At 64.9% G+C, this 114,938-nt stretch carries 98 protein-coding genes, 2 other RNA genes and 3 pseudogenes (1 of these 103 running past the window's edge); 43 read left to right on the forward strand and 60 right to left on the reverse strand.

Annotated features, from left to right (window positions below):
• From IVA96_RS26860 to IVA96_RS26880, 5 genes are all read right to left on the reverse strand, one after another.
• Positions 1-82 carry the 5' end (the start) of a GNAT family N-acetyltransferase gene (locus tag IVA96_RS26860; protein ID WP_247278530.1) on the reverse strand. The gene continues 404 nt to the left of window position 1, outside the view, so only the first 82 of its 486 coding nucleotides appear in the window; its start codon is at positions 80-82; the stop codon falls past the left edge of the window.
• Between the two features lie 5 nt (positions 83-87).
• Entirely contained in the window at positions 88-882 is a 795-nt protein-coding gene (locus IVA96_RS26865; protein ID WP_247278529.1) for a thymidylate synthase, read from the reverse strand.
• A 170-nt stretch (positions 883-1,052) separates the two neighbouring features.
• A complete protein-coding gene (locus IVA96_RS26870) occupies positions 1,053-2,033 on the reverse strand; it encodes a tripartite tricarboxylate transporter substrate binding protein BugD (RefSeq protein WP_247278528.1) in 981 nt (326 codons plus the stop codon).
• 122 nt (positions 2,034-2,155) lie between these two features.
• Positions 2,156-3,673 (reverse strand): tripartite tricarboxylate transporter permease, encoded by a 1,518-nt coding sequence (locus tag IVA96_RS26875; RefSeq protein ID WP_247278527.1) that lies wholly within the window; start codon positions 3,671-3,673, stop codon positions 2,156-2,158.
• Between the two features lie 4 nt (positions 3,674-3,677).
• Positions 3,678-4,439: a tripartite tricarboxylate transporter TctB family protein gene (locus tag IVA96_RS26880; RefSeq protein WP_247278526.1), complete on the reverse strand. Its 762-nt coding sequence runs from the start codon at positions 4,437-4,439 to the stop codon at positions 3,678-3,680.
• Positions 4,440-4,727: 288 nt separating this feature from the next.
• Between IVA96_RS26880 and ssrA the strand changes: the two genes are divergently transcribed.
• The 12 genes from ssrA (at position 4,728) to IVA96_RS26940 (ending at position 14,755) form a co-directional block, all read left to right on the forward strand.
• Positions 4,728-5,095: a transfer-messenger RNA gene (gene ssrA / locus IVA96_RS26885) on the forward strand.
• 116 nt (positions 5,096-5,211) lie between these two features.
• Positions 5,212-5,730, forward strand: coding sequence for a ClpXP protease specificity-enhancing factor SspB (locus IVA96_RS26890; RefSeq protein WP_247278525.1), 519 nt, complete (start codon positions 5,212-5,214; stop codon positions 5,728-5,730).
• A 103-nt stretch (positions 5,731-5,833) separates the two neighbouring features.
• A complete protein-coding gene (gene fumC / locus IVA96_RS26895; protein ID WP_247278524.1) occupies positions 5,834-7,297 on the forward strand; it encodes a class II fumarate hydratase in 1,464 nt (487 codons plus the stop codon).
• 88 nt (positions 7,298-7,385) lie between these two features.
• Positions 7,386-7,562 carry a hypothetical protein gene (locus IVA96_RS26900; RefSeq protein WP_247278523.1) on the forward strand — a complete coding sequence of 59 codons (177 nt, stop codon included), beginning with the start codon at positions 7,386-7,388 and terminating at the stop codon, positions 7,560-7,562.
• A gap of 12 nt (positions 7,563-7,574) precedes the next feature.
• The gene (locus tag IVA96_RS26905; RefSeq protein ID WP_247278522.1) at positions 7,575-7,763 is read left to right on the forward strand and encodes a DUF4169 family protein; all 189 of its coding nucleotides are present in this window, start codon (positions 7,575-7,577) and stop codon (positions 7,761-7,763) included.
• Positions 7,760-8,011: a ribbon-helix-helix domain-containing protein gene (locus IVA96_RS26910; RefSeq protein WP_247278521.1), complete on the forward strand. Its 252-nt coding sequence runs from the start codon at positions 7,760-7,762 to the stop codon at positions 8,009-8,011. Before IVA96_RS26905 ends, IVA96_RS26910 begins: the two co-directional genes overlap by 4 nt.
• Positions 8,012-8,121: 110 nt before the next feature.
• Positions 8,122-8,397, forward strand: a complete 276-nt coding sequence (locus IVA96_RS26915; RefSeq protein WP_247278520.1) for a FeoA family protein — start codon at positions 8,122-8,124, stop codon at positions 8,395-8,397.
• Between the two features lie 23 nt (positions 8,398-8,420).
• A complete protein-coding gene (locus IVA96_RS26920; RefSeq protein ID WP_247278519.1) occupies positions 8,421-10,292 on the forward strand; it encodes a ferrous iron transporter B in 1,872 nt (623 codons plus the stop codon).
• A gap of 222 nt (positions 10,293-10,514) precedes the next feature.
• Complete coding sequence (locus tag IVA96_RS26925; protein ID WP_247278518.1) at positions 10,515-11,012, forward strand: GNAT family N-acetyltransferase; 498 nt, start codon at positions 10,515-10,517, stop codon at positions 11,010-11,012.
• Positions 11,013-11,104: 92 nt separating this feature from the next.
• Positions 11,105-11,341 (forward strand): hypothetical protein, encoded by a 237-nt coding sequence (locus IVA96_RS26930; protein WP_247278517.1) that lies wholly within the window; start codon positions 11,105-11,107, stop codon positions 11,339-11,341.
• 196 nt (positions 11,342-11,537) lie between these two features.
• Positions 11,538-13,052: an ATPase domain-containing protein gene (locus IVA96_RS26935; protein ID WP_247278516.1), complete on the forward strand. Its 1,515-nt coding sequence runs from the start codon at positions 11,538-11,540 to the stop codon at positions 13,050-13,052.
• Positions 13,049-14,755 carry a response regulator gene (locus tag IVA96_RS26940; RefSeq protein WP_247278515.1) on the forward strand — a complete coding sequence of 569 codons (1,707 nt, stop codon included), beginning with the start codon at positions 13,049-13,051 and terminating at the stop codon, positions 14,753-14,755. The genes IVA96_RS26935 and IVA96_RS26940 overlap by 4 nt, the downstream gene beginning before the upstream one ends.
• A 27-nt stretch (positions 14,756-14,782) precedes the next feature.
• On the opposite strand, the gene IVA96_RS26945 is transcribed toward IVA96_RS26940, so the two are convergent.
• The 6 genes from IVA96_RS26945 to IVA96_RS26970 all read right to left on the reverse strand — a co-directional run bounded on the left by IVA96_RS26945 (position 14,783) and on the right by IVA96_RS26970 (position 22,757).
• Positions 14,783-15,511, reverse strand: a complete 729-nt coding sequence (locus IVA96_RS26945; RefSeq protein WP_247278514.1) for a Crp/Fnr family transcriptional regulator — start codon at positions 15,509-15,511, stop codon at positions 14,783-14,785.
• A 158-nt stretch (positions 15,512-15,669) separates the two neighbouring features.
• Positions 15,670-15,918: a hypothetical protein gene (locus IVA96_RS26950; RefSeq protein WP_247278513.1), complete on the reverse strand. Its 249-nt coding sequence runs from the start codon at positions 15,916-15,918 to the stop codon at positions 15,670-15,672.
• Between the two features lie 54 nt (positions 15,919-15,972).
• Positions 15,973-16,209 (reverse strand): hypothetical protein, encoded by a 237-nt coding sequence (locus tag IVA96_RS26955; RefSeq protein ID WP_247278512.1) that lies wholly within the window; start codon positions 16,207-16,209, stop codon positions 15,973-15,975.
• Positions 16,210-16,221: 12 nt separating this feature from the next.
• Positions 16,222-17,340 (reverse strand): DUF2336 domain-containing protein, encoded by a 1,119-nt coding sequence (locus tag IVA96_RS26960; protein ID WP_247420273.1) that lies wholly within the window; start codon positions 17,338-17,340, stop codon positions 16,222-16,224.
• Between the two features lie 268 nt (positions 17,341-17,608).
• On the reverse strand, positions 17,609-21,232 hold the full coding sequence (locus IVA96_RS26965; RefSeq protein ID WP_247278510.1) for an AsmA-like C-terminal region-containing protein: 3,624 nt from the start codon (positions 21,230-21,232) through the stop codon (positions 17,609-17,611).
• Between the two features lie 280 nt (positions 21,233-21,512).
• Positions 21,513-22,757 (reverse strand): cytochrome P450, encoded by a 1,245-nt coding sequence (locus IVA96_RS26970; protein WP_247420276.1) that lies wholly within the window; start codon positions 22,755-22,757, stop codon positions 21,513-21,515.
• A gap of 131 nt (positions 22,758-22,888) precedes the next feature.
• Between IVA96_RS26970 and IVA96_RS26975 the strand changes: the two genes are divergently transcribed.
• Positions 22,889-23,500, forward strand: a complete 612-nt coding sequence (locus tag IVA96_RS26975; protein ID WP_247420279.1) for a TetR/AcrR family transcriptional regulator — start codon at positions 22,889-22,891, stop codon at positions 23,498-23,500.
• A 100-nt stretch (positions 23,501-23,600) separates the two neighbouring features.
• On the opposite strand, the gene IVA96_RS26980 is transcribed toward IVA96_RS26975, so the two are convergent.
• From IVA96_RS26980 to IVA96_RS26995, 4 genes are all read right to left on the reverse strand, one after another.
• Entirely contained in the window at positions 23,601-24,899 is a 1,299-nt protein-coding gene (locus IVA96_RS26980) for an MFS transporter (RefSeq protein WP_247278507.1), read from the reverse strand.
• 224 nt (positions 24,900-25,123) lie between these two features.
• A complete protein-coding gene (locus IVA96_RS26985; protein ID WP_247278506.1) occupies positions 25,124-26,101 on the reverse strand; it encodes an NAD(P)-dependent oxidoreductase in 978 nt (325 codons plus the stop codon).
• Positions 26,102-26,113: 12 nt separating this feature from the next.
• On the reverse strand, positions 26,114-27,967 hold the full coding sequence (locus IVA96_RS26990) for a TRAP transporter large permease subunit (RefSeq protein WP_247278505.1): 1,854 nt from the start codon (positions 27,965-27,967) through the stop codon (positions 26,114-26,116).
• 22 nt (positions 27,968-27,989) lie between these two features.
• The gene (locus IVA96_RS26995; protein ID WP_247278504.1) at positions 27,990-29,021 is read right to left on the reverse strand and encodes a TRAP transporter substrate-binding protein; all 1,032 of its coding nucleotides are present in this window, start codon (positions 29,019-29,021) and stop codon (positions 27,990-27,992) included.
• 418 nt (positions 29,022-29,439) lie between these two features.
• Between IVA96_RS26995 and IVA96_RS27000 the strand changes: the two genes are divergently transcribed.
• A complete protein-coding gene (locus tag IVA96_RS27000) occupies positions 29,440-30,918 on the forward strand; it encodes a caspase family protein (protein ID WP_247278503.1) in 1,479 nt (492 codons plus the stop codon).
• Positions 30,919-31,015: 97 nt separating this feature from the next.
• Here the strand turns inward: IVA96_RS27000 and IVA96_RS27005 are convergent, their stop codons facing one another.
• Both IVA96_RS27005 and IVA96_RS27010 read right to left on the reverse strand, forming a co-directional pair.
• Positions 31,016-32,314 carry a Spy/CpxP family protein refolding chaperone gene (locus IVA96_RS27005; protein WP_247278502.1) on the reverse strand — a complete coding sequence of 433 codons (1,299 nt, stop codon included), beginning with the start codon at positions 32,312-32,314 and terminating at the stop codon, positions 31,016-31,018.
• A 102-nt stretch (positions 32,315-32,416) separates the two neighbouring features.
• Positions 32,417-33,841, reverse strand: coding sequence for an FAD-linked oxidase C-terminal domain-containing protein (locus IVA96_RS27010; protein WP_247278501.1), 1,425 nt, complete (start codon positions 33,839-33,841; stop codon positions 32,417-32,419).
• An 85-nt stretch (positions 33,842-33,926) separates the two neighbouring features.
• Between IVA96_RS27010 and IVA96_RS27015 the strand changes: the two genes are divergently transcribed.
• Positions 33,927-34,433, forward strand: a complete 507-nt coding sequence (locus IVA96_RS27015; protein WP_247278500.1) for a thioesterase family protein — start codon at positions 33,927-33,929, stop codon at positions 34,431-34,433.
• Positions 34,434-34,436: 3 nt separating this feature from the next.
• On the opposite strand, the gene IVA96_RS27020 is transcribed toward IVA96_RS27015, so the two are convergent.
• Positions 34,437-34,610 (reverse strand): DUF1328 domain-containing protein, encoded by a 174-nt coding sequence (locus IVA96_RS27020; RefSeq protein ID WP_008556598.1) that lies wholly within the window; start codon positions 34,608-34,610, stop codon positions 34,437-34,439.
• Between the two features lie 235 nt (positions 34,611-34,845).
• Here IVA96_RS27020 and IVA96_RS27025 point away from each other — a divergent pair, with 235 nt between their 5' ends.
• The 8 genes and pseudogenes from IVA96_RS27025 to IVA96_RS27060 all read left to right on the forward strand — a co-directional run bounded on the left by IVA96_RS27025 (position 34,846) and on the right by IVA96_RS27060 (position 42,825).
• On the forward strand, positions 34,846-37,416 hold the full coding sequence (locus tag IVA96_RS27025) for a UvrD-helicase domain-containing protein (protein WP_247278499.1): 2,571 nt from the start codon (positions 34,846-34,848) through the stop codon (positions 37,414-37,416).
• A 91-nt stretch (positions 37,417-37,507) separates the two neighbouring features.
• Complete coding sequence (locus IVA96_RS27030; protein ID WP_247278498.1) at positions 37,508-37,924, forward strand: hypothetical protein; 417 nt, start codon at positions 37,508-37,510, stop codon at positions 37,922-37,924.
• Positions 37,924-38,592, forward strand: coding sequence for an OmpA family protein (locus IVA96_RS27035; RefSeq protein WP_247278497.1), 669 nt, complete (start codon positions 37,924-37,926; stop codon positions 38,590-38,592). Before IVA96_RS27030 ends, IVA96_RS27035 begins: the two co-directional genes overlap by 1 nt.
• A gap of 173 nt (positions 38,593-38,765) precedes the next feature.
• Complete coding sequence (locus IVA96_RS27040) at positions 38,766-39,284, forward strand: Mpo1-like protein (protein ID WP_247278496.1); 519 nt, start codon at positions 38,766-38,768, stop codon at positions 39,282-39,284.
• A gap of 30 nt (positions 39,285-39,314) precedes the next feature.
• Positions 39,315-40,346 (forward strand): NAD-dependent epimerase/dehydratase family protein, encoded by a 1,032-nt coding sequence (locus tag IVA96_RS27045; protein WP_247278495.1) that lies wholly within the window; start codon positions 39,315-39,317, stop codon positions 40,344-40,346.
• Between the two features lie 27 nt (positions 40,347-40,373).
• Positions 40,374-41,000, forward strand: coding sequence for an isoprenylcysteine carboxylmethyltransferase family protein (locus IVA96_RS27050; RefSeq protein WP_247278494.1), 627 nt, complete (start codon positions 40,374-40,376; stop codon positions 40,998-41,000).
• Between the two features lie 170 nt (positions 41,001-41,170).
• A complete protein-coding gene (locus IVA96_RS27055; protein WP_247278493.1) occupies positions 41,171-41,380 on the forward strand; it encodes a hypothetical protein in 210 nt (69 codons plus the stop codon).
• 142 nt (positions 41,381-41,522) lie between these two features.
• A pseudogene (locus IVA96_RS27060) lies at positions 41,523-42,825 on the forward strand (sorbosone dehydrogenase family protein).
• Between the two features lie 4 nt (positions 42,826-42,829).
• On the opposite strand, the gene IVA96_RS27065 reads toward IVA96_RS27060, so the two are convergent.
• A complete protein-coding gene (locus tag IVA96_RS27065) occupies positions 42,830-43,654 on the reverse strand; it encodes an aspartate dehydrogenase (protein WP_247420289.1) in 825 nt (274 codons plus the stop codon).
• A 142-nt stretch (positions 43,655-43,796) separates the two neighbouring features.
• Here IVA96_RS27065 and IVA96_RS27070 point away from each other — a divergent pair, with 142 nt between their 5' ends.
• Positions 43,797-44,870, forward strand: a complete 1,074-nt coding sequence (locus tag IVA96_RS27070; protein WP_247420292.1) for a tartrate dehydrogenase — start codon at positions 43,797-43,799, stop codon at positions 44,868-44,870.
• A 155-nt stretch (positions 44,871-45,025) separates the two neighbouring features.
• Here the strand turns inward: IVA96_RS27070 and IVA96_RS27075 are convergent, their stop codons facing one another.
• Entirely contained in the window at positions 45,026-45,967 is a 942-nt protein-coding gene (locus IVA96_RS27075) for a LysM peptidoglycan-binding domain-containing protein (protein ID WP_247278490.1), read from the reverse strand.
• A 180-nt stretch (positions 45,968-46,147) separates the two neighbouring features.
• On the reverse strand, positions 46,148-46,582 hold the full coding sequence (locus IVA96_RS27080; protein ID WP_247420293.1) for a MarR family transcriptional regulator: 435 nt from the start codon (positions 46,580-46,582) through the stop codon (positions 46,148-46,150).
• A gap of 118 nt (positions 46,583-46,700) precedes the next feature.
• Between IVA96_RS27080 and IVA96_RS27085 the strand changes: the two genes are divergently transcribed.
• Positions 46,701-47,879, forward strand: coding sequence for a cytochrome P450 (locus IVA96_RS27085; RefSeq protein WP_247420294.1), 1,179 nt, complete (start codon positions 46,701-46,703; stop codon positions 47,877-47,879).
• On the opposite strand, the gene IVA96_RS27090 is transcribed toward IVA96_RS27085, so the two are convergent.
• Positions 47,876-48,595, reverse strand: coding sequence for a hypothetical protein (locus IVA96_RS27090; RefSeq protein WP_247278488.1), 720 nt, complete (start codon positions 48,593-48,595; stop codon positions 47,876-47,878). The two genes, IVA96_RS27085 and IVA96_RS27090, sit on opposite strands and share 4 nt — an antisense overlap.
• 289 nt (positions 48,596-48,884) lie before the next feature.
• On the opposite strand from IVA96_RS27090, the gene IVA96_RS27095 reads away from it, so the two are divergent.
• The 4 genes from IVA96_RS27095 to IVA96_RS27110 all read left to right on the forward strand — a co-directional run bounded on the left by IVA96_RS27095 (position 48,885) and on the right by IVA96_RS27110 (position 52,744).
• Positions 48,885-49,808: an ABC transporter ATP-binding protein gene (locus IVA96_RS27095; RefSeq protein ID WP_247420295.1), complete on the forward strand. Its 924-nt coding sequence runs from the start codon at positions 48,885-48,887 to the stop codon at positions 49,806-49,808.
• Positions 49,805-50,566, forward strand: a complete 762-nt coding sequence (locus IVA96_RS27100) for an ABC transporter permease (protein ID WP_247278486.1) — start codon at positions 49,805-49,807, stop codon at positions 50,564-50,566. The genes IVA96_RS27095 and IVA96_RS27100 overlap by 4 nt, the downstream gene beginning before the upstream one ends.
• A gap of 339 nt (positions 50,567-50,905) precedes the next feature.
• Positions 50,906-51,691 carry a L,D-transpeptidase gene (locus IVA96_RS27105; RefSeq protein WP_247278485.1) on the forward strand — a complete coding sequence of 262 codons (786 nt, stop codon included), beginning with the start codon at positions 50,906-50,908 and terminating at the stop codon, positions 51,689-51,691.
• A 69-nt stretch (positions 51,692-51,760) separates the two neighbouring features.
• Positions 51,761-52,744: a glycerophosphodiester phosphodiesterase gene (locus IVA96_RS27110; RefSeq protein ID WP_247278484.1), complete on the forward strand. Its 984-nt coding sequence runs from the start codon at positions 51,761-51,763 to the stop codon at positions 52,742-52,744.
• A 134-nt stretch (positions 52,745-52,878) separates the two neighbouring features.
• Here the strand turns inward: IVA96_RS27110 and IVA96_RS27115 are convergent, their stop codons facing one another.
• Positions 52,879-55,158, reverse strand: a complete 2,280-nt coding sequence (locus IVA96_RS27115) for a fused MFS/spermidine synthase (RefSeq protein ID WP_247278483.1) — start codon at positions 55,156-55,158, stop codon at positions 52,879-52,881.
• Between the two features lie 268 nt (positions 55,159-55,426).
• On the opposite strand from IVA96_RS27115, the gene IVA96_RS27120 reads away from it, so the two are divergent.
• Positions 55,427-57,037 carry an NAD(P)/FAD-dependent oxidoreductase gene (locus tag IVA96_RS27120; RefSeq protein WP_247278482.1) on the forward strand — a complete coding sequence of 537 codons (1,611 nt, stop codon included), beginning with the start codon at positions 55,427-55,429 and terminating at the stop codon, positions 57,035-57,037.
• Between the two features lie 271 nt (positions 57,038-57,308).
• Here IVA96_RS27120 and IVA96_RS27125 read toward each other — a convergent pair whose 3' ends face one another.
• On the reverse strand, positions 57,309-57,473 hold the full coding sequence (locus tag IVA96_RS27125; protein ID WP_247278481.1) for a Flp family type IVb pilin: 165 nt from the start codon (positions 57,471-57,473) through the stop codon (positions 57,309-57,311).
• Between the two features lie 154 nt (positions 57,474-57,627).
• Between IVA96_RS27125 and IVA96_RS27130 the strand changes: the two genes are divergently transcribed.
• Positions 57,628-58,515, forward strand: coding sequence for a 50S ribosomal protein L11 methyltransferase (locus tag IVA96_RS27130; protein WP_247278480.1), 888 nt, complete (start codon positions 57,628-57,630; stop codon positions 58,513-58,515).
• A 66-nt stretch (positions 58,516-58,581) separates the two neighbouring features.
• On the opposite strand, the gene IVA96_RS27135 is transcribed toward IVA96_RS27130, so the two are convergent.
• Entirely contained in the window at positions 58,582-58,761 is a 180-nt protein-coding gene (locus tag IVA96_RS27135; RefSeq protein WP_247278479.1) for a hypothetical protein, read from the reverse strand.
• A 187-nt stretch (positions 58,762-58,948) separates the two neighbouring features.
• Here IVA96_RS27135 and IVA96_RS27140 point away from each other — a divergent pair, with 187 nt between their 5' ends.
• Together IVA96_RS27140 and IVA96_RS27145 are read left to right on the forward strand one after the other, a co-directional pair.
• The gene (locus IVA96_RS27140) at positions 58,949-60,778 is read left to right on the forward strand and encodes an aminopeptidase P family protein (RefSeq protein ID WP_247278478.1); all 1,830 of its coding nucleotides are present in this window, start codon (positions 58,949-58,951) and stop codon (positions 60,776-60,778) included.
• Positions 60,779-61,080: 302 nt separating this feature from the next.
• On the forward strand, positions 61,081-62,352 hold the full coding sequence (locus tag IVA96_RS27145) for a multidrug effflux MFS transporter (RefSeq protein WP_247278477.1): 1,272 nt from the start codon (positions 61,081-61,083) through the stop codon (positions 62,350-62,352).
• Positions 62,353-62,497: 145 nt separating this feature from the next.
• Here the strand turns inward: IVA96_RS27145 and ligA are convergent, their stop codons facing one another.
• Positions 62,498-64,648, reverse strand: a complete 2,151-nt coding sequence (gene ligA / locus IVA96_RS27150) for an NAD-dependent DNA ligase LigA (RefSeq protein WP_247278476.1) — start codon at positions 64,646-64,648, stop codon at positions 62,498-62,500.
• A gap of 112 nt (positions 64,649-64,760) precedes the next feature.
• Here ligA and IVA96_RS27155 point away from each other — a divergent pair, with 112 nt between their 5' ends.
• On the forward strand, positions 64,761-65,048 hold the full coding sequence (locus IVA96_RS27155; protein WP_247420296.1) for a GIY-YIG nuclease family protein: 288 nt from the start codon (positions 64,761-64,763) through the stop codon (positions 65,046-65,048).
• Between the two features lie 89 nt (positions 65,049-65,137).
• Here the strand turns inward: IVA96_RS27155 and recN are convergent, their stop codons facing one another.
• The 18 genes from recN to rsmH all read right to left on the reverse strand — a co-directional run bounded on the left by recN (position 65,138) and on the right by rsmH (position 89,177).
• Complete coding sequence (gene recN / locus IVA96_RS27160; RefSeq protein ID WP_247278475.1) at positions 65,138-66,811, reverse strand: DNA repair protein RecN; 1,674 nt, start codon at positions 66,809-66,811, stop codon at positions 65,138-65,140.
• Between the two features lie 13 nt (positions 66,812-66,824).
• On the reverse strand, positions 66,825-67,715 hold the full coding sequence (locus IVA96_RS27165; RefSeq protein WP_247278474.1) for an outer membrane protein assembly factor BamD: 891 nt from the start codon (positions 67,713-67,715) through the stop codon (positions 66,825-66,827).
• 242 nt (positions 67,716-67,957) lie between these two features.
• Positions 67,958-68,920, reverse strand: coding sequence for a UDP-3-O-acyl-N-acetylglucosamine deacetylase (lpxC, locus tag IVA96_RS27170; protein WP_247420297.1), 963 nt, complete (start codon positions 68,918-68,920; stop codon positions 67,958-67,960).
• Positions 68,921-69,284: 364 nt separating this feature from the next.
• Positions 69,285-71,081, reverse strand: a complete 1,797-nt coding sequence (ftsZ, locus tag IVA96_RS27175) for a cell division protein FtsZ (RefSeq protein WP_247278472.1) — start codon at positions 71,079-71,081, stop codon at positions 69,285-69,287.
• 90 nt (positions 71,082-71,171) lie between these two features.
• On the reverse strand, positions 71,172-72,494 hold the full coding sequence (ftsA, locus tag IVA96_RS27180) for a cell division protein FtsA (RefSeq protein ID WP_247420300.1): 1,323 nt from the start codon (positions 72,492-72,494) through the stop codon (positions 71,172-71,174).
• Positions 72,491-73,519 (reverse strand): cell division protein FtsQ/DivIB, encoded by a 1,029-nt coding sequence (locus IVA96_RS27185; RefSeq protein WP_247420303.1) that lies wholly within the window; start codon positions 73,517-73,519, stop codon positions 72,491-72,493. Before IVA96_RS27185 ends, ftsA begins: the two co-directional genes overlap by 4 nt.
• 345 nt (positions 73,520-73,864) lie before the next feature.
• The gene (locus tag IVA96_RS27190; RefSeq protein ID WP_247420305.1) at positions 73,865-74,851 is read right to left on the reverse strand and encodes a D-alanine--D-alanine ligase; all 987 of its coding nucleotides are present in this window, start codon (positions 74,849-74,851) and stop codon (positions 73,865-73,867) included.
• A gap of 105 nt (positions 74,852-74,956) precedes the next feature.
• Entirely contained in the window at positions 74,957-75,877 is a 921-nt protein-coding gene (murB, locus tag IVA96_RS27195) for a UDP-N-acetylmuramate dehydrogenase (protein ID WP_247420306.1), read from the reverse strand.
• Between the two features lie 4 nt (positions 75,878-75,881).
• Positions 75,882-77,285, reverse strand: a complete 1,404-nt coding sequence (gene murC / locus IVA96_RS27200) for a UDP-N-acetylmuramate--L-alanine ligase (RefSeq protein WP_247420309.1) — start codon at positions 77,283-77,285, stop codon at positions 75,882-75,884.
• A gap of 123 nt (positions 77,286-77,408) precedes the next feature.
• A complete protein-coding gene (murG, locus tag IVA96_RS27205) occupies positions 77,409-78,509 on the reverse strand; it encodes an undecaprenyldiphospho-muramoylpentapeptide beta-N-acetylglucosaminyltransferase (RefSeq protein WP_247278466.1) in 1,101 nt (366 codons plus the stop codon).
• A 164-nt stretch (positions 78,510-78,673) separates the two neighbouring features.
• Entirely contained in the window at positions 78,674-79,825 is a 1,152-nt protein-coding gene (gene ftsW / locus IVA96_RS27210; RefSeq protein ID WP_247420312.1) for a putative lipid II flippase FtsW, read from the reverse strand.
• A gap of 616 nt (positions 79,826-80,441) precedes the next feature.
• On the reverse strand, positions 80,442-81,842 hold the full coding sequence (murD, locus tag IVA96_RS27215; RefSeq protein ID WP_247420316.1) for a UDP-N-acetylmuramoyl-L-alanine--D-glutamate ligase: 1,401 nt from the start codon (positions 81,840-81,842) through the stop codon (positions 80,442-80,444).
• Positions 81,843-81,849: 7 nt separating this feature from the next.
• Positions 81,850-82,953, reverse strand: coding sequence for a phospho-N-acetylmuramoyl-pentapeptide-transferase (gene mraY / locus IVA96_RS27220; protein ID WP_247278463.1), 1,104 nt, complete (start codon positions 82,951-82,953; stop codon positions 81,850-81,852).
• Between the two features lie 170 nt (positions 82,954-83,123).
• On the reverse strand, positions 83,124-84,503 hold the full coding sequence (gene murF / locus IVA96_RS27225; RefSeq protein WP_247420321.1) for a UDP-N-acetylmuramoyl-tripeptide--D-alanyl-D-alanine ligase: 1,380 nt from the start codon (positions 84,501-84,503) through the stop codon (positions 83,124-83,126).
• Positions 84,500-85,957: a UDP-N-acetylmuramoyl-L-alanyl-D-glutamate--2,6-diaminopimelate ligase gene (locus IVA96_RS27230; RefSeq protein ID WP_247420324.1), complete on the reverse strand. Its 1,458-nt coding sequence runs from the start codon at positions 85,955-85,957 to the stop codon at positions 84,500-84,502. Before IVA96_RS27230 ends, murF begins: the two co-directional genes overlap by 4 nt.
• A gap of 83 nt (positions 85,958-86,040) precedes the next feature.
• Positions 86,041-87,795, reverse strand: a complete 1,755-nt coding sequence (locus tag IVA96_RS27235; RefSeq protein WP_247420326.1) for a penicillin-binding protein 2 — start codon at positions 87,793-87,795, stop codon at positions 86,041-86,043.
• Complete coding sequence (locus IVA96_RS27240) at positions 87,792-88,184, reverse strand: hypothetical protein (RefSeq protein ID WP_247420329.1); 393 nt, start codon at positions 88,182-88,184, stop codon at positions 87,792-87,794. Before IVA96_RS27240 ends, IVA96_RS27235 begins: the two co-directional genes overlap by 4 nt.
• Positions 88,185-88,187: 3 nt before the next feature.
• Positions 88,188-89,177: a 16S rRNA (cytosine(1402)-N(4))-methyltransferase RsmH gene (gene rsmH, locus IVA96_RS27245; RefSeq protein ID WP_247278458.1), complete on the reverse strand. Its 990-nt coding sequence runs from the start codon at positions 89,175-89,177 to the stop codon at positions 88,188-88,190.
• Between the two features lie 441 nt (positions 89,178-89,618).
• Between rsmH and IVA96_RS27250 the strand changes: the two genes are divergently transcribed.
• Positions 89,619-90,482 carry an N-acetylmuramoyl-L-alanine amidase gene (locus IVA96_RS27250; RefSeq protein ID WP_247420493.1) on the forward strand — a complete coding sequence of 288 codons (864 nt, stop codon included), beginning with the start codon at positions 89,619-89,621 and terminating at the stop codon, positions 90,480-90,482.
• Positions 90,483-90,574: 92 nt separating this feature from the next.
• Here IVA96_RS27250 and IVA96_RS27255 read toward each other — a convergent pair whose 3' ends face one another.
• Together IVA96_RS27255 and IVA96_RS27260 are read right to left on the reverse strand one after the other, a co-directional pair.
• Positions 90,575-91,810: an RNA polymerase sigma factor gene (locus IVA96_RS27255; protein ID WP_247420496.1), complete on the reverse strand. Its 1,236-nt coding sequence runs from the start codon at positions 91,808-91,810 to the stop codon at positions 90,575-90,577.
• 132 nt (positions 91,811-91,942) lie between these two features.
• Positions 91,943-92,296 carry a YciI family protein gene (locus IVA96_RS27260; protein ID WP_247420332.1) on the reverse strand — a complete coding sequence of 118 codons (354 nt, stop codon included), beginning with the start codon at positions 92,294-92,296 and terminating at the stop codon, positions 91,943-91,945.
• 149 nt (positions 92,297-92,445) lie between these two features.
• On the opposite strand from IVA96_RS27260, the gene rnpB reads away from it, so the two are divergent.
• An RNA gene (rnpB, locus tag IVA96_RS27265) (RNase P RNA component class A) lies at positions 92,446-92,876 on the forward strand.
• Between the two features lie 163 nt (positions 92,877-93,039).
• Here rnpB and IVA96_RS27270 read toward each other — a convergent pair.
• Positions 93,040-93,752: pseudogene (locus IVA96_RS27270) on the reverse strand (alpha/beta hydrolase).
• Between the two features lie 74 nt (positions 93,753-93,826).
• Positions 93,827-94,255 (reverse strand): annotated as a pseudogene (locus tag IVA96_RS27275) (DUF983 domain-containing protein).
• A gap of 79 nt (positions 94,256-94,334) precedes the next feature.
• Here IVA96_RS27275 and IVA96_RS27280 point away from each other — a divergent pair.
• Positions 94,335-95,705, forward strand: coding sequence for a PLP-dependent aminotransferase family protein (locus tag IVA96_RS27280; RefSeq protein WP_247420335.1), 1,371 nt, complete (start codon positions 94,335-94,337; stop codon positions 95,703-95,705).
• Between the two features lie 7 nt (positions 95,706-95,712).
• Here the strand turns inward: IVA96_RS27280 and IVA96_RS27285 are convergent, their stop codons facing one another.
• Positions 95,713-95,979, reverse strand: coding sequence for a hypothetical protein (locus IVA96_RS27285; protein ID WP_247420337.1), 267 nt, complete (start codon positions 95,977-95,979; stop codon positions 95,713-95,715).
• A 237-nt stretch (positions 95,980-96,216) separates the two neighbouring features.
• On the opposite strand from IVA96_RS27285, the gene IVA96_RS27290 reads away from it, so the two are divergent.
• A complete protein-coding gene (locus IVA96_RS27290; protein WP_247420339.1) occupies positions 96,217-96,960 on the forward strand; it encodes a sulfite exporter TauE/SafE family protein in 744 nt (247 codons plus the stop codon).
• A gap of 48 nt (positions 96,961-97,008) precedes the next feature.
• On the opposite strand, the gene IVA96_RS27295 is transcribed toward IVA96_RS27290, so the two are convergent.
• The 5 genes from IVA96_RS27295 to IVA96_RS27315 form a co-directional block, all read right to left on the reverse strand.
• On the reverse strand, positions 97,009-98,415 hold the full coding sequence (locus IVA96_RS27295) for an MATE family efflux transporter (RefSeq protein WP_247420342.1): 1,407 nt from the start codon (positions 98,413-98,415) through the stop codon (positions 97,009-97,011).
• Between the two features lie 53 nt (positions 98,416-98,468).
• A complete protein-coding gene (locus IVA96_RS27300; protein WP_247420345.1) occupies positions 98,469-100,268 on the reverse strand; it encodes an ABC transporter ATP-binding protein in 1,800 nt (599 codons plus the stop codon).
• Between the two features lie 72 nt (positions 100,269-100,340).
• Positions 100,341-100,505: a hypothetical protein gene (locus tag IVA96_RS27305; protein ID WP_247420348.1), complete on the reverse strand. Its 165-nt coding sequence runs from the start codon at positions 100,503-100,505 to the stop codon at positions 100,341-100,343.
• Positions 100,506-100,856: 351 nt separating this feature from the next.
• Positions 100,857-102,443 (reverse strand): DHA2 family efflux MFS transporter permease subunit, encoded by a 1,587-nt coding sequence (locus IVA96_RS27310; RefSeq protein ID WP_247420351.1) that lies wholly within the window; start codon positions 102,441-102,443, stop codon positions 100,857-100,859.
• Positions 102,444-102,655: 212 nt separating this feature from the next.
• Positions 102,656-103,981, reverse strand: a complete 1,326-nt coding sequence (locus IVA96_RS27315) for an HlyD family secretion protein (protein WP_247420354.1) — start codon at positions 103,979-103,981, stop codon at positions 102,656-102,658.
• 192 nt (positions 103,982-104,173) lie between these two features.
• On the opposite strand from IVA96_RS27315, the gene IVA96_RS27320 reads away from it, so the two are divergent.
• Positions 104,174-104,809, forward strand: a complete 636-nt coding sequence (locus IVA96_RS27320; RefSeq protein WP_247278449.1) for a TetR/AcrR family transcriptional regulator — start codon at positions 104,174-104,176, stop codon at positions 104,807-104,809.
• A gap of 55 nt (positions 104,810-104,864) precedes the next feature.
• Positions 104,865-105,200, forward strand: coding sequence for a DUF6665 family protein (locus IVA96_RS27325; protein ID WP_247420358.1), 336 nt, complete (start codon positions 104,865-104,867; stop codon positions 105,198-105,200).
• Positions 105,201-105,247: 47 nt separating this feature from the next.
• Here IVA96_RS27325 and IVA96_RS27330 read toward each other — a convergent pair whose 3' ends face one another.
• On the reverse strand, positions 105,248-106,456 hold the full coding sequence (locus tag IVA96_RS27330; RefSeq protein WP_247420361.1) for an extensin family protein: 1,209 nt from the start codon (positions 106,454-106,456) through the stop codon (positions 105,248-105,250).
• A gap of 455 nt (positions 106,457-106,911) precedes the next feature.
• On the opposite strand from IVA96_RS27330, the gene IVA96_RS27335 reads away from it, so the two are divergent.
• The gene (locus IVA96_RS27335) at positions 106,912-107,688 is read left to right on the forward strand and encodes a DUF2147 domain-containing protein (RefSeq protein WP_247420364.1); all 777 of its coding nucleotides are present in this window, start codon (positions 106,912-106,914) and stop codon (positions 107,686-107,688) included.
• 163 nt (positions 107,689-107,851) lie between these two features.
• Here IVA96_RS27335 and IVA96_RS27340 read toward each other — a convergent pair whose 3' ends face one another.
• Together IVA96_RS27340 and asd are read right to left on the reverse strand one after the other, a co-directional pair.
• Positions 107,852-108,409: an NUDIX hydrolase gene (locus tag IVA96_RS27340; RefSeq protein ID WP_247420367.1), complete on the reverse strand. Its 558-nt coding sequence runs from the start codon at positions 108,407-108,409 to the stop codon at positions 107,852-107,854.
• A 58-nt stretch (positions 108,410-108,467) separates the two neighbouring features.
• A complete protein-coding gene (asd, locus tag IVA96_RS27345; RefSeq protein ID WP_247420369.1) occupies positions 108,468-109,331 on the reverse strand; it encodes an archaetidylserine decarboxylase in 864 nt (287 codons plus the stop codon).
• Between the two features lie 35 nt (positions 109,332-109,366).
• Between asd and IVA96_RS27350 the strand changes: the two genes are divergently transcribed.
• Complete coding sequence (locus IVA96_RS27350) at positions 109,367-111,031, forward strand: aminotransferase class III-fold pyridoxal phosphate-dependent enzyme (protein ID WP_247420372.1); 1,665 nt, start codon at positions 109,367-109,369, stop codon at positions 111,029-111,031.
• 197 nt (positions 111,032-111,228) lie between these two features.
• Here IVA96_RS27350 and IVA96_RS27355 read toward each other — a convergent pair whose 3' ends face one another.
• From IVA96_RS27355 to IVA96_RS27365, 3 genes are all read right to left on the reverse strand, one after another.
• Positions 111,229-111,888, reverse strand: a complete 660-nt coding sequence (locus tag IVA96_RS27355) for a hypothetical protein (protein ID WP_247335559.1) — start codon at positions 111,886-111,888, stop codon at positions 111,229-111,231.
• 243 nt (positions 111,889-112,131) lie between these two features.
• A complete protein-coding gene (locus IVA96_RS27360) occupies positions 112,132-112,821 on the reverse strand; it encodes a methyltransferase domain-containing protein (RefSeq protein ID WP_247278441.1) in 690 nt (229 codons plus the stop codon).
• A 33-nt stretch (positions 112,822-112,854) separates the two neighbouring features.
• The gene (locus tag IVA96_RS27365) at positions 112,855-113,907 is read right to left on the reverse strand and encodes a glycosyltransferase family 1 protein (RefSeq protein ID WP_247278440.1); all 1,053 of its coding nucleotides are present in this window, start codon (positions 113,905-113,907) and stop codon (positions 112,855-112,857) included.
• Between the two features lie 273 nt (positions 113,908-114,180).
• Between IVA96_RS27365 and IVA96_RS27370 the strand changes: the two genes are divergently transcribed.
• Positions 114,181-114,897, forward strand: a complete 717-nt coding sequence (locus IVA96_RS27370) for a L,D-transpeptidase (protein ID WP_247420375.1) — start codon at positions 114,181-114,183, stop codon at positions 114,895-114,897.
• Positions 114,898-114,938 lie beyond the last annotated feature (41 nt).

Genomic DNA, 114,938 nt, shown 5'->3' on the forward strand with positions numbered 1-114,938 from the left:
TTTCGTATTCGGCGAGTTCGCGGATGAAAGCAAGAACGAGCCCGGCTTCGCCCGGGCGCACGCGGCGGATGTTGAGCGACATAGGCGCTAAACCGCGACTTCCGCCTTGATGTGCGGATGCGGATCGTAGCCGACGAGCTCGAAATCCTCGAAGCGGAACGAGAAGATGTCCTTCACGTCGGGGTTGATCCGCATCACCGGCAGCGCGCGGGGCGCGCGGGTGAGCTGGAGCTTCGCTTGCTCCAGATGGTTGGAATAGAGATGGGTATCGCCGAACGAATGCACGAAGTCGCCGGGCTTGAGGCCGGTGACCTGCGCGACCATCATCGTCAGCAGCGAATAGGAGGCAATGTTGAAGGGCACGCCGAGGAACACGTCGGCAGAGCGCTGATAGAGCTGGCAAGACAATTTGCCGTTGGCGACGTAGAACTGGAACAGGCAGTGGCACGGCGGCAGCGCCATCTTGTCGACCTCGGCCGGATTCCAGGCCGAGACGATCAGGCGGCGCGAGTCCGGATTGCGCTTGATCATGTCGACCACGTTCGCGATCTGGTCGATGCTGCGGCCATCAGGCGCGGGCCAGGAGCGCCACTGATGCCCGTAAACCGGGCCGAGATCGCCATTGGCATCGGCCCATTCGTCCCAGATGGTGACGCCGTTGTCGCGCAGATATTTGATGTTGGTATCGCCCTTCAGGAACCAGAGCAGCTCATGCACAATCGCCTTCAGCGGCAGCCGCTTGGTGGTCAGCATCGGGAAACCGGCGGACAGATTGAAGCGCATCTGGTGGCCGAACACCGACAGCGTACCGGTACCGGTCCGGTCGGTCTTCTCGGCGCCGTCTGAAAGAATCCGCTCGAGCAGGTCCTGATACTGGTGCATGTGTCGTGCGCCTTTGGGGAGGCTGGAAACTTAGCGGCCGCCTCCGCGCTGCGACAGCGGCGATTCGCTGTTCGCGCCGATTATACCCGGAAAAGTGAGCGTTCCCGGCGCAAACGACAAGCGGCGGAACCCAGCGTCCCGCCCCTCACCTATCAGCCTGATCCCGCTGGCTAAGTTGCCGGCTTGAGCACCGGGCTCCATTTCGCGATCTCGTTCTTGACGAGGGTCGCCAGCGCCTCCGGCGTACGGTCCTTGGGGCCGGGAATGACGCTGCCGAGCTCGAGCAGGCGCTTCCGGACGGTCTCGTCGTCGAGCGCCTTGATGGCCGCGGCGTTCAGGCTCGCAACGATTGCCGGCGAGGTTCCCTTCGGTGCGAACATCGCATTCCAGGCCTGGGCCTGGAATGCGGGTAGGCCGGCTTCCGCCGTCGTCGGCACGTTCGGCAGCGACGGATTGCGCTCCGCCGTCGCGATCGCATAGGCCTTGATGGTGCCGGCATTGATCTGCGGCACGGCGTTGACGATCTGGTCACACATGTAGTCGACCTGGCCGGCCACCAGCGCGTTCATCGCGGGGCCCGTGCCATTGAAGGGCACACCGACCGGCTTGATGTCGAGGATGGAGTGCAGAAGCTCGCACGAGACGTGCGAGACCGAGCCGACGCCGGCATGCGCGGCATTCACCTTCTCGGCGTTGGCCTTCACGTAGGCGACGAACTCCTTGAGGTCCTTCGGCGGAAAATCCTTGCGCGCCAGAATCAGGATCGGCGTGCCCGCGAGCAGCGCGACCGGCTCGAAGTCCTTTTCGGGATGATAGGCAAGCTTTGGATAAAGCGGCACGGAGGCGGCATGCGTGCCCATATGCCCGGTGATGAGCGTATAGCCGTCGTTGGCCGCACGCGCGGCGCGCGTTGTGGCGGTGGTGCCGCCGGCGCCCACTACATTCTCGATGATGATGCTCTGCCCCAGCGTCTGCGCCATGTGCGCGGTGACGATGCGCGCGACGACGTCGGTCGGTCCGCCGGCCGCGAACGGCACGATCATGGTGATGCTGCGCGTCGGATAGGTCTGTGCCTCAGCGGGTGCGGCAAGGACGCACAATGATGCGAACGCCGCGGCACATGCGCCCGCAAGCGCGCGAATGACAGTCATCTCGATCTCCCGGGAGACAAACAAAAATGCCGGCCACAAGGGCCGGCATTTTCATTCCACGAAGCCGTCATACAAGTCGATTCGACTTCCGAATGCGGCGCGCCGACGCAGGGCGCAACCTCTCAGTTCTCAGACTCGGTGAAAACCTCGTCGCGCTTGGCGCGCAACACCGGTAGCACCGTAAGAACGAGGAGGCCCGCCGCGACCGCCAGCAGCACCGCCGACAACGGACGCGTCAGGAACACGCTCCAGTCGCCGCGCGAGATCAGCAGCGCACGGCGCAGGTTCTCTTCCATCAGCGGCCCCAGCACCATGCCGAGCAGCAACGGCGCGGGCTCGAAATCGTGCTTGATCAGCCAGTAACCGACGAGGCCGAACACGCCTGCGAGGATGACGTCGACCGGTGCGTTGTTCACCGAATAGATGCCGATCGCACAGAAGATCACGATCGAGGGGAACATCAGCCGGTACGGCACGCGCAGCAGCCGCACCCAGATGCCGACCAGCGGGAGGTTGATGATGATCAGCATCAGATTGCCGATCCACATCGAGGCGATCATGCCCCAGACGAGATCCGGCTGCTTCTGCATCACCTGCGGGCCCGGCACGATGCCGTGGATGGTCATCGCGCCCACCATCAGTGCCATCACCGCGTTGGGCGGGATGCCGAGCGTCAGCAGCGGGATGAACGAGGTCTGCGCGGCGGCATTGTTGGCGCTCTCCGGCCCCGCCACGCCCTCGATCGCACCGCGGCCAAAGCGCGACGGATTCTTGGCAAGCTTCTTCTCGAGCGTATAGGCGCCAAACGACGCGATCGTCGCACCACCGCCGGGCAGGATACCGAGGATCGAGCCGAGCACGGTGCCGCGAAGGATGGCAGGCGTCGAGTCGATCAGATCCTTTCTGGTCGGCATCAGGCCGGTGATCTTCTGCTGCACGAGATCGCGGCTCATCTCGGCGCCGGCGTCGAGATTGCGGATGATCTCGGCAAAGCCGAATACGCCCATCGCCACCGTCGCAAAGCCGAGACCGTCGGCGAGCTCCGGGATGTTGAAGGCCATGCGCGAGGCGCCGGTCTCGATGTCCGAGCCGACCATCGAGAGCAACAGGCCGAACACGATCATCGCGATCGCCTTCAGCACCGAGCCCTTGGCCAGGACCACCGCGAAGATCAGGCCAAGCACCATTAGCGAGAAATATTCGGCCGGGCCGAACGCCAGCGCGAGCTTCGTAAGCGGCGCGCCGAGGACGGCAATCAAGACGGTCGCGACGCAGCCGGCGAAGAACGAGCCGATCGCGGCGATCGCCAACGCGGGGCCAGCGCGGCCCTGCTTGGCCATCTGATGGCCATCGATGGCGGTAACGACCGATGTCGCCTCACCGGGTATGTTGACCAGGATTGACGTGGTCGAGCCGCCGTACTGGGCGCCGTAATAAATGCCGGCGAGCATGATCAGCGCGCCGACCGGCGGCAGTCCGAAGGTGATCGGTAGCAGCATCGCGACGGTCGCGATGGTGCCGATGCCCGGGAGCACGCCCACCAGCGTCCCGACCAGAGCGCCGATCAGGCACATCAGAAGGTTGATCGGAGAGAGCGCGACGGCGAAGCCGTGAGCGAGGTTGGCAAAGATATCCATCACGCCCTCACTGGATCAGGAAACGCGGAAACATCGGCATCGGCAGCCCGAGCACGTACGGAAACAGGATTGCGCAACCGAACGTCAGGCAGGCGCCGACGATCGCAGCTTCGAGCCAGCGCGTCTCGTGCGAGCCCGTCGCCGCAATCATGAAGCTTACGAAGGCTGTGACCACGAGGCCGAGAGGCCGGATCGCCAGTGCGAAAAAGACGATCGCCGCCACCACGAACAGCGGCCCGCGCCAGGCGTAATGGGCGAGCGGGGCTCCCTCCGTCAGGAGCCCGGTCAGGGCGATACCGGCGGACAAGGCGACCAGCAGGCCGCCGAACATGCGCGGCGCGGTCCCTGCGCCGAAGGAGAAGCCCCGCATGCCCTGCAAATCACTCGATGCCCACAACGCGAACAGGGCCAGCGCCATCAGGACAACGCCGCCGACATAGTCCTGCGCCGATCGGATCGTCATGAACAGCGTGAGAATCGCCACCACGAACAGCGGATAGGAATAGATGAGCGCCAGCAGCACCTCGGACGAGGCCTTCTTGGCACCGCCACCGAACGATCCGAGGATGGCGCTGGGCGCGCCGGCAAGTAGCGCGGTCGCGTGGTTGGTGACGACCGTCGCCGGGCCGCGCCCGGCGCCCCAGCCGAAGATCGTCCCGATCGACCAGATCAATTCGAAAATCTGCGGCGCAAGCGCCAGCAGGCAAAAACCGAGCGCCACCTTTGTGTTTCGGGTGGCGGTCGCTGAGTGGCCCATCGTGTCGGCCATGGCTGTCTCCTCCGCGACCCGTAAGTCACGAGCACTGTTGTTCTAAATCGGCTGGAACTGGATCCCCCGCCCGGATCACTGCCTAGCGATTTTCATCACACAATGCCAGCAAAACCCAACAGGCTCCGGCGAGCAGGAGCCAGAGTGGATTGATGCGCGAACGGAGGTGAGCACCGCAACCGTCGCGCTGTTGGAGCGGCAGCGGGATACTTCAATGGCGATGAAAAGATTGCAAACCGACGACCATCCGGAACCCGCGGATGGAAACCGCTGGATCGCCGCTTGAAACCCCTGTTTTTCGAAACGTTTGCCCCCTATATTGGGGATGCCGGTTCGCCGGCTATGGAAATAAACGGTCGTCGCAATAAACCATTCGGACCCGGGGGCGGTACCCGGCGCCTCCACCAAAGCCCACCGACGGGCTGGCCCAAGAAGTGGGCTTTGGCGGGGGCGAAATAGGATCGACGAGGGCGTAAAGGGCGTACTTTTTCCCGGTATTGTTCCGCCGTTATCGGGCTACTGCAATAGTTGCCAACGACAACTTTGCTCCGGTTGCTCAGGCTGCGTAACGCAGTTTGAAAGACCACTCTAAAGTCCTAGCGGGTTAAGCTCCGCTAGGCGGGGTTCGGAGGCACCTGGCAACAGAAGCCTCCACTTTACTCTTTGATTTCTTCCCCGGCGGGGACTCCTGCTGACCCGTCAGGCGCGGTACTATTGCGGCTTGGCGAGTCGGGCCGGCAGGGCCCGGCTTCGGGGATGCAACAGGACCACCATGGCGACCGATCATATCCGATACGATGTGCTGGCCCGCGACGCGCTGCGCGGCGTGCTGCGCAAGGTGCTGACCGATGCGGCGACCCATGGCCTGCCGGGCGAGCACCATTTCTTCATCACCTTCGTGTCGAAGGCCGAGGGCGTGAAGCTGTCGCCGCGGTTGCTCGCGCAATATCCGGAAGAGATGACGATCATCCTCCAGCACCAGTTCTGGGACCTGACCGTGCTCGAGGACCGTTTCGAGGTTGGCCTGTCGTTCGGCGGCATTCCGGAGCGGCTGGTGGTGCCGTTCAGCGCCATCAAGAGCTTCCTCGATCCGTCCGTGAAATTCGGCCTCCAGTTCGACACCTCCGACCTCGCCGAGGTGGTGCCCGAGAGTTTGCCGGCAGCACCCGCACCGTCGGCCGTCGCGGTACCCGCGCCCGCCGCTGAGCCGAAGGAAAGCACGGACGCGCCGGCGGCCCCGAACCAGGGCGGCGCCGAAGTCGTACGGCTCGATCGTTTCCGCAAGAAATGATCTAGATTGGGCTCGCCCCGTCTCGCGCGGCCGGACTCCCTATATATCCGACTCCCTATATAGAAGGCATATCAAGGGGCCGCGCGGCATTCCGCACGGCGAAATGGATGTGCTCATGGCCAAGACTGCCCACTCAGAGACTGCCCGCTCAGAAACTGCTCGCTCGAAGACCGACCGCCCCGCCACCCGCACCGAGACCGATAGTTTTGGCCCCATCGAGGTCGCCGCCGACCGCTATTGGGGGGCGCAGACCGAACGCTCGCGCCAGAATTTTCGCATCGGCACGGATCGCATGCCGATCTCGCTGGTGCATGCGCTCGGCATCGTCAAGCTCGCCGCGGCACAGTCCAATCGCGAACTTGGCCTGCTCGACCAGCGCCGCGCCAACGCCATCATCCGCGCCGCGCGCGAGGTGATCGAGGGCAAGCTCGACGATCATTTCCCGCTGGTGGTGTGGCAGACCGGCTCCGGCACGCAGACCAATATGAACCTCAACGAGGTCATCGCAAACCGTGCCAACGAGCTGCTCGGCGGCGAGCTCGGTGCCAAGAAGCCGGTGCATCCCAACGACCACGTCAACATGAGTCAGTCGTCGAACGACTCTTTTCCCACCGCGATGCACATTGCCGCCGCAAGCCGCATCAATGCCGATCTCGTCCCTGCGCTCGATGAGCTGCTCCGCGCGCTGCGCAAGAAGGAGGAGGAGTTTTCCAAGATCGTGAAGATCGGCCGAACCCACACCCAGGATGCGACGCCGCTGACGCTCGGCCAGGAGTTTTCGGGCTATGCCGCGCAGGTCGAGAGCGGCATCGCCCGGCTCAAGATCGCGGTGAAGGAGCTCTATCCGCTGGCGCAGGGCGGCACCGCCGTCGGCACCGGCCTCAACTCCAAGCCGCGCTTTGCAAAGCTGTTCGCAAAGCACGTTGCCGGGATCACGAAGCTGCCCTTCACCAGCGCCGCCAACAAATTCGAGGCGCTGGCCTCGAACGATGCCTATGTGCTGGCGCACGGCGCCATCAATTCGGTGGCGACGGGCCTGTTCAAGATCGCCAACGACATCCGCCTGCTCGGATCCGGCCCGCGCTCGGGCCTGGGTGAGCTGATCCTGCCGGAGAACGAGCCGGGCTCCTCGATCATGCCGGGCAAGGTCAATCCGACGCAGTGCGAGGCGATGACCATGGTGTGCTGCCAGGTGTTCGGCAATCACACCGCGATCACGGTCGCCGGCAGCCAGGGCCATTTCGAGCTCAACGTCTACAAGCCGGTGTTGGCCTACAACATGCTGCACTCGATCCGCTTACTGGCGGACGCCGCGCGCTCCTTCACCGAACATTGCGTCAGCGGCATCCGCGCCGACGAGACGCGCATCAAGGAGCTGATGCAGCGCTCGCTGATGCTGGTGACGGCGCTCGCGCCGAAAATCGGCTACGACAATGCGGCCAAGGTGGCCAAGACCGCGCATGCCAACGGCACCACGCTGAAGGAAGAGGCGCTGCGGCTCGGCTTCGTTTCGGCCGATGAATTCGACCGCCTGGTCCGCCCTGAGAAGATGACCAGCCCGGGATAAATTCCGAATTCCGCTAGCCATCCGTAGTGATACGGACGCCAGACCCGCAGAAATATGCGGCTTTGGGGACGGGATTTGATTACCGTCAATGGCGCTGCGGGGCGGCGTGCTGCGCAGCCCTTCTGCCCTCGACGGGGGCGAAATTCATCGTTTGATGGCCGAGTGGCCGATTGACGAGGACGAGCGAATGGCAATCAAGTCTTTGGGGGCGCAATGCAGCGCCCGGTTTCTGAACGTTTCAACCTGCCTGAAGAGGATCGGGTGATGGAGACGCGGCATGGGGAACGTCATCAACCTGAATCGTTTCAGGAAGCGCGCCGAGCGGGAAGCCTCGGCGAAGCAGGCGGACGCCAACCGGGCGAAGTTCGGCCGCACGAAAGCGGAGCGGTCGGCGGAGGAGAAGCGGGCGGACCGGGCGAAGGAGCATCTGGATCAGCACCAGATCGATCGCGAGGAGCAGCCATGAAGTCGCCCGTCGTGAAACGGTCGATCGTCGTCGCCGGCCACAAGACCAGCGTCAGCCTGGAAGAGGCGTTCTGGAACGGCATGAAGGAGATCTCGGGCCTGCGCAACATGACGCTGTCCGAGTTGGTCGGCGAGATCGACAGTAACCGCCAGCAGGGTAATCTGTCGTCGGCGATCCGCCTGTTCGTCCTGGACTACTTCAAGAGCCGCGCCATGACCGTCCAGCCGGAAAAGGTCTCGGCCCAGTAGCTGCGGGGACTTTCCCGGGCGACCTGCTCTGCACTTTAAAATCACTCTAAGGTGCAGCTTCGGCGAGCAAGCGCGCTTGACCTCAATGCCCTGGGTTGAAAATACAGGGCATGACCGACACCAACGATACGCGTTCGCAGATGCCGCTGGGCCTGGCGCAGCGCGGCTATACCGGCGTCATCCAGCATCTGTCTGCCCGCGAGGCGGGCTCGGCGCTGTCGGACATCGAGCTCGAGAGCCGGCTGATCGAACTCGGCTTCGTCGAGGGCGCCCGGGTCGAGGTCCTGCATGAGGGGCTGGTCGGACGCGACCCGATCGCCGTGCGGGTCGACAATATCACCATCGCGGTCCGTCGTCGCGAAGCCATGGCCATCATCGTCGCTTAGATAGCGGCCGGATATTTGCTCCCATGGAATTACCCCTGCTGCATCTCGCCTTGGTCGGCACACCAAACAGCGGCAAGACCTCGCTGTTCAATGCCCTGACCGGCAGCCGGCAGAAGGTGGCGAACTATCCGGGCGTCACGGTCGAGCGCAAGGAAGGCTTTTTCGTCACGCCGCTCGGTCGCCAGGTCTCCGTGGTCGACCTGCCCGGCACCTACTCGCTGCGCGGCCGCAGCCCGGACGAGGAGATCACCCGCGACTTCGTGCTCGGCAAGGCCTCCGGCGAGACGATGCCCGATCTGGTGCTGTGCGTGGCCGACGCGACCAATCTGCGCCTGACCATCCGCCTGCTGCTCGAGCTCAAGCGCACGGGACGGCCGATGATCCTCGTGCTCAACATGTTCGACATCGCCACGCGCCGCGGCATCAATGTCGACGTGGAACGGCTCGCCAAGGAGCTCGACGTGCCCGTGGTCACCTCGATCGCGGTGCGCAAGGGCGGCACGGCCGATCTGTTGCAGCTGACCGACGAGATCTCGTCCAAGCTCGCCGCCGAGCTGCGCGAGAACAGCTGGCGCGCGCTCAGCGTCTCCGAGCTGCGCGCAACCCAGCGCGAGGCCGACCGCATCATCGCCGATTGCGTCAGCCTGCCTGCTAGTCCCGACACCTTGACCGCCCGGATCGACGCGATCGTGCTGCATCCCGTCGGCGGCCTCATCGTGCTCGCGCTGATCCTGTTCGTGATGTTCCAGGCGGTGTTCGCCTGGGCGCAGCCGCTGATGGAGCTGCTCAACTCCGGCTTCGATGCGCTGGGCGAGCTGGTCCACAACACCCTCCCCGCCGGCCTGCTCCAGAGCTTCCTTCAGAACGGTGTGATCTCGGGCGTCGGCAGCGTCATCGTGTTCCTGCCGCAGATCATCATCATATTCTTATTCATCCTGCTCCTGGAAGATTTCGGCTACATGGCGCGCGCCGCGTTCCTGATGGACCGCATCATGGGCGGCGCCGGCTTGCACGGCCGCGCCTTCATTCCGCTGTTGTCGAGCTTTGCCTGCGCCATTCCAGGCATCATGGCAACGCGCGTCATCGACAACAAGCGCGACCGGCTGACCACGATCCTGATCGCGCCGCTGATGACCTGCTCGGCGCGCATTCCGGTCTACACGCTGATCATCTCCGCCTTCATTCCGGCCAGGGACGTCTGGGGCTTCATCAACTTGCAAGGCCTCGTGATGTTCGGCCTCTATGCCACCGGCATCGCCAGCGCGCTGCTGGTCTCGTTCGTGATCAAGTTCTTCATGCTGCGCGACTATGCCCCGGCGCCGTTCATGCTGGAGCTGCCGGACTACAAAGTGCCGCAGCTAAAATCGATCGCGATCGGCATCTACACCCGAGCGAAGATGTTTTTGCAGCGCGCCGGCACCACGATCTTCTCGATGATGGTGCTGATCTGGTTCCTGGCTTCGTTCCCGCAGCCGCCTGCGGGCGCCACGGAGCCGGCGATCGATTTCAGCCTGGCTGCGATCATCGGCAAGGCGCTCGAGCCGCTGCTCGCGCCGGTCGGCTTCAACTGGCAGATCGCGGTCGCCCTGATCCCCGGCATGGCGGCGCGCGAGGTCGCGGTCGCAGCCCTCGGCACCGTCTATGCGATCGAGGGCGGCAAGGAGGCGGCCGAGCAGATCGGTCAGGTGCTGGCGACGAAATGGTCGCTCGCGACCGCCCTGTCGATGCTGGCCTGGTACATCTTCGCCCCGCAATGCGCCTCCACGCTGGCGGTGATCCGGCGCGAGACCGGAAGCTGGGCCTGGATGGCCGTGACCTTCACCTACATGCTGCTGCTGGCCTATGCGGCGAGCCTCGTCACCTACAATGTCGCGGTCGCGCTAGGGGCGGGCTAAAGCCCCTCCCAAGACAAAAGCTGCGAAAACAACCCCATGCACAGTAGACAGGGGTCATGAAATCAATGGCTTACGCGTGTGCGAAAGTCATCCGACCATAGACGGGATAACCGGCCGAAATTCGGAAAATCAGTTGACCCGTCGGGCAAAACACCGGCATGATGGCATCGTCACCTTCAACGCCATCAAGATCGCGGCCAGTCCGAAATCGCCATCGGCTTCATGGATCACTTCAGCACCGACAGACTGACCGCCGAGAGGTTGCACGAAAACCACCTCGCCGACCTCGTCGCACTCCATCTCGATCCCGATGTCTCGCGCTATATCGGCGGCGTACGCTCGGCCGAGACGACGACGAATTATCTCGCCACCAACATGGCGCATTGGGACGAGCATGGCTTCGGGCTGTGGACGCTGCGATCGAAAGACGGGGCGTTCGCCGGGCGGGCGGGAATCCGGCACATCCTCGTCGACGACGTCGCCGAGATCGAGATTGCCTACGCGTTCAAGCGCGATCTCTGGGGCCAGGGACTTGCGAGCGAGATCGCGAGCGCGCTGACGGACATTGGGCTGTCGCAGCTCGCGCTGCCATCCCTCATCGGCATCGTCTATGTCGCGAATGGCGCATCGCGCCGCGTGCTGGAGAAGTCGCACTATCTGCTCGAGCGGCGCACGAACCGTCACGGCGAGGACGTCGCGATCTACCGCAAACGGCGGTGAGAGACTGATCCGGGACGTCTCGCCATCTGCCGGTAGACTAGTCGGCTCGCGCAGCTGCGGAACGTATCGGGCTACCTCAGCATTCTCCCGCCATGCCCAGGTACTTCTTCCACGTCCACGACGTCGAACCGAGCTCCGATCAGCACGGCGAGGACCTGCCAGATGACGAAGCCGCCTGGCGCGAAGCCACGAGCTTTGCCGGGCAGCTCTTCAAGGACATCGACGGCAGGTTTCGGCCCGGCCAAGCATGGAGCCTGGAAGTGACCGATGAAGCCGGTAAGCCAATTTATCGGATCCAAATAACCTCAAAGGGCCAGATAAGCTCATAGGGGAACGGCGGCCTCAGGCCGACACGCGGCGGGCCCCCCGATCACCTTCCGCTAAGAGCGCGGGCCGTCAGGCCCGGTGGAACCCGGCGGCGGCGCGAGAGTTCCTTACCGATCTTACAGTGCAAATGCGGCTGCTCGCCTCGGGGCCCTTGGGGCAAGCAGCTGCGCTCTAGTAAACAAGTGCAACGGGGGTTCAATGACCGGTACGTCGAGGCCTGTGTCGGACAGTCATCTCAAAGATCTGCCGAGAGTTTCGACGGGCAGCGACGGCTTGGATGACATCCTGGGCGGCGGCTTGGACGCCAACCGGATGTATCTTTATGAGGGACGGCCCGGCACCGGCAAGACCACCATCGCCCTCCAATTCCTTCTCAGGGGCGTGCGCGATGGCGAACGCGTGCTTTATATCTCGCTATCTGAAACGAGGCGGGAGCTGGAGCTTGTCGCGCATCGGCACGGCTGGTCTTTGCAAGGCGTGGACATCTTTGAACTGGTCCCGCCGGAGACAACGCTCGATCCCGAACGCGAGCTCACGGTGTTCCATCCCGCAGAGATGGAGCTGAGCGAAACCACCAATTTGATTTTCAAGGAGGTCGAACGCGTTGATCCCACTCGCGTGGTGCTCGACAGCCTGTCCGAACTGCGCCTGCTGGCTCAAAACCCGCTGCGATACAGACGCCAGGTTTTGGCTCTGAAGCATTATTTCACCAATCGAAATTGCACGGTGGTCCTCCTCGACGATCTCTCATCGTCCCAGGACGACCTGCAGCTTCATTCCATCGCACACGGCGTCGTTATGCTCGAACAGCTGGCAATCGAGTACGGGGCCGAGCGGCGACGGCTTCGCGTGATCAAGATGCGCGGCATAAAGTTTCGCGGCGGCTACCACGATTTCACGATCTCGGAGGGCGGCTTGCGGATATTCCCCAGGCTGGTCGCGGCCGAACATCACAAGCCCTTTTCCGGCGAGTTCACGCCCAGCGGCAGCGCCGAGCTCGACCAATTGCTGGGAGGCGGCCTCGAGCGCGGCACCAACGCACTTCTCATTGGCGCTGCCGGGGTCGGCAAATCGTCGCTAGCGCTGACCTATGCGATAGCGGCGGCGGAACGTGGCGAGCACGCCGTGTTCTTCGCCTTCGATGAAGGCCGGGGCACCGTGGAGGCGCGAGCCCGCACGCTCGGCCTGCCTCTCCAGGAGCACATTGACTCGGGGCGAATTCGGTTTCAGCAGATAGATCCCGCCGAATTGTCGCCCGGCGAGTTCACGGCGAGCCTGCGCCGGAGCGTCGAGGTCGACAATGCGCGCGTGGTGATCATCGACAGTCTGAACGGTTACTTGAATGCGATGCCGGATGAGCGGTTTCTCATCCTGCAGATGCATGAACTCCTGAGCTACCTGGCACAGCAGGGCGTGTTGACCATCCTTATCCTCGCTCAGCATGGACTGGTCGGCCCGATGGATACGCCGCTCGACATCAGCTATTTGAGCGATTCGGTCTTGATGCTGCGCTATTTCGAGTTCGGCGGACGAGTGCGGCGCGCCTTGTCTGTCGTCAAGAAGCGCAGCGGCAATCACGAGCATAGTATCCGCGAGTTTCGGCTCGGCAGCACCGGGATCAAACTGGGCCCACCCCTCAATGAATTCAGCGGCATCTTTTCCGGCAATCCGCGTTATACCGGCTCGGAACTCCCGGAAGGACTGGCGGAATGAGCGCCCGCCGGGACAACCGTGTTCTCGTATATGCGCCCATCGGCCGGGACGGACCGGCATCGGCCGAGCTTTTCCGCGGCGCGGATCTGGACGCGGTCAACTGCCGAAGCCTGCTCCAACTCGTCAGCGAGATGGCCGCTGGCGTGGGCACCGTGTTTCTGGCGGAGGAGGGATTGTTCGGGAAAGACACGGCGCCGCTGGCACAATGGATCGCGAACCAACCGCCATGGTCCGACCTCCCATTTGTCGTTCTCACCAGCCATCGAGAGCAGCCGGCGGTCGTCGCCTGGCGCCGCAGCATCGTCGAGCTTTTGCGTAACGTTTCGCTGCTCGAGCGGCCGGTGCAGCCGATTACGCTGACCAGCGCGGTGCAATCCGCGATGCGGGCACGGCGGCGTCAATACGAGATCCGGGCTCTGCTTGAGGCGCGCGAGCAGACGGCGCAGGAGCTCGAGAAGCTGGTGATCGAGCGGACGCGAGAGCTGAAGGAGGCCAACGAGCAGCTTCGCCTCGAAATGAACGAGCGCGCTCGCGTGGAGGAAACGTTACGCCAGGCCCAGAAAATCGAAGCCATCGGCCAGCTCACCGGCGGCGTGGCTCACGACTTCAACAATCTGCTGATGGTGATTTCCGGCGGGCTCGACATGCTCGACCGCCAGACAGATCCAAACCGGCGCCGGCGTCTGATGGACGGGATGATCCAGGCGGCGCAGCGCGGCGCCAGCCTGACGAAGCAGCTTCTGGCGTTTTCCCGCCGGCAGACGCTTCGGCCGGAGCCCGTCGACGTCGCCGCTCAGATTGGCGGCATGCGCGAACTGCTCGATCGCAGCCTGAGGGGCGATGTTCATGTCGAGTTCGATTTTCCGGATTCGCTGTGGCCGGTAGAGGTCGATCCCGGTGAGCTCGAGCTGGTCATTCTCAATCTGGCCGTCAACGCACGCGACGCCATGCCCAACGGCGGCACGATCGTCGTGCGCGGGGAAAATCTACCCGACCTGAAGGACCAAGAGATCTCCGGCGATTATGTGCGTCTCTCAGTTATCGACACCGGTATTGGGATGGCTCCGGGCGTCTTGTCCCGCGTCTTCGAGCCGTTCTTCACGACCAAGGACGTCGGAAAGGGCTCGGGCCTTGGGCTGGCGCAGGTTCATGGATTTGCGACGCAGTCGCGGGGCACGGTGCGCATCCAATCGGAGGTCGGCCGCGGCACCAGCATCGAGCTGTACCTGCCGAGATCGTTGGACGTTCCTTCCAGGGAGCGACACCTCATCGACCTCACCAGGGTGCGGCCGAAGAAGAAGAACCACGGTCGGATCCTGCTGGTCGAAGACGATGACGAGGTGGCTGCATTGGTCAGCGAGATGCTCGGCCAACTCGGCTATGACGTCACGCACGCCTCCAGCGCGGCGGCGGCGCTTGGCGCCTTGGCCGACGGGCGCTCCATCGATCTGATCTTTTCCGACATCATGATGCCGGGCGGTATGAACGGGGTCGAGCTCGCGCGAGAGATCAAGAAAAGACGCAGTGACGTACCCGTCTTGCTGACCAGTGGATACGCCGAAGCGGCCGTCCATGAAGCCGAAGCCGAGGACGTTCAGATCCTGGCAAAGCCCTATCATATCGACGAACTGGCCGCCGCCCTTCACGCGGTCAAGTCAAAGCTTCGGCTCGACACGGACTCAAGGCGCTCGAATTGCCGCTGAGCTGGGCGGAGGCACGCGAAAGCGAAATCAGACCGATGGGCGCTGATGCAGGTAGATCTTTTCGAACTGCCCTACCTCCTCCACCTTGGCCTTGTCGAGCAAGTGGAAGGTTCTGCGCTCGGTTGCGACGAGACCATCGTGACGAAGCTGCTGCAGGATCCGGTTGACGTGAACGACCGATAATCCAAGGCAGTCCGCCAGTTCGATTTGAGTAATTGGGAGCTCAAAGGACCCCTTTGTCGTGCGCCCGATCAGTTCAAGCCGCTCGTAAAGCTCTACCAACAAGTGCGCCATTCGAACACGCGCCGGCCTGCGTCCGACATTGACGATCCATTCCCTGAAAATTGCGGAGTCGATCAGCGTTTCGCGCCAGAGCGCAGCCGCTACGTTAGGTCGCCTTTGATTTAGCTCACGCAAGGTGTCGTGCTTGATGAAACCGAGGGTACATTCTGTGAGCGTCGTCAGGTCATGATCCATGACGTGCAAGTGCAGGCTCTGGAGGTCCGGGATTTCTCCCGGCATATGGAGCGAGAGAATTTGCCTCTGTCCATCCGGCGTAAGCTTGGAGCGGAATGCAAACCCATCAACGATCAGGCAGGATTCCGAGGGGCGGTCACCGTCACGCACGAAACGGTGCTGGGCCGCGACGCGCTTGCTATGGATAGAAAGTTGTTCAAGTGCCAGGACATCGTCCTGGTCGAGCCGATTGGCCTTACTGAGCTTTTGAACGAGCGCAGCCGTTAACGTTCCGGGCATCGCGCACCTCTCCGCGCTTGAGGACGTTTGAGCCGGAGAGGAACTCGCCGCTCCGGCCTATAAGGCGGGAGCACAAAACTCTCAGCCACCAGCGCCCAAGAGTCGCGGCCGGTGATCGGGGACAATCACAGGTTAAGGGGAAGGTTCCAACCGAGGGCCTAAGTTAGTTTCTGGGCTGATACCCGCTCGATCTCGAAGCGCAACGAAACCAGCAAAACCGGGCCGAAATCATCGCGAACTTCGATTGCCAGCGCCCGAAACGCCGAACCGGGCAGCACGTCCTTGGCGAAATCGGCCATCGCAGCCGAGACCATAGTTCTCACCTCCTCCAAGGAGGCGATATCGACGCCGATCTCGTCGGCGATGAAGGTCTCATTGTCCCGGGTGTCGAAGTAATAGCGTGGCATGCACGCAAACCGACTGCCAACGCGTCCGTTCCTCGGTCCCAGCCGTTTGTGCGCTCACCGGAAATACCCCAGCACCAGATCGATGTCCGAGCTGCCGGCCAGCGTGCCGTTCAGCTCGGCGTCGATGACGCGGCGGCAGGCTTCGATCGCGGCGTGGTCACCGAGGTCGTTGGCGGCTTCCAGCACGAGCCAGGCGGCCTCAACCGACGCCTTGTCCGGCGCACCGCCGAGATCGGCGGCCGGTGTCTTGTTGATCTTCTTGCGAACTGCGGTGCCGAATTGAGGCAACATTGCTGATACTCCTCAGTGTACCTGGAGCTCGGGCTGACGGCCCGCGTCGGCACCCGCGCTGTTCTTGCGCGACTGGTAGAACTTCAGGATGCTGCGCGAGGTCTCGATCTTGAGCCGGCCGTACTCGTGCTCATTGTCGTGGAGTTCGCGCGCCGTGATCAGATGATCCTTGGCGCCGAGGAACAGCAGCGACATGGTCGTGTCCCAGGAGAAGTCGAGTGCCTTGCACAGCACCAGGATCATCTCCCGATTGCGGTCCATCAGCGCACGCTCGATCACGTCGACCGGCAGCGCCGACAGCAGCGACAAGCCGATCTGCACTTCGTCGAAGCGGTGCTGGCGCGCATAGTTCGAGATCGAGTCCTGGTTGAGATTGCCCTGGCGGTATTGCGTCGTTACCACGCGCTTGGCGACGAAATAGCTGCGCGAGGACGGACCGAACTTGGACTGAAGATCGCCGGTGACCTCGGTCACCGAGCTCTGGATCTGCGTCATCATTTCGGGTCGTTCAGTCTCGAGCCGGCGGCGGACGTCTTCCGAGGCCTTGGAGATCAGCTGCTGGAAGATGTGGCGCGGCACGTCCTTGCGCAGGCCAAGCTGTTCGGCAAGGATCGAATCTCCCTCGGCGCGGCGCACCATGTGCAGCAGGCCTGAGCCGGAGAAGCGTGCGCCCTCGTTCTTCGCAACGGACGTCACCACCTCCTGGTTGCCGCGCTTGACCAGCACGTCGGTCACGGCCTCGCCGATCGACTTGCGCTGGGCGATCGCCAGCAGATGCGACTGGCTCTTGGTCATGGCGCTCTCGACCAGCATCTTCTCGTCGATACGATTGGACTCGCGCAGCACGGGACCTGCGACGTCGATCTCGTCGTCGAGCGCGAGCTTCTCGATGACATTGAAGGGAGCATGGTCGCACGCCGACATCACCTCCGAGAGCTGCACCCGCGCCGCGACTTCGATCTCGTCGGCAAGCCGCCCGATGACCTCGCCGAACATGCTGATCTCGTCGTCGCTGTAGCGGCCGGTGATCAGGATGTCGGTCGCATGCCACAATGCCTTCGCACGGCTTTCGTCGGTGCCGCGTGCGATCGCGTCGTCCAGATCCTGTAGAAGCGTTTTCGCCCCGTTCATCTCGATAACCCCCAGTTCTTGGCGAGCAGTTCTTGCCGAGCAGTTCTTGACGAGCAGCTTGGCGAGCTGTCCCGCCGCTCGTGGCAGGACACCGGATTCCTCAGGAACCGACGCTAGAGATCAAACGCGAGAATTCAGTAAAACCGGCAAATCAGTTTTGCCGACCAAAATTCATTCAAATGCGTGGGAATGGGTTTACCGGCGCGGAAGGTCTCGCTTCACCTCTTCGGAAGGGAAGGTGAAGACCGGACCTGCGGCTAGCACCGCCTCACGGATTCTGTGGCGTCAGCACCAGCGGCGGCTTCGGCTTGGGCTTGGCGGGCGGCGGGCCCGGAGCGGGCTTCACGTCGATCGGCGGCGGCAAAGGGGCAAGTTGCTGGCTTGCCAGCGGTGGGCTCGGCACAGCGGGGGCCGCGTGCGGAGCTTTCGGCGTCGGGGCAACCTTCGCCTTTACCGGTGCGCGCCGCGGATCCTGGCCAGGCAGGGGCACATTCGCAGGCGCCTGCTCCGGCGCGCCATCGGGAGAGACCAGGGTCGGCAGAGCGGCCGTGGCGGGCGGCGGCTCGCCGCGCTCGATCGCATCGAGCCGGCGCGTCTCGCGGTCGATGGTGCGCACCGCGAGCCAGGAAGACAGCGGCGCGAGATCGACGGTGCGATTGAGCTTGTCCGGAGGGCCTGCCGCGAACAGCTGGATCTCCGGCGGGGCGCCGGAGAGGCCGGTCATGATCGGCGTCAGGCTGGCGCGGATGTCGGCCTGGTCGGCGGGAATGTCGTAGCCGCCGGAGACGATGGCGCGGGCGTTCTTCGCTTCCAGCGGCGTCGCGCCGACGCGCAGGCGCCCATCGCGGATCGTGAACGGGATCTGCGCCGAAGCGACCGCGATCGGGCCTGCCGACAGCGCGGGCTCGACCAGCTGGCGCAGCCGGTTGTCGTCACTGACCTGGCCGCCGTCGCTGGCGCGGATTGCGATCTCGAAGGCGCGCGGATTGAGGCCGGCAATCTCGGCGGAGTCGAGCGTCACCGTGCCGTTGCCGGCGAGCGCGCCGGTGAGGGCCGCGACGCTGCGGCCCTGGCTGGTCAGCGCCATCTGCACCGAGGCGCGTCCCTTGGGCAGCGCGAGATTGCGGTAGCGCAGCGCCGCCGCATCGACATTGCCGAGTTCGATACGCGCGTTCAGGGCCAAGCCATTTGCGCTATTGCGCGCGTCGAGACTTGCCGACATCTCGCCGCCGCCGATGCCGCCCTTGAGCGCATCGAGCGCGAGCGACTGGCCGTCGCCGCGGATCGTGCCGGCGAAGGGGCGCAGCTCGATGCCACCGGGCAATGTGCCGCGCAATGCCTGGAAGGCGATGCGGCCGCGCCAGCCACCGATGAGCCCCGCACTCAACGGTTCGCCGGACTCATGTCCGGCGGCGCCGATTGCCATCGCGAGCGCCGGCGCAAGATCGAGCGTATCGAGGCCCACCTCGCCATCGACACTCTTGTCCTGATCGAGCGTCACCGTCAGATGGCCGCGCAGGTGCGAGCCGGCTGCGGTGCTGTCGAGATCATCGAAGGTCAGGCGATTGCCGGACAGGCTGACGCGCGAGGACAGGCTGACTTTCTGCGCTGGCTTGTCGGTCGCGCTGGTCCCGAACAGCGGCGCCAGATTGGCGTTGCGCACGCGCAGGCTCGCGCTGCCCTTTGATGCCGGCCAGTCAAAATTGCCTTGCGCATCCGCATCCAGCGCGCCCGAGAGCTTTGCGTTCACTTGCAGCGGCCGGCTCCAGGCGCCGGTCACCTTGCCTTCGAACTGCGAAGCGCCCTCGCCTGCGGCCACCACGCGATCGAGGCCGAGCAGCGCCAGCAGCGCGCCGGCCTGCGGCGCCGTTAGTTTCGTATCGAGTGTGAAGTCGCTGTTGCGCAGGCGCTCGATGTCGAAGCCGCTGACGGCGGCCACCGGCGTCTGCGCGGCCAGCGTCGCGGTCGCCTTGAGCTGCGGCGCGTCGAGATCGAACACGGCGCGGACGTTGCTGCGATCGGCATGCTCGGCATTCTTGTCGAGGCTGAGGTCGAGCTTCAGGCGCGTCGCGCCGGCCAATGCCGGCATGGCATCGAAGCGCGCCCGCACCGCGGGCGCAAACGGCTCGATCAGCGCCGTGAGCTCGTGCAGCGAATTGCCGGAGGATTTCAGCGCGAGCCTGCCGGTGACCTGGGTGCGATCGAAGCTGCCGCTCGCTTCGGTGGTCACGCCGCCAGCCTGTCCGAACCGCAAGTGCTCCAGCGATAGCGCCGCCGGGCCGTAGCCGAGCTTTGCCGCAAACGGCCGCAGCTCCTGTCCTGCGGAGATGGCGCGGCCGATATCGAGCGAGAGCTTTGCCTCCTCCGGCCATTCGCCCTGCGGCCCGGCAAGCGCGCGCACAAAACTTGCCGCGGCATCGAGGTCGAGACGATCGGCCTTGAGCTCGGCATCAATCCGGGAGCCCTTGCTGGCGCCGGTCTGGACGAAGGCGATGCGGCCCTCCACCGCACCGCCCTCGATCTCGGCCTTCAGCCTGTCGATGGCGAGATGGTTGGCGGCAATCGTCACGTCACCGGCAAGGCGCAGCGGCCGCGTGCTGCGCCGGTTGATCTCGCTGCGGCCCTGCAGCCAAGCCAGCAGCGTATCGGGATCGGACGATTCGACGCTGAGGCGGCCGCTGAAGCTGTCGGCGCCGGGAGTCGCGCCATTGAGCGAGAGCTGCGTCATGCCGGGAGCGCGCAGCTCGAGCCGCTGGAAGGTCCAGGATCGTCCGTCGGTCTGAAGCTCGGCCGTGATGTTCTGGAGCGGACGGCCGCCGAGCATGATCTGGTCGGAGTTGAATTCGATCTGCGCCGGGATCGGCGCCTGCGGGATCGCGGCCAGCCCTGCGCGCAGCGCCGGCAGGACACGCTGCGGATCGGCATCGTCCTTGGCAGCATCCTTGGCCGCCAGCTTGTCGGCATCGACCTGCCGCGCCGAGAGCACCGCGCGCAGCAGCGGCGAGGCGCCGAACTTGAGGTCGCCGACGCCGCCGAGCTTCAGTGCGGCGTCCTCAGTACCGAAGCTGACGTCGATCTGGTCGAACTTTGCGCCGGCCGGATCGGCCTTCAGCTTCGTCGTGAGCTTCCAGGGCGTCGGCCCTACCTCGCCCGCCTTCTTCGTCGCGGGCACGGCGAGCGTCAGTGCGCCGTCGAATTTCGGCAGGCGGTTGTCGAAGGCGAGCACGCCTTCGAGATCGGCGAGGATGGCGCGCTCGCCCGGATCGATGTTGAGGTGGAGGCGGGTGGCGTTGCCGTCGGCGCTTGGGCCGGAGGAGATGCGAAACGGATAGCGCACGCCGTTGGCGGAGAAACGGCCGTCGCCGCGCAGGGAGCCGGCGAGCGAGCGCACGTCACCGGAAAAGGCGATGTCGCTCAGCTCCAGCGTCGAGCGGCTGGCGGCATCGTGCAGGGCGATGCGGCCGGTGAGATTGAGCCGCTCGATAGCGAGCGACGCGAGATTGAAGGCACCGCTCGCAGTAGACGGCAAATCGACCCGCCCGCGCGCGTCCAGGCCGAGGTCGACCGCCATGCCGCCGACCGAAAGCTCGGTGGCGCGCCATTCGCCGCGCATGAGGGAGCCAAGACTGAACTCGACGTCGAGCTTGTCGGCGCGCAGGCGGCCGAGATCGTTGTTGCCGCCGAAGGTGACCGCGCGCAGCCGCAGCGTCGGCGCCGGCAACAGCCGCGCGTCGAGCTCGCCCGCCACCCGCACCGGCACGCCGATGATTCGGCTCGCCTCCGCCTCGAACTGGGGCCGAAACTGGTTCCAGTCGACGAAGTGAGGCCCGATCAGCGCGGCCAGCAGCGCAATGATGAAGGCAATCGCCAATCCGAGCAGCGTCGTCTGCACGGGTCTCCCCTCGGCCAAAACGGCGCCCGGACCAGACCTTGCCCTCGGAAGGCTTCAGGCGGGCCGGAACAGCCCCTTATATAGGGGGAAGTATGGCGAAGTCACAGCGACCGTTGCGCGCGGAGGTTAACGCCGGCGAGAGGCCCTCATGGCGAGGAGGCGCAAAGCGCCGTCCCGAACCATAGAGGTCCCGCTTCCGCCGGCGGCCATCCTTCGAGACGCCCGCTTCGCGGGCTCCTCGGGATGAGGACCTGCGCTCGCAGAACCAGGGCTGACGCCTTTACCAGCTTGCCGGCAACCGCTTCAGGCCGCGCAGCACGAAGGTCGGCCGCCATTCCGGGGTTTCGACATCGTCGATGCGCAAATCGGGCAGCCGCCGCAGCAGCGTCGCGATGGCGATCTCGGCCTCGATGCGCGCCAATTGGGCCCCCAGGCAGAAATGGATGCCGCCGCCGAATGACAGCGGCTTCACGTTCTGGCGGGTGACGTCCAACCGGTCGGGCCGGTCGGGATAGACCGCCGGATCGCGGTTGGCCGAGCCGAGCAGGCAGAGCACGGTCTCGCCCTTGGGGATCTTCACCCCGCCGAGATCGTCGATGTCCTCCAGCGCGACGCGCCCGGTCATCTGCACCGAGGAATCGTAGCGCAGGAATTCCTCGATCGCGCCCACCATCAGCTCGGGCCGCGCCTTCAAAAGCGCGAGCTGGTCCGGATTGCGGTGGAGCGCCAGCAGGCCGTTGCCGATCAGATTGACGGTGGTCTCGTGACCGGCGCCGAACAAGAGGATGATGTTGGCGGTCAATTCCTCGTTGGTGAGCTTGTTGCCGTCCTCCTCGGCCTGCACGAGCTGGGTGATGAGATCGTCGCCGGGACTGCGGCGGCGCAGCTTGAACAGCTGCTGGAAGTACATCTGGGCCATCAGGTTGCCGGCGTTGCCCTGCTTGATCTCTTCCGGCGACAGCGGCACCGGGTCGAGCAGCCGCCCGCCGTCGCGCGAGCTCTTGTAGAAGACCTCGCGGTGCTCCTCGGGGATACCGAGCATGTCGCAGATGATGGTGACAGGCAGGCGGAAGGCGAAATCCTCGATCAGGTCCATGTGGCCGCCGTCGATCACCGCATCGATGGTCTGGTCGACAATCTCCTGGATGCGCGGGCGCATGTCCTCGACGCGGCGGGCGGTGAAGGCCTTCACGACCAGGCCGCGCAGGCGGGTGTGGTCGGGCGGATCGGCTTGCAGCATCCAGTGGCTCATGCTGCGGAACACCGGCTCGTCCATGATCTTTTCGCTATAGCGGCGCTTGGTGCGCTCGACGAAATCCTTGCCGAAGCGCTTGTCGCGCAGCACCAGGCTGACATCGGCGTGTCGGCTGGTGACGAATTGGCCGAACGGCGTCACATGGATCGGATCGATCGTGCGCAGCCGATCATAATGCGGATAGGGATCGCGGATGAAGTCCGGCGACAGCGGGTTGAACAGCTGATCGCTGTTCGGGCCTTGATTCGCGCCTTGCACTTGCTCGTTCACGGTGACCTCAGATCGGTTGCCGCATGACACGAATACGCAAAGCTGTCCCACAGCCCGGCGTAACCATCCCTTTCGAATTATCAACTCGATACATTGTTGTATCGAATTGCATTCTGCCCTAAGCTGCCGGGATGTCAAGAGTGAGAACCAGGCCGACCAGGGACGATACGCGCGACAGATTGTTCGAGGCGGCCGCGCGCGTGTTCGAGCAAGACGGCATTGGCGGCGCCAGCATCGAGGCGATCGCGGCCGCGGCGGGTTTTACCCGCGGCGCGTTCTATTCCAACTTCAAGAGCAAGGACGAGCTGATCATCGGCATGCTCGAGGACCATGTCGAGCAGTCGATCCGGCGCAACATGGACATCCTCGCGCAGCACGACAATCTCGACGATTTCATCGCGGCGCTGAAGACGATGGACCGCAGCAAGCAGGATCCACTCGGCCGCTCGCCGCTGCTGCACATGGAGATGATCCTGTTCGTCGCGCGCGCCGAGAAGCGCCGCCCGGAACTTGCAAAACGCCTGCGCGCGCGGCGCAAGCTGGTCGCCGACATCGTCGAGGCGACGTTGAAGAGCAACGGGCGGAATGACAGTCTGAACCCGCCCTGGATGGCCTCCGTCGTGCTCGCACTGGAAGACGGCTTCCGCCTGCACCGGCTGATCGACCCCGAGACGACGCCGGCCGACAGCTTTTTGCGCGCGATCACGGATCTGCGGCGGAGGACCGGGTTGGCGTCGGAATAGGATGTCGCTTCGCAGGACCGTCGCGTTTCCACGTCCCACTAAGAGGCGGCATGCTTAACGTGCCGCCAGGGCGACGGCGGCAACGCGGTGCATGCGGAACCTACTGTGCAGCTTCGCTCTGGACCGCGTGCAGCCGGCCGGCCACCACCCGCACCTTGCGCGGCGCGGCCCGCCAGATCGACAGCGCCGACAATGCGCTCACGATCACGGCAATGCCGAAGGCGAGCGTGTAATCGCCGGCGCGATCGTAGAGAAAGCCGGTCACCCAGGGACCGGCGGCACCGCCCGCCAGCGCGGCCAGCATGATCGTGCCGAAGATGCTGCCCTGGTGCCGGCCCTGGAAGATCTCGAACACCACAGCGCCCATGATCGAGGTGAGGCCGTAGCCGAGCGCGCCTTGCGTGAACACCATGAGATAGACCAGCCACAATGATGGCTGGAACTTCAGCGCTATCAGCGCCGCGAAGCAGACGGCAAAACCCGCGCAGCTGATCGCCCACACCCATTCCCGCCCGATCCGGTCGGAGACATGGCCGAGCAGGATCTGGCCGGGAATGCCGAGCAGGCTGACGATGCCGAGCGCCCACACCGCGACACCAGGGCTGAAGCCGATGTCGAGCAGGAATTTGGTCTGGTGCACCTGCACCGCGTACCAGATGTACAGGCCGCAGAAATAACCGAACGCGATCCACCAAAATCGTGCAGTTGCGACGGCACGCTTCAGCGTCCATTCGGTGCCGGCCCAGACCGGATCGACGACATTGGAGACGGGCTTTGCCGCTCCCGCGAGCCGGGCGGCATCGCCGTCCGGCTCAAGGCCGATGTCCTCGGGGCGCTTGCGCAGCAGCAGATTGATGGGCGCCAGAACGATCAGGACCAGCAGCCCCATCGCGGTGCAGGCGGTGCGCCAGCCGGTCTGTTCGATCATGTGCTGCACCCATGGCAGCAGCGTCACCGAGCCGATGCCGACGCCGGCGAACGCGATACCGATGGCGAAGCCGCGCTTGCGGATGAACCAGTTCGGCAGGAACAGCGACTGGCCGGAATAGCCGAGACAGACCGAGCCGGCGCCGACCATGACGCCGATGGTGACGTAGAGATGCCAGGGCGCGCTGGTGAGCGGCGCGAGCAGCAGGCCGCCGCCCATCAGCACGACGCCGAGCTCCATCACGGCGCGCGGGCCGGCGCGGTCCATGAGGCGGCCGATCAGCGGGCTGACCACGCCCGACACCACGAAGCCGAAGGAGAACGCCCCCGCGGTGACGCCACGCTCCCAGCCGAACTCGGAGATGATGGGAGGAAAGAACAATGAAAAGGCGGTGCGCGCGTTGACGCCAATGGCCATGGTGACGAAGGTCACGGCGACTACGACCCAGCCGTAGAAGAACGGAAACCGCATGTTTGTGTTTCATCCCTGGACGATCCTTCCGACCATCCGGAGATGCCCGGGTCAAGCGCTTTTCGTGCATGCCTCTTGAGCGGCAGCGCAATCGCATATGAGAGCGGCCCTGCGGCGATCGTCCATGATCTCGATCTCCAGCCGCTGCGGCGGCAGGCCCGAATCTGCGCGCACCGCCAAGATCATCTCGGCCGAAGGAGGGACGCTCAAGCGGTGGATCGTCTTTAAGGCCGCCGCGTCCAGTGGTCGGCATTGACGGCGCCTTGCGGGATCGCTCCCTTCACGATCGCTTCGACCTGACGCACCGTTTCCAGGGACTGATATTCGATTGCCTGCGGGGTCAGGCCGCCGACATGCGGCGTGGCGATCACGTTCGGCAGTTTCGCCAGCTCGGGCGTCGGCATCTGATCGGGCGCGCGGCCGACATCCATGGCCGCGCCGGCGATGCGATGCTCGATCAATGCCCGCGCCAGCGCCGCCTCGTCGACGAGATTGCCGCGCGAGAGATTGATGAAGACGGCATGCTTCTGCATGCGCGCCAGTGCCGCTTCCCCAATCAGGTTCTCGGTCTGCTCGTTGGCCACCGCGAGGCAGACGACGTAGTCCGACGCGGCGAGCAGCTCATCAAGACCGACCTGCCGGATCGCAGCATCACTGACGGTCGCGAAGGGATCGGCGACCAGCACCTCCATGCGCAGCACTTTTGCCACCTCGGCGAGATAGCGCCCGATGCTGCCATAGCCGATGATGCCGATCCGGCTGCCCGCGAGCTGGCGGCCCATCCGTGCTTCCGCCTTGCGGCCGGCCTGGTAGTCGGCGGTGGTTCGCGAGACGCCGCGGGAGAGATCGACCATGAAGCCGAGCGCGAGCTCGGCCACCGCCTGCACGAAGCCCGGGCCGGCACGGGTCACGAGCACGCCCGCCCTCGATGCCGCGTCGACATTGACGTTGCGGATGTCGACGGCGCAGCGGACGAATGCACACAGGCGCGGCAGCTGCGCAAAGATCTCGCCGCGCCCCTCCGTCATGCGATCGGCAACGATGATGTCAACGTCCTTGGCCGCACGCACGAGCCCGGCAGCGTCGAGCGGCTCGTCGCCATCGTGCAGCATCACCTCGGCGGTCGCGCGCAGGCCGTCCAGGCTGCGATCGCCGTAATAGTTCCGGCGCATCTCCGGCGTGTGAGCGAGCAGGACTTTCACGACGAGACTCCTTCAATAGCCGAACGCGCGCGGCAGCGCCGTCGAGAGCCACGGCACGAAGGCGATGACGAGCAGGCAGAGGAACAAGAGGCCGAGGTAGCCCATGATCGGCTTCACCGTCTGCTCGATCGGGACGTTACCGATCAGGCAGGCGCCATAGAGCCCGAGCCCGAGCGGCGGCGCGAACAGGCCGATCCCCATGGCGATGACAAGCACGACCCCGAAATGCAGGGGATCAATTCCGAGCTGCACGGCGACCGGCAGCAGCAGCGGTCCGAAGATGATGAGGGCGGCCGCGCCTTCCAGCACCGAGCCCATCACGATCAGCACGGCAATCGCCAAGAGGATGAACAACCAGACGCCTGAGGTCTTGGACAGGCCGAGCATGAAGTCGCCGACCGCATGCGGCACCTGCTGCAAGGTCAGCGTGAAGGCCAGCGATTGCGCGGCGGCGACGATGAACAGCACGAGACCCGCGCGCGTCGCCGCCTGCACGAAGCTGTGCGCGGCGGACTTGAAGCCGAGCTCGCGGAACACCACGCTGCCGACGACCAGCGCATAGGCGACGGCGAAAGCCGAGATCTCGGTCGCGGTGGCAAAGCCGGTCTTGAAGCCGAAGAAGATCATGAAGATCAGGCCGAACGAGGCGATCGCGCCGCTCCACAGGCCTGACACCGGCATCTGCGGCTCGACCTCCTCTATCTTGTCCGGCCGCTTGCCGAAGATGATGGACACCGCGATCAGCACCAGCGCCATCAGCGCCGACGGCAGGAGGCCTGCGACGAACAGGCCGCCGATCGACAGGTTCGCGACGAAGCCGAGGATGATCAAATTGATGCAGGGCGGAATGGTCTCAGCCATCACCGCGGACGCTGCAAGCAGCGCCACCGCGCCGCCCGGATTCTGCTTCGAGCGGCGCGCCGCCGGGATCAAGACGGAGCCGACCGCGGCGACGTCCGCCATCTTCGAGCCGGAGATGCCGGAGAACAGCACCATCGAGGCCACCATCACGACGTTCAATCCGCCGCGCATCCGCCCCACCGCGCGCTGCAACAGCTCGATCAGGCGCACCGACATGCCGTTGGCTTCCATGAGATAGCCGACGAGGATGAAGAAGGGGATCGCGAGCAACACGAAATTGTCGATGCCCCGCGCCATCTGCTGGGCGAAGATGACGCCGGGCAGCGCGCCCTCGACCCAGATGAAGATCAGCGCGGCGAGTGCCAGCGCAAACCCGATCGGCAATCCGCCGAACAGGGTGGCGAAGAAGCCGATCAGCATCAAGATGCCCGCCGACGGCACCGATGACGGCGAGAGATAATCCCAGGCAAGATAAAGGCCGGTGACGACCAGGATCGCAACGAGGCCCCTGACGATTTCAGGGAGCGGCCGCATGCAGAGATGGTTGATCGCGAACACCGTCATGAACAGCGCGCCGACACCCATCGGATAGAAGGTCAGCTCCAGTGGCAGGCCGGATCCGGTGGTCTGTCCCGCCGTCAGCGCACCCAGCTTGATGGCGTTGTAGGCGACATAGCCGGAGATCAGCACGACCAGGAGCGCGCTGGCGGCATCGACAAGCACCTGCAATCGCTGTGACAGCAGATCCCGGAAGAACGACACGCCGACATTCTCGCCGCGCGCGAGCGCGCTCGCCGCGCCGAAGAAGGCCGAGCCGACCATCAGTCCGCGCGCGACGTCGTCGGACCATTCGACCGGCGCGTTGAAGAAGAAGCGCAGCAGCACGGAGGCGCAGACCACCACGAGATCGACGGCCAAGAGAATGGCTGCGATCGCGTCGCTGAGGCGAAGCAGCATGGTGATGCTCCCGTGGCGTCCGCCCGAGAGAGGCACGGCGGCTGTCATCGCCAGCTCAGATTTGGCCATCTCAGGCTTGCGTCGCGCGGATGATATCGATGACGGCCTTGGATTCCGGCCGCGCCTTGATGAAGTTATCGGTCTGCGGCGCCACGCGTTTCCTGAACGCTTCGCGGTCGCATTCGGCCACCGTCACGCCCTTCTCCGTCAACGCCGCCAGCGCCTCCTTCTCGACCGCAAGCCCATGGGTGCGCGTGTCGGCCGCGGCCTTCTTCGCGGCATCGAGGAAGCCCTCGCGCAGCTTCGGATCCATGCGGTTGTAGGTCATGTCGCTGAAATAGATCGCGAGCGGCGAGAAATTGTGCTGCGTCAGCGCATAGAACTTCGCCGTTTCGAAGAACTTGCTGGCCAGGATGGTCGGCGGATCATGCTCCAGCCCATCCAGCACGCCGGCTTGCAACGCCGTGTAGATTTCGCCGAATGCCAGCGGCGTCGCCGCGGCACCCATCAGGCGCAGGCATTCGGTGATGACCGGGTTGGGCAGCGTTCTGATCTTCAGCCCCGCGAGATCTTCGGGCGTCTTGACCGGCTTCCTCGCCAGTACGCTGCGCGAGCCGAAATTATAGGCCCAGGCGATGATGCGGATGTTGCCACCCTTGAGCAGCGCATCCTCGATCGGCTTGGCGGCGCCGGCGTCGAACGCCTTGGTCTGCTGCGGAAAACTCGAGAAGAGAAAGCCGAGGTCGAAGGTGCCGACCAGCGGCACGAGATTGGCCGAGATCGACGAGCCCGACACCATGAGGTCGATGACGCCGAGCTTCACCGAATTGATGACGTCGATCTCCTGGCCGAGCTGGTTGTCTGGAAAGAAGGCGACCTCGATCTGCTCACCGAGGCCGTTCGCCTTCAGGCTCTTGACCAGATTGTCGTAATAGACGCGGCCGTTGGCGTATTTGGGATCGTTCGGCAGCGAGGACGAACATTTCAGTTTCAGCGTGGCAGCTTCGGCGCGGCCGACGATCGCGGGAGAGAGCACGAGGCCGGCGGTGACCGCCGCCGATGACTTGATGAACGCGCGACGGTTCACGGGCACGATGGTCATGGTGCGGCTTCTCCCCGATTATTCTTGTTCGCCGCGGTCGTTGCCGCAGCCTGTTACGCAGACTGTATGGCCAAAGCGACGAAGCAGGCAAGGCTAGCGCCAGTCGCGGCAGGGCGGCGCGCGATGACTGGCGGCAGCATGGGCGGATCGTGAAAACGCCGAGGTTATCCGGGATTATCGATGAGGATCGGCTTGCGGCCGATGTGTGAGGACGAGGGTTTCGCGGGGTGCCACGGATTGATCTAATTGGCGCATGGATCAATGCGCAATTCACATGGATTGCGCTCGAACGATGCTCCCCTCCCGGCAGGTCCCCTGCCCCATTTTGCCGCGGCCCGCTGCGTGATCCAGCGCACAGACGGCGTGATGGCGCAAACGTACAAAAGGTGACATCGTCGCGCCGATGGAGGTGACGCCCATGCGCCGTCCAGTCTTTTCCAATTTGCTTCTAGCATCCGGTTTTTTTGCGCTCGCACAGTTGATGATGCCGACCGGCGCCGCCGCCGAGGCACGGCTCGCGCTGGTGATCGGCCAATCCGCCTATCGCACCGTGCCGGAACTGCCCAACGCCGCCAACGACGCCAAGGGCATGACGGAGCTGCTCGGCAATGCCGGCTTCACCGTCACCACGGCGGCCAATCTGGCGCAGAGCGAGATGCGTGCGGCGATCTCGGATTTCGCCGGCAAGGTCAGCGCCAGCGGCGCCGACACCGTGGCTCTGGTGTTCTATGCCGGCCATGGCCTGCAAATCGACGGCGAGAACTATCTGGTGCCGGTCGATCTCGACCCCAAGCGCGAGGCCGACATTCCGCTCCAGGGCGTGCGGCTGAACGACCTGCTCAACACGCTCGGCGCGCTGCCGACGCGGGCGCGCATCTTCATGCTCGACGCCTGCCGCAACAATCCGTTCCCCGCGCTCAGCGGCGCCGGTCATGGGCTTGCGATCGTCGACACCAAGGCCGGCGCGCCCGGCTCCTTCATCTCCTATTCGACCTCGCCCGGCGCCGAAGCCGAGGACGGCAACGGCATCGACAGCCCCTATACCACCGCCGCACTGACCATCGCCAAGCAGCCCAATCTGCCGATCGAAGAGGTGTTCAAGCGCATCCGCGTCGCCGTGGCGCAATCGACCGCAGGGCGGCAGATCCCCTGGGAAAGCTCGTCGTTGACCACTGATTTCAAGTTCTTCGGCGAGAGCAGCGACCAGCCGCCTTCCCTTCCGGGCGCAAATTCGATGGCGCTCGCCAGCGCCACGCGCAGCGTCGAGGACTGGCGCAAGGATTTGCAGGGCAAGCCCGCCAAGGTCGCCTATGAGCTCGTGATCAGTGAGGATACGGTGCCGGCCTATCAGGCCTATATCGAGCTGTACGCACAGGACGCTCAGACGCCGCGCCTGCGCACGGTGCTGGAGCGGCGGCGGCAGATGCTGGCCTGGGAGCGCGCGGTCTCGATCAATACCCGCGCCTCGTTCGAAGCTTATCTTGCGAACTGGGACAACAGCGACTTAGCTGCGACCGCGCGCAGGCTGCTGCTTCGCGTCCAGAACCGCAATTATGGCCAGGCCGCTGCCGCCGCTGCGGCGCCGGCCCCGATCGCCGTCGCAATGGCGCCGACCTGCCCGTGCTCGACGCCGTCGCCGCCTGCAACGCCGGTCAATCCGAGCGTCGCGCCCATCATCAAGAAGCGCGTCGACGACACGCCGCCGAAGCGCAAGGTGGTCGAGACGCCGCCGAAGCGCCGGCCGCCGCCCGAAGAGGTCGTCTACGAGCGTGCGCCGCCCCCGGGGCCGCCGCCCGGCGCCGTGATGCAGGGCATCGGCATCGGTATCGGGATCGGCATGGGAATGGGCGGCGGCCGCGGCGGAGATCATTATCGCGGCGATTACCGCAGATACTGAGCCGGCCCGGCACAAACAGAGATCCGGCTCGCGCCGATAGCGCAAGCCGGATCTACTGCAACAGTACCGGACGATGCGGCGCACGGCGTCGTCGCGTTCAGGACATGCGGCGCGGGCCGATGGCCTCGAACTGCGCCTTCTGCTCGTCATTGAGCGTGGCGTAGAAATCATCGAGCGCTGCGCGCACCGACTTGATCCCATCCAGCATCACGCCGAGGCGCTGGCGGATTGCGGACATGCGTGCCGGCGGTGTCATCACGTCATTGGGCTCGCAGGCTGCCTTGAGCGATGCACTGATCTTGGCGCTGGTATCCTGGAGCACTTGGAGGGCCGCGCGCTGGGTATCGTTCGGACGAATCCTCTCCTCGATCGTGGCGCCAGGCCAATCGAACGCGGCGGACGCGCTGCAATTCTGCACCGACGATCCACTCGCATCGTTCGATGCGGTCGCGCGCCGCTGGTCGCCAGCCAGCGCATTGAAGCGCGCCTTCTGCTCGTCAGTCAGCGAACCATAGAACTTGTCGAGCGCAGGCTGGACCAGATCGACGGCCTTCTGCATGGCTTCGACACGCTGCTGCATCGCCGCGAGCCGGCCGGGCGCCGTCGCTGCGGCCTGCGTCGGACAGGATGTGCGGATCAGCGCTGCAGCGTCCATCGAGGCATTGCCGAGCGCATCGAGATCGGCGCCTTGCGCATCGCTCGGCTGCACCGCCGCCGCAATCTGGTCGATCGGCAGACCGACGATGGCACGCCGGTCGCTGCCGCAGAGCTGATCGAGCGGCGCGCTGCGCGCCCGCCGTCGTCCCTGCGGCTGCTGCGGCAGATAGGCCGACAACCGATCATAACCGTAGGGGCCGAAAATGCCGGCATAGATGTCCGGATAACCGTAGCCCCAGAAGCCGAGACCGTCGCCCCAGATTGTGTAGTCGTAGAGATCATTGTAGGCGAACGGCCAGAACAGCGGTCCGACCCAGCCATAGCCGCCACCCGCATGTTGCCACCATCCGCTGCTTGCGCCGCTCCAGCCGGCCAGTGCGGCCGCGGTCGCGATCTGCGCACGCGCCACTGGATTGCTGATCAGCCGGCCGTTCCGAAATGTGCTTGAGTTGAGCGCATTGCGGAAGTTCGCGGGCCGTATCGCCGCGTTGCGGATATGACCGAAATTGGGGCTGCCGCGCCGGGCGCCTGTTGCGAACCGCATCCCGCGATGATGCCCGCCGCCGTGCGCGTGCCCGCCGCCGTGGCCGCGGAAATGGCCGCCACCATGATGACCACCGCCGTGCCCGCCTCCGTGCCCGCCACCATGGCCACCGCCATGTCCGCCCTTCGCCAGCGCCGCGCCTGCCAGCATGCAGGCAAACGCCACCGCGGCAATTCCAATGACCGGTCGCATCATCACGCCCTCCCGCGCAAAGCCCTGCCGTTGAGGCATCGGAACTTGGCGGGAATGGAACCGGCAACGTTGCCAAAAGTTCCCGGTTCTTGGCTGCGCAGGGCCCTAGGCCTCCGGCACGATCTTGCCGGGATTGAAAATATTGAGCGGATCGAGCGCCTTTTTCAGCGCCCGCATCGCATCTAGCGCTTCGGGACCGAGCTCGGCCTTGAGATATTTCTGCTTGCCTTGGCCGATGCCGTGCTCGCCGGTGCAGGTGCCGTCCATCGCCTGCGCGCGCTCGACCAGGCGATGCATGAACTCCTCGCCGCGCGCCATCTCGTCGGGATCGTTGACGTCGCAGACCAGTGAGCAATGGAAGTTGCCGTCGCCGACATGGCCGACGATCGGCGACAGCAGGTTGAGCCGCTTGAGATCCTCCTCGGTCTCGCTGACGCAGTCGGCGAGGCGCGAGATCGGCACGCAGACGTCGGTCGCGACGACGCCGATGCTGTCGCCGGGCCGCAGCGCCTTCACCGACCAATAGGCATCGTGCCGCGCCTGCCACAGTTTGGTGCGGTCCTCCGGCTTTGTGGTCCAGGAGAACTCGCCGCCGCCGCACTCCTTCGCAATCTCGCCGAAGGCCTTGGACTGCTCGGCGACCTCGATTTCGCTGCCGTGGAATTCCATCAGCAAGAGCGGCGTCTCCGGCAGCGTCAGCTTCGAATAGGCATTGCAGGCCTTGACCTGCGCGGCATTGAGCAACTCGATGCGCGCCACGGGAATGCCGGTCTGGATCGCCAGGATCACGGCCTGACAGGCGCCGTGCACGGTTTCGAATGACACCGCACCCGCCGCGATCGTCTCGGGGATACCGCGCAGGCGAATGGTCAATTCCGAGATGATGCCGAGCGTGCCTTCGGCGCCGACAAACAGATGGGTGAGGTCGTAGCCGGCGGATGATTTCTTGGCGCGCGTGCCGGTCGTGATGATCTCGCCGTCGCCGCGCACCACCTTCAAGGCCAGCACGCTGTCGCGCATGGTGCCGTAGCGCACCGCATTGGTGCCTGAAGCGCGCGTCGAGGCCATGCCGCCGAGCGAAGCATCCGCGCCGGGGTCGATCGGGAAGAACAGGCCCTGGTCGCGCAGATGCTCGTTGAGCGCCTTGCGGGTGACGCCCGGCTGGATCACGCAGTCGAGGTCCTCGGCATGCACCGCGAGCACCTTGTTCATGTCGCGCAGGTCGATCGAGATGCCGCCGGCCGGTGCGTTGACCTGGCCCTCGAGCGAGGTGCCGGTGCCAAAGGGAATGACAGGGACGCGATTTTTGGCGCAGATCCGCACCACGTCCTGGATGTCGGCGGTCTCCTGCGCCATCACCACGCCGTCAGGCGGCTGGTTGGGAATCCACGTCGTGGTATGGCCGTGCTGTTCGCGAACGGCCTGCGAGGTGATGAGGCGGTTGCCGAAGCGTGCGGCAAGCTGTTCCAGCGCGCTTGTGAGGGCTTTCGGCTCCGGCCGCGGCGGATTATTGGTGATGGTCGTGCCCACGGAATTCCTCCCGACAGAAGGACCGTGGCAAAGGACATAAAATCGGTCAAGTCAAGGGACCGGACACATGGCTAGGGAAGGACATATGCCGGAGACTGCCGCCTCAGCGCCACAAGCCGAGCCGTTCCGCGCCTCGATCATGCAGATCGAGCCGCAATGGATCGACTACAACGGCCATCTCAACATGGCCTATTACAATGTGATGTTCGACCGCGCGATCGACCAGCTCTGGCTCGAGCTCGGGATCGGGCCAGCCTACATGAAGGAGCGAGGTGGCTCGACTTTCACCGCCGAATGCCATGTACGGTATCTGCGCGAGATCCACCTCGGCGATCCCGTGCAGATCTTCGTCTGGCTGCTGGAGGCCGACGACAAGCGGCTGCACACTTTTGAGGAGATGCGTCATGCTAGCGAAGGCTGGCTGTCGGCAACTTCCGAGAACATGTCGCTGCACATGGACATGAAGGCGCGGCGCGTTGCGCCATTTCCGCCCGATATCCAGGCGCGCATCGCCGCGGTCACAAAGGCGCACAGCACCCTGCCCCGCCCCGTGGGCATCGGCCGCAGCGTGGCGATGCCCTCGAAGCGGTAGCCGCTATATCCTGTTGCGGCCGCGCGCCAAGCCGACCACGGCCGAGACCAGGAACAGGACGACCGCGATGAAGAAGATGATCTTGGCGATCTCGATCGAGGCGCCGGCGATGCCGCCGAAGCCCAGGATACCCGCGATCAGTGCGATAACCAGAAACGTCACAACCCAGCCAAGCATGGTCAAACCCTCGTCTTGATGTCCGTCTTGCGTCCGGCGCTGACCGCGCCGCCTGCCCAGACAATCTCGACGCGAGAATGATGGTTCCGGCCGACGCAGGAGCGAAATTCGCTGCCTTCGCAGGAACAAATCGGCCCGCCGCGCACGTGGAAAACCCTGTCCATCGCCCCATATAGGGACTAATCCCTGTTAAGAAGGCTCCCTTCCACCACCCCGCGGTGCGATCGTGGGGCCAATGATTCGCATGACCGAGCCGAGCAAGATCACCAACGTTCCCGACCACCAGCCCGCAGCCGGCGGCATTGCCGCGCGTGCGCGGGCCTCCGTGGGTCCGAAATATCTGTCCGGGCTCAATCCGGAGCAGCGCGAGGCGGTCGAAACCCTGGACGGCCCGGTTCTGGTGCTGGCCGGTGCCGGCACCGGCAAGACGCGCGTCCTGACCACGCGCATCGCCCACATCCTGAGCCAGGGCCGCGCCCGCCCCGCCGAGATCCTGTCGGTGACCTTCACCAACAAGGCCGCGCGCGAGATGAAGCACCGGCTCGGCCAAATGCTGGGCCACGCGGTCGAGGGCATGCCGTGGCTCGGCACCTTCCACTCGATCGGCGGCCGCATCCTGCGCGTCCATGCCGAGCTGGCGCAGCTCAAGTCGAACTTCACCGTGCTCGACGTCGACGACCAGGTCCGGCTGCTCAAGCAGCTCCTGCAAGCCGAGAACATCGACGACAAGCGCTGGCCGGCGCGCATGCTCGCCGGGCTGATCGACGGTTGGAAGAACCGTGGCCTGATGCCGTCGCAGGTGCCCTCGGGCGAGGCCGCTGTCTTTGCCAACGGCAAAGGCGGCAAGCTCTATGCGAGCTACCAGGAGCGGCTGAAGATATTGAACGCCGCCGATTTCGGCGACCTGCTCTTGGAAAACATCCGCATCTTCCGCGAGCATCCGGACATCCTGCGGCAGTACCAGCAGCGCTTCAAATTCATCCTGGTCGACGAGTACCAAGACACCAACGTCGCGCAATATCTGTGGCTGCGGCTGCTGTCGCAGGCGCCGGCATCAACCAAAGCCGTCATTCCGGGGCGCGTCGAAGACGCGAACCCGGAATCTGGAGATGAGTCCTCAGCTCGAGATTCCGGGTCTGCGCCTTCGGCGCATCCCGGAATGACGGTGGCGGCTGCAGGCCCCACCAAAAACATCTGCTGCGTCGGCGACGACGACCAGTCGATCTATGGCTGGCGCGGCGCCGAGGTCGACAACATCCTGCGCTTCGAGCACGATTTTCCGGGCGCCAAGGTGATCCGCCTCGAGCGCAACTACCGCTCGACCGGCCACATCCTCGCCGCCGCCTCGCATTTGATCGCGCATAACGAAGGCCGACTCGGCAAGACGCTGCGCACCGAGGATCAGGACGGCGAAAAAGTCACGGTGACGGGCTCGTGGGATTCCGAAGAGGAAGCGCGCGGCATCGGCGAGGAGATCGAGCAGCTCCAGCGCCAGGGCGAGAAGCTGAACGAGATCGCAATCCTGGTGCGCGCCTCATACCAGATGCGCGAGTTCGAAGACCGCTTCGTCACGCTCGGCCTGCCCTATCGCGTCATCGGCGGGCCGCGCTTCTACGAGCGCGCCGAAATCCGCGACGCGCTGGCTTACTTGCGCGTCATCAATTCGCCGGCCGACGATCTCGCCTTCGAGCGCATCGTCAATACGCCCAAGCGCGGCCTTGGCGATGCCACCGTGCAGATGCTGCACGATCACGCCCGCAAGCGCCGCATCCCGCTGTTCGAAGCGGCCCGCGCGGTGGTCGAGACCGACGAGCTGAAGCCGAAGGCGCGCGGCTCGCTTCGTGATCTCATCACGCAGTTCGACCGCTGGCGCACCCAGCGCGAGGTCACCGCGCATACGGATCTTGCCCAGATCGTGCTCGACGAGAGCGGCTACACCGAGATGTGGCAGAAGGACCGTTCGGCCGATGCCGCGGGCCGGCTGGAGAACCTGAAAGAGCTGGTGCGCTCGATGGAGGAGTTCGAGAACCTGCAAGGATTCCTCGAGCATATCTCGCTGGTGATGGACCGCGACGGCGGCGCCGAGGACGACGCCGTGTCGCTGATGACGCTGCATTCGGCCAAAGGGCTCGAATTTGACAACGTCTTCCTGCCGGGCTGGGAGGAAGGCCTGTTCCCGAGCCAGCGCACGCTGGACGAACAGGGCCGCGCCGGCCTCGAGGAAGAACGCCGGCTCGGCCATGTCGGCCTGACCCGCGCCCGCCGCCGTGCCATGATCTATTTTGCAACCAACCGGCGCATCCATGGCACCTGGTCGACCACGATCCCGTCGCGCTTCCTCGACGAACTGCCGGCGGCCAATGTCGAGATTACAGAATCCAAGGGCGGCTCGGCCTGGGGCGGCACCGGCGGCTATGGCGCCTCGCGCTTCGACGACATGGAGGCGTTCGGCTCCAGCTATTCGACGCCGGGCTGGCAGCGGGCGCAGGCCAACCGCAACCGCGGCGGTCAAGGTCGCAATGGCGGTGGCCGCGGCGGTTTCGAGGAAGAGACCGCCTCGTTCTCGTCTTCCTCCTCGCCCGATTTCGGCAGCTTCTCCTCGCGCCGCCGCGGGCCCCTGACCATCGAGGGCGAGCTGGTCGCCAAATCCACCGGCACGACGTCCGAATTCTCGCTGGAAGACCGCGTCTTCCACCAGAAATTCGGCTACGGCCGCGTCACCAAGATCGACGGCAACAAGCTCACGATCGCCTTCGACAAGGCCGGCGAGAAGAAGGTCGTGGACAGCTTTGTGCAGCGGGCGTGAGCGCCCGTCCCTGTTGCAGCGGTGTTACGCCGCCGCGTTTCTTCCGCTCGCCCCTTGACCATCACGAACTTCCCCGTATCAGATGAAGCCCATGGTCCGGGGCTCCATCACATTGATCGTGCTTGCATTGGGAATGCCGCCGCTCGCAGCGGCGGAGACCATGAGCTTTGGCGATGCGATCGGCAAGCTGGCGGCGAGTTGCGGCGCGGAAATCGTCGCCAATTGCCGCGGCGTCAATCCGGACTCGACCCGCCTGAAGGAGTGCCTGTCGCGCAACCGCGACGTGCTGTCGCCGCAGTGCCAGAGCGACTATCTCGGCGTCTTCGACGCCATCCAGAAACGCGTTTCGGCGCGCGTCACGGTGGCGAACGCCTGCCAGCGCGAGATCGTCAAGGTCTGCGGCGGCTCGACCAGGGAGACCAGCAAGTCGATCCCCTGCCTGGTCTCGACCCCCAAGGGCATCAGCAACAATTGTCTGAAGGCCATCGACGACGCGGGGTATCGCTGATGCGCGCGAAGGGGCTCTCCACCGCCGGACTAGGCATCGCGCTGAGTTTCGTCCTGCTCGCGAGCGCGGCCGGCGCGCAGACGGCGGCACCGACCCGCGACGACATCGTCGGCAAGCTCAACCATTTCGAGGAAGCCGCCGAGGTCGATCTTCCCGCGCTGAAGCAGCAGGTGATGGAGCGCGCCAAGGCCAGGATCAAGAATGATCCCGGTCCGGTGAACCGGCCGTTGATCGCGCCCGATCTTGCCAAGCTGCCCGCCTTCAACGCACAGATTCAGTTCGACGCCGACACGCCGATCATCCAGCCGGCGTCTTACCAGACGGTGGGCCGCATCGCGGACGCATTGGTGCATTCCTCGCTGCTCCCCTACACGTTCCTGATCGTCGGCCATGTCGAGTCCAATTCGAAGACGCGCGAGGCCAACGCGATCCTGAGCCAGCGCCGGGCAGATGCGATCCGCGACGTGCTGGTGAACACGTTCAAGATCTCGACCAAACGGCTGCATCCGATCGGCCTCGGCGAAGAGCAGTTTCTCGACCGGGCCAAGCCGACGTCCGCCGTCAACGGCCAGTTGCAGATCCTGACCTATGCCAAGTTGCCGGAAGAGCCTGCGCACCCTGCTGCGGCACCTGCGCCTGCGGCGAAAAAGCCCGCCAAGAAGCGCTGAGCGCGTGCATCCCAGCGTCCGACGGAACCCTTTGAAGTTTTGACCATTTTGTGACCTGTCTCACAGCGCAACAGCACGGTTTCGCGCGACAATAGGGCCGGTTTGTGCACCGCCCGGTCAGGTGCTATAGGCTTTTTTCGTCCTTCCCCGACCCTGTGCTGAACGAGAGCGAGATGGCTGGCTATTTTCAACGCCAACTGGCCGACTACGTCGAATATCATCGCGATCCCTGGAACTGCGCGATGCACGTGGTCGGCATCCTGCTGCTGTTCACCGGCGCCGTGCTGCCGCTGACCCTCGTGCATGTCTCCGTCTTCGGGATCGAGGTCAGCTTGGCGGTGATCATGGCGCTGCCCGTGCTGGTCTACTGGCTGATGCTGGACGCCGGGATCGGGTTCGCCATCCTGGTCTCGATGATCGTGCTGCTTTCAGTCGCAACCGCAATCGGCAATCAGGTCTCGGTCGCCATGATGTGGTCGATTTTTGCCGTGCTGATCGGCATTGGCGTCGCAGCGCAGATTGTCGGTCACAAGGTTTTCGAGGAACGGCAGCCGTCGATGGTCGATCACCCCACGCATTTCCTGCTTGGACCGATGTTTGTCATGGCGAAATTATTCATTGCATTGGGCTTCCGTCGCGACCTTGCCGCGATTCTGGCGCCTCTTCCGGCCAATTCCCTTTCGACCCGATAACTTCCAGAAGCGAAACAGCAAACCGTCTTCATGGCTCTCGTACTGGTTACCGGTGGCAGCGGCTTCATCGGACATCATCTCGTAGAAGCGCTCCGCGCCCGCGGGCAGCAGGTGCGTGTCCTCGATGTCCGGCCGACGGCCGCGGCGCACGCGGACGTTGAATATGCCCATGGCTCGGTGCTCGACCGCGATGCGGTCGATGCCGCGCTGACCGGCGTCGATCAGGTCTATCACCTCGCCGGCCTTCCCGGCATGTGGGTCGCCAACAAGCAGGACTTTCATGAGGTCAATTGCCGCGGCACAGAAATCGTGCTCGCGGCCGCGATGAAGCGCAGCGTGTCGCGCTTCCTGCACTGCTCGACCGAATCGATCCTGTTCCCCTATTCCGACCTCAACGGTGTTCCCGCCGAAGAGGCTCTGCAGCCTGCCGAAGCGATGCCCGGCGCCTATACGCGCTCGAAGTCGCTCGCCGAGCATTGCGCCGCAAAGGCCGCAGCAAGTGGCTTTCCGCTCGTGATCGGCACGCCGACCATGCCGATCGGTGCCGCCGACCACAATCTGACGCCGCCGACGGCGATGCTGTGGTACTTCCTCCAGAAGAAGGTGCAGCCGCATCTCAACTTCCTGGTCAACCTCGTCGACGTCCGCGACGTCGCCATGGGCCTCGTGCTGAGCATGGAACGCGGCCGGGTTGGCCAGCGCTACATTCTGGGCGGCGACTGCGTCCCGCTCGGCAACATCCTGCGGATGATGTCGGCGATGAGCGGCCGACGGCAGTTTCCAATCATCGTGCCCGGCAGGATCGCCGAGCTCTCCGCGATCATGCTCGAATACATCGCCGATCGCATCACGCGCCGGCCGCCCAACGGCACTGCCGAGGGCGTGCGCATTGCGCTGGCCGCGAGCGACCTCTCGATCGGCAAGGCGCGCACCGAACTCGGCTATTCGCCGCGTCCGATCGAGCCTGTGCTGCGCGAAACCATCACCCATCTTCTCGCCCGCAACGGTCAGTCGGCCTCCGGCTCGCTCGAGCATCACGCGCTCTCCTCGCGCGCGAGCTGAGCTCTCGGCCCAACGCAAAGAACCTTCATGTCCTTCGATTTCAGCAAGCTTCTCTCTGTCGCCTGGGGTGGTTGGACCACGACCTGGCCGACGCAACTGCTCGCCCTGATCTGGCTCGCCTGGCTCGTAAGCTGGGTCGGCGCCTCGTTCTGGCAGGGCCGCACCCAGAAGCAGGTGATGACGCTGGAATCCGGCCGCTATCGGATCCCGATCCTGGTCGGCGGCATCCTGTTCACGCCCTGGACGGCCGAAGTGCTGAACGAGAAGCCGCTCTGGGTGTTCAGCAACACCGGCGTCTACATCACGGCCCTGATCGTGCTCGCCGGCATCTCCTTCACCTGGTGGGGGCGGCTGCATCTCGGCAAGTTCTGGTCCAACACCATCACCCATAAGGAAGATCATCGCGTCGTCGACACCGGCCCCTACGGCATCGTGCGCCACCCGATCTACACCGGCCTGATCGCGGGCATGCTGGCGACCGGCATCGCGGTCGGCACCGTCACCGCAATCCTCGGCGCCATCCTGATCTCGCTCGGCATGTGGCAGAAGGGCCGGATGGAAGAGGTGTTCCTGTCGAAGGAACTGGGCGAAGACGCCTATGGCGCCTATTGCCGCCGCGTGCCGATGATTATTCCGTTCCTGTCGCCGCGGTGACGTAACCAGCCGCCATATCCGCCGTTGTCATCCTGGCGAAAGCTTGGCTTTCGCCAGGACGACGCTGGGGAAGCAGTGCGTGGGACCGCATCAACCCTGCCTGTTATGAGGAACCACCGCTCCCTGCGCCCGTTACCCACGACGCCTGCAACTAGCCGCAGAGCATCGCCATGTCTGATGCCTACGATTATTTTCGCGAGCACGCGATTGCCGCCGTCCGTAAGGCGCGGGCGTTGCCGCCCGGGCGGCCGAAGCGAAAGCAGCGCACGGTGGCGCGGGTCTATCACCTCCTGTCCAAGGAGGCCGCGCTTGCGCCGAACATCCATCATCTCGATGATTTTCGCGCGGTACGGCGGCTCGAGCGGCAGATCGGCCGCTGATCTCCCCGCACAGCCCGTCGGCGCTCGTCCCATGCAAATTCGATCGGCTGCCATTCCAATGGAATAGACCCTGACGACGCACCGCACAGGTTGACGTCCGAGCCGCCAGCCAGTTGGATGCGCGCGCAAACAGGGGCTTCTCATGACGTTTTCAGGCATCTTTGCGCAGTTCGTTGCGCTCCTCGGCGGCATCGCGCTGCAATGGCGGAAGCTATCGGGCACCGAGCCCGCACCCGCCTGGGGAGAGAAGCCAGCGATCCCCGAGGCCAAGCCGCAAGGCACGATCCCGACGCTCAAGATGCCGACCGCGCGCGGCTGGAGCGCGGGCCAGAAGCCGTCCGTCGCGCCCGGGCTCCAGGTCAATGCGTTTGCGACCAGCCTCGATCATCCGCGCTGGATCGAGGTGCTGCCCAATGGCGATGTGCTGATCGCGGAAGCGACGCAGATCGCCAGCCCTCCGCGCACCGTGTTTCACTACGCGATGCAAGCGACGATGCGGCGCGCCGCCGCGCTCGGCGTTTCCGCCAACCGCATCACGCTGCTGCGCGACAGGGACGGTGACGGCGTTGCGGAGGTTCGCGGCGCCTTCATGGAAAACCTCCGCCAGCCGTTCGGCATGGCGCTGGTCGGCGACACCTTCTATGTCGGCAACACCGACGGCGTGATGGCGTTTCCCTATGTCGCGGGCGCCGATCGCATCACTGCGCCGGGCAAAAGGCTCACCAATTTCAAGCCGGGCGGCCACTGGACCCGTAGCCTGCTTGCGAGCCCCCGACGGCAAGAAGCTCTATGCCGGCGTCGGCTCGCTCAGCAACATCGCCGAGATGGGGATGGAGGTCGAACAAGGCCGCGCCGCGATCTATGAGCTCGACCTCGCCGCCGGCGCGCATCGCATTTTTGCTGCCGGCCTGCGCAATCCGGTTGGCCTGGCTTGGGAGCCCACGACGGGCGTGCTCTGGACTGTCGTCAACGAGCGCGATGGGCTCGGCGACGAGACACCGCCGGACTATCTGACCTCGGTGCGCGACGGCGGTTTCTATGGCTGGCCCTATTGCTACTGGGGCAAGACGGTGGACGACCGCGTGCCGCAGGATCCGGCGATGGTCGCCAAGGCGCTTCAACCGGACTATGCGCTCGGCGGCCACACCGCTTCGCTCGGCCTGTGCTGGATGCCCGCGGGCACCCTGCCCGGCTTCCCGGACGGCATGGTGATCGGTCAGCACGGCTCGTGGAATCGCAGCAAGCTGTCCGGCTACAAGGTGGTGTTCATCCCGTTCGAGAACGGTCGTCCCTCCGGCCCCGCGCGCGACATCCTCTCGGGCTTCCTCGCGCCCGATGAGAAGGAATCCTACGGCCGCCCGGTCGGCGTCGCGATCGGCCCCGACAAGTCGCTATTGATGGCCGACGACGTCGGCAACGTGATCTGGCGCGTGACGGGCGCTTAGAGGATCACGTCCCAACGCAGAGCGTAGCGCGCTGCTTGCGCAGCAGCGCGATCACCGACAGCGCCGTGATCAACCCCGTCTTGGGATTTTCGGACGGGATGTTCTCGATTCCCATCGAGAAGCGTGCGGAATCTGCCTCAACCTCGATGCGGTGAACGTTGCGCGTCACGGTCGGGTCGGCCCAGATCTGCACTTGGGTGCGATCCGGCCCGACGCCGGCAAGCGACAGCGCGACCGCGACGTTGAGATTGGCCGGGAAACCCTTTGCGGCCTCGCGCGCGGTGCCTTCGAATAGCTTGAGCGGCTCGCGCAGCTTGTCGATATCGATGCTGTTCTCGAGGATGAACGGCGCGCCCTTCAAGCCGTCGATCGGCTTGCGCGTCACCATCTTCACCGAATGAATGGTGCCGATTGCGGCCGCGTTGACGGCGTCGAGCCCGATCAGCGCGCCGGTCGGCACGATGATGCGGCCGCCATTGGCGCGGGCGACATCGACGAGATCGAAATTGTCGAGCAGCCCGCCGACGCTGACCACGAGCGCGGCCTTGCCGCGCCTGACCGCGGGCTCGACGATCTCGCGCAGATGCCGGCTCGGTGCACATTCCACCACGATGTCGGCGGCATCGCCGAGCTGATCAATCGATAGCACGGATGGTGCCCGCCGCAGGCCGCTGAGAAACGCCCGATGCTTGACGGGATCGCGCACCGCCACCGCCGACAATGTCAGTCCCTCGATGCCTTGATCCAACGCAGATGCGATCTTGGTGCCGATCGAGCCCAATCCCGCGATGGCAATCCGCAAATCGCTCGAAGCCTTATGTTCGGTCATCGCATCCCACTTTCTGGCTGGATTGATGTCATAGCGTATCGTTTTCTGTATAAGCCAGTGCGAATTGAGTTCGCCTTACCGATCCCCGGCATGGCGTGGACTGTGATCCGCCGCCGCAATCCCACTGATACGGAGTATTCTCATGCGCACCCATTCGATCGCAGCCATTCCCGCCGACGGGATCGGTCCCGAGGTCATCTCGGCCGGAATCCGCGTGCTGGAGGCTCTGGCAAAACGCAGCGGCGACCTCGCCTTCAACGTCAAAACGTTCGACTGGGGCTCGGACTATTACAAGAAGCACGGCGTGATGATGCCGGCCGATGGGCTCACCGAGCTGAAAAAATTCGATGCGATCTATTTCGGCGCGGTCGGTGCGCCTGACGTGCCTGACCACATCACGCTGTGGGGGCTGCGCCTGCCGATCTGCCAGGGCTTTGACCAATACGCCAACGTGCGGCCGACAAAAATCCTGCCGGGCGTCGCCTCGCCGCTGCGCAATGTCGGCGTCGGCGATCTCGACTGGGTGATCGTGCGCGAGAATTCGGAAGGCGAATATGCCGGCATGGGCGGCCGCGCCCACAAGGACCTGCCGGAAGAGGTCGGCACCGAAGTCGCGGTCTTCACCCGCGTCGGCGTTACCCGGATCATGCGCTATGCGTTTGAGCTCGCGCGATCGCGTCCGCGCAAGCTGCTCACGGTCGTGACCAAGTCGAACGCGCAGCGCCATGGCATGGTGATGTGGGACGAGATCGCGGCCGAGGTCGCCGCTGATTTTCCCGACGTCAGCTGGGACAAGATGCTGGTCGATGCCATGACGGTGCGCATGACGCTGCATCCGAAGAGCCTCGACACGATTGTGGCGACCAATCTCCATGCCGACATCCTCTCGGATCTCGCCGGCGCACTGGCGGGCAGCCTCGGCGTGGCGCCGACCGGCAACATCGATCCGCAGCGCCGCTTCCCCTCGATGTTCGAGCCGATCCACGGCTCGGCCTTCGACATCACCGGCAAGGGCATCGCCAATCCGGTCGCAACGTTCTGGACCGGCGCGCAGATGCTCGAGCATCTCGGCGAGAAGGATGCGGCGAGCCGACTGATGGCCGCCGTCGAGCGCGTCTGCGCAGCCGGCGTGCTGACACCCGATGTCGGCGGCAAGGCGACGACGAAGGAAGTGACGGATGCCGTGATCGACGCGATCCACGGGTCGAACGTCTGATCGCCACTCTCCGTGATGGCCGAGCTTGTCCCCGGCCATCCACGACCTTTTCGTGCGGCACCAAGAACGTGGATGCCCGGGACGAGCCCGGGCGTGACGAATTTGCGGAACAGCCGGACGCTCAATGAATGCTGCTTTCGCAGCGATGATGCGCTCTACCTCCGCCCCGCGGGAGCCGCCGGCGGCGTCGCCATCGCGGCGGCCGGCGCCGGAGGGGTGAGGTGGCGCGGAACGATGATGGTCTGGCCCGGGACGAGCTGCGCGTTCTCCGGCAATGAATTGCTCTGCGCGAGCGACCACAGCGGCACGCGGTTGGCAGCGGCGATGCTCTCCATGGTGTCGCCGCGACGAACCGGCAGCCGAACTCCGCTATCCCACAACTCGACCAGTGCATCGCCGGGCACGAGATAGCGCAGCGGCACGGCATCAGCCTGGGCCTGCGGTGGGATGCGCGGCAACTGCGTCACCATCTCGACGATCTGGCGATGGATGTCGTCGGACTTCTCGATGTTGATGTGCGAGACGCGCGCGTTTTCCTTCAGATCATAGCTCGCGTAATGACCGCGAAAACCGGGCACCGCCACGACATCGCCGCCCCCCAGCACGCTGTCGGACAGGAAGATGTTGATGAAGCGCTCGACATTGAGCGGGACGTCGCCGGTCGCATGCGCGGGATCGATGGCGATGACGAGGCTGATCGGGACGTTCTCCTTCGCCGCCATTTCGGAGATGACGATCGAGCACAGCCCGCCCATGGAATGGCCGACCAGCACGATCGGTGCCGCCTTCTCCTTGTAGCTGGCGATGACACGGTTGCCGATCAGCCGGCACAGGGTGAATTCATAGACATCGGCCGAGAAGCCGGCCTGGGTCAGTTTCTCGCCGAGCCGGTCCATGCCGGTCGAGAAGATCGGGCCCATGGCACCACGGAACAGGTAGACCCTCGGCGGCGGCAATGGCTCGAACGGGGGCGGCGGCGGCGCGGCGGGGACGGCCGCGGTGGCCTTGGACTTGGCCGGTGAGGTCGCGGCCACGCCGCTGCTCATGGCGAGCAGCGCAACCGCGGCCAGCGCGACTAGTCGCCTCAAACGAATCATCAGTCCACCAGTCCCACCACGGAAGGCAACGGCCTTCCCTGCCGGGCTTAGTGACCACCGATTGGGTGGATTTTGGGGCACGGAACCGGCTGCGGCCCCTCGCAAATCCATCGAGCTGCCGCGTATCCGCGGGAGATGACAGGCTTTGCGACGATCGGCCTCAGGCCGGCGTCGCGAGAGCTAAAGCGGCAGCATCCGGTTCAATAGGTCGAGCAGCGTGCGCTGCTCCGCGTCGCTGAGCGGCGCCAGCATCCTTTCATTGTAGGGCTGCGTCAGCCTTGCCCCCTCCTGAATGAGCTTTGCGCCCTTTGGCGTCAGCATGAACTCGACGGCGCGGCGATCCGACTTCGAGCGGTTGCGCTTGATGAAGCCGGATGACTCGAGCTCGTTCAGGATCTTGATCAAGTTCGGCAGACGCAGGCGGAGCAGGCTGGCAAGGCTGCTGGGGGGAACGCCGGGATTGTCGCGAATGACGACGAAGATCGCATAGGTCGCGGGCGTCAGGCCCAACGCGGCGAACTCCTCGTAGAAGCCTTCGAAGAACTTCAGCTGCGCCAGGCGCAGCATGAAGCCGGGTGTCCGCTGCAGCGCCCGCAGATCCAGCGATGTCTCCAAGTCGACCTCCACTTGGGATCTGCTGAAGGTCGTCGCCACGATCAAGGCGAGGACGCGTTCCGCTCCGAGAGCGACGGTCAGTGCCCGCTGGCGAAGCAATAGCGGTTGGGAGCTGACCATGAGCGGCATTGCATCGAGTCCGGTCGACCCGTTTGCGCCCGATTTCCTGATCGACCCCTATCCCGCCTATGAGGCGTTGCGCGCGCTCGGGCCTGCGTTCGCACTGGAGCGTTACGGCGTGTGGGCCATGGCAGGCTATGCCGAGGTCGAACCAGCCCTGAAGGACTGGAAGACGTTCATCAGTGGCGAGGGCGTCGGGCTCCACGGCATGAACCCGGCACTCCCGAAGCCGCTGACGCTCCAGATCGATCCTCCCGACCACGACAAAGGCCGGCGGGTTCTCGGCCGTACGCTGTCTCCGGGTCTCGCAAGAAAGCTGCGCGAGACGTTTCAGCGTGAAGCAGAGAAGAAGGTGTCGGAGCTTATCGACAAAGGCACATTCGATGCCGTAACCGATCTCGCCGAAGCCTATCCCATGAAGGTGTTTCCGGATGCGATCGGCATCAGGCCGGATGGCCGTGACAAGCTGCTGGCCTGGAGCACGTTCGTGTTCGACAGCTTTGGCCCTGACAACGAGATGCTGGCCGCATCGCGGAAGGAAGGTCTCGCCGCCCAAAGCTGGATCATGGAATGCTGCGCGCGAGATGCGCTACGGCCCGACGGGCTCGGCATGATGATCTACCAAGCGGCCGACGAGGGCGAGATCAGCGAGCACGAGGCAACGCATTTGGTGCGGCCGTTCCTTACCGCGGGGATCGACACCACCGTCAACGGAATCGGCAACACCCTGCTTGCGCTAGCCACCCATCCGGATGAATATCGCAAGCTGCATCACAAACCGGAGTTGGCGCGCAATGCTTTCGAGGAAGGACTGCGCTACGATTCACCGGTGCAGACGTTCTTCCGCACCACCTCGCGCGATGTCGAGATTGGCGGCGGCGTGATCCCGGCGCATCGCAAGGTGCTGCTGTTCATGGCTTCCGCCAACCGCGATCCCGCACGCTGGGACAGAGCCGACCGCTTCGACGTCGAGCGGGTTGCGACGGGCCATGTCGGCTTCGGCGCCGGCATCCACGCCTGCGTCGGCCAGATGATCGCGCGCCTGGAAGGCGAATTGATCTTCAGCGAGCTCGCAAGGCGCGTGAAGACCATCGAGCTCACGGCAGAGCCGAGGCGCAGGCTCAACAATTCGCTGCGCGGCCTTGCGAGCATGCCGGTGCGGGTGATGGCGGCCTAGTTCCTGGCCGGAGCCGCTGCGGCCGCCGAGCGCGCTGACCGCGGCACACCGGGCTCCGCGACCGGCACAGCCGGGGCGCGCGAGCGCATGATCGCGGCGTTGATTTCCGCGATGACGCGGCGCTGGATCGCCTCGTTCTTGTCGATCGAGATGTGGCCAACACCGGTGCCGCGAACATCGACATTGTCAAGCTTGCCCCGCAGGCCAGCCGCGGCCCGCACCGGCTCGCCGGGACCATCGCCGATATAGATGTTGATGTAGCGCTCGGCGCCGGTCGAGAGCTTGGTCTTGAACACGGAGTCGAGGCCTATCGCGAGCTTCACGGGAACGCCGAGCTGGTTCAGCTTGGCGATCATGTCCGGCAGCGCGGTCGCGCCCGAGGAATGGCCGACCAGGATGATGGTCTTGAGGCGGCCGGCCTTGTAGGCGGTCGCCGCTTCATCGGCGAGCGAGGACCACGAGACGAAGTTGGCGACGGTCACCGGGATGCCCTGCGCCTGGAGCCGGGCGCCAATCGTGTCGAGCCCGAGCGAGAAGATGTTGAGCACGCCACGAAGCAGGTAGACATGCGTGGTCGCTGCCGCTGCCTGGCTCGGCGCGGCCTTGGCGCCGGTCGGGCTTATGGCAACAGCTGACAGCAGAAGCAGGCCCATCGCCCACATGCGGAGGGCGGGCAACTGGCTGGCGCCGGCGGTGTGACGGCCGTTCGGTCTCATCGATGTTTTCCCTGGGGACAATACGCTTCGCGATTGGTCGGAATCGTAGCCACGGCCCGCTCGCAGACGCAACAAAGAGCCGCGTCAGCGACAATCTTAGCCGCGCTCCGTGACCATCGCGCAACACTTGGCTGAAACCTGCCACTGAAGGGCCTGTTTTGAGACCATTTTTCTCTGAGCAATTGCGACCCGGCAACGGCGTTCCTATCTCATGGCTCCGCTGACCCGCCCTCCCGGGACGGGTTCCAGCCTCCCTCCCCAGCCTTTGCCCCTCAGCCTTGCGGCCATCATGTCCTCTATCATTTCCGTCGCCAATCTGTCGAAAACCTATGGGTCCGCCTTCAAGGCGCTCAAGAACGTCAGTCTCGACATCAAGCGTGGCGAGATCTTTGCGCTGCTCGGCCCCAACGGCGCCGGCAAGACCACGCTGATCTCCATCATCTGCGGCATCGCCAACCCGAGCGAGGGCCGCGTCCTCGTCGCCGGCGAGGACATCCAGACCTCCTACCGCAAGGCGCGCTCTCTAATCGGCCTGGTGCCACAGGAGCTGCACACCGATGCCTTCGAGAGCGTGTGGGCGACCGTGAGCTTCTCCCGCGGCCTGTTCGGCAAGCCGAAGAATCCTGATCACATCGAGAAGGTCCTCAAGGACCTCTCGCTATGGGACAAGAAGGACAACAAGATCATCACGCTCTCCGGCGGCATGAAGCGCCGCGTGATGATCGCAAAAGCACTGTCGCACGAGCCGCAGATCCTGTTCCTGGACGAGCCCACCGCCGGCGTCGACGTCGAGCTGCGCAAGGGCATGTGGGAGGTCGTGCGCGGCCTTCAGCAGTCCGGCGTCACCATCATCCTCACCACGCACTACATCGAGGAAGCCGAGGAGATGGCCGACCGCATCGGCGTCATCAACAAGGGCGAGATCGTGCTGGTCGAGGACAAGACGACCTTGATGCAGAAGCTCGGCAAGAAGCGGCTGACGCTGCATTTGCAGGGCAAGCTCGACGCGCTGCCGCAGAGCCTCAGCCATTATAAGCTCGACCTGTGCGATTCCGGCGCCACGCTGGTCTACGACTACGACACCAAGGGTGATCGCACCGGCATCACCAGCCTGCTCAGCGACCTCCGCACCGCCGGCATCCGTTTCAACGATCTCGACACGACGCAATCGTCGCTCGAGGACATCTTCGTCGATCTCGTGAGGACGTCATGAATCACCGCGCCATCCGCGCCATCTACCTGTTCGAAATGGCGCGCACCTGGCGCACGCTGCTGCAAAGCATCGTCTCGCCGGTGGTCTCGACCTCGCTCTATTTCGTGGTGTTCGGCGCCGCGATCGGCTCGCGCATCAGTCAGGTCGAGGGCGTCAGCTACGGTACCTTCATCGTGCCGGGCCTGATCATGCTCTCGGTGCTGACGCAGAGCATCGCGAATGCCTCATTTGGCATTTACTTCCCGAAATTTACCGGAACGATCTACGAAATCCTGTCGGCGCCGATCTCCTATTTCGAGATCGTGCTCGGCTATGTCGGCGCCGCCGCGACCAAGTCGATCATCCTCGGCCTGATCATCCTCGCCACCGCCGGGCTGTTCGTTCCATTGCATATTCACCATCCGGTCTGGATGCTGGCCTTCCTGGTGCTGACGGCGGTGACGTTCAGCCTGTTCGGCTTCATCATCGGCATCTGGGCCGACGGCTTCGAGAAGCTGCAGATGATCCCGATGCTGGTGGTGACGCCGCTGACCTTCCTCGGCGGCAGCTTCTATTCCATCGACATGCTGCCGGCCGGCTGGCGCACGGTGGCGCTGCTCAACCCAGTCGTCTATCTGATCTCGGGCTTCCGCTGGAGCTTCTACGAGATCGCGGATGTCAGCGTGTCCGTCAGCGTCGGCATGACGCTGGCATTCCTGGTGGCCTGCCTGATCGTGATCTGGTGGATTTTCCGCACGGGGTATCGGCTGAAGAATTGAGCCTGCCGTCATTCCGGGCGTGCGAAGCACGAGCCGGAATCCATCGTGCAGCAGAGTTGGTCGATGAATAGATTCCGGGTTCGCCACTGCGTGGCGCCCCCGAATGACGAGGTGGGGTACCAATTGCCCCTTTGCCGGCGTTGTGAATCCACGTCCGGCTCGCGAAAATGTCAGCGCTGCCGGGCGCCGTGCGGCACAAGACGGCCTTGCTTACATCAGGCATGACGTTAACGATGGACAGGCAGGCCACTGGAACCAACGCCGAATGACAGGCATAATGCACGCCGGGGACGGAGAGCCGCGGCGCCTAGCGTGAACAGGCCGGAGGCCGGAAGTCAGATGCGTACATTTTTGATTGCTTTCACATCCCTGATGCTTTTGAGCGCGGGCGCCGCGCACGCCAAGGTCGAGATCACCGTCGACAAGGACAACCAACAGATGACCGTCGCCGTCGACGGCGTCGCGCGCTATCACTGGCCGGTGTCGACCGGCATCCCCTCGCGCGAGACGCCGAACGGCGCGTTCCGCGCCTTCCGCATGGAAGAGGATCACTACTCCAAGGAATTCGACGACGCGCCGATGCCGCACGCGATCTTCTTCACCAAGGTGGGGCACGCCATCCACGGCACCGATTCGGTCGGCCGGCTCGGCTCGCCGGCTTCGCATGGCTGCGTGCGGCTGTCGCGTCAGAATGCCTCGACGCTCTATGCCTTGGTGCAGCAACAGGGCGTGCTCAACACCACGGTGACGTTGACCGGCTCGGCGCAGGTGGCGCTGGCGCGCAATCCGCGCGGCCGCAATCCCACCGCCGTCGCCCGCGCTCCACAGCCCGCCGAAGAACAATACAGTGCCGCAGGCGATCCCGTGAACTTGACGCCGCCGGCGCAGCCCGCCCGCCGCTACATGCCGCAGGACGACAATTACATCTATCCGGCCGACGGCAGCGACACCGGCGCACGCTATCCGGCGCCGCGCTCGGCCAGCCGCCCGCTCTATGACGCGCAGGTCTATCAGCAGCAGCAGCCGCGCCCCTATTACGACCAGGGCTATAGCCAGCAGGGCTACTCCTATCAGCCACAGCCCCGGCACGTTTATCAGCCGCGGGGCTATTATTATCAGAACTGACGCTCGCAACCATTTCCGCCAACCGCGCTCGGCGATCAGCACGACCAACAGATTGCCATTCGAGGCATCATGCCGCCACGTGCCACGACCATTCTGCCTGTGCTCTGGGCTTTGCTAGCGGGACCGGCGATGGGATTCGACCTCGAAGCGCATCGCGGCGGGCGGGCGCTGCTGCCGGAAAATACCCTGCCGGCCTTCGCCAACGCGCTGTCGATGGGCGTGGACACGCTCGAGCTCGACGTCGGCGTGACTGCCGACGGCGAAGTCGTCGTCTCGCATGAGCGCGGGCTCAATCCGGATCTCACGCGCGGCCCCGACGGGGCCTACATCACTCCGCCCGGCATGCCGTTCGTGAAACTGCGGCTCGACGAGGTCAGGACCTACGACGTCGGCCGGATCCGGCCGGATAGTGGGTACGCAAAACAATTCCCCGATCAGCGCGCCTTACCGGGGACACGCATTCCCACCTTGAGCGAGCTGTTCGCGCTGGTGCGCAAGTCCGGCAACATGCGCGTGCGCTTCAACATCGAAACCAAGATCGATCCGAACCATCCGGACGAAACGCTCGACCCGCAGGCTTTCGTCACCAGGCTGCTCAGCCTGATCGAGGCCGAACAGTTTTCCGAGCGTGTCATGATCCAGTCGTTCGACTGGAGAACGTTGCTGCTCGTGCAGCAGCAAGCACCGAAAATACCAACCGTGTACCTCACGCTCCAGCGCGGGTCAGGCCAGACGGTGGCGCTCGACAAAGCCACCAACTGGACGGCGGGCTTCAGTCCTGCGGATCACGGCGGCTCGCTGCCGCGGACGATCAAGGCCGCCGGTGGCGCGGTCTGGTCGCCTTATTTCGGCGATGTGACCGGGGCGCTCATCTCGGAGGCCCGCGGACTTGGGTTGCGCGTCGTAGTGTGGACGGTCAACAAGCCCGACGACATGGCGCGGATGATCGAGCTCGGCGTCGATGGCATCATCTCCGACAGGCCGGACCTGTTGCGGCAGATCGCCGGCGAGAAGGGAATTGCGTTGCCGGCGGGGACGCCGGTGGCGCCGTAAGGTTTATCCGTCTTCATGGCCGGGCCTGTCCCGGCCATCCACGCGTTCCGTCGTCGTCCGAAGAACGTGGATGCCCGGCACAAGCCCGGGCATGACGACCTCTTGTGGATCTGCGCGCCATACCTTCGCCTGCCCTACTCCCCGTCCCGCAAGCGCCGATACAGCGCACCCAGAATATTGGAATAGTCGTCGGTCCAGACCCGCATCCTGTCGTCAGCTTCGGTCTGCTCCCATGACTTCGAGGAAGCGAGCCTGCCGATGTCCGCCTCCTCCCGCGCGGAGATGACGACGTCGGTCGAGAAGATGTAATCGGAATCGCGCCCGGAATCCTCGTTGAAGACCCAGCTCGTGAGATCGTTGGCATCGGCAATGCCGACCACGACGGTCTCGAGATCGAGATGCCGGTTGGAGACGTGCATCACCACGGCGCCATGCGGGGCGAGCTTGTCCTTGTAGATCTTCATCGCCTCCTTGGTCGCAAGGTGAATCGGGATCGCATCGGACGAATAGGCATCGACAATGATGAGGTCGTAGGCGCCGTTGGGCTCCTTTGCGAAGGTGAGCCGCGCATCGCCGATCACCGGCTTCATATCCGGCAGGCAGCTCGAGATGTAGCGGAAATTCCTGGGGTCGCGCGCTGCGTCGACCATGGATTGGTCGATCTCGAAGAATTTCCAACTCTCGCCGGGTTCAGCAGCACAGGCAAGCGTGCCGGAGCCGACACCGATCGCAGCAACCTTCAGTGGCGCGCCCTTGCGCTCGCGGATCGCGCTGACCGCCTGACCGATGCCGCCGTCCTTGTGATAGTAGGTGATCGGCTCGGGCCGGCCGACGACCGGCGTGCCGTCATTGTTGCGGAAGCGCTCCGCGCCGTGGATCGTGGTGCCGTGCATCAGCACGTGGAAATAGCCGCCGGGCGTCACCACGATCTTGTGCACGCCGAAGAAGCTGCGCACCGTCGTGACGCGTCCCTCGTCTGCGGGATAGACCCGGATCAACGCCAACGCGAGGGCGACGGTCGCAAAAATCTTCCAGCGGCCGGCATTGAGCGTCAGCGCCAGAAGAGCTGCCAGCCCGCCGACGGCACCGGCGATCCAGACGCGATGGTCCTCGAACCAGGTCGAGAGGTCGCCCGTCGTAGTGGAGGGCGCGACGAGCGCCACCGCGAGCGCGGCGAGCGCCGGCCAGTACCATTTGACGATGCCCGCCAGCCGCTCGTTCGCCGACGGCCGGCATAGCGCGGCGAGCGCAATCAGGATCGGGTATTCGGCGATCCACGAGAAGGTGAACGGCGCGACGAGCCCTGCGAACAGGCCGCCGACCATGCCGCCGAACGACAGCGCGACATAGAAGCCGGTGAGATATTTGGCTGCCGGCCGCGTCCGCGCCAGTTCGCCGTGGCAGGCCATGGCGATGAGGAAGAAGCACAATTGATGACCGCCGAGCGTGAGCAGCAGGTTCTGCTCCCCGCCGAAAGCCAGCAGGACAACCACGCCCGCGATCGCGACCGGCTGGAGCATCAGCATCCATTTGTGCGGCAGCAGCGGACGCGACTGGAACACGACGACCCAGGTGAGCAGATACAGGGATAACGGCAGCACCCACAGAAGCGGTGCCGCCGCGACATCGGTGGAGATGTGCGCGGTCACCGCGATGAGCAGACCCGACGGCACCGCGGCCAGGAAGATCCAGCGCAGCCGCGTCACCAGACCGGGCGCCGGCGCATTGACCTCCTCCGCTCGCGCATCGACCACCGTCAGCTGCGGCGAGCGCAACAGCAGCACGCCGCAGGCGGCGATCAGCAGGATCAGGAGGCCATAGCCGGCGGTCCACAACCGGTTCTGCGTGTGCAGCGTGAACATCGGCTCCAGCAGGAACGGATAGGACAAAAGCGCGAGGAAGCTGCCGATGTTGGAGGAGGCATAGAGGAAATAGGGATCGTGCCCGGCGGGATGGCCGGTGCGGACGAACCAGGCTTGCAACAGTGGATTGTTGGCGGCGAGCGCGAAGAACGGCAGGCCGATCGAGACCACGAACAGGCCGAGCAGCCAGACCGCATAGCCCGAAGCGGGCGGCTCGCCATAGGCGGAGGCGATGCCGAGCGGCAGGGTCGCCAAGGCCGCGATCAGCAGCACCAGATGCACTGCGACCGGAACGATGCGGCTTTTGACCTGCATCAACAGATGCGCATAGGCGTAACCCGCCAGCAGCAGCGACTGGAAGAACACCATCGCGACCGACCACACCGCCGGCGAGCCGCCGAGCCGCGGCAGCACCATCTTGGTGAACAGCGGCTGCACCGAGAACAGCAAGAGCGCGCTGACGAAGATCGCGGCGGTGTAGACCGTCAGCAACAGCCGGTTGCGTGATGAGGACGGCTGCTCCGTGGCGGCGGGTTGCACGATCGAATCCATGGAAGCTCCGGCAAAAGCGTTTTCCAGCGAAGTGGGCACCGGTTCGCGCGACAGAACGCGTCGGACGATGCCCCCGGCGGGCGCCGGACGGCCGCAATGGAGCACAAGGCGCCTGAACGGGCAATAAAGGCGCTCCTGATGTTGCGGCGAGGAATGCTTGATATACAGATGTCGTACGGGGCGATGCGAAGCATCGAACCTGGAACCTCGAAATTCCGGGTTGCGCTCCGCGCGCCCGGAATGACGGTGGATTGGACTTGAACACTTCATGACAGAAACCGACGTCGTCATCATCGGCGCTGGCCATAACGGCCTCACCTGCGCAGCTTATCTCGCGACGGCAGGTCTACGCGTGCGCGTGGTCGAGCGCCGCAAGGTGATCGGCGGAGCGGCGGTCACAGAGGAATTTCACCCCGGCTTCCGAAATTCGGTCGCGGCCTACACCGTGAGCCTGCTCAATCCGCAGGTGATCCGCGACTTGAATCTTGCGGAACAAGGCTTGCGCATCGTCGAACGGCGCGCGCAGAATTTTCTACCCGCACCCGACGGCAGCTATCTCCTCACCGGCGAGGGGCGGACGAAGGATTCCGTGGCGCGGCTGAACGCGCATGACGCCGATGCGCTCGACGGTTTCACGCGCGAGCTGGAAGAGATTGCCGACGTGCTCAGGCAGTTCGTGCTGCGCGCGCCGCCGAACCTGCTTGACGGCTTTGGCACGAGCGCGATCCGCGAGGCCGTGAATGCGTTAAAGACGGCCAACATTCTGCGTGGGCTGACGCTGGAGCAGAGCCGCAGCCTGCTCGACCTCTTCACCCGCTCCGCCGGCGAGATGCTGGACGAGCGTTTCGAGCATGATCTTGTCAAGGCGCTGTTCGGTTTCGATGCCATCGTCGGCAATTATGCCAGTCCCTACGCGGCGGGTTCGGCCTATGTGATGCTGCATCACGCCTTCGGCGAGGTGAACGGCAAGAAGGGCGTCTGGGGCCACGCCATCGGCGGCATGGGCGCGATCACGCAGGCGATGGCGCGCACTGCGCGCGATCGGGGCGTCGCGATCGATACCGACGCGGGCGTGCGCGAGATCATCGTCGAGCGCGACCGCGCGGTCGGCGTAGTGCTGGAGAACGGCACCGCCATCCGCGCCAAATATGTCGCAGCCAACGTCAACCCAAAACTGCTCTATACGCGGCTGGTTGCGGCCGACGCCCTGCCCCAAGACTTCCTCGCCCGTATCCGGCACTGGAAGAATGGCTCCGGCACCTTCCGCATGAACGTGGCGCTGGACCGCCTGCCCTCGTTCACGGCGCTCCCCGGTCAGGGCGATCATCTCACCTCGGGCATTATCCTGGCACCGAGCCTCGGCTACATGGACCGCGCGTATCACGATGCGCGCGCGCAGGGCTGGAGCCGTGAACCTGTCGTCGAGATGCTGATCCCCTCGACGCTGGACGGCACGCTGGCGCCCGAAGGCAAACATGTCGCGAGCCTATTCTGCCAGCACGTCGCGCCGGAGCTTCCCGATGGAAAGTCCTGGGACGACCATCGTGACGAGGTCGCCGATCTCATGATCGCGACGGTGGACAAATATGCCCCGGGCTTTGCGGCGAGCGTGCTCGGCCGCCAGATCCTCTCGCCGCTCGATCTTGAGCGGCAGTTCGGCCTCTTGGGTGGAGACATCTTCCACGGCGCGCTGACGCTGAACCAGCTGTTCTCGGCGCGGCCGATGCTGGGCCATGCCGATTATCGCGGCCCGCTGAAAGGCCTCTACCATTGCGGCTCCGGCGCCCATCCTGGTGGCGGTGTCACCGGCGCTCCCGGCCACAACGCCGCACAGGTGATCTTGAGGGATCACCGGTCGCTGTTCGGAAGCCGTGGATAGGTCTGTGGACGAGCTGTGGATCGCCTGTCGAGATGCCTGCGCACGGCGGAGCGCCACAGGCTGGTCGATAGGCGGTGGAGAACTGCGGGGCCACTGCCGGAAAAGTCCGTGGATAGGCGTCGTACAAGGTGCGGATAACCTGTGGAGACTGCTCGATAGCCACATGTCGCAAAACGACCTCGCCCGCCAGGGGGTAATCCCCCTCGCGGGCGCTGGGTCAAAAACAGCCTATGAAGAAAAGTAGCCCCCGCTGGGAAATGGGAGGCGGAAATTACTTCAAAGAGGTGCTAATCGAACCGAACTTCTCGTTCAGGCTGGTGCCCAGGCTGTTCACCACGGTGATGATCGCGAGGGCAATACCGGCTGCGATCAAGCCGTATTCGATCGCAGTTGCACCGGACTCGTCCGACCAGAACTTCTGAACCATGCGCTTCAAGATTTGCCTCCGTTCCATTTCAAGCTGTGTTGGCGCCGCCAAACATCCGGAAATTTACGGCATGCGACCTACGGTCCGGTTAATCTGAGAGCTGCAACTTGTGCTGAAAATTGGGACTAAAAACTGCAAAAATTGAACCCGACGGAACCTTAGAATGCAGCCCGCCCCTACCCATCGCGCCAGCTTCTCGATCGGCAGCGAGGCCGCCGCCAGGCGTGTCGTCGACCTGCTCACCGAGGTGTTTTTCGAGGGGGATGCGGCGGTCGCTGCTTTCGAGCGGCCGGACGGCCGATGGGACGTCACCCTGCATTTTGCCGCCGCGCCGGACCAAGCATGGCTGCGCGAACTGGTTGCAACTTCAGCAGGAAATGAGATCGCACAGACGCTAGCCTTCGATATCGTCGAAGCCAAGGACTGGGTCAAAGCGAGCCTGGAAGACCTCGTCCCCGTCCCGGCCGGCCGTTTCGTCGTGCACGGCAGCCATGACCGCGACCGCGTGGCAGCGAACAAGCTCGCCATCGAGATCGAGGCGGCGCTCGCCTTCGGTACCGGCCACCACGGCACGACCCGCGGCTGTTTACTGCTGCTTGACCATGTCCTGAAGAGTTCCCGGCCGCGCAACTTGCTCGACCTCGGTACCGGCACCGGCGTGCTGGCGATTGCAGCCGCGAAGGCGTTGCATCGCGCGGTGCTTGCCTCCGACATCGATCCGCCCTCGGTGCGGGTGGCGGCCCAGAACGCGGCGCTGAATGACGTCGGCAACCATGTGCGGGTGATCCGCGCCACCGGCTTCGCCGCGGCGGAGTTCGGCAAATGGGGTCCGTTTGACCTGGTGTTGGCCAACATCCTCGCCAATCCATTGCGGCAATTGGCGAGTCCGATGGCGCGGCATCTCGCAGCCGGCGCCTACGTCATCCTCTCCGGCCTGTTGACGCATCAGGCCACCGCCGTGATCGCCGCCTACCGCGCGCGCGGCCTCGTGCCGCTGCGGCACCTGCGCATCGAGGGATGGAGCAGTCTGTTGCTGCGGAAGATGGGGTGACTGGTCGAAGCTGCCCTAGGTTGGGCCAAGCGCAGCGTGTCCACCAACCTCATTCGCGAACGCCCACTACTCCCCCGGCTTCTCGTTCTGGCGCGTCGCGCGCTCGTCCTGCAACGCCCGCCTCGCGCGGCGTTCGGCGAATCGATCGATCATCTGGCTGATGAGGCCGCGCGGCTTCTTCGGTGTCGCCGTAGCCGGCGCGCGGCGCACCGGCGGCGAAATCTTCTCAAACGTGAATGATGGCATCGTGTGTCCCCTCGCCGTTGAGATGAACCACCTGCTCGAATTTCCCTGTTATCCGGACGAAGCGCAACTGCCGCACCCTTTACTCCACTCAATTCGAATGGAACCATTTCAAGCACAGTCCATGCCAGATGCGACGCAAATGCGTCTAGATTGCGGACTGATCCCCATCATCCTAAAGTGATCCACCATGTTCGAAGCGCACTTCCAAACATTCGAGGAGCCCGAGGCCGGCGTCGCATTGGCGGCGCGCCTCGCTGCGCTCCGCGAAGAACTCGCCCGCCGCAAGCTGACAGGGTTCGTGATCCCACGCGCCGACCAGCAGCAGAATGAATATGTGCCGCCGTCGGAAGAGCGGCTCGCCTGGTTGACCGGCTTCACTGGATCGGCTGGATTGGCGGTGGTGCTGACCCAGGAGGCCGCGATTTTCGTCGATGGCCGCTATACGCTCCAAGCCGCCAAGCAGGTCGATGCCAGGGCTTGGGCGGTGGAATCGCTGATCGATCCGCCGCCGGAGAGCTGGGTGTCGGCGCACTTGAAGCCCGGCGAGCGCCTCGGATTTGATCCATGGCTGCACACTTCTTCAGCAGCCGAGCGCCTGTCCGCTGCCTGCGGCAAGGCCGGCGCCGAGCTGGTTGCGGTCGACAACAATCCCGTCGACGCGATCTGGCAGGACCGACCGCAACCTCCCCTCGCGCCGGTGACCGTGCACGGAATGCAACATGCCGGTCTCACTGAAGCCGACAAGCTGACCCAGATCAGAGCCGAGATCGACAAGCTCGGCGTCGACGCGCTGGTGGTGTCGGACAGCCATGCCGTGGCCTGGACCTTCAACATCCGTGGCGCCGACGTTGCGCATACGCCGCTGCCGCTGTCCTACGCGCTGGTGCCGAAGGACGGACGGCCAACGATCTTCATCGACCAGCGCAAGCTCTCCAACAGCACGCGCGACCATCTCGAACAGTCCGCCGACGTCCGTGAGCCCGATGCGATGGCGCCGACGCTGATGGCGCTCGCCAAGAGCGGCGTCGCAATCGCGCTCGACAATGCCACCGCAGCCGACGCGCTCAGCCGGCTGATTGCAGGCGCCGGCGGCAAGCCGGTGCGCGGCAGCGACCCGATCGCGCTGCTCAAGGCGGTGAAGAACGCAACCGAGATCAAGGGCACGAAGACGGCACATGTGCGCGACGCCGTGGCGCTGGCGCGCTTCCTCGCGTGGATCGATCGCGAGGCACCGAGCGGCAAGCTCACCGAGATCGACGCGGTCGAGGCGCTGGAGACATTCCGCCGCGACACCGGTGCGCTGAAGGACGTCTCGTTCCCGACCATCTCGGGCACTGGCCCGAACGGCGCCATCGTGCACTACCGCGTCACCCGCAAGAGCAACCGCCGGATCGCCCCCGGCGACCTGCTGCTGATCGATTCCGGCGCGCAGTATGAAGACGGCACCACCGACGTCACCCGCACGATGGCCGTGGGCGAACCGACGGCGGAGATGCGCGACCGCTTCACCCGCGTCCTGCGCGGCCATATCGCGATTGCGCGCGCGGTCTTTCCCGACGGCACCACGGGCGCGCAGCTCGATACGCTCGCGCGGCAATATCTCTGGGCCGCCGGCGTCGATTTCGAGCATGGCACCGGCCACGGCGTCGGCAGCTATCTCTCGGTGCACGAGGGGCCAGCGCGGATCTCGAAGCTCGGCACCACGCCGCTGAAGCGCGGCATGATCCTGTCCAACGAGCCGGGCTACTATAAGACCGACGGTTTCGGCATCCGCATCGAGAACCTCGAACTGGTGGTCGCCGCCGACATCAAGAGTGCCGAGAAGCCGATGAATGCATTCGAGACGCTGACACTGGCGCCGATCGACCGCCGACTGATCGATGTGGCGATGCTGGCCAAAGACGAGCTCGATTGGCTCAATGCCTACCACGGCCGCGTCCGGACCGAGGTGCGGCCGGGGCTGGACGAAGCGACGAAGACCTGGCTCGATCAGGCGACGGCGGAGCTGAGGGCGTAATGCGCATGGCGCCGCACGCGCTACGCAACTCTCCTCGCCCCACCGAGCTGTCATGCCCCGCGAAGGCGGGGCATCCAGTACGCCGCGGCGTCTCCGCATAGCACGACTGCCTCTGGAATGCTGGATTCCCCGCCTTCGCGGGGAATGACAACTAGAGTGGCGCACGGGCAACGCGCCCAATCGATCGCGATCACCCTCACCATAACCCTCCCGGAATCCGTATAGCCGCATTCCGAAACACCGATATCCGCCTTGCGCGAGCAAGCTACAGTCCGACTCGCATTTTGAAGAGACGGATACGCATGCACGGCATGATCAGCAAGCCGCCGGGAGCGGCGACCCTCGCGACGTCGCGCTTGGTGCTGCTGCTCTTGGTGGTCATGACCGGGATCGCGCCGATCTCGCTCTACATGCTGGTTCCGGCACTGCCGGTGCTGGCGAGCAATTTCGGCAGCGACATCTCGATCGCGCAGATGACAGTGTCGCTCTACATGGTCGGCATCGCGCTGTCGCAGCTCATCATGGGGCCGCTGTCGGACAGGTTCGGCCGGCGCCCGGTGCTGCTTGGAGGGCTGGCGCTGATGATCGCGGCGAGCGTTGCCTGCATCTTCGCGCAAAATCTGCCGCAGTTGATCGCCGCGCGCTTCTTCCAGGCATTGGGCGGAGCCGCCGGCATGGTGGTGAGCCGCGCCATCATCCGCGACATCTATGAGCGCGACCGCGTCGCCTCGATGATCAGTCTCGTGGTCGCTGCTCTGATGATCGGACAGATGGTCTCCCCGCTCACCGGCGGCTTGATCGAGACCGCGTTCGGCTGGCGCGCGATCTTCTACGCCATCACGATCGCCGCGATCATCGTCGCCGTCGGCATCGCCGTCGCACTGCCCGAGACGCGCCGCACCCGTGCCGCCGGCAGCGGCTTTCGCCGCGACGTCGGCATCCTGATCCGCAACCGCGCCTTCGTGGGTTACGTGATGTGCCAGGTGCTGGCCTCGCAGATCATCTTCACCTTCGCCGGCGGCGGCCCCTATATCGTGGTGACGCAGATGGGCCGCAGCAGCGCGGAATACGGCGCATGGTTTGCGACGACGGGTTTCGCGTATCTTGTCGGCAATCTGCTTTGCGTGCGCTTTGCGCCGCGGCACTCGCTGGAGAAGCTGATCTGGTTCGGGCTTGCCCTCCAGCTCTGCGGCAGCCTGCTGAACCTATTATGGAGCTTCGCCGGCTGGAACGAAGCGCCCGGCTGGCTGTTCGGCACCCAGATGATCGTGATGGTCGGCAATGCCTTCGTGATGGCGAATTCGGCCGCCGGCGCCATCAGCATCCGTCCCGAAGCCGCCGGAACCGCCTCGGGCGCGATGGGCTTCCTTCAACAGGGTATCGGCGCACTGATGTCGCAATTCGGCGCCTATCTCGGCGGCCACTCCGCCACCACGCTGCCGCTGACCTCCGCGGTCCTCGCGATCTCGCTGCTCTGCGCCTGCATGATGATATTCGTCGTGCCCCACCGGGAGATGGTGGTGAGCGAGACCCTGATCGGGCAAGCGGAAGAGGAAGAGAGCGGGATGATGTGAGGGACGGCTTGCCGCCTCGCGGTCATCGCGAGCCGACGGTTCCGCGCGAAGCGCGGCCCGATGATTGGCTCCGCGAAGCAATCCAGACCGTCGCCGCGGAAAGACTCTGGATTGCTTCGCTGCGCTCGCAATGACGAAGAAAACCTCATTCGCCGATCAGCTTCAGCCACTCGTCCTCGGTCAGCACCTTGACGCCGTGCTTGTTGGCTTCCGCGAGCTTCGAGCCTGCGCCGGGACCGGCGACCACGAGATCGGTCTTCTTCGACACCGATCCCGACACCTTTGCACCCAGCCGCTCCGCGGTTGCCTTGGCCTCGTCACGCGTCATCTTTTCCAGCGAGCCGGTGAACACCACGGTCTTGCCGGCGACGGCCGAATTGCTCTTCGGCTTCTCGGCGTCGACGATCTCGACTTCCTTGGTCAGCCGCTCGACGATGCCGCGATTGTGGCTCTCGCCGAAATAGTCGGCGATGCTCTTGATCACGGTGTCGCCGATCTGGTCGAACGCGTCCATGTCCGCCATCGCCTCCTCGTCGCCCTTGGCGACCTTGAGGCAGGCGTCGTGAAAGGCGTCCCAGGAGCCGTAGCCGCGTGCGAGGGCCAGCGCCGTGGTCTCACCGACATGGCGCATGCCGAGCGCATAGACGAAGCGCTCCAGCGCGATTTTCCGGCGGCTCTCGATGGCGTCGAACAGATTTCGCACCGACGTCGCGCCGTAACCCTCGATCTCTTCAAGCTTGAGCTTTGAGTTGCGCTTCTCCAGCGTGAATATGTCGGCAGGCTCCTTCACCCATCCCTCGTCGAAGAAATACTGGAGCTGCTTCTCGCCGAGACCGTCAATGTCGAAGGCGCGGCGGGAGACGAATAGCTTGAGATGCTCGATCTTCTGATAGGGGCAGGCGAACTCGCCGGTGCAGCGGGCGCGCGAGCCCTCCTCGCCGGTCGCCGTCTCCTCACGCACGACGTCGGTGTGCAGCGGACACGGGCACTTCTTCGGGAAGTGAAATTCCTTGGCGGTCTTCGGCCGCTTGTCGAGGACGACATCGACCACCTGCGGGATGACGTCGCCGGCGCGTTGAATCACGACCGTATCGCCGATGCGGATGTCGCGGCCCTCGCGCAGCACCTCGCCCTTGTTGCCGATGCCCTTGATGTAATCCTCATTGTGCAGCGAGACGTTCTGCACGATCACGCCCCCGACACCGACCGGTTCGAGCTTGCCGACCGGCGTAAACGAGCCGGTGCGGCCGACCTGGATCTCGATGTCGCGCAGCACGGTCATGGCACGTTCGGCCGGGAATTTGTGCGCGATGCCCCAGCGCGGCGTGCGCGAGACGAAGCCGAGCCGTTCCTGCCAATCGATACGGTCGACCTTATAGACGACGCCGTCGATGTCGTAGTCGAGTTTTGCGCGCTGCTCCTCGATTGCGTGATGGAACGCCAGCAGCTCCTCGACGGAGTGACACAGCTTGGTCAGCGGATTGGTCTTGAAGCCGCAACGCTCGAACCAGGCGATCATGCCGCTCTGCGTGCCCTCGGGCATCGCGCTCATCTGGCCCCACGCATAGGCGAAGAAACCGAGCGGACGCGAGGCGGTGATGGTGGGGTCCTTCTGCCGCAAGGAGCCTGCGGCCGAGTTGCGCGGATTGGCGAAGACGGTGCCGCCCTCCGCCTTCTGCCGCTCGTTGAGCGCCAGGAACGCCATTTTGGTCATATAGACCTCGCCGCGCACCTCACAGATGTCGGGGACGTTGCGGCCCTTCAGCTTCTGCGGCACGTCTTCGAGCGTGCGGATGTTGGCGGTGACGTCCTCGCCCACCGCACCGTCGCCGCGGGTTGCGGCGGTGACGAGCTCGCCGCCCTCATAACGTAGTGACATCGAGAGACCGTCAATCTTCGGCTCGGCGGAGAAATTGACCTGATCGTCGTCGAGCTTCAGGAAGCGCACGATGCGGCCGACGAAGTCGCGCACGTCCTCTTCGGCAAAGGCGTTGTCGAGCGACAACATCGGGACGGCATGCCGCACCTTCCTGAAGCGGCCCGACGGCGCCGCGCCGATCTTCTGTGACGGCGATTCCGCGCTGACGAACTCCGGAAAGCGCTTTTCGATGGCATTGAGGCGCTGGCGCAGCGCGTCATATTCGGCGTCGCTGACGGTGGGCGCGTCCTCTTGATAGTAGCGCCTGTCGTGCTCGCCGAGCTCAAGCGCGAGCCGCATGTGCTCGACCTTGGCCTGCGCCTTGGTGAGCTCGGCGACGTCACGAAGCGGTGTTGCTTTGGATTTTGCTCTGACCATTATACTTAAGGTTGCGTCTCGTCGTTCCGGGATGGTCCGGAGGACCAGACCCGGAACCTCGAGATTCCGGGTTCGCACGTCGTGCGCCCCGGAATGACAGTGGGAGGGGCTCGTGGCTTATTACGTCTATATTCTAGCAAGCCGACGGGATGGGGCAATCTACGTCGGCATCACCAATGACCTTGTGCGTCGCGTCTATGAGCATCGAATCAAGGCGGTGCCGGGCTTCACGACCAAGTACAACATCACACGGCTGGTCTGGTTTGAGACTTATGATGATCCAATAGCTGCAATCTCACGCGAGAAAGAACTCAAGAAGTGGAAGCGGGTCTGGAAAACTCAGCTGATCAAGAAGGAGAATCCAAACTGGAATGATCTCTACGAGTCGATCTGCAAATGACGCGTCATTCCGGGATGGTCCGCAGGACCAGACCCGGAATCTCGAGATTCCGGGTTCGGCTCTTCGAGCCGCCCCGGAATGACGGATAACTAAGCCGTCGCCGCCTTGAGCAGCCGTTCCGCGGCCGCCCTGGCTTCGGCCGTGATTTCCGCACCCGCCAGCATCCGCGCGATCTCCTCGCGGCGGTGATCGGCGGCCAGTGCGTTGACGCGGGTGGCGACGCGCTTGCCCTTGTCAAGGGCGTCCTTGGATATCAAGAGGTGCTGGTCGGCGCGGGCGGCGACCTGTGGGGCGTGGGTCACGGCCATCACCTGGACCTTGCCGGCAAGCCGCGCCAGACGGCCGCCGATGGCGTCGGCGACCGCCCCGCCAACGCCGGTGTCGATTTCGTCGAACACCAGGGTCGGCGCCGAGCCGCGATCTGACAGCACGACCTTAAGCGCCAGCAGGAAGCGCGAGAGTTCGCCGCCGGAGGCGACCTTCATCAGCGGACCCGGCTTGGTACCCGGATTGGTCTGCACCCAGAACTCGACGCGGTCGAAACCCTGCGGTCCCGGCGCGGCCTCGTCGGTCTCGACCTGAGTCATGAATTTTGCGCGTTCGAGCCTGAGCGGCGCGAGCTCGGCATTGACCGCCTTGTTGAGCTTCTCCGCCGATTTCTGCCGCGCCAGCGACAATTTCTTGGCGGCGGCCGCATAGCGCGCATCCGCCTCGATCGCGGCCTGCTCCAGCTTCTTCAGCTGCGAGGCACCGGCATCGATCAGCGCGACGTCGGCGGCATATTTGGCGGCAAGCGCGGCGAGCCCGTCGACCGGCGTCGAATATTTGCGTGACGCCGCACGCAAAGCGAAGAGCCGCTCCTCGATGCGCTCGAGCTCGGCGGGATCGAAATCGGTTGCCGCCAAGGCCGCCTGAAGGTGCTGGTCGGCTTCCTCCAGCGCGTTGATCGCGGCGTCGATCGCTTTCACCGCGGGCTCGACCAGCGCCGGCGAGTTGACGCCGCGGCGCTCCAGCCGTCGCACCGCGGCGGACAGCGCCGCGACCGGCGAATGATTGCCGCCAACCGCCTCCTGCGCCTCGCGCAAATCGGAGGCAATCTTCTCGCCCTGCATCATGGTGGTGCGGCGCGAAGCCAGCGATGTCTCTTCGCCGTCCTTGGGCGCGAGCTGCTTCAGCTCGTCGGAGGCATGGCGCAGATAATCTGCCTCGCGGGCGGCGCGCTCCATGCCGGCGCGGTGCTCCTCAAGCCCGGTGTTGGCGGTGCGGCGCGCGTCCCATAGCATCTCGACCGCGGCGACGTCCTTTTCGAGGCCGGCGAAAGCGTCGAGCAGGCGACGATGGGTGGCGGCATCGACCAGCGCACGCTCATCGTGCTGGCCGTGGATCTCGACCAGGGCGGCGCCCACCGCCTTCAGTGTCTGCACGCTGATCGACTGGTCGTTGATGAAGGCACGGGTGCGGCCATCGGCGAGCTGCACGCGGCGGAGAATCATCTCACCGGTATCGTCCAAGCCGTTCTCGGCCAGGATCTTCGTCGCGGGGTGATTTTTGGGGACATCGAACACGGCGGTGACCTGCCCCTGCTCCGCACCGTGGCGCACGAGGCCGGCGTCGCCGCGGCCGCCGAGCGCCAGCGCAAAGGCATCGAGCAGGATGGATTTGCCCGCACCGGTCTCGCCGGTCAAAACCGCAAGGCCGGTGGCGAATTCGATATCGAGCCGTTCGATCAGGACGATGTCACGGATCGACAGACGCGCCAGCATGGAACCAAATTTCCTAGCCGAGACCCATCTTCTTGAAGGTCCGGCTGATCCAAGACCCCTGATTCTCGCTCGGTTCGAGACCGCCGGATTTTACAAGATTATAGGCGTCCTTGTACCAGCGGCTATCAGGAAAATTGTGCCCGAGCACGGCCGCCGCGGTCTGCGCCTCGCCGACGATGCCGATCGCCATATAGGCCTCGGTGAGCCGGAACAACGCCTCCTCGACGTGGCGGGTGGTCTGGTACTGCGTGACGACGGTCTTGTAGCGGTTGATCGCAGCCGTGTAGTCGCGCTTCTGCGCGTAATAGCGGCCGACATTCATTTCCTTGCCGGCGAGCTGGTCGCGCGCGCCCTCGATCTTGGCCTTGGCCGAGGTGGCGTATTCCGAGTTCGGATATTTGCGCACTACCTCTTCCAGCGCGGCAATGGCCTTCTCGGTGCGGGCTTGGTCGCGGCTGATGTCCGGGATCTGGTCGTAATGCGAGGCGGCGATCAGGTATTGTGCATAGGCCGCGTCCGGGCTGCCGGGATGCAGCGTGACATAGCGGGTGGCGGCGCCGATGCAGCCGTCATAGTCGCCGCCCTGGTAGGACGCGTAGGCCGACATCAGCAGCGATTTGCGGGCCCATTCGGAATAAGGATGCTGGCGGTCGACCTCTTCGAACTTCTTGGTCGCCGCCTTCATGTCCTTCTTCTCGTTCATGAGGTACAGGCCCTCATTGTAGATCTTGTCGGCGGGCTCCTCGACGAAGGTGTCGTCCTTGGCGGTGAACTTGTCCCAGAGTGCGCCGGTGCCGCAGCCGGCCAGCGGCAGCGCGAGCAGGATGAAGGTGACGGCGTGAAGCAGGCCGCGGGCTCGAGACGAGACCGGGAGATATCCGCGCGTCATACGCTGTGCCGACATGAGTTTTGCCTTGACGCCCTGTGATGCGGTGCCCGCCAGCCCATGACCCCCGTCATGGGCGCGAAATGTGACCGTGGTGCCTGCCATACGACCACGCCGATCTATCCGAAAAACGATCGTTACCAACCGGATAGGCAGGCATTTCGCCCGGATTAAGGCGAACGTGCCGCAATGCTAGTCGATCATGGTTACCAGGAATTTCCCGGGGTCGGTCGCAAGCCGCGGCTGCGACAACAGGTCTGTCAGGACACGTCCGGCCCGTAGGCCGCGGCGATCCGGCCGCCGACGATACCGCGACCAACTTCGCCCTGCGGACGCGTGGTGCGGCGGGCCGTTTCGCCTTCGACCACCCGCCAGGCGGTACGGTCGGCCAGCAGCGCGGTCAGGACGGCATGGTTGAGCTTGTGGCCGCCACGCACCGAGCGGTAGGCGCCAAGCAGCGGCAGCCCGGCCAGCGCGAGGTCGCCGATCACATCCAGCACCTTGTGGCGGGCACATTCGTCGGCATAGCGCAGGCCCTCGGTATTGAGCAGCCGCTCGTCGTCGAACACGACGGTATTGTCGAAGGAGGCGCCGAGGGCATAACCCGCGCTCCAGAGCCGCGCGACATCGCCCATCAGCCCGAAAGTCCGGGCCCGGCCGACTTCGCGGCGGAAACGTTCGGGGCTGAGGTCGAAGGCGTAGCTCTGCTGGCCGATGACGGGGTTGGTGAAGTCGATCTCGACCTCGGTGCGGAACCCATTGGCGTAGGGCCTGATCTCGCCGAAGGAGTCGCCGATCTTCACCGAGATCGGCTTCAAAACCTGAATGAAGCGGCGCTGGGCCGATTGGGTGACGATGCTGGCCTGGTCGATCGCGGCAATGAAGGCGGCGGCACTGCCGTCCATGATCGGCACTTCGGGCCCGTCGATCTCGATCGTGGCATTGTCGACACCCATCCCGCGCAGTGCAGCAAGCACATGCTCGGCGGTGGAGACCAGCGGGCCGTCCCGATCGCCGAGGACGGTGGCGAAGTCGGTCGCGATCACCTGCTCGGCGGTCGCTTGAACTTCGCGGTCACTTCCCTCAAGCCCGGTGCGGACAAAAACAAAGCCCGCGTCGACAGGCGCAGGCCCAAGCGTGAGAGTGACGGGAAGACCGGAATGAACGCCCACGCCTGCCACCGAGGCTTGCGCACGAAGCGTTGTTTGCCGGCTAAATTTCATCAGGAACCCGCCCCACTACGACCACCGCGACTTATACGAGACCCGCCCGGCCGGCCAGTGCCGACGTCCCGCGAATCCGTATCCCCAAGTCACGGGCAAACCATAGTCACTGCCCCAAACAGCGCCAACTCACGCTTTTTTACCGATTGTTACCCCAAACCCGCCGTATTCGCGCCAAGGCTTAACCAAATTGCACTGAGGTCTGGGGGCCGTCATAGGCAGTTTCACTGAACCATCAACTGCGGAATTAATGATTTAAAATCAGCTACTTAGTCGCGCAATCCGGGCATGGACGGGACAAAAGAAAAGGTCCCGGCAAACGGGTTGCCGGGACCTTTTTTCGTCTGGCTCGGTGTAACAATCCTCAGGTCGCCTGCCGCCGCAGGAAGGCCGGGATATCAAGATGGTCGTCTCCCTGTGGCGCCGGCGCAACAGGCGCGGGACGACCGTGCATGTCCAAGCCCTGCGGCGCCGGACGGCGGGCATACTCCGATACCGGCTCGCTCGTCGCGATCTGCTGCGCGACGGTCTTCTGCGGTCGGCGCTCGGGCAGCGGTGGCATCGCGGGACCAGCGGTGCGGGCGGCGATCGGCGCTTCGCTCTCCTCGTCGCGACGGCCGAGGCCGACATTGGCGAGACGCTGGAGCAGCGACAGACGGCTCTTCTGGGGGGTCTCTTCCTCGACCTCGCCGCGGGCCTGGCGAATCTCGGCTTGGGCCGGCATCGGCAGTTCCTCAAGGCGCGGCATCCGCGGCGCGCGAACCGGCGGGCGCTCGGCCTGTGGCGGGATGAAGTTTTCGGGCGTCATCGGCTCCTGCATCGCGATCGGGGCCTGCTCCGGCTCCGGGAACAGGGTCGGCTTCTGCGCGATCGGGCGCACGGTGACATCGCCGTAGGTCTGCACCGGCGCGGGCGCCTGCGGGACGTCCGCGACGGCGGCGGCGATGGCGGCGAGCGCAGCGCGCTCGACGTTCTGACGGGGCGCGGCACCGGCCGGAGCCGGCGCGGCCGCCGGGGCCTGCGCGTCGAGCTTCTGGGCGCGTTCGGCAAGACGCTGATTGTCGGCACGGAGCCGCGCGGTCAAATCGGCAAGACGGCTCTCGGCAGCGACGGCCGGAGCAGCGGCGGCCTGCTGTGCCTGCGGAGCCGGGTTCGCGACAGGAGCGGAGGTCGCCTGGCTGTTGCGGGCGATCGCGGCCTGCTCGATGCCGGTGGCAACGACCGAGACGCGGATCAGACCATCGAGCGCTTCGTCGAAGGTCGCGCCGACGATGATGTTGGCGTCCTGGTCGACCTCCTCGCGGATGCGGGTCGCGGCCTCGTCGACCTCGAACAGAGTGAGGTCCTTGCCGCCGGTGATGGAGATGAGGAGGCCCTTGGCGCCCTTCATCGAGCTATCGTCGATCAGCGGATTGGCGATGGCAGCTTCTGCGGCGGTCAGCGCGCGCTTGTCGCCCGACGCCTCGCCGGTGCCCATCATCGCCTTGCCCATCTCGCGCATGACGGCGCGGACGTCGGCGAAATCGAGATTGATCAGGCCTTCCTTGACCATCAGGTCGGTGATGCAGGCAACGCCGGAATAGAGCACCTGATCGGCCATCGCGAAGGCGTCGGCGAAGGTGGTCTTCTCGTTGGCGACCCGGAACAGGTTCTGGTTCGGGATGATCAGGAGCGTGTCCACGACCTTGTGCAGCTCGTTAATGCCCGCCTCGGCGGTGCGCATGCGGCGGCCGCCCTCGAAGTGGAACGGCTTGGTCACGACGCCGACGGTGAGAATGCCCATGTCGCGCGCGGTCTTGGCGATCACGGGTGCAGCGCCGGTGCCGGTGCCGCCGCCCATGCCGGCAGTGACGAACACCATGTTGGCGCCCGAGAGATGGTCGCGCAGTTCGTCGATCACCTCTTCCGCCGCCGCGGCGCCGACGTTCGGCTGCGAGCCGGCGCCGAGGCCTTGGGTGACCGCCGTGCCCATCTGCACGATGCGCTGCGCTTTCGACATCGTCAGCGCCTGCGCGTCGGTGTTGGCGACCACGAAGTCGACGCCCTGGAGGCCCGCCGTGATCATGTTATTGACGGCATTGCCGCCGGCGCCGCCGACGCCGAACACGGTGATCCGGGGCTTCAGTTCGTGAATATCAGGAACATTGATGCTGATGGTCATGGTTGCTGCCTCTCGATCACGCGCGCGTGGGTTCGCCCCGGCCGGCGGCCGCGGGAGTTGGTGAAAATCGACAATTGCGGAAAGCAGTCATCAGAAGCCCTCGCGTAGCCATCGTCCGACCTTTCCGAAGTATCCGCCGGTCCCTGTCTTGACCTGCTGCCGCGTATGCCGCGGTTCGACATGTTCGAGGTGAACATATTGCGGGTAGACGAGAAGTCCGGCCGGCACCGCGAACGCGGCGTTCTTCGCCTCGTTGGGCAGCCGACCGAAGCCGAGCGGACGTCCGACCCGCACGGGCCGGCCGAGAATTTGGGTGCCGAGCTCGACGAGGCCGGTCAGCTGCGAGGCGCCGCCCGAGAGCACGACGCGGCCGTTGGGCTCTGAGGCGAAAGGCGAATCCTTCAGCTTGTCCCGAACCATTTCGAAGACTTCCTCGGCACGGTGCTTGACGATGTTGGCGATCGTGGCGCGGGAGACGATCTGCGGCAGATCCTGCTCGTCACCGGCTGTCGGCACAGACATCAGCTCACGCGAGTCCGATCCGCCGGTGATAACGGTCCCGTATAACGTCTTGATTCGCTCGGCATCGGCAATGGTCGCGGAGAGTCCGCGCGCAAGATCCATCGTGATGTGTTGCCCGCCGACCGCAAAACCGGCCGCATGCACGAAACGGCCGCCGGAATAGACGGCGATCGTGGTGGTGCCGGCGCCCATCTCGACCACGGCAGCGCCGAGATCGGCCTCGTCATCGGTCAGCACCGACAGGCCGGCGACATAGGGGCTTGCCGCCATGGCTTCGACATTGATGTGGCAGCGCTCCACTGCCAGCATCAGGTTCCGCGCCACGGTGGCGTCGCAGGTGACGACATTCATGTCGACGCCGAACTGGTGCGCGACCATGCCTCGGGGATCGCGGATGCCCTTGACGCCGTCGAGGGTGTAGCCGACCGGGAGCGCGTGCAGCACGGTGCGGCCTTCGCCGGTGGCATGGCGCATGCCGGTCGACGTGACGCGACTGACATCGGCCGGGGTCACGGCGCCGCCTCGGATGTCGGCGGCAGCCTCGACCAGCTGGCCGGAGAGCCGGCCGCCGGAGACCGACAGCAGCACGGACTCGACCCGCACCTTGGCCATCGTCTCCGCGAGCCCGACGGCCTGTCGCACCGCCTGCTCGCATTCGGTCAGGTCGATCACCGCGCCGGCCTTCATGCCGCGCGACTGGATCTGGCTGTAGCCGATCAATTCCACGGCATGAGTGCGGCCGCGCAACGCCTCGCTCGGCAGCGACGGCTTCAGCCGCGCGATCATGCAGGCGATCTTGCTGGTGCCGATATCGAGGCAGGCGACGATGCCGCCGCGTTTGTGCGGCATCGGGCGTGTCTTCGGCGTCTGGGTGCGATCGAGACCGGTCATGCGGAATCCCCGGCCTTCTTTTTCTTCTTGTCCTTGAACTGCTCCTCGCGCGCCTTGGCGGCGTCGTCGGACAGCTGCACCACCAGACGATCAGGCAGGCGCATGTCGACAGCGACGATGTCACGGGAGAACAGCCTGTCCTCCTTGTCGAGCTTGGACAGCATCGCGAGCGCGTTGCCGACGTCCTGCTCGGGCAGGCGGATGTCGAGACCGTCCTTGAGCCTCAGATTCCAGCGCCGCTCGCCGACATAGATCGCGGCTTTCGTCACCGAATTGACCTGCGGATAACGCGCCAGCAGGGCGAGGAAATCGCGAGCCTGCGCCTCGGCGCCCTTGCCGACCACGAGCGGCAGCGACAGGAAGCGGCGCGAGACATAGGGGTCGAGCACGGCGCCGTCATCGGCAATTACGGAGAGCCGGCCGGCCTCCTGCCACAGCGCGAACGGCTTACGTTCGGTGAGCTCGATCATGAGCTGGCCCGGATAGAGCTTCAGTACGGTCGCGTCCGCAATCCAGGGATTGGCCTTGAGCTTGTCGCGCAACGCCTCGGCGTCGAGGAACAGCAGCGAGGAGCGACCACTGACGCCGCCAATCGCGAGGATCTCGTCCTGGGTCAGCTGCTTGCGGCCGTTGATCACGACGGAGGTGATGCGGAAGCCGGCGGAATTGGCCAGCGCGTTGCGGGCATCGTTCACCGCGGTGATGAAATCCTGGAGATGGCCGCCCTTGACGATGCCGAAGCCGCAGCTTCCGATCAGGAGCAGCACGGTCATGCTGATCCCGACCCGGCGCGGCAGATAGCGCTCGACGAGCGCGACCACGCGCGGCGGCGGCTCGCGCTCGACGACGGCCTTCACCCTCGCCTTGGTCTTGATCTTGTCCTTGGCGGCGGCGCGCGCCTCGGCGTGCTTGTCCTGCACCCACTCGCGCAGAAGCACGACCGCTCCGATAGCGGCCGCTTTCAGGTCAGCTTGGGGCCTCAGCGATCTCAGAAGCGACCGGGTGAGGCTTCCTGCACCATCCATTGCACGAGCTCAACAGTTTGCCCGCGACATCGCGCGGATCCTGGCGAACATGACATCTCGGGCCTGCCGGACCGGGGGGCTGGTCTTCAGAAGAAAACCTCTCCCCTTCAAAGCGTTCGCTGGAGGTGACATCACCCGCAACAGCTCACGCGCCGGCAGCCAAAGCGCCATATGCGCCGCCAGCGTTAACCTTCGGACGTCCTGGTAAACAAAAGGTAAAATTCGTTAACGCGGGATGCTTTTTGCCTCGCGATGTGAGGCATTTATGCCGCAATGTCCGGCATTTTGCCGGCTTTCGGCCCCAAATCGGGTCGTTTCGGCGGTTCGGCCGTTAACCAGTCCTAATTATTTCCGGGCCCGCCGCTCGGCGAGCTCGATGAGATCGCGCAGGAAGTCGACGAACGCGATGCCCTCGGCCTTCAACGCCTTGGGGTAGAGCGAAGAGTTCGTCAGCCCGGGGAGCGTGTTGGTTTCGAGGTACACGAGCCCCTTGTCCGAGACGATGAAGTCCGAGCGGGAATAGCCATGACAGGACATCGCCCGATGCGCCAGCATCGCCTGCTCCCTCAGCGCGGCGGTGATCTCGGGTGCAAAACGGCCCGGGCAGATCTCCTGGGTCGACTTCAAAAGATATTTCGCGGCGTAGTCGAAATTGCCCTCGCCCGGAATGATCTCGATCGGCGGCAGCGCGATGATCGAGCCATCGGTGCGCTCCAGCACGCCGCAGGTCGCCTCGACGCCGGCGACGTAGGGCTCGATGACGTACTCTTCGTGCTTCGCCGCGTTGCGGACGGCGACGAGATCCTGCTTGGCGTTGACGAAGATCAGGCCGTAGCTCGATCCGTCGCGCGCCGGCTTTGCGATCAGCCGGCCGTATTCGGCGAAAGCCTCGTCGATGTTGTCGAGCGCAACGTTGGCCGGCGGTGTCACGCCGCCGAGCGCGGCAAATCGCTTGGCCGCGATCTTGTCGAAAGCGAGATGCGAGGAGGCCGAACCCGATCCGGTGAAGGCCACGCCGCGCGCCTCGCACATCAGCTGCAATTCGCCGTTCTCGGCACGCCCGCCATGCAGGCCGAGCACCAGCACCCGGCCTTCCGCCTTGGCCTGGTCGAGCGCCTGCGCCAGCGGAATGCCGCGCGTACCGGGCTTGAACTCGTCCTCGAACGGACGGGCATGTTCGAGCAACTGCTTCGACTGCACGACGTGCACCTTGTCCTCGACGTCCCACCACCACAGATCGGCCTCGGGCAGCGCCTGGTGCAGCGCCTGGGCCGAGGCGACCGAAACCAGACGTTCGCGGTTGGAGCCGCCGAAGAGGATGGTGATGCGCATGGTGTCTCGTCGCCTCTGTCTTTTTGTCATTCCGGGGCGCGCAAAGCGCGAACCCGGAATCTCGAGGTTCCAGGTTCGGCGCCGCGCACCGCCCTGGAACGACAATTATACGGAAACCCCGATCCGCTTGATTTCCCAGTGTAGCTCAATTCCGGAATTCGCCTTCACGCGCTCGCGCACGGTCTCGCCCAGAGTCTCGATATCGTGCGCGGTGGCCTCGCCGGTGTTGATCAGGAAATTGCAGTGCATCTCCGAGACCTGCGCTCCGCCGATGCGCAAGCCCCGGCAGCCGGCCGCGTCGATCAGCTTCCAGGCGGAATGGCCGGGCGGATTCTGGAAGGTCGAGCCGCCGGTCTTCTCGCGGATCGGCTGCGCGGTCTCGCGATGGCTCTGCACCTCCGCCATACGCGCGCGGATCGCATCGGTATCCCTGATCTCGCCGCCAAATCGCGCGGAGGTGAAGATGATGGACCGATCGACGCCGCTGTTGCGGTAGGCGAATTTCATCTCGGCATTGGAGAAGACATGCTTCGTGCCGTCGCGGCCGACGCCTCGCGCCTCGATCAGCACGTCCTTGGTCTCTCCGCCATTGGCTCCCGCATTCATGCGCAGCGCGCCGCCGATGGTGCCGGGAATGCCGAAATAGAATTCGAGGCCGCCGATATTGGCGGCGGCCGCAACTTCCGCCACGCGCTTGTCGAGTGCCGCCGCACCCGCGGTGACGACATCGCCGCTCGCGCTCGACTCGCCGAAGGCGCGCGGTGCAAGACGAATCACCACGCCCGCAATACCGCCATCGCGCACAATAAGGTTGGAGCCGACGCCGACGACATAGACCGGAATGTCGGTAGCGAGATGCGCAAGAAAGTAAGCGAGGTCGTCTTCATCCGCCGGCGTGAACAGCACCTGCGCGGGACCGCCGACGCGAAACCAGGTGAGTTCGGCCAGCGACTGGTTGGCGAGCAGCCGACCGCGCAGTTGCGGCATCGCGGCTTTGAGTGAGGGCGTGATGTCGGGAAATTCCACCGCCCTACCCCAGCGCCTTCAACTCATCCGGCAAGGAATATGCCCACTGTGTGATGTTGCCGGCGCCAAGGCACACGACGAGATCGCCTGATTTCGCCAATCCCTTGACGATGCCCGCGAGTTCCGACGCCGCCGGCAGCGGAATCGCCTCGCGGTGGCCGTGGGCGCGCAGGCCTTCGACGAAATGGTCGCGATCGATGCCTTCGATCGGCGCCTCGCCGGCGGCATAGACGTCGGCGACGATCACCGCATCCGCATCGTTGAAGCAGGTGCAGAATTCCTCGAACAACGATTGCAGGCGGGTGTAGCGATGCGGCTGCACCACGGCGATTACCTTGCCGGTGTAGGAATCGCGCGCCGCTTTCAGCACGGCGGCAATCTCGACCGGGTGATGGCCGTAATCGTCGATGACGGTGACGCCGTTCCACTCGCCGGTCTTGGTGAAGCGCCGCTTAACGCCGCCAAAGGCTGCGATGGCACTGCGGATCTTGTCATCGGGAACACCGAGCGTGTGCGCGACCGCAATTGCCGCCGCCGCATTCGAGGCGTTGTGCCGGCCCGGCATCGGCAGCGCGAGGTCGGCGATCTCGTGCACAGCCCCGCTCTTGCGGTCGCGGATCACGACCTTGAATTTCGAGCCGCCGCCGCCCGCCGTGAGGCCGACCAGCCGCACGTCGGCTTGCGGATTCTCGCCGTAAGTGATGATGCGACGATCCTCGATCCTGCCGACGAGGCTCTGCACCACGGGATGATCGATGCACAGCACGGCAAAGCCATAAAACGGCAGGTTCTCGACGAAATGACGGAACGCATCCTGCACGGCATCGAAGGTCTTGAAGTGATCGAGATGCTCGGGGTCGACATTGGTGACGATGGCGACATCGGTCGGCAGCTTCAGGAACGTGCCGTCGCTCTCGTCGGCTTCGACCACCATCCAGTCGCCGGCGCCAAGACGTGCGTTGGATCCGTAAGCATTGATGATGCCGCCGTTGATCACGGTCGGATCGAGCCCGCCGGCATCGAGCAGCGCTGCGACCATCGTGGTCGTCGTGGTCTTGCCGTGGGTGCCGGCAATCGCGACGCAGCTCTTCAGCCGCATTAGCTCGGCTAGCATCTCGGCGCGACGCACCACGGGAATGCGCCGCTCGCGCGCCGCCATCAGCTCCGGATTGTCGCGCTTGATCGCGGTGGAGACCACAACGACCTCGGCGCCGTCGACGTTCTCGGCCTTGTGGCCGACCGAGACTTTCGCGCCCTTCTTGCGCAGACGGTCGAGATTGTAATTGTCGGCGGCGTCGGAGCCCTGCACGGCATAGCCGAGATTGATCAGCACCTCGGCGATGCCGCTCATGCCGATCCCGCCGATCCCGACGAAGTGGATGGGTCCGATCTCGCGCGGCAGTCTCATGCTCTGTTCCCTGACCTCGCCGCCCGCGAAGGCGGCATCTGGCGAAGGTCACGGCCAAATCGGCCGCGCGCCTTTCCTACTGGATGCCCCGCTTTAGAAGGCGATGACAAGGGCTTTTTCGCGTCAGATTCCCGCGACTTTGACCACCAGATCGGCGAGCCGCTCAGCCGCATCGAGCCGGCCCGCGCTGCGGGCCGCTTCAGCCATGGCAGCAAGACGCCCCGGCTCGGCGGCGAAGGCGGAGATTTCGGCGGCAAGGCGATCCGAGCTGAACTCGGTCTGCGGGATGCGGATGGCGCCATCGACCTTCGCCAGCACGCCGGCATTGGCGAACTGGTCCTGGTCGATCGAGCCGGGGAGCGGCACCAGGATCGAGGGCCGCCCGATCGCGGCAAGCTCGGCGACTGTACCCGCGCCGGAACGCGACACCACCAGATGGTTGGAGGCGAGCCGTGCCGGCAGATCCGTGAAGAAGGGTGCGAGCTCGGCCTTGATCTTGAGCTTGTCGTAGACCGCGCGCACGCGATTCATGTCCTCCTCGCGCACCTGCTGGGTGAGGACGAGGCGGCTCCACAGCGCAGGCTCGAGCCGCTCGATCGCGCCCGGCACGATGTCGGCCATGATGCGCGCGCCCTGGCTGCCGCCGACGACGAGCAGGCGCAGCGGGCCGCTCACTTCAGGCGCGACATATTTCACCGCGGCGGCCGCGAGGATCGCGGGCCGCATCGGCGTGCCGACCGTCGTGGTCTTGCCCGATAGCGCCGGATCGCGGTCGAGCACGCCGGGCAAGGACGTCGCGATGGCGCGGACGCGGCTCGACAGAAACCGGTTGGCGCGGCCGAGCACAGCGTTGGCGTCGTGGATGATGCCGGGCACGCCGGCGAATTTCGCCGCGACCAGCGGCGGCAACGTCGGATAGCCACCAAAGCCGACGACGGCAACGGGCTTCAATCGCTTGATCAGAGTGTAGGCGGAAAGCGTGCCGGCGGCGAGCGTGAGGCCGGCATAGGCAAGCTGGAACGGATTGCGACCGCGCGCAGTCTCGCTGCTCACCACGTCGATCATGTCCTTGCTGAAGAGGCCGCTATAGCGCAGTGCGCGCTCGTCAGTGACGAGGCGGACGCGAAAGCCGCGCCGGATCAATTCGACGCCGAGCGCCTCGGCCGGGAACAGATGGCCGCCGGTGCCGCCCGCGGCGAGAAGAATCAGGGGGGACGTGTCCATAAATGCCCTTTTACAAGTCCTCCGCTGTCATTGCGAGCGCAGTCGGCCGGACTACCAGCTCCTCATCCTGAGGAACGCGGAACGCGCATCTCGAAGGATGAAGGCCCGACCGGTGGCCGCTCCCTTCGAGACGCTGCGCGAAGCGCGGCTCCTCGGGGTGAGGATCACGCGTAGCTGCGCATGGCCTCGGCGTGGCCGCTTGCCTCAACCTCGGTGCGCGGACGCAGCCGCGTCAGCGCCAGCATCATGCCGACGCCATACGCCAGCGACACGATCGAGGAGCCGCCATAGGAGATGAACGGCAGCGTCATGCCCTTGGCAGGGATGAGCTGGAGATTGACGGACATGTTGATCGCCGCCTGCACGCCGAACAGGATGGCAAGGCCAGAGGCCGCAAAGCGCGAGAACATGTCCTCATTGGCATAGGCGCGCGACAGCGTGCGGATGACGACGAAAGCGAACAGCGCCAGCATGGCCAGGCACAGAATGATGCCGAACTCTTCGGCGGCGACCGCGAACACGAAATCGGTATGGCTGTCCGGCAGGCTGCGTTTTGCTATGCCCTCGCCCGGTCCGAGCCCGAACCAGCCACCATTGTAGAAGGCTTCCATGGCAGTATCGACCTGGAAGGTGTCGCCAGAGGCCGGATTCATGAAGCGCCTGATGCGCCCCGCTACGTGGGGAACAAAGAGGTAGGCGCTGAACAGGCCGGCCGCGCCAAGGCCTGCAAGCCCGAACACCCAGACCATGCGCATGCCGGCGATGAAGAACAGCGAGCCCCACACCATCAGGATCAGCATGGTCTGGCCGAAATCCGGCTCCATCACCAGCAGCGCGACCAGCATCATGAGCAGCACCAGCGCCATCGAGGTCGCCGGCATCTCCGGCCGCCTGGTCGATTCCGCGAACAGCCAGGCGGCGATGACGACGAACGACGGCTTTGCGATCTCGGAGGCCTGGATGTTGACGCCGAGCAGCGTGATCCAGCGCCGCGAGCCCTTCACCTCCGGGCCGATAGCGAGCGTGAGCACGATCAGGATGATGCTCGCTGCGAAGATGATCAGGGCCGAGCGGCGGATCGCCCGCGGCGAGAGGAAGGAGACGCCGACCAGCACCAGGCAGGACGGCGCCAGGAACAACACATGGCGGCCGAAGAAATGGAAGGGATCAAGGCCGATGCGGGTCGCAACCGGCGGACTCGCCGCCAGCGACAGGATCACCCCGGTCAGCATCAGCGCCAGGATGGCGCCCATCAGCGGCTTGTCGACGGTCCACCACCACTCGGAAAAGGGGGTGCGTTCTTCACGGGAGAGCATGGGCGGCCGCTTTCGGACAGAGATAGTCCATTGGTCGCCGAGGTTGGTTACCGGGGGGTTAATGGAAGTGGATGAAGTTGTGAACAGTCTCGTGCCCCGGACGCAGCGCAGCGCGCCGCCTCTTCGCGGCGTGGTGCGCTGCTGAGCCGGGGCCCAGCGGCTTGTGGGTCCCGGCTCTGCGGAGCGTCACTTCGTGCCGCACCGCGTCCGGGACACGATAGCGCTACTCGTAATTGATCGTGATGTCCCCCGCGCGCTGATCGCGCTTGTAGACCTGGTTTGGACCGGGAATGAAACCGATCCTGACAGCCCGCTCATTACTCCAGGCGACGACGGGATCAAGGTGCCCGCGCACACTAAGAAACGTCGGCGTACTCTCAGGCGAGAACGTCCGACCGCGAGCCACGATGCTGGCCTGCGTGCTGTCGGGTACCGTGGCTCCGCACTCCTTCCAGACCACGACAACCAGCTTACTGCCGCTGGGGGAAGCGAACGACGCGGCACGCGCCGAATCCGCTCATGACGTTGTCAATGAGGACAGCAAAGAAGAAACCCGCGGCGACCGGGACAGCAAGAGCAGCGACGATAATTCCAGTCCAGCGTCGCCGCGACATCCTCACACCACCGGCTTCACGCCCGGCAGCGCCTGCACCAGCTCGCGGAACTTGGTGCCGCGGATCTCGAAATTGCGGTACTGGTCGAAGGAAGCGCAGGCGGGCGACAGCAGCACGACTGCGTCGGTGAGCCGTGAGGCTTCCGCATCGCGCGCGGCATGCTCGACGGCGACGTCCAGCGTCTGGCTGATCTCGTGCGCAACCTCGCGGCCCAGCGTGCCGGAGAATTCCTGCGCGGCCTCGCCGATCAGATAGGCCTTGCGGATACGCGGGAAGAAGGAGGTCAGGCTGGTGATGCCACCCGCCTTCGGCTTGCCGCCGGCGATCCAGAAGATGTCGGCGAAGGACGACAACGCGTGCGCGGTGGCGTCGGCGTTCGTTCCTTTGGAGTCGTTGACGAACAGCACGTTACCGCGGCGACCGACCTGCTCCATGCGGTGCGCAAGGCCGGGAAAGCTGCGCAGGCCGTTCTGGAGCACATCAAGATTGATGCCCATCGCGAGCGCAGCGGCCGCGGCGCAGGCCGCGTTCTGCGCATTGTGCTGGCCACGCAGCGACCCGATACCGCCGAGCGCAGCGACTTCGCTGCGGGCGCCACCCGAGGTGCGCACGATGTTCCCGTGCTCGACATGGATGCCGCTCGCCAGCGGGTTCTTGACGGAGATGCGCACTACGTTCTTGCCGGCGCGGTCGAGCCGGTCGGCGATGTCGCGGCAAAACCCATCGTCGACGCCGACGATCGCGGTGCCGCCCGCCTGCACACCGGCGACGAGACGCTCCTTCACCGCCGCGTAATGCGCAATCGTGCCGTGGCGGTCGATGTGGTCCTCGCTGACATTGAGCAGGATGCCGACGGAAGGATCGAGCGAGGGCGCGAGGTCGATCTGGTAGGAGGACATCTCGATGACGTGGACGCGGCCCATGCGCGGCGGCTGCAGCGACAGGATCGCGGTGCCGATATTGCCGCCCATCTGGGTGTCGTAGCCGGCCACTTTCGTCAGGTGCGCGATCAGCGCCGTCGTGGTCGACTTGCCATTGGTGCCGGTGATGGCGACGAACGGGGCATCCGGCGCGTGGCGGCGCCGCTCGCGGCAGAACAGCTCGATGTCGCCGATCACCTCAATGCCGGCCTCGCGCGCCTTCAAGACGCTCCAATGCGGCACCGGATGGGTCAGCGGCACGCCGGGCGCGAGCACCAATGCGGCAAAACTCGCCCACGAGATGTTGCGCAAATCCGCGGTGACGAAGCCGGCTTGCGCCGCCTTGGCGATGTTCTCGGCATTGTCGTCGGCGGCGATCACCTCGGCGCCACCGGCTTTCAACGCATGGCAGGAGGCGAGCCCCGAACCGCCGAGGCCGAACACAGCGACAGTCTTGCCGGCAAAGGACGTGACCGGAATCATCGATCAATCACCGCAGCTTCAGCGTCGACAGGCCGGCGAGCGCCAGCATCACCGAGATGATCCAGAAGCGGATCACGATCTGCGGCTCGGTCCAGCCGAGCTGCTCGAAATGGTGATGGATCGGCGCCATCCTGAAGATGCGTTTTCCCGTGAGCTTGAACGACACCACCTGCACGATGACGGAGACCGCCTCCAGCACGAACAGGCCACCGATCACCGCGAGCACGATCTCGTGCTTCACCGCCACCGCGATGGCGCCGAGCATGCCGCCGAGCGCGAGCGAGCCGGTGTCGCCCATGAAGATCGAGGCTGGCGGTGCGTTGAACCAGAGGAAGCCGAGACCGGCGCCCAGCAATGCGCCGCAGAGCACCGCGAGCTCGCCGGTACCGGCGACGTATTTGATCTGAAGATAATCGGCGAACACGGCGTTGCCGGCGAGATAGGCGATCATCGCAAAGCTCGCGGTCGCGATCATCACCGGCACGATGGCAAGCCCGTCGAGGCCGTCGGTGAGGTTCACGGCGTTGCCGGCACCGACAATGACGAAGGCGCCGAACACGACGAAGAACCAGCCGAAATGCAGCACGGTGTCTTTCAGGAACGGAATCGTCAGCGCGGTCGACGCCGGATCGCGATTCAGCCGCACCAGCGCGTAGCAGGCAACCAGCGCGATCACCGCCTCGATCAATAGGCGAAGCTTGCTGCCGAACCCGGTCGTGGTCTGCTTGGTCACCTTGAGGTAATCGTCATAGAAACCGACGAAGCCGAAACCGAGCGTCACCGCCAGCACGATCCACACATAGGGGTTGAGCGGATTGGCCCACAGCACGGTACCGACGGTCAGGCCGGACAGGATCATCAGCCCGCCCATGGTGGGCGTGCCCTTCTTGGCGAGGTGCGATTGCGGACCGTCGGTGCGGATCGGCTGGCCCTTGCCCTGACGGATGCGCAAATGATCGATGATCCAGGGACCGAACAGGAACACGAACAGCGCGCCGGTGACGATGGCGCCGCCGGTGCGGAAGGTGATATAGCGGAAGACGTTCAGGAAGGTGCGAAACGCACCGAATCCCGGAAATGTGTTGGAGAGCTCGATCAGCCAGTAAAACATTCAGACGGTCCTATGACGCCTTTGCACACGCGGCCTTGGCTTTGTTGTTGGCCTCAACGTGCTCACGCGCATTCGCTGGTTTTCATCATCGGATCGGTCGCGACCTCAGGGAAAACGGACGGTTTTGCGCCGCAAAGGGCGGGATTCGGGAGCAGCGCCTTCCAAGCAGTTTACGCCTTTGCCTGCAAGGCGGCCACCAGGCCCGGCACAAACTTGTTGACCCAGAACATCTTCTTGCTGCCCTTGACAACCACGACGTCGCCTGCCTTCAGCAGGCTCGCAACCTCGTCCGGCTTCAGCGTGGCGGGATCGTCGTGCCAGCCGAGGCCCTTGCCTGATGGCAGCACGTCGAAGAGGTGGCGCATCAAGGGGCCGACACAATAGACGCCATCGATACCTTCGAGATGCTTGGCAAGGCCGGTGTGGTAGGTTGGCGCGTCAGCGCCCAGCTCCAGCATGTCGCCGAGCACCGCAATGCGACGGCCGCCGGTCACGTTGCGCGCCTGCAAGCTTTGCAGCGCAGCTGCGATGCTGGCCGGATTGCCGTTGAAACTGTCGTCGATCACGGTGATACCGCCGACCGCCTGCTCGACGCCGCGGCCGGTCATGATGCCGACCCGATCGAGCTTGATCGCGAGCGTCGCCGCATCGAGGTTCGCTGCGCGGATCGCGGCGAGCGCGGCCAACGCATTCTGCACGCGGTGCGGCGCGCCCGGCGTCAGGCTGAAGGCGATCTCCTTCTTGCCGAGCCTGGCGACGACCTGCCAGCTCTCGCCGTGCGGGGCGTGCGCGACTTCATGCACCTCGGCATGCTCACCAAAGCGCACCACCTTGCCCTTCCATTCCGGCGCCTTGATCCCGGCGGGCAACACCAGCACGCCGTCCTCTGGCAGGCCAAGTGCGATCGACACCTTCTCGCGCCTGATGGCTTCGAGCGAGCCGAGCTTTTCCAGATGCACCGGCTGGACGTTGACGACGAGCGCGACCGTCGGCCGGGTCAACTCGCTGAGCCGCGCGATCTCGCCGGGCTGGTTCATGCCCAACTCGACGACCCAGACGCTGGCATCTAGCCTCGCATTGCACAGCGTCAGCGGCACGCCCCAGAAATTGTTGAAGCTCGAGGGGCTGGCATAGGCGTTGGGGTAAGCGGCCAGAAACTCCTTGGTGCTGGTCTTGCCGGCGCTGCCGGTCAGCCCGATCACCGCACCACGAAAGCGCGTGCGTGCGGCGCGCGCGAGGCCCCAGAGGCCGTCGATCAATGTGTCCTTGACGACGATCTGGGGAATGCGGATGCCCGCGATCTCGTGCGGCACGATCATCGCGACCGCTCCGGAAGCTTCCGCCTTGTCCGCGAACTCCCAGCCGTCACGCGCGCTGGCGAAGGCGGAGACGAAGCCGCCGCTCGGTGTTCCGCTCAGCGCCACGAACAGGCTGCCCGGCTTCACCAGGCGGCTGTCCTGAGTGACGAAATCGATCGGCGTATCCGGGAACGGTCCGCCGACGCCCAGCGCACGCGCCACCTCGGCAACCGTCCATATCGGCGCGCTCATGCAACCCTCGATGCTAATGCGGCGGCGACCGCCTCGTGATCACTGAAGGGCAGCACCTCTCCACCGACGATCTGTCCGGTCTCGTGGCCCTTGCCGGCGATGAGCAGCGCGTCGCCCTCCTGCAAGTCCTCGATCGCCGCGCGGATCGCAGCAGTGCGGTCGCCGATTTCGCGGGCGCCCTTCGCGGTGGCGAGGATCGCCGCGCGGATCGCTTCCGGCTTCTCGCTGCGCGGATTGTCATCGGTGATGATGATGCCGTCGGCGTTCTCGGCCGCGACTTCGCCCATGATCGGCCGCTTGCCGGCATCGCGATCGCCACCGGCGCCGAACACGACGACCAGCTTGCGCCTGGCGTAGGGACGGAGCGCCTGCAAAGCTTTCGCCAGCGCATCGGGCTTGTGCGCATAGTCGACGAAGATCGGTGCGCCGTTGCGCTCGCCGACCCGTTCGAGACGGCCCTTGGCGCCTTCGAGATGTTCAAGGCTTGCGAACACATCCGCCGCATCGCTGTCCGTGCCGATGGCAAGGCCGGCCGACACCAGCGCGTTCTCGATCTGGAACTCGCCGACCAGCGGGAGACGGACCACGTAACGCTTGCCGCGATGCTCGATCGCGAGCACTTGCGAAAAGCCCTCGACCTCGGCATCGGCGAGACGAATGCCCTCGCTTGCCCCGTCCCCGTTGCGGCCGACCGCCATCACGCGCAGGCCGCGCGCCTTCGCTGCGTCGAGGACGTCGGCCGAGCAATCATGATCGGCCGAGATCACAGCCGCGCCGTCAGGGGCGACCAGCTCGCGGAACAGCCTGAGCTTGGCCGCAAGGTAATGCGCGACGGTCGGATGGTAATCCATGTGGTCGCGCGAGAGATTGGTGAAGCCGGCGGCCGAGACACGCACGCCGTCGAGGCGGTACTGGTCGAGCCCGTGCGAGGACGCCTCGAAGGCGAGATGCGTGACGCCGTCGCGCGCGATATCGTCGATCTGCCGGTGCAGCGCGATCGGATCCGGCGTCGTCAGCGAGCCGTAGACGGTGTGCTTGGGCGAGACGAGACCGATGGTGCCGATGCTGGCGGAGGCATGCCCCAGCCGCTCCCAGATCTGGCGCGTGAACGCCGCAACCGAGGTCTTGCCGCTGGTACCGGTGACCGCGGCAATCGTCGAAGGCTGCGCAGGGAAGAATTTTGCCGCCGCCAGCGCCAGCGCACGACGGGGGTTGGCGACCGTCACGAACGGCACCTTGCGGCCATCAGGCGCATGATCGCCGACGACGGCCGCCGCGCCGGCCGCGACCGCAGCATCGACGAAGCGCGCACCGTCCGTCTTGCTGCCCGCAAGGGCGAAGAAGAGATCGCCCGGCCTGACCTGCCGGCTGTCGAGGGCAAGGCCGGTCACGTCGAGCGCCGCGGCAGCGGGCTCGATTACGACATCATTGCCTAGCAGTTCGCGCAGCTTCATGGTCTTCCAGTCGACACGCCGTGCCGGAAAGCCGAATCTTCGGAAAAGCCCGACTCAGCAGCGGCAATGGCCTACCCGGTTGATTACTGGGTTGTCCTGGATGCTGCAAGAATAAGGCGGTCCGCAGGCGGCAGATCGAACCGCGGCTCGACGCCCAGAAGCGGCGCGATCCGCTCGATCACCTTGCCGCCGGTCGGCACCGCGTTCCAGCCCGAGGTGATGAAACCCTTCGTTTCAGCAATCGCCTGCGGCTCGTCCAGCATGATCAGGACGTGATATTTCGGATCGTCGCAGGGCAGGATGGCGGTGAACGAGTTGAGCACACGCTTCTTGGCGTAGCGGCCGTTGATGACCTTCTCGGACGTGCCGGTCTTGCCGCCGACGTAATAGCCCTTGATGTCGGCGGTCTTGGCGGTACCGATCTCGGCATTGAGCCGCATCAGATACCGCATCTTGTCGCTGGTGTCCTGCTTGATCACGCGCTTGGCCAGCGCCGCCGCTTCGGCTTCGCTGCGCTTCATGAAGGTCGGCGGAATGAGGTAACCGCCGTTCACCAATGCATTGATGCCCATCACCGCCTGGAGCGGCGCCACCGAGAGGCCCTGGCCGAACGCAGCCGTGACCGTGTTCAGCTCACTCCAGCGGCGCGGGATCAGCGGCGCGGCGCTCTCCGGCAGCTCGGTACGCAGCCGCGTCAACTGGCCCATCTTGGCGAGAAACGCCTTATGCGCCTCGACGCCCTGGTTAAGCGCGATCCGTGCCGCGCCGATGTTGGACGAATAGGTGAACACTTCCTTGGTGTTGATGAAGCGCCCGAGCGGGTGGCTGTCGTGGATGGTGAACTTGCCGTAGTGCAGGTTCCCGCGCGCATCCCACGACGAGTTCAGATTGATCTTGCCGGAATCGAGCGCCATCGCCAGCGTGAACGCCTTGAAGGTCGAGCCCATCTCGTAGACGCCGGTGGTCAGGCGATTGATGCGGTCGGGGTCGTGCGCTTCCTTCGGATTGTTGGGATCGAAGTCCGGCAGGGACACCATCGCCACGATCTCGCCGGTCTTGACGTTGGAGACGATGCCGGAGGCGGCCTTGGCGTGAAACTTGTCCTTGGCCTTCAACAGTTCGTCGCGGAGCGCATGCTCGACGCGCAGATCGACCGAGAGCTCGATCGGCTTTTGCAGCCGGTCGGTGGCAAAGCCGGCGCGGTGGAGATCGGCGAGCCCCTGGTTGTCGAGCCACTTCTCGAGACCAGCGATGCCCTGGTTATCGATATTGACGAGACCGATCAGGTGGGCGACCTCGTTGCCGGTCGGGTAGACGCGCTTGTTCTCGCGCAGGAAGCCGATGCCAGGAATGCCGAGCTTGTGGATGTCCTGCTGCTGCTTCGGCGTGACCTCGCGTTTAAGCCAAACGAAGCCCTTGCGCGTCTTCAGGCGCTCGCGCACCTCGGCCTCGTCAAGATCGGGGATGGTGGCGGTCAGAAGCTCGATCGCCTCGTCCTTGTCGATGATGCGGCGCGGCTCGCCGAACAGGCTCGCCGCCTTGACGTCGGTTGCCAGGATCGCGCCGTTACGGTCGACGATGTCGGGCCGCGCGGTTGCGACCACCTCCTGCGCCGCGGCGCGGCGGGCACCGTGAGCGTCGGCCCCGATCGCGAACATCACGAGGCGGCCGCCGATCAGGGCGTAGACCGAGGCGAAGGCGAGCATCGCCAGGCCAACGCGCGCGCGCGCCTTCGCGGCGCGATCGACGTTGCGCCCGTAGAGCAGGCTGCGGATCAGCCGCTGCCGCCAGGGCTCGGTGGGCTTTTCTGTGGGTTTTGCCGGGATCGGAGCGCTCATTGATTGTCCTCCGGCTGAGGCACGGAGCCCGTCACAGTGTCGGGATCGCTCGCGGCTTCGATAGTATTGAGCATCGCTCCGATCGGGTCGGGCTCGCCCGGCCTGAACATCCGTGACGGGCGCTCCGGCAGGTTCTTCAGCGAGTCATATTGCGTGCCGTTGACCGGCTTCAGCGATAGATGCCGGTCGGACAGTCCTTGCAGGCGCAGGGGCGCATCGAGCTTGGCCCATTCAGCGCGCAGCGAGGCGATCGCATCGCGCTGCTCCCGGATCTCCGCATGCAGGCGCAGCACCTTCTCGGTGCGCGCGGTGGAGTCCATCTTGATCCGGTAGACATGGGCTGCCGCGAAGATCAGCGCGCCGATGACGAGGAGGTGGATGAAGCGCATGCGCTAGCCGCCCCTCATGACGTCGGAGAGTCTTGGCCAGGACGATGGCTCGCCATCATGATGCGCGGGCGCCGAGGTACGCTCGGCGGCGCGCAGCTTTGCGGAGCGCGCACGTGGATTGAGCGCAACTTCGTCCTCACCGGCGACGATCGGCCGCCGCGTCAGCAGCTGGAAGCTCGGCGCGGCTTGCGCCACCTCTGGCAGATGCCGCGAACCGCCGCCGCTCTTGGAACGTGAGGCGAGAAAATTCTTGACGATGCGGTCTTCCAGCGAATGGAACGAGACCACGACGAGGCGGCCGCCGGGCTCGAGCACGCGCTCGGCCGCAGCGAGCGCCGTCTGAAGTTCCTCTAGCTCTTCGTTGACGAAGATGCGCAGCGCCTGGAACGTCCGCGTCGCCGGGTGAATGTCCCCGGGCTTCGAGCGCACGACCCTGCCGACGAGATCAGCGAGTGCGCGCGTGGTCGTGAACGGCGTCTCCTGCCGGTCTGCCACGATGGCGCGGGCGATGCGCCGCGAATGCCGCTCCTCGCCGAAGAGATAGATGATGTCGGCTAGATCGCCTTCGGAAGCGCGGGCGACGACGTCTGCCGCGGTCGGCCCCGTCTGCCCCATCCGCATGTCGAGCGGTCCGTCGAGACGGAAGGAGAAGCCGCGGCCGGCCTGATCGAGCTGCATCGAGGACACGCCGACATCCATCACGACTCCGTCGATCGCCTCGACGCCCTGCCCCGCGCAGACTTCGGCGAGGTTCGAGAAGCGGTCTTCGACCAGCGTGAGCCGGCCCGCGGAGCGTTCGACGAGTTCGGCACCGCCAGCGATCGCAGTGCGGTCACGGTCAATGGCAATGAGCCGGGTTCCCGGCACGTCGAGAATGGCACGGCTGTAGCCGCCGGCGCCGAAGGTGGCGTCGACATAGATGCCGCCCGCGCGCGGGGCGAGATGGTCAACGGCCTCGCGGCCGAGAACGGGAATGTGCGGAGCCGAGCTCATGCGCCACGCCTGTCGAACACCCAGCCCGGTGTCGAGGCCAGATTGGGGACGAAGCAGCCCATGACGCCTCGAATGATTCTGCGTCGCGGCGGTTCCACGACAAAGCCCTCGTCTAGCACGGTTCCCAAGCCCGGCTGTCCCGGGCCGCAAACCCAGTGTTCGTGGAATTTGTCGGGCAGCCATGGGATTTCGAGCCAAAATACGCTTTGGCCGCCTCCGGACGCGGGTCGGCTCTTCATCTCTCAGTAACGGCCCCTAGCGTTAAGAAAGCGTTGATCGGCTCGCGACAAGTCAAAACGGTGACGCCGTGGTGATGCTTCATCCACACACACGCGCCAAAATGCGTCCGTTAACCGCGCCGCGCGATTGCGCGCGGTCGAAGGGTAAAGGAATAGTAAAGAGAAGGGCTTGGCCCACACTCTCGTCCAACTCGAGCTGTTCATGCCGTCCGGTTCGTCCACGCCGTCTGGAGCTGATTCGAAGCGTCAACGCGTTCTCCCGGTTCCCAAAGCCGCGGCGGGCATGCGAACGTTCGATCCCGATTCCTCGATCGTCTCCGACATCATCCCCTCGCCGAACCATGGCGAGCGCGCCAAGGGACGGCAGCCCGACATGATCGTGCTGCACTACACCGGCATGCCCGATGTCGAGGGTGCGCTGGCGCGGCTGTGCACGGCGGGGACCGACGTGTCGGCGCACTACGTCGTGCTGGAGGACGGCCGCATCGTGCAATGCGTGCCCGAGGCCAGGCGCGCCTGGCACGCCGGCGTCTCGTCCTGGGCCGGCGAGGATGACATCAACTCCTGCTCGATCGGCATCGAGATCATCAATCGCGGCCATGACTGGGGCTATCCGGAGTATCCGCTGCGCCAGATCGCCGCCGTGATCGCGCTATGCCGCGGCATCATGCTCCGCCGCAAGGTGCCGCCGCACCGGGTGCTTGGCCATTCCGACGTCGCACCCGCGCGCAAGAAGGATCCCGGCGAAAAATTTCCGTGGCATTCGCTGGCCAATTCCGGCGTCGGCCATTGGGTGACGCCCGCCCCGGTCGTGCGCGGCGAGAGCCTGATGCTTGGCACCATCAGCGACGCCGTGCTGAGCATGCAGCAGGCGCTCGCCCGGTACGGCTATGGCGTGCCGCTGACCGGCAAATACGATGCCGCGACAATGGAAGTCGTCACCGCCTTCCAGCGGCACTTCCGCCCGGCACGGTTGGATGGTATCGCCGATCACTCGACGCTGTCGACATTGCAGGCGCTGCTGGCGAGCTTGCCCGCGGAAGGGCCGGCGGTCGCGTCGAAGTGACGGCGTAGCCGTCATTCCGGGGCGCACGACGTGCGGACCCGAAATCTCGAGATTACGGGTTCGATGCTTCGCATCGCCCCGGAACGACGATGCTAGTTACCCATCTCCTTGATCCTTCGCGCGTACAGCCGCCGCAGCGGCTCCAGCTGTGTCGCCTCCGTCGCCGCGCGATAAGCTTCGTGCGCCTCGTCCTTGCGGCCGAGCCGCCGCAGCAGATCCGCGCGCACGGCGGGCAACAGCTCGTAGCCAGCGAGCCCGCCGCGGGCGGTGATCGCATCGACGAGAGCGAGCGCACGTGAAGGACCATCGACCATCGACACCGCCGCGGCATGGTTCAGCTCGATCACCGGTGACGGGTTGATGCGCAGCAGGACCTCATAGAGCCCCGCAATCTGCGGCCAATCGGTCTGCGCAAAGCTGGTCGCGCGAGCATGCAACGCCGCGATCGCGGCTTGCACGGCATAGGGTTGCGGCCGGCCCGGCACGCGCAGCGCGTCATCCACCAACCGCAGCCCTTCATCGATCTGCGCGCGGTCCCACAGGGCGCGATCCTGCTCTTCGAGCAGCACGATATCGCCGGCCGCTGTCTCGCGCCCGGCGCGGCGCGCGTCGTGCAGCAGCATCAGCGCCAGCAGGCCCTTGATGCCGGCGCGATCGGGCATCAACCGGTCCAGCAGGCGGCCAAGCCGGATGGCCTCGGCGGCGAAATCGGGCCGCATCAGGTCCGCACCCGACGTCGCGACGTAGCCTTCGGTGAAGACGAGATAGATCACCGCGAGCACGCCGTCGAGCCGCAGCGCCAGCGCGTCACGCTCGGGCACTTCGTAAGGAATACCGGCAAGGCGGATCTTCTGCTTGGCGCGAACGAGGCGCTGCGCCATTGCCTCCTCGCTGACGAGAAAGGCGCGCGCGACCTGCGCGGTGGAGAGCCCGCAGACGGTGCGTAGCGTCAGCGCAACCTGGACTTCGGCTGCGAACGCGGGATGGCAGCAGGTGAAGATCAACCTGAGCATGTCGTCGTCGAGCATGGCCGGCGGCTCGTCAGGCGCTTGCGCATTCAGCTCGAGCTCATGCACCAGCGCTTGCTGCTTGCCGCGAAAGACGGCTTGGCGGCGAATGCGGTCGATCGCCTTGTTGCGCGCGACATTGACCAGCCAGGCGCGCGGATTGTCGGGGATCTCGCATGCCGGCCAGCGTTCCAGCGCGACGGCAAAGGCATCCTGGAGCGCATCCTCAGCGAGATCGAAATCGCCGACGAGGCGGATCAGCGTGGCCAGCGCCCGCCCCGCCTCGTCACGAAAGATGGCTTCGATCTCGGAAGGGGTCATGCGATCACCACCTCCAACGTCATTGCGGGGCGTTGCGCCAGCGACGAGCCCGGAATCCATAATCCGGATCGTGGTCATGGATTCCGGGCCTGCGCCTTGCGGCGCATCCCGGAACGACGAGGGTGAGATCATTCACTTGTCATAGACCCAGATCGGCCGCACCTCGATCGATCCGATGCGCGCGGAGGGAATCCGCGCCGCAATCTCGATCGCGGCATTCAAATCCTTGGCTTCGACCAGATAGTAACCGCCGAGCTGCTCGCGCGTCTCCGCGAACGGGCCGTCAGTCGTAAGCGTTTTGCCTTCGCGCACGCGCACGGTCGTCGCCGTCGCCGTCGGCTGCAAGCGGTCGCCGGCCTTGAAGTTGCCGCTCTGGATGATGGATTGCGTGAAGGCCTGATATTCCGCCAGCATCTTCTGGCTGGTCGCCGCATCGTTCTTGGCGTACTCGACCTCGTTCTGGTAGATCATCAGCAGATACTGCATTGCTTTACTCCTGTGGTTCGGCTGTGTTGCCGACATCCAGTCGAACGGGGCACGCACCAAACGACATCTTCAGGATAAATTATTTGAAGCCCGCACGCGCGGCGATATCGGCTTGACGGAACCGTCACAAATGCTCCATGCGTAAACCGTCAGTCGGCCGGACGGCCGCTCCGGCAGGGGCCGAAAGGCCGCCGGGGAGGAAAGTCCGGGCTCCCTTGACATGCGGTGCCGGATAACGTCCGGCGGGGGTAACCCCAGGGAAAGTGCCACAGAGAACGAACCGCCCGCCTTCGCCCCTTCGGGGCTTCGGCGAGGTAAGGGTGAAAAGGTGCGGTAAGAGCGCACCGCGGATCCGGCAACGGAGCCGGCATGGCAAACCCCACCGGGAGCAAAACCGAATAGGGACGGCGCAGCGGGCCGTTCGCGCAAGCGATAACGCCGCGGGGCGATGTCAGGCCCGCCGTCCGGGTAGGTTGCTCGAGGCCATGTGCAAACATGACCCCAGAGGAATGGCCGTCACGTACCGTTCGCGCAAGCGGGCGGTGCCTTACAGAACCCGGCTTACAGGCCGGCTGATATCTTGCAACGAGGGGTTCGGCGTGAATGCGCCGAGCCCCTCACCATTTTAGAGGTGTCATTCCGGGGCGATGCGCAGCATCGAGCCCGGAATCCATCGGGCAGCAAATTCAGGCGATCGATGGATTCCGGGCCCTCGCTTCGCGAGCCCCGGAATGAGGAAGACACTAACCGACGATCTCTTGCAACACCGCCATCAGCGCCTCCGGTGCAGTCACATTCGGCGCGTGGCTGGCGTCGAGCTCGACATAGCGCCAGCCATCCTCGCTCTTGGTACGCCTCGCAAACTGCCCGAATACATCGCCGGGCGGAATGCGCGTGCAATAAATGTAGCTGCGCGGCACTGTCGCATCGCCGTGCGCGAGCTTCAGCCGCGCCTCGAAGCACTTGATCGGCATTGGGACGCGGCGCGCATTGAGCCAGTCGAGATCGGCCTGCGGCGTGTCCGGCGGCGGTGGGTTTGGCGGGATGCGGTAGCCGTCACCGCCGGCGGCCGCCCTTCGCATCGGCTCGCGCCCGCCTTCGTTGAGGTCGAACAGCGACTGGCCGTCACGGGGCACGAAGGCATCGAGATAGATCAATTGTGTTACGCGCTCGCGTGCGCGGTCGGCGACGCCGGTGGCGACCATGCCGCCATAGCTGTGGCCGAGCAGAACGACGTCGCTGAGGTCCTCGAAAGCGATGACGTTAAGGATGTCCTGGATATGCGTGTCGAGATCGATCGAACGACTTGCCAGATGCGCGCGCTCGCCGAGCCCGTGTAGGTCGGCGCGACCAGCCGGTGGCCGGCCTGCGCCATCAGCGGATGCATCTTCTTCCAGGCCCAGCCACCGGACCATGCGCCATGACAGAGCAGAAAAGTCTTCGAGCGTGCGGACATCGGCGTTTCCATCGTTCTTGTTTGTCCGATGGAGTGTAACGGCCGAACGCGCGATGTAAAACGCTGCGGCCGCTTTAGGCCCCGCGCGTGTCCGCCCTCACCAACACCGGTGCAAGCGCATTGCCTTCGCGCCGCAGCTTTTTCGCCTCGAAACCGTGCATGCCGAGTTGCCATTGCAGCCCGACGATGGCCCCCTTGGTCGGTTGCAGTAATGCGAGCGACGCGAACAGCGTCACCGGCAGTCACACCGCGAGTTGCAGCCACTCCGGCGGCGCATAGGCGGTCTCAACCGCAAGGATCGCCGGCACCACGAGATGACCGACCACGACCATCACGAGATAGGCCGGAAAGTCGTCTGCGCGCTGGTGAAACAGCTCCTAGCCGCAATGATCGCAAGCGTCAGCCACTTTCAGGAAGCGGCCGAACATGTGCCCTTCCACGCAATTCGGACATTTGCCGGTGAAACCGCGCCACATCGCCTTCGCCAGAGAGACCGTCGCCATGAGCACACCTCTTCCTTTTCCACGATCCATACAATAATGTATTGCATCCATACATTCAAAGGATATGGAGCCAAATTGCATGGATTGGACCCCGACAATCTCCGAGCTTTCCGGCCCGCGCTACCAGCGTATCGTCGAGGCCATGGAGGCCGACATCGCCGCGGGCCGACTGGTGCGCGGCCAGCAATTGCCGACGCAGCGCGCGCTCGCAAAAGCGCTCGGCATCGACCTCACCACGGTGACGCGCGCCTACACCGAGGCGCGGCGCCGCGGCATCATGGAGGCCCGGGTCGGACAAGGCTCGTTCGTGTCGGAGACCAGCGCGCGCCGCGCGGTCGACCTGCCCCACCCAGTCGCAATCGACCTCTCGATGAACGTGCCGCCGCATCCGCTGGAGGCACAGCTCGACGAGCGCATCATCTCCGGAATGGAAGCCATCCGCGCGCAATCGGGCTTGACGGCGCATCTCAACTACCAGCCGCCCGGCGGCAGCGCACATGAGCGCGAGATTGCGGCACGCTGGATGCGCGCCCGCGTTGCGCATGCGCGTGCCGACAAGCTCGTGATCTTTCCCGGCGCGCAGACGATCCTGTTCAACCTGCTCAGCCATCTCGCGCGGCCCGGCGACATCGTTCTGACCGAAGCGCTCACCTTTCCCGGCATCAAGGCCGCCGCGGCGCGGCTTGGTATCAAGCTCGTCGGCGTCGCCATGGATGACGGCGGGATCCTGCCCGACGCGCTGGCAGACGCTTGCCGCACCCACAGGCCGAAAGCCGTCTATCTCATTCCGACGCTGCACAATCCGACCACGGCGACGCTATCCCCCGAGCGGCGCAGCGCGATCGCAAAGATCATCTGCGATGCCGGTACGACACTGATCGAGGACGACGCCTACGGGCTGCTCGACCGTTCGGCATCGCCGATCGCGAACCTCATTCCCGAACGGACCTATCTCGCCACCACGCTGTCAAAATGCATCGCGCCGGCGCTTCGCGTCGCCTATCTGCTGACGCCCGACAACGATGCACAGCAGACGATGCGCAGCCATTTGCAGGCCACCGTGCAGATGCCGGCACCGCTGATGGTGGCGCTGGTGACGCATTGGATCGAGACCGGCATTGCCGATCGCATCATCGCCGCCATCCGCAACGAAGCGGTTGGCCGCCAGCAGCTCGCGCAGCGCGCGCTGAAAGGATTTCAGTTCCTGGCCAGGCCCGCCGCCCATCATCTCTGGCTGAGGCTGCCGGAGGGCCGGTCCGATGTCGCGGGGCATCTCTTGCGGAATGGACTCGCACTGGTCGCCGGCGAAGCCTTCACCGTCAATGGGATGCCGCCGCATGCGGCGCGAGTCTCGCTGGGCGCAGCGCGCAACAGGGCGGAATTGACCGAGGCGCTGCGCATCCTGGTCAGCGCGCTGCACAAGCCGGCCGACACCAGGCAGATCGTCTAGCGAAAACCTATCGATGCTGACGGCGATGGCGCGAGCGAAGCGCAGGCACAGCGGGTGACGGATAGGCCTGCGATGCATAGGCGTCGCGCGGGATGCCCCGCTGGCCGAGCGCGGCGCGCGCCGCCGGCGTGAGCTGGCCGCCATTCAGCACGTCGCGGTCGGGATGGGCGGCCTGATAGGCCGCAGGTTCGGAAAGCTGCGCCTGCGCTATTGTCGGCATCAAGGCCGCCGCCGACATCAGCGCGGCCGCAACGGCAATGTTCATGCGGGTCATCGTCATTCTCCATCATCTTGTGCGGGACTGACCGAACGGAGCGCACGATGGCGTCGGACGGGCCGCAGGATTGAAGTACTGAAGTACGACCGTCATGTAGGCGTGTCTTTCGCGAAAAGCCCGAACCCCGTAGATCACGCTTGCGTGCAGCACGGATTGACCGGCACGGCAGCAAGCGTGCTATGCGGGCGCTGGTGATCAACAGTTCGGGATCGCCATTGCGACAAGGATGATCAGTTGGAAACGCTCACCTACGTCCTGCTGTTGTTCGGCGCGCTGGCCGGCGGCTTCGTCTCGGGACTGGCCGGCTTCGGCACGGCGCTGATGGCGCTCGGCATCTGGCTCTACGTCCTGCCGCCATCGCTTGCGGTGCCGTTGGTGCTGATCTGCTCGGTAATCGCCCAGACCTCGACGCTGCCGTCGATGTGGAAGAGTTTTGACCTCTCGCTGGTCTGGCCGTTCCTGATCGGCGGGCTGGTCGGCGTGCCGCTGGGAACGATGATGGTCGCCTCGGCCGATCCAAAAGTTTTCAAGCTGAGCGTCGGTGTGCTGCTTCTGATCTTCTCGAGCGCGCTGTATCTGAACAAGAGGTCGCTCGCGATCAAATTCGGCGGCAGGATCGCCGACGGCGCGATCGGCGTTGCCGGCGGCATTCTTGGCGGCCTCGCCGGATTGTCGGGGCCGCTGCCGATCCTGTGGGCCAACATCCGCGGCTGGAACAAGCACGAGCGGCGCGGCATCTTCCAGCTCTTCAATTTCACGGTGCTCGCGACCGCGCTGGCGTTGCAGACCGCGTCGGGCCTCGTCGCCTTCAAAGTGGTCTGGCTCGCGCTGGTCGCCTTTCCGGGCACGCTGATCGGCGCATGGGCCGGCGCACGCGTCTATCACGCGTTGAGCGACAAGCATTTTGGCGATGTCGTGCTCGGCCTTCTGTTCCTGTCCGGCCTCGGCCTCGTCTGGAACAGTGTTGGCGCGTATTAGCCCCACGGCGCCGCAAATTATCCGGCGCCGCTGGGGAGGTGACTGCCGCTATGCAGGCGCACGCGCGGGAGGTGCGACAGGCTCAGCTTCGATCGGCCCGGGAGCCCCGACCTGCCGGAGCGGCGCCAGCCGCCTTTCGAACTCGCGGCGTAACAACCACAAGCTCAGCGCGGCCTGGAGCGTCGTCGCAGCGATCGACAAGTACCACACGTGCTCCATGCGGAAGCCCGGCCGCGTCGACAGCCAGATCGCCGGCAAGGAATAGGTGAACACGCGCGTCGCCGAGCTCAAGAGCACCGGCTTGGTATTGCCGAGGCCCTGGAACATGCTCGAGCAGGTGAAGATCAGGCCCTGCGCCACCATGTTGAGCGAGATGATCCGCAGGAACAGGAAGGCGATCTCCATCGTCTCCCGGTCGTTGGAGAATCCGGCGAGCAGCAACTCCGGCTTCGCTTGCGCAAGGATCATGAAGCCGATCATCACGGCTGTGGTGATTAGCGCCGCCTTGACGAAGGTCTCCCGCACGCGCGCGCCGTTTGCGGCGCCGACGTTCTGGCCGGCGATTGGACCGGCCGCGAGTGCGACCGCAAGCGCCGGCATCTGGATCAGGCCGAGCACCCGCTGCCCGATGCCGAATCCCGCCTGCGCCGCCGCACCGAAATCGCGCAGCACGTAATAGACCACGGCCATGAAGATGAACATCATCGCGAACTCGCCGCCGGCCGGCAGACCGAGATTGAGAATGCGCTTCAAATGGCGCGGCTGCGGGCGCCACTGCGCCGCGTTGAACGCGACATAGCGCTCGACCTGGCGGAAGTACGCGAGCAGCATCAGAACGCCGATCGCTACCGCGATCGAGCTCGCCAGCCCGGCGCCGGCAACGCCGAGCGGATAGCCCGTGCCCCAGCCCGCGATCAGCACCGGCGCCAGCGCGATATTGATGACCACCGCGAGCGCCTGCACCAGCATGGCGGGACGGACAATGCCGGTGGCGCGCAGCGCAGACGCCATCACCTGAGTGGCAAACTGCAGCGCGAGCGCGGGCATGAACCACAATAGATAGATGGTCCCCGCCTCGATCGTGGCCTGATCCGCGGCGATCGAGCGCATGTAGAGACGCGACAAAGCTGCGCCCGCGGCCAGGGTCAGCAGGCCGAACAGCACCGACAGCGCGATCGCCTGGTTGAAGATCAGATTGGCATCCTGCCGATCCTTGCGTCCCACGGCGTGCGCGATCAGCGCCACCGTGCCGACGCCGAGCACCTGCATCAGCGCGTTGACGAGAAATCCGGCATTGCCGGCCGCGGCGACACCCGCGACGGCAGCATCGCCCAATCCCGAGACGAAGTAGAGATCGACCAGCTGGCAGACCATAATCGTGATCATGCCCACCATGATCGGCGGTGCCATGGCCAGGATGTGTCTCACGATGGGGCCGTTCGTCAGGTCTTTCATGTCATTCACCTCCGGCGGCGTGGCCTCGGGACTTCGCCCCGCCGCCGCGCGCCTCATTCCGCTGCTGCGATACGTCCGAGCTCCACCACCTGCCGCTCGAACAGGCCGCGATAGATGCCCCCTCGCTTGCCCGCGAGCACGGCATGCGTGCCCTGCTCGACGATCTCGCCGCGATCGAACACCAGGATGCGATCGAGGCTCTTCACGGTGGACAGCCGGTGCGCAATCACGATCGAGGTGCGGCCTTTCATCAGCCGCTCCATCGCCTCTTGGATCAGCGCCTCCGACTCCGAATCGAGGCTGGAGGTCGCCTCGTCCAGGATCAGCACCGGTGCATCCGCCAGGAAGGCGCGCGCCAGCGCCACGCGCTGCCGCTCGCCGCCCGACAACTTCACGCCGCGCTCGCCGACCAGCGTGCCGTAGCCCTTGGGCAGGCGCAGAATGAAGTCGTGTGCGTTCGCAAGCCGCGCCGCCTGCTCGATCGTCTCCAGGCTGGCACCCGGCCGGCCATAGGCGATGTTTTCGGCGAGCGAGCGGTGGAACAGGATCGGCTCCTGCTGCACGATCGCGATCTGGCTGCGCAGCGATTGCTGCGTGGCGCGCGCGATGTCCTGCCCGTCGATCAGCACGCAGCCACTGGTGACGTCGTAAAGCCGCTGCACCAGCTTGACGAAGGTCGTCTTGCCGGAGCCGGAGCGGCCGACGAGGCCGACACGCTCGCCGGCGCGGATCGTCACCGACAGCCCGTCATAGAGCGGCGCGCGGTGGCCGCCATAATGGAACGTGACGTCGTCGAACACGATCTCGCCGCCCTCGATCGCGATCGGACGCGCATCGGAAGCATCCGCAATGCCGATCGGCTCGTCGTGGATCGCCACCAGCTCGTCCATGTCGTTGACCGAGCGCTGGAGGTTGTTGATGTGCATGCCGACGTCACGCAAATAAGCGTGGATGACGTAATAGCTCGTCAGCACATACGTGACGTCGCCGGGCGAGGCATGACCTGACATCCACAGCAGCACCGAGCCGCCGATCACGGAGGCGCGCAGGCACAGCAGCAAGGAAAGCTGCGACATCGCCGTGTAATTGTAGCGAAACCAGGTCCGCCGCACGCGCACGCGCCAACGGTTGATGACGCGCGCGAGCCGCGCATCCTCGCGCGCTTCGGCACCGAACGACTTCACCACGGCGTTGCAGGTCAGCGCGTCCGCCAGCGTGCCTCCGACCTTGGTGTCCCAGGCATTGGAGACGCGGGCTGCCGGCGCGATGTAGCGGGTCGAGAACACCACCGTGATGGTGACGTAGACGACCGCCCCGAGCGCGATCACCAGGCCGAGCGAGGCCCAGTGCACGCCGAGCAGGACCATCGACCCGATCAGCACGACCAGCGAAGGCAGAAGCGCGAGCAGAATGGTGTCGTTGAGCAGGTCGAGCGCCCACATGCCGCGGGTGATCTTGCGCACCGTGGAGCCGGCAAAGGAGTTCGCGTGCCAGTCGGTCGAGAAGCGCTGCACGCGCGTGAACGCGTCCTGCGCGACGTCGGACATGGTCGTCAGCGTGAACGGCACGATCGCCTGGAGGCCGACGAGCCGCAACACCATCGAGGCCGCGCCCAGCGCCACGATGGCGCCGAACGCCGTGAGCGCCGCGTGGCGCGCGTCCGGGTCGGACGGGCCGCGCGTCAGCGCATCGACCAGATGCCCTGAGAACACCGGCATGAACAGGTCGGCGAGAGTCGCGCCCAAGACGCCGCCGGCCACAACGAGGCCGCGCCCCGGCTGCTTCAGCCAGTGGCGGAACACGAAGGGCAGCACCACGCGAATTGCGGCGGGCTTTTTAGACAGAGCGGTCATGACATCATCCGGCCGCACGCGCGGGCCGGCTCCATCGATGGACACAGACCGGCCACGAGGGCCGAGACGGCGTCACTCAAAACTGACTTTGACTTGGGAAGCGGAGCGATCGGGGCGCTTGGTCGAAACCTTGGCCCAATCGAAGCTGGCGGAAAGGGCCTCTATGAGGCCGAGCACATACCGAGCCAGAACATCGAGCGCGGGCGTGCGATCTGCGAATGCGTCGAAGTCATGCAAATCCCTCCCGGCTCGATCGAATGAAGTGCGCTTTATAGATGTGTCGCAAGCGCTTTGCAACGGGGCTCGCGCGAGATCACGCACGAGTGTTGCAATTTGGTACGCGACGCCGTCCGCATCGCTGGTTGCGCGCTGCCACCCCAATCCTCGCCGTCATGCCCCGGCTTGACGGGGCATCCAGTACGCCGCGGCGAATGTGGTGCGAGAGCGAGCTCTCCAACGCCTGCCTCTGGAATACTGGATCGTCCGGTCCCGGCTCCGCCAACGGCTTCGCCGGGCATTCGGTGTTGGGCCGGCGAAGCTTCAGCGAAGACGGCAAGCCGGCGATGACACCGAACACGCGGAGTTGCGTCAATGCGCGTCGCCGCCGGCACCAAACGGCGAAGGCGGCTTCTTCAGCAGCGCGACCAGGAGGCTGAGCGCGAGATAGAACAGCGTCAGCACGAAGAAGGCGTCGCCAAAGCTCATCACCACGGCCTGGCGATGAACCAGCTGGGAGAGCTGCTTCATGGCCATCAGCGTGGCATCGCCAAGCCCCTGAAACTTCTGCATGAACATGGTCAGCGTTTCGGTCGCGGTCGCATTGCCCCACGTCACGCGCTCCTGGAGGCGGGTGATGTGGAGGTCGGTACGATCGTTGAGTACGGTGTTGATGACGGCGAGGCCGAGCGCGCCGCCGAGATTGCGCATCAGGTTGAACACGCCGCTCGCGTTCTTCACCTTCTCGGGTGCCAGCGTACCGAGGGCGACGTTGTTGGTCGGCACCATCGCGAACATCATGCCGATGCCGCGCAGGATCTGCGGCACCAGTAGTTCATAGAAATCATAGTCTCGCGTCATCCAGGTCATCTGGTAGGAGCCGAGCGCGAACACGACAAGACCGAACGCGATCATGTAGCGCATGTCGACCTTCGCCATGAGCCGGCCGACCAGCGGCGCGACCAGGAACATGGTGATGCCGGAGACGAACATGGTGTCCCCGATCATCAACGCGCTGTAGCCGCGCACTTCGGCGAGATAGCGCGGATAGATATAGGTCAGACCATAGAGCCCGATCCCGATGCAGAACTGCAGCGTGCAGCCGACGGCGAAATTGCGGTCCGAAAAGGTGCGCAAGTTCACGATCGGCTCGGCCGCGGTGAAGACGCGCCAGAAGAAGGCGATTCCCGAGATTGCACAGATCCAGGCGCAGATCGCGACCGAGGTGTCCTGCATCCATTCATATTGCGGCCCCTCCTCCAGCACATATTCGAGCGTGCCGAGAAAGCCGGCCATGAACAACAGGCCCCACCAGTCGAAGCGGTCGAGCAGTTCGAGATGCGGCTCGTCGAAATCGACCAGCGCCAGCACGCCGACGGTGATGCCGATGCCAGGCAGAACGTTGATGTAGAACAGCCAGTGCCAGGACATCGCGTCGGTGATGTAGCCGCCGACCGTCGGCCCGATCGTGGGTGCGAGGGTCGCAACAAGCCCGATGATGGGGCCGACGATGTGGAATTTCGAGCGCGGAAACACGGTATAGGCCGAGGCGAATACCGTCGGGATCATGCCGGCGCCGAGGAATCCCTGGAGCGCGCGCCAAAGGATCATCTCCTCGATGGTGCTGGCAAAGCCGCAGAGCAGGCTCGAGGCGGTGAAGCCGGCCGCCGAGATCGCGAACAACAGCCGCGTGCCAAAGGCGCGCGACAGGAATCCCGAGAGCGGAATGGCGATGACCTCGGCTATCAGATAGGCGGTCTGGACCCAGGAGACTTCGCTGGAGCTCGCCGACAATCCGGCCTGAATCTCACTCAAGGAGGCCGAGACGATCTGGATGTCCAGGATCGACATGAACATCCCGAACACCATGATGATGAAGGCAAACAGCCGCTTCGGCGCGATCCGCTCGGAAGCCGGGGCCGCCATCATGGCAGGTGAAGCAGTGGTGGTGTCGGCCATTCTCTTACCCGGCTCGCGCGAGAGTGCGCGGTCCACCTCTCCTCATCGAGGAGAGGTCGATTTGCGCAGCAAATCGGGTGAGGGGCCGCAGCTCCCACGAGAGAGCGTAAGCCCTCACCCGGATCGCATCTTGCGATGCGATCCGACCTCTCCCTTCGGGAGAGGTGAAGGACGAAGCGGCGCTCGTCGTGAACATGATTCGCCTGCCGGCACTACTGCGGGTGAACCGCGATGGGATCGTCGAGATCGACCTCGCTGTCGGCGTCGGCGGCACCCTTGTTGGTGTCGACGGTCGCGTAGACCGACATGCCGGCGCGGAGCAGGTTCTGCTTCGCCACCGATTTCGGCACGCGGATGCGCACCGGCACGCGCTGCACGATCTTGGTGAAGTTGCCGGTGGCATTGTCAGGCGGCAGCAGCGTGAACACCGAGCCCGCGCCCGCCGCGATGCTGTCGACGACGCCGGAGAACTTGCGCATGCCATAGGCATCGACCTTGATCGTCACCGGCTGGCCGGGGCGGATGCGCTTGAGCTGCGTTTCCTTGAAATTGGCGTCGATATAGACGTCGTCGAGCGGCACGATGTTTCCGAGGCGCTGGCCGACCGCGACGAAGTCGCCCGTATTGACCAGGCGATTCGAGAACGTGCCGTTGACCGGCGCGCGCACCGCGGTGAATCCGAGATCGCGCTCAGCCTTGGCGAGCGTGGTCTTGAGCTCGGCGAGCTGCGCCTGCGCCTCGGCCTGCTGCGCCTTGGCGACGTCGACATTGCTGACCGCGACGTCGTAGGCGGCCTGCGCGGCCTTGACCGCGGCCGCGCCCTGGTCGCGTCCGGCTTCCGAGCTCTCGAAGGTGGCGCGCGAGGCAAAGCCTTTGCTGCTCAGCGCCTGCTGGCGCTCATAGTCGAGATCGGCACGCTTGAGGCCCGCTTCAGCCGAGACGAGCTGCGCCTTCGCTTGCGCGACCTGGCTATCGAGTGCTGCGACCTGACGGCTGATGCGGTCAATCGTGGCCTGCTGAGTCGCGATCTTGGTCGCGGCGGCATCGACTGCGATCTTGTAGTCGCCGTCGTCGATGCGGAAGACGACGTCGCCCGCGCGCACCGGCGAGTTGTCGCCGGCGAGGACCGCGGAGATGTGACCGGCGACGCGCGCACCGAGCATGGTGTTGTTGGCGCGGACATAGGCATCGTCGGTGGAGATGTAGAAGCGGCCGACCAGCGTGTAGTAACCGGCATAGCTCGCGACCGCGAGCGCCAGCAGCAAGCCAACCCCCATCAGGACGAATTTGCGTTTGCCGGATTTGGGCGCGGCGGCAGCAGCGCTATGGGCAGGGGCAGCCGGGGCCGCCCTGTCGGTCGCGGGCTTCTCGGCCACCTCGACGCTGCGGTGCTCGGTTTCCTCGACCACATGAGAGCGCAATTTCTCAGCCAGGACGGCGGGTTTCTCGGGCGCAGCGTCACCGCTCACCTGCTCCGGCGTCGTCTCCACCGCCTCCTGGCGAAGGACGCGCGCAGCCTGGTCTCTCGATACGGCCATAAAGGCCTCCCCAAAAGCGCGAGCAGGGATGGCCGCCACGGCACGCCCCTTTTTCGCTCGTCCTAAATACCTTGACCGAACGGTTCGGTCAATCTACATAATATTCCCGGTGTCATCTTAATAGCCCGAATCCTTTATTCGGGTTTCATAGCCCCAGACGCGGATCCAAAAACCTTCCGAGACCCTAAACCAATGGTTGTAGCTGCCAGCGAACGTCTTCACATCGTCCCGGAGGAGGACAGCTCCAAGCGACGTCAAATCCTGGACGGTGCTCGCAAAGTGTTCATGGCTCTCGGTTTCGACGGCGCCAGCATGGGCGAGATCGCGCGCGCGGCACAGGTTTCCAAGGGCACGCTCTACGTCTATTTCGCCGACAAATCCGCGCTGTTCGAAGCCATTCTCGAAGAGGAGGCGCTCCAGCACGGCCAGGTCGTGTTCAATTTCGATCCCGCGCGCGATGCCGAGACCACGCTAAAGGATTTCGGCCAGGCCTATATCCATTTACTCTGCCGGCCCGGCGGCGGATCGGCAATCCGCACCGTGATGGCAATCGCCGAGCGCATGCCCGACGTCGGCCGCCGTTACTATGCGCGGGTGCTGGACAAGACCATCCACCGGTTGTCCGATTATCTCAAAGCCCATGTCGCTTCCGGCGATCTCGATATCGACGATTGCGATCTTGCCGCCTCGCAATTCATGGAACTGTGCAAGGCCTCGCTGTTCCTGCCGTTCGTCTTCCAGGCTGCTCCCGCACCGTCGCAAGAGCGCATGACCGAAGTCGTCGATAGCGCGACGCGGATGTTCCTCGCGACGTATCGGGCGAAGTAACCGCAAGCGGGCTACGCGTTGCGCAGGCGCGTCGCGGGCGGTTATATTTGCGTCCATGCCTCGTGATCTTCGCCCCCCTGTCGATATTCTCCATTATGAGATCGTCCAGGAGCAGGCCTCGGCGCTTGGACGAATGGGCCGCGCGCTGGAACAGAGCCTCACGCGTTTGCGCGAGTTCGACGCCGCCCACGCGGCCTCGGGGGTACCGGCCTCACTGCAACCGGCCAGACGTAGGCTGGTGCACGAAGCCGGCCATGCGCTGTGGATGTTCGTAGTGCAACGCGAGGCGTCCGGTCTTCGCGACAGCCGCCACATCATGCGAACCTACAACGTCCCTGGCGAGGTGCAGCGGTGCATGGGGCTCCCACCATCGAAGCCGGCCTCGAAATGACTTACTGGCGGGCTACGCCCCCATCGTAGCTACGGGTTTGCGCAAGCCTAATCGTCGGCGTACTCGTCTTCTTCGCGCTTGTGCGCGGCGCTCTTGCGGCCGAGCGAACCAGTCACGGAAGGATCGCGTGCATTCGCATAGGGGCTGCGTGACTGCGCACGCGCGGCGACCTCATCGCCGGAGACGGCGGCGGGCTGGCAGATCAGGCGACGGCTGGCGCGGCGCATCAGATCGACGTGGATGTGATCGTAATGATAGACGTTGGAGCCGGGCGCGAGCACCGTCGTGAAATGCGCGCAGGCACCGGACTGCACGTCGCGCAAAAATCCCTGCTCTTCCGGCATGCCGCGCCAGCCGTCCTTCACAGTGACACGGCGGCCGTCGGCGAGCACGAAGGCGGAAATATCGAGCGCATTGCCGAAGGCGTGCTCGGAAATGTGGGCGCGCGAGTTGCCGTTCATGCCACGGCAGGAATAGGCGGAGATCTGCTTGATTTCGGCGACGCGGACGCCGAACCAGCGCATGGCCGAAGGCTGCACGGTGTCGGCGAGCCAGCGGTCGAGCTCGGACACGATCGGACAGGCCAGCGTCGCGGTCGGCTTGATCGCAACGGGACCGACGGCGGTAACGGGATTGCCCTGCGCCGGGCCAAGACGCGGCAGCGGCTGCTGCGCGGGCGGTTGCCCGTAGGGTGCCGCACCGGCCGGCCGCGCCGGATAGCTCGGCGCGTTCATGTAGCGCGCGGCCCCCGCGGCATCGGTGCCCTCGGGCGGCAGATCGATCTCGTCTTCCTGCGGCACCACGCCGGGCGCGTTCAGCGACATCGGTCCGGTTGAAGTGCTATAGCCGGAAGGCTGCTGCAGTGCGCTCTCCGGATAGTTCGATCGCTGCGGGTGGGAGGGTGCCGGATAATTCTGGCTCTGCGGATAGTTCGATCGCTGCGTGACCGGCCAGCGCGGCTGGTTGCCGATGCTTCCCGGCGGACGCAGCTCCTCGTCGGCAAAGCCATAGCTGCTGGAGGCTTCGCCGATGGCGGCGACCTTCAGCGGAAATTCGGCGCCACATTGGCCAGGGCCGGAGATCGGATCGATGCGGACGATGTCCGCACTCTCCTTGACCGCTCCAGATTTCAGGCACGCCGCTTCCGCCTCGGCCCGCCACGGTTCGCGTTCGGCCTGGAAGAAGCCGCGTCCGCAACCCGCTAGCGAAACAAGGACGAAGGAGCCGACGAGATACAAACGAACTCCGCGCGTCATGAACGCACGTTCGGTGAATTTACTTAAAGACTCTTCAACGTGTCGTTTCAGCCTTCTTTAACCATGCCGGCCCGCGTGCGCCGAAATGCTGCCAGACTGAGCGACAGGACGACTGACTTTTTCGGAAGGAGACTCTCTGTTAACCATAAAGCTCGCGCAACGCGGCGCTACAGCGGGAGCGATCTCATGACGTTCGCCGGCAGACTAAGCATTATCACCGCGTACCTCGCCATGGCCTTCGTCGGCGCCATCGTGCTCGGCATCATATAGGGCCGCGCTCCATCTCATGGATCGTTACCGACATTAGGCCAAGATAGCCGAATGTGCGCCGGCTCACGCAGGCGACGGCCAGATGTAGTGATGTCCATCACGGAAGAAGGGACAGCCGGGGCGTAGGGTCGAACTACGCTCAGTCCACCAGCGACATCAGTCCATACGGGGACACGGAGGTTGTCATGAACAAGCTCACCATCGCCGCGACGGCGCTCTTCCTTGCTTCGACCGCCGCCGCGCATGCCGGCAATTCGATCTCGTTCCAGATCGAAGGCCAGCACATCCGCATCGAGACGCCGCGTAATTGTGCCTCGCTCAATTGCGTGACCATCGTGGCGCCGGGCCTGTCGGACAAGCCGATCAAGCTGAACAACATCAACCTCAAGGGCCTGGGCGGCTCCAAGGATGATGACATCGACACCACGCCGGCTCCGGCGACCACGAATGCGCAGCCGGCGCCGGCTCCGGTGCAGCAGCAGCCAGTGCCACAGGCGCCGGTCCAGGCAGCTGCGCCCGCCGCAACGGACCCGACGGCTCCCGGCACCCCGTCCGCCGGCCTCGACACCACGCAGCCTGCACCTGTTGCGGCGCCTGCTCCCGTCGCCGCACCCGCTCCCGTTGCTGCTGCTCCCGCGCCGGCCTCGGCTCCGGTTGCCGCGGCGGCCGTGGCAGCACCAAACTCGCCGATCGGCGTGTGGGCGACCGAGGAGAACAAAGGCAATGTCCGTGTCGAGCAGTGCGGCGCCAATCTCTGCGGTTATGCCGTGAAGACCAACGAGCGCATCCTGATCAACATGAAGCCCGACGGCTCGAAGTGGAGCGGCCGCATCCACGATCCCAACTCTGGCCGCAATTACGACTCGACCATCGCGATGAAAGGTCCGAATGCAATGCGCGTGCAGGGCTGCGCCTTCGGCGGCATGTTCTGCGGCGGCCAGACCTGGAAGCGCGTGAGCTGACACCGAAGGTGTCATCCTCGATTGCGCAATGCCAGCTTAGCTGCTTGCGGCGTACAGCCGGGCAGCATCCAGCTTCAAGGCGGATTCCCGCTGTCGCAAGGAGCTGGCGTTACTCGCGACCGCACTAACTTGCGGATGCCGTCTCGACCAGCGTGCGGCGCGCTCACGCCTCGCCGCGCAGCCACGCCCTCACCTTCTGCAACAGGCCGTGCCGCAATTCGTCGACCGAGGCGGCTTCGGCTGGTGTCAGTGTCTGCAAGGCCGCATCGATATGATCGGCCGGCGCCGTAGGCTCGGGCAAAGGCGCAACACCGGCAGCGGCGAGCGCAATCGGACCGATCTGCGCCAGGAACGCGCGCTCATATTCGCGCGACAGCCGCGCGATTGCGTCGTCCAACGTCAGCCAGTCCACCGCCTTGATGTCGTTCATCGGTTTGCGGACCGGCCCGCCATCGGCCTCCATGCGCCAGAAATGCACGACCTTGGTGCGCCCGCCCGATTGATAGCCCAGCGTGCCCAGAAATTCGTGCACCGCGACCTCGTGCCCGGTCTCTTCTAGCACCTCGCGATGCGCGGCCTCCTTCGGCGTCTCGCCGTCGTCGAGCTTACCCTTAGGCAAGACCCATTCGTTGCGCTTGCGCTGGCGCACCACGGCGATCAGCGGCGTCGAACCTCGCCGCAGCACAACACCACCCGCCGCCATCACCGGCACCCGCGCCATCACTCACATCCAGTTGTCCCCGCGGACGATATAGGCGGCGGGCGCGGCGGATTGAAGGCTACTCTCTCTTCAGCAGCGCTTGACCGGCGCGGATGCGCGTGCCCTCCGTGATGCCGTCGCAGAACGTGAAATCGCCGGGCGCCAGGATGATGATGGTCGAGCCGTGCTCGAACCAGCCGAGCTCCTCGCCTTTAATCACGTTGACGTCGCAGGGAAAATTGACGGGGCCACGGGTCTGCCCGTTCAGCACCATGTCGAGAAAGTGCAGGCGGATGCTCGCGACCAGGATGGCGGCGACCGGCACCAGCGTCACCGCCTCGCCGGTCGGCAAATGCGTGCGAATGACCGCGCGCTCGTTCTTGCAGAACAGCCGCTCGACGCGCTTCAGCGCGATGGGGTTAACGTTCCAGACGTCGCCATGGATCAGCGTGACGCGCTCGATATGCGCATCATAAGGCGCGTGGAAACGGTGATACATGCTCGAGGTCAGCCGCAGGGTGACGAAGCTTCCGTTGCGGTGCTGGTCGACCAGAGCGGAATCGCCGACGAGATCGAGCAGCGAATAGGGCGCGCCTTTGACCTGAAACAGTTCGGTGTCGGCGATCCGGCCATGGGCGCCGACAATGCCGTCGGAGGGGCTCGCGACCACCGCCGGGTCCGGATCGAACGGCCGCAGACCCGGCTTGAGCTCCCGGGTGAAGCAGTCATGCAGACTCTTGAAATGGGCCTTGCGCGCCTCCGACAGGTCGAGGTCGGAGAACAGCTTCCACAGCGCGATCGAGAAGTCCCGCACAAACGGGTTCTCGATCTTGGAGAACCAGCCCATGAAGCGGGTCAGGGCCGCGCGCGGGATGCGGTTGGTCAACAAGAAGTTGAGGTCTTCCTGCTGGGTGAAAGAGGCGATGAGGGCTTTGACTGTCATGAATCTGTCAGCTCGCAGGGTTAGCGCTTGTTGTCATGGAAACGACACTCCCGATTCTCTCGATGTCCGTGGCCGCCGCAGCGTCCGCTGCCGCCGCCTTCCCGAAGCTCAAGGCGCGCATCGAGCTCTCCCGCGCCAAGCACCGCTCGCTCTCCGGGCATTCCAAGATGTCGCGCCGCGTGGCGCGGCTGATCCCGTTCTACGAGTTCGGAAACGACGACTACTTCTCCTGCGATGGCGCGCCGGCGAACATCGCGGCTCAGCGCAAGGAGGGCTTCTTCCGCCTCGCCGGCCTCTACGCCGAGCGCTATCCCAGGGGACGCGCGATGACGAAGGAGGCCGCGGAGAGGATCTCCGATCTGAACTTCACCGAGAGCTACCGCGTGCCGTTCCAGTTCTCGCGACTGGTCCGCGAGCATCTGGGCACCTCGACCTTCATGGAATCCTCGCGCGGCGTCACCGTCACGGATGTCGACGGCAACAGCTTCTACGACCTCACCGGCTCCTACGGCGTCAACATCTTCGGCAACGACTTCTACAAGGAGTGCATCGAGGGCGCCGAGAAGCGCGCGCACGCGCTCGGCCCCGTGCTCGGCCCCTACCATCCCGTCATCCTCGACAACGTGCAGCGGCTCTGCCGAATCTCGGGCCTCGACGAGGTCTCGTTCCACATGTCCGGCACCGAAGCCGTGATGCAGGCGGTGCGGCTCGCGCGCTACCACACCAAGCGCACGCATCTCGTCCGCTTCGCCGGCGCCTATCACGGCTGGTGGGGCGACGTGCAGCCCGGCGTCGGCAATCCGATTCCCGCGCACGAGACCTACACCCTCGCCGAGATGTCGGAGAAGACCCTGCACGTGCTGCGTACCCGCAAGGACATCGCCTGCGTGCTGGTCAACCCGCTGCAGGGCCTGCATCCGAACGCCAATGCCCCCGGCGATTCCTCGCTGGTCGATTCCTCCCGTGGCGGCAATTTCGACCGCGCGGCGTACACCGAGTGGCTCAAGAAGCTGCGCGAGGTCTGCGACCAACGCGGCATCGTGCTGATCTTCGACGAGGTGTTCGTCGGCTTCCGTCTCGCCGCCGGGGGGGCCCAGGAATATTTCGGCGTGCGCGCCGACATGGTGACTTACGGCAAGAGCCTCGCCGGCGGCCTGCCGGTCGGCGTCGTCTGCGGCAGACGCGAGTTGATGCGCCGCTTCCGCGACGACCGTCCCGCCGACATCTGCTTCGCCCGTGGCACCTTCAACTCGCATCCCTACGTCATGATGGCGATGGACGAGTTCTTGAGCCGCCTCGCCAGCCCCAACTTCCGCGCCGTCTATGACGGGCTGGAGGCGACCTGGAACGGCCGCGTCCAGAAGCTCAACCACATGATGAGCGATGCCGACCTGCCGGTGCGGTTCGCCAACTTCTCCTCGATCTGGACGGTGAAATACACCACCCCGTCCCGCTACAACTGGATGCTGCAATATTATCTGCGCGCCGAGGGCCTGGCGCTGAGCTGGGTCGGCACCGGACGGCTGATCTTCAGCCTCAACTACACCGACGCCGATTTCACCGAGGTCGCCGAGCGCTTCGTCCGCGCGGCCGAAAAGATGAAGGCCGACGGTTTCTGGTGGCACGACGGCGCGCTCACCAACAAGAGCATCAAGCGGCAGATCCTGAAAGAGATGCTGGCCACGCGGTTCGGGCGTTGAGGCCGATTCTTTCCACATGACCACCGTCATTCCATGCGCAGCATCGAACCCCGAATCCTGGGATTCCCGGTTCGGTCCTGCGGACCGTCCCCCGCACGCGGGAAGAGGCGAAGACGCCCCCAAGACGTGGATGCCCGGGACGAGCCCGGGCATGACGCAAGCATCAGACATCAGAGTATTGGATATGCGCAGCGCGCTCAGGCGTGCTGCTCTTCGAGCGTCGGCTCGCCGATGAGGCCCAGCGTGTGCTCGGGGTTGAGGTGCAGGCCGGGGTCCATCAGCTCGCCACGCATCAGCGCGAGCGGAGCCTTGCGATAGAGCATCAAATCATGGAACGGATCGGTCAGGATCTTGGTCATCCAGACGAGACCGGTCTCGACGTCGCGGATGAAGAACAGGTGCACGGTACGGAACAACAGACCGCCGCCACCGACCAGGAGCCAAATCTTCGCGACCTGCCGCATGAAGTCGGTCGCGCTCGCCCAAGGCGTGAACAGGCCGAACAGCGTGGGATCGGCGAACAGCACCAGCGGCGAGAGCGCCCAGATCGCCATCAGCACCACCTTGCGCTGAAGGTTATAGCCGACCTTGATCTCTTCCTTGTGCTCGTGCGTCGCCTGGTTGATGTGGTCGTAACCGTGCGGCTCGAAGAAGAAGTGACCGGCCTGGCGCGAGGTCATCGAGACCAGCCAGCCGACCAGCGCGGACACTACGGGGTCGATGAACAGCCAGACATAGGCAAAGAGAAAGCTCAGCGCGCTGACGAAGTGCAGGCTCTGATTGATGCGGCTGTGGTGATAGTAGCGATGGTCGTCCCAGCGCTGGATGCGCAGCTGCTCGAGATAATTCTTGATCATGCTCTTCCCCAAGATGCTTTCGGCTACGGGATTTAAACGGATTCGATGTAGGCCGTGTGACATCATCATCTTGTCATGTGACGATGTGCAGCGGCGCGATAACGCACGGTCACTCTCTCCCCTCACCCTGAGGCGCTTGCCTGGCAAGCGTCTCGAAGGGGCGAGGCCCGTCTGCAGCAGGCGGGCCTTCATGGTTCGAGACGGCGCTTGCGCGCCTCCTCACCATGAGGGGCAACAGCAATGCTACGCCGCCTTGGCGACGTCGACCTTCCGGAAGCGCACCAGCGAGAAGTGGCCGAGCGGCGGAATCAGACGGCGCTCGGCGAGCTCGATGCCGCGTGCGCCGGCCAGCCACTTCGCATAGCGCGACCAGGCGAACTCGGCGGTGCGGAAGCCGAGCGGACGCACCACCGGCTGCAGCTTCTGCTCGATGAAGCGGCGCATGCCGGTATCGGCGCTGACGCGGGTGAGGATGATCAGCTCGCCGCCCGGGCGCAGCACGCGGACGAATTCGTCGAGCGCCTTCTCCGGATTGGGCACTGCGGTGACGACGTATTGCGCCATGACGACGTCGAAGGAGTTGTCGGGGAATTCGAGCTTCTCGGCGTCCATCACCGCGAGGCCCTCGACGTTCTTCAGCTTCTGCTCGCTCACGCGGCGGCGCGCCTTATCGAGCATCGCCTCCGAGATGTCGGTGCCGAAGATGCGCAAGTTCGGCGCGTAGAGCGGCAGCGAGATGCCGGTGCCGACGCCGACCTCGAGCACCCGCCCGCCGATCTTGTTGGTGGCCGCGATCGCCGCCTGCCGGCCCTTGGCGAAGACGCCGCCGAACACGAGGTCATAGACCGGCGCCCAGCGGTCATAGGCCTGCTCGACCGTGCCGCGGGTGAGGTCGAGCTGCTGCGTGCCGTCAAGGTTCATGATCTTAGCCATCGATGAGGTTCTCGCTGTGGTTCAAATGGACGATCAACCGCGCACCGGCCGCCGCGCCATGCGAGGCGAGGCGCGCAAGGTGCGGCTGGGCTGAAGTGAGGTGAGATTGCCGACGAACTGGCGCGCGCTGTTTTCCCAGGAACGCTCCAGCGCGAAGTTGCGGCAGGTCTGGCGCGACATCGTGAGCGCGCGCAGGCACGCGGTGCGCAGATCATGGTCGATCGCGCCGATCGGATGATCGGCGATGACGTCCTTGGGGCCCGTCACCGGGAACGCCGCAACCGGCGTGCCGCAGGCGAGCGCCTCGAGCTGCACCACGCCGAAGGTGTCGGTCAGGCTGGGAAACACGAAGACGTCGGCGGCGGCGAGGTGCGCGGTGAGATCCGCCGCCTTCTTCTCGCCGAGGAAGACGGCGCCGGGATATTTCTTTTCCAGCGCAGGCTTCTGCGGGCCGTCGCCGACGACGACCTTGGTGCCGGGCAGGTCGAGCGCGAGGAACGCTTCGAGATTCTTCTCCACCGCGACCCGGCCCATCGTCATGAAGATCGGCCGTGGCAGGTCGAGAGCTGCTGGGCTGTCGGGATGGAACAGCTCGGTGTTGACGCCGCGCGTCCAGAAGCCGAGCCGCTTGAAGCCACGTTCAGACAGCTCCTGCCGCAGCGAGGGCGTCGCCACCATGGTCATCGCGGCGGCATCGTGAAAGTGGCGCAGCACGGCATAACCGATGTTCGCGGGGATGCCGGTCCGCACCGAAACATATTCGGGAAAGCGCGTTGTATAGGATGTGGTGAAGGCGAGCCGGTTGCGCCGGCAATAGGCCCGCGCGGCCCAGCCGATCGGGCCTTCGGTCGCGATGTGCAGCGCCTCGGGAGCGGCCTTCTCGATCCGCCGTGCGATTTCCCTGAAACTCGGCAACGCGATGCGCAGGCCCGGATAGGTCGGCAGCGGCCATGACGGAAAACCGTCCGGGGTCAGGAAGTCGATCTCGACATCGAGGGCCTTGGCCGCGCTCGCCAGCGAGGTCAGCGTCCGCACCACGCCGTTGACCTGCGGATGCCAGGCGTCGGTCGCGATTAATACCCGCATGGGACAATCCCGAGAGTTTGATGATTCTCGGTTTCCGACCATCAACGAAGGATATTTCAGGCGTATGACGTCACAGAAGTGTCGGCGCTCTGTTTTGTTCGTTAACGGGCCCGCGCGGCCACGAAACTGTCATGAAACAATTCTTGCCGCCACGAAGCCGTTTTCGGTTTTCCACGCAAATGTCCCGAAATGTTTTGCCGTTAGTGATCACCCCAACGGAGCACCGAAACGGTGCCGCGGTGATCAACAACACCGAGCAAACAGGGGCGATCAATGATCAATCTGGACACGTTCAAGAGCTATTCGCGCGCCGTTGCGATCAGTGCAGTCGCGATCTCTGCAATCGCGTTCGCAGGTACAGCCAACGCTGCGCCGGTGCAGCTCTTCCCCTTCTTTCAACCGCTGCCGCCGATGACGGCGCCGCAGCCGCTCCAGCCGTACCAGCCCTACCAGACGATGCCTTATCAGGCCGCGCCGTCCGAGGATCAGGACGCGGTCGAGATGCCGGCCCGCTTCCGCCGCCAGACCGTTTCCTACGCAACGCGGGAGGCGCCAGGCACGATCATCATCGACACGCCCAACACCTATCTCTACTACGTGCTCGGCAACGGCCAGGCGCTGCGCTACGGCATCGGCGTCGGCCGCGACGGCTTCACCTGGTCCGGCATCCAATCGGTGAGCCGGAAGGCCGAATGGCCGGCCTGGACTCCGCCGCCGGAAATGATCGCCCGCCAGCCCTATCTGCCGCGCCACATGGCCGGCGGCCCCGGCAATCCGTTGGGGGCCCGCGCCATGTATCTCGGCAGCACCATCTACCGCATTCACGGCACCAATGCGCCCGAGACCATTGGCAAGCACGTCTCGTCCGGCTGCATCCGCATGACCAATGACGACGTCACCGACCTCTACGCCCGCGTCAATGTCGGCACCAAGGTCATCGTGCTGCCGATGACGGAGCGGCGAGCCGAGCTTGGAGCTGCGACGCGCTGAGCGACAGGACATTGTGACGCAAACGGCCCCGGAACCCACCG

Origin of the sequence: Bradyrhizobium sp. 159, assembly GCF_023073795.1 — a bacterium.
GTDB lineage: Bacteria > Pseudomonadota > Alphaproteobacteria > Rhizobiales > Xanthobacteraceae > Bradyrhizobium.

What these genes read in the sequence shown, in the direction of transcription:
- IVA96_RS27255 (WP_247420496.1), bottom strand. Translation starts at nt 91,810, where the DNA reads ATGACCCCTTCCGAGATCGAAGCCATCTTTCGTGACGAGGCGGGGCGG.
- IVA96_RS26900 (WP_247278523.1), top strand. Translation starts at nt 7,386, where the DNA reads ATGGCGCTGCGGGGCGGCGTGCTGCGCAGCCCTTCTGCCCTCGACGGG.
- IVA96_RS26920 (WP_247278519.1), top strand. Translation starts at nt 8,421, where the DNA reads ATGGAATTACCCCTGCTGCATCTCGCCTTGGTCGGCACACCAAACAGC.
- recN (WP_247278475.1), bottom strand. Translation starts at nt 66,811, where the DNA reads ATGCTGGCGCGTCTGTCGATCCGTGACATCGTCCTGATCGAACGGCTC.
- murG (WP_247278466.1), bottom strand. Translation starts at nt 78,509, where the DNA reads ATGGACACGTCCCCCCTGATTCTTCTCGCCGCGGGCGGCACCGGCGGC.
- IVA96_RS27365 (WP_247278440.1), bottom strand. Translation starts at nt 113,907, where the DNA reads ATGCGGGTATTAATCGCGACCGACGCCTGGCATCCGCAGGTCAACGGC.
- IVA96_RS27295 (WP_247420342.1), bottom strand. Translation starts at nt 98,415, where the DNA reads ATGAAAGACCTGACGAACGGCCCCATCGTGAGACACATCCTGGCCATG.
- IVA96_RS26980 (WP_247278507.1), bottom strand. Translation starts at nt 24,899, where the DNA reads ATGCGGTTTCCGTTCTTCTACGGCTGGGTCGTAGTCGCCGTGACCTTC.
- IVA96_RS27325 (WP_247420358.1), top strand. Translation starts at nt 104,865, where the DNA reads ATGCCTCGTGATCTTCGCCCCCCTGTCGATATTCTCCATTATGAGATC.
- IVA96_RS26945 (WP_247278514.1), bottom strand. Translation starts at nt 15,511, where the DNA reads ATGCCCGGAACGTTAACGGCTGCGCTCGTTCAAAAGCTCAGTAAGGCC.
- IVA96_RS26865 (WP_247278529.1), bottom strand. Translation starts at nt 882, where the DNA reads ATGCACCAGTATCAGGACCTGCTCGAGCGGATTCTTTCAGACGGCGCC.
- IVA96_RS27350 (WP_247420372.1), top strand. Translation starts at nt 109,367, where the DNA reads ATGGAAACGACACTCCCGATTCTCTCGATGTCCGTGGCCGCCGCAGCG.
- IVA96_RS27015 (WP_247278500.1), top strand. Translation starts at nt 33,927, where the DNA reads ATGCCGGAGACTGCCGCCTCAGCGCCACAAGCCGAGCCGTTCCGCGCC.
- IVA96_RS27030 (WP_247278498.1), top strand. Translation starts at nt 37,508, where the DNA reads ATGGTCCGGGGCTCCATCACATTGATCGTGCTTGCATTGGGAATGCCG.
- IVA96_RS27005 (WP_247278502.1), bottom strand. Translation starts at nt 32,314, where the DNA reads ATGATGCGACCGGTCATTGGAATTGCCGCGGTGGCGTTTGCCTGCATG.
- IVA96_RS27035 (WP_247278497.1), top strand. Translation starts at nt 37,924, where the DNA reads ATGCGCGCGAAGGGGCTCTCCACCGCCGGACTAGGCATCGCGCTGAGT.
- IVA96_RS27185 (WP_247420303.1), bottom strand. Translation starts at nt 73,519, where the DNA reads ATGGATGGTGCAGGAAGCCTCACCCGGTCGCTTCTGAGATCGCTGAGG.
- IVA96_RS27355 (WP_247335559.1), bottom strand. Translation starts at nt 111,888, where the DNA reads ATGATCAAGAATTATCTCGAGCAGCTGCGCATCCAGCGCTGGGACGAC.
- IVA96_RS27280 (WP_247420335.1), top strand. Translation starts at nt 94,335, where the DNA reads ATGGATTGGACCCCGACAATCTCCGAGCTTTCCGGCCCGCGCTACCAG.
- IVA96_RS27020 (WP_008556598.1), bottom strand. Translation starts at nt 34,610, where the DNA reads ATGCTTGGCTGGGTTGTGACGTTTCTGGTTATCGCACTGATCGCGGGT.
- IVA96_RS27065 (WP_247420289.1), bottom strand. Translation starts at nt 43,654, where the DNA reads ATGACCGAACATAAGGCTTCGAGCGATTTGCGGATTGCCATCGCGGGA.
- IVA96_RS27135 (WP_247278479.1), bottom strand. Translation starts at nt 58,761, where the DNA reads ATGCCATCATTCACGTTTGAGAAGATTTCGCCGCCGGTGCGCCGCGCG.
- IVA96_RS26930 (WP_247278517.1), top strand. Translation starts at nt 11,105, where the DNA reads ATGCCCAGGTACTTCTTCCACGTCCACGACGTCGAACCGAGCTCCGAT.
- IVA96_RS26915 (WP_247278520.1), top strand. Translation starts at nt 8,122, where the DNA reads ATGACCGACACCAACGATACGCGTTCGCAGATGCCGCTGGGCCTGGCG.
- IVA96_RS26940 (WP_247278515.1), top strand. Translation starts at nt 13,049, where the DNA reads ATGAGCGCCCGCCGGGACAACCGTGTTCTCGTATATGCGCCCATCGGC.
- IVA96_RS27370 (WP_247420375.1), top strand. Translation starts at nt 114,181, where the DNA reads ATGATCAATCTGGACACGTTCAAGAGCTATTCGCGCGCCGTTGCGATC.
- murD (WP_247420316.1), bottom strand. Translation starts at nt 81,842, where the DNA reads ATGATTCCGGTCACGTCCTTTGCCGGCAAGACTGTCGCTGTGTTCGGC.
- murF (WP_247420321.1), bottom strand. Translation starts at nt 84,503, where the DNA reads ATGAGCGCGCCGATATGGACGGTTGCCGAGGTGGCGCGTGCGCTGGGC.
- IVA96_RS27315 (WP_247420354.1), bottom strand. Translation starts at nt 103,981, where the DNA reads ATGGCCGTATCGAGAGACCAGGCTGCGCGCGTCCTTCGCCAGGAGGCG.
- IVA96_RS27230 (WP_247420324.1), bottom strand. Translation starts at nt 85,957, where the DNA reads ATGAAGCTGCGCGAACTGCTAGGCAATGATGTCGTAATCGAGCCCGCT.
- IVA96_RS26990 (WP_247278505.1), bottom strand. Translation starts at nt 27,967, where the DNA reads ATGACAGCCGCCGTGCCTCTCTCGGGCGGACGCCACGGGAGCATCACC.
- IVA96_RS27085 (WP_247420294.1), top strand. Translation starts at nt 46,701, where the DNA reads ATGAGCGGCATTGCATCGAGTCCGGTCGACCCGTTTGCGCCCGATTTC.
- IVA96_RS27130 (WP_247278480.1), top strand. Translation starts at nt 57,628, where the DNA reads ATGCAGCCCGCCCCTACCCATCGCGCCAGCTTCTCGATCGGCAGCGAG.
- IVA96_RS27025 (WP_247278499.1), top strand. Translation starts at nt 34,846, where the DNA reads ATGATTCGCATGACCGAGCCGAGCAAGATCACCAACGTTCCCGACCAC.
- murC (WP_247420309.1), bottom strand. Translation starts at nt 77,285, where the DNA reads ATGAGACTGCCGCGCGAGATCGGACCCATCCACTTCGTCGGGATCGGC.
- lpxC (WP_247420297.1), bottom strand. Translation starts at nt 68,920, where the DNA reads ATGAAATTTAGCCGGCAAACAACGCTTCGTGCGCAAGCCTCGGTGGCA.
- IVA96_RS27140 (WP_247278478.1), top strand. Translation starts at nt 58,949, where the DNA reads ATGTTCGAAGCGCACTTCCAAACATTCGAGGAGCCCGAGGCCGGCGTC.
- ligA (WP_247278476.1), bottom strand. Translation starts at nt 64,648, where the DNA reads ATGGTCAGAGCAAAATCCAAAGCAACACCGCTTCGTGACGTCGCCGAG.
- IVA96_RS27105 (WP_247278485.1), top strand. Translation starts at nt 50,906, where the DNA reads ATGCGTACATTTTTGATTGCTTTCACATCCCTGATGCTTTTGAGCGCG.
- IVA96_RS26975 (WP_247420279.1), top strand. Translation starts at nt 22,889, where the DNA reads ATGTCAAGAGTGAGAACCAGGCCGACCAGGGACGATACGCGCGACAGA.
- asd (WP_247420369.1), bottom strand. Translation starts at nt 109,331, where the DNA reads ATGACAGTCAAAGCCCTCATCGCCTCTTTCACCCAGCAGGAAGACCTC.
- mraY (WP_247278463.1), bottom strand. Translation starts at nt 82,953, where the DNA reads ATGTTTTACTGGCTGATCGAGCTCTCCAACACATTTCCGGGATTCGGT.
- IVA96_RS26890 (WP_247278525.1), top strand. Translation starts at nt 5,212, where the DNA reads ATGGCGACCGATCATATCCGATACGATGTGCTGGCCCGCGACGCGCTG.
- IVA96_RS27055 (WP_247278493.1), top strand. Translation starts at nt 41,171, where the DNA reads ATGTCTGATGCCTACGATTATTTTCGCGAGCACGCGATTGCCGCCGTC.
- rsmH (WP_247278458.1), bottom strand. Translation starts at nt 89,177, where the DNA reads ATGAGCTCGGCTCCGCACATTCCCGTTCTCGGCCGCGAGGCCGTTGAC.
- IVA96_RS27000 (WP_247278503.1), top strand. Translation starts at nt 29,440, where the DNA reads ATGCGCCGTCCAGTCTTTTCCAATTTGCTTCTAGCATCCGGTTTTTTT.
- ftsZ (WP_247278472.1), bottom strand. Translation starts at nt 71,081, where the DNA reads ATGACCATCAGCATCAATGTTCCTGATATTCACGAACTGAAGCCCCGG.
- IVA96_RS27250 (WP_247420493.1), top strand. Translation starts at nt 89,619, where the DNA reads ATGCCGTCCGGTTCGTCCACGCCGTCTGGAGCTGATTCGAAGCGTCAA.
- IVA96_RS27095 (WP_247420295.1), top strand. Translation starts at nt 48,885, where the DNA reads ATGTCCTCTATCATTTCCGTCGCCAATCTGTCGAAAACCTATGGGTCC.
- IVA96_RS27300 (WP_247420345.1), bottom strand. Translation starts at nt 100,268, where the DNA reads ATGACCGCTCTGTCTAAAAAGCCCGCCGCAATTCGCGTGGTGCTGCCC.
- ftsW (WP_247420312.1), bottom strand. Translation starts at nt 79,825, where the DNA reads ATGCTCTCCCGTGAAGAACGCACCCCCTTTTCCGAGTGGTGGTGGACC.
- IVA96_RS27310 (WP_247420351.1), bottom strand. Translation starts at nt 102,443, where the DNA reads ATGGCCGACACCACCACTGCTTCACCTGCCATGATGGCGGCCCCGGCT.
- IVA96_RS27285 (WP_247420337.1), bottom strand. Translation starts at nt 95,979, where the DNA reads ATGACCCGCATGAACATTGCCGTTGCGGCCGCGCTGATGTCGGCGGCG.
- ftsA (WP_247420300.1), bottom strand. Translation starts at nt 72,494, where the DNA reads ATGACCGGTCTCGATCGCACCCAGACGCCGAAGACACGCCCGATGCCG.
- IVA96_RS27145 (WP_247278477.1), top strand. Translation starts at nt 61,081, where the DNA reads ATGCACGGCATGATCAGCAAGCCGCCGGGAGCGGCGACCCTCGCGACG.
- IVA96_RS27120 (WP_247278482.1), top strand. Translation starts at nt 55,427, where the DNA reads ATGACAGAAACCGACGTCGTCATCATCGGCGCTGGCCATAACGGCCTC.
- IVA96_RS27040 (WP_247278496.1), top strand. Translation starts at nt 38,766, where the DNA reads ATGGCTGGCTATTTTCAACGCCAACTGGCCGACTACGTCGAATATCAT.
- IVA96_RS26935 (WP_247278516.1), top strand. Translation starts at nt 11,538, where the DNA reads ATGACCGGTACGTCGAGGCCTGTGTCGGACAGTCATCTCAAAGATCTG.
- IVA96_RS27045 (WP_247278495.1), top strand. Translation starts at nt 39,315, where the DNA reads ATGGCTCTCGTACTGGTTACCGGTGGCAGCGGCTTCATCGGACATCAT.
- IVA96_RS27100 (WP_247278486.1), top strand. Translation starts at nt 49,805, where the DNA reads ATGAATCACCGCGCCATCCGCGCCATCTACCTGTTCGAAATGGCGCGC.
- IVA96_RS27360 (WP_247278441.1), bottom strand. Translation starts at nt 112,821, where the DNA reads ATGGCTAAGATCATGAACCTTGACGGCACGCAGCAGCTCGACCTCACC.
- IVA96_RS27320 (WP_247278449.1), top strand. Translation starts at nt 104,174, where the DNA reads ATGGTTGTAGCTGCCAGCGAACGTCTTCACATCGTCCCGGAGGAGGAC.
- IVA96_RS26910 (WP_247278521.1), top strand. Translation starts at nt 7,760, where the DNA reads ATGAAGTCGCCCGTCGTGAAACGGTCGATCGTCGTCGCCGGCCACAAG.
- IVA96_RS26950 (WP_247278513.1), bottom strand. Translation starts at nt 15,918, where the DNA reads ATGCCACGCTATTACTTCGACACCCGGGACAATGAGACCTTCATCGCC.
- IVA96_RS26995 (WP_247278504.1), bottom strand. Translation starts at nt 29,021, where the DNA reads ATGACCATCGTGCCCGTGAACCGTCGCGCGTTCATCAAGTCATCGGCG.
- IVA96_RS27235 (WP_247420326.1), bottom strand. Translation starts at nt 87,795, where the DNA reads ATGAGCGCTCCGATCCCGGCAAAACCCACAGAAAAGCCCACCGAGCCC.
- IVA96_RS27110 (WP_247278484.1), top strand. Translation starts at nt 51,761, where the DNA reads ATGCCGCCACGTGCCACGACCATTCTGCCTGTGCTCTGGGCTTTGCTA.
- IVA96_RS27165 (WP_247278474.1), bottom strand. Translation starts at nt 67,715, where the DNA reads ATGTCGGCACAGCGTATGACGCGCGGATATCTCCCGGTCTCGTCTCGA.
- IVA96_RS26925 (WP_247278518.1), top strand. Translation starts at nt 10,515, where the DNA reads ATGGATCACTTCAGCACCGACAGACTGACCGCCGAGAGGTTGCACGAA.
- IVA96_RS27330 (WP_247420361.1), bottom strand. Translation starts at nt 106,456, where the DNA reads ATGACGCGCGGAGTTCGTTTGTATCTCGTCGGCTCCTTCGTCCTTGTT.
- IVA96_RS27050 (WP_247278494.1), top strand. Translation starts at nt 40,374, where the DNA reads ATGTCCTTCGATTTCAGCAAGCTTCTCTCTGTCGCCTGGGGTGGTTGG.
- IVA96_RS27090 (WP_247278488.1), bottom strand. Translation starts at nt 48,595, where the DNA reads ATGAGACCGAACGGCCGTCACACCGCCGGCGCCAGCCAGTTGCCCGCC.
- IVA96_RS27190 (WP_247420305.1), bottom strand. Translation starts at nt 74,851, where the DNA reads ATGCGCATCACCATCCTCTTCGGCGGCTCCAACCGCGAACGTCTGGTT.
- IVA96_RS27335 (WP_247420364.1), top strand. Translation starts at nt 106,912, where the DNA reads ATGAACAAGCTCACCATCGCCGCGACGGCGCTCTTCCTTGCTTCGACC.
- IVA96_RS26960 (WP_247420273.1), bottom strand. Translation starts at nt 17,340, where the DNA reads ATGAACGGGGCGAAAACGCTTCTACAGGATCTGGACGACGCGATCGCA.
- fumC (WP_247278524.1), top strand. Translation starts at nt 5,834, where the DNA reads ATGGATGTGCTCATGGCCAAGACTGCCCACTCAGAGACTGCCCGCTCA.
- IVA96_RS26870 (WP_247278528.1), bottom strand. Translation starts at nt 2,033, where the DNA reads ATGACTGTCATTCGCGCGCTTGCGGGCGCATGTGCCGCGGCGTTCGCA.
- IVA96_RS26905 (WP_247278522.1), top strand. Translation starts at nt 7,575, where the DNA reads ATGGGGAACGTCATCAACCTGAATCGTTTCAGGAAGCGCGCCGAGCGG.
- IVA96_RS27340 (WP_247420367.1), bottom strand. Translation starts at nt 108,409, where the DNA reads ATGGCGCGGGTGCCGGTGATGGCGGCGGGTGGTGTTGTGCTGCGGCGA.
- IVA96_RS27070 (WP_247420292.1), top strand. Translation starts at nt 43,797, where the DNA reads ATGCGCACCCATTCGATCGCAGCCATTCCCGCCGACGGGATCGGTCCC.
- IVA96_RS27240 (WP_247420329.1), bottom strand. Translation starts at nt 88,184, where the DNA reads ATGCGCTTCATCCACCTCCTCGTCATCGGCGCGCTGATCTTCGCGGCA.
- IVA96_RS27075 (WP_247278490.1), bottom strand. Translation starts at nt 45,967, where the DNA reads ATGATTCGTTTGAGGCGACTAGTCGCGCTGGCCGCGGTTGCGCTGCTC.
- IVA96_RS26880 (WP_247278526.1), bottom strand. Translation starts at nt 4,439, where the DNA reads ATGGCCGACACGATGGGCCACTCAGCGACCGCCACCCGAAACACAAAG.
- IVA96_RS27260 (WP_247420332.1), bottom strand. Translation starts at nt 92,296, where the DNA reads ATGCAGTATCTGCTGATGATCTACCAGAACGAGGTCGAGTACGCCAAG.
- IVA96_RS26955 (WP_247278512.1), bottom strand. Translation starts at nt 16,209, where the DNA reads ATGTTGCCTCAATTCGGCACCGCAGTTCGCAAGAAGATCAACAAGACA.
- IVA96_RS27115 (WP_247278483.1), bottom strand. Translation starts at nt 55,158, where the DNA reads ATGGATTCGATCGTGCAACCCGCCGCCACGGAGCAGCCGTCCTCATCA.